We start from the raw sequence: 115,343 nt of genomic DNA, 5'->3' as shown, positions 1-115,343 counted from the left end.
CTGTGCCCTTGAGCTCGAAAGTGCCGGCATTGATGGTGATGGGTGTGCTGCCGAGATTGAAGAAGCTGGCGTTGCCGGAGGCACCGAAGTCGAGCGTGAGTTTGCCGAGGCCGTTTTTGGTGAGTCCGGTGGAATTCATGCGGGCTGTGATGGTGACGTCCATGTTCTGGACGTTCACGACGGGGGCGGTGCCGGTGAGAGTGAGGATCTCGACGGAAGTGAAGTTATTTGGGGACGAAACAAAAGCCGTGCCGGGGGCGATGGTGACGTGGCCTTCCTGGAAATTGAGACTGCTGGCAGACTGACCAGGAGAGAGCGTGACTGTGTAAGTGCCTGTACCGTCAACGCCTGCGGCAAAGACCACATCGCTGCCCGTGACATAGGCTCCGGTGCTGCTAAGCCCACGTGCATCCGTGCTCCAAAAGCTGTCCACGCCCCAGACGCCTCCGGCATTGCCAGAAGACACAGCCGTGCCATTGGCATCCCAATAGAGCGTGGCAGCAGGGGACGAGACAACGGCCACGAGAGAAAACAGGAGCACGGCAAAGCGCACGCCCTGCGTGAAGAACACAGACATGATGGGATGGGGAAGTTTTTTTGCGTTCGTGCCGCAGCACGAAAAAAAAGGGGGGCATAACGAATACCTTCGCGGCTCCTCTGAACCAGCCAATTTTGCTCAGCCAAACCTTCAGAAATCAGTCAGAGACCATCTGAAAGAATCCACGATTTTTCTTTTAAAATGCCATCGAGTGAATCAATGCAATTGCCCCAGCATCTTGGTCAAGAACCTGCCCGCCTTAGCCTGATCCCTGAAAAAACCAAGTAGCCACATAGGCACATCATCAGCGGCAGAAACCACTGCGCCACCTTTTGGTTCTCGACGGACCATTGGTTATACGCGGCCAATGTCAGCGCGGGCTTGCCATCGAGTTCCAGCGCCACCAAAGGATAGAACGACTGGTTCTGCGCCAGATTGCGCCGGGGAGAATTGGCTTCTCGGATCCTCACGCTCACCCGCACCTCCATGCCCGGCCGCAGGGTGGCCAAAACCTGGCCGTCAAAACTGCGCGGATAGACGCTGTCAAAGCTGCGGAAGGGGAGTTCCTGGCCCTCAAGCCACACATCCAGGTCCTTGCTCTTGCCGCCAGTCTCGGTTGCCTTGACGAGTCTGCCGGTGACCACCCTGACACTGGCCGCCGTCAGCATCCCTGGCGGGTCCAGAACATCCAGAACAAAGAGAGAGAGCAACAGGATCATCCCACCAGACCCCAAAAGGATGGACTGCATGGGGGTGGGTGTCACGACGAATGCTTCGGGAGCTTGGTCAGCTCAGGCTGCTACCCGACGATGATGCCCTTGGCCTTGCGCTCTTTCTCGCGCTCAAGGAGGGGGATCTTCTCACCGGTTTCCAGCACTGGCACGCCGAGGTCACCAATCTTGGAGAAGGTCAGGCCATTGAGGGCGGGAACTTCGGCACTGAGGCGCTTGAAGACGTCTTCCACAGTGTGGATGCCGTTCGAGCCGCCGCAGGCGACGATGAGATCGCGCAGGATTTCCCAGGTGTCGTGGGCGTTGCCGGGGGATTTGACGGCCTTGTTCAGGCGCTGGAGGCGGCCGGTGACGTTGATCATGCTGCCGCGCTTTTCCGCATAGGCGGAGCCGGGGAGCACGACGTCGCTGAGTTCGGCACTGGCGTTGGCCAGGATGTGCAGGGAGGCGATGAAGGGGACCTTTTCGAGGTCGCGCTGAGAGAAGCCGACTTTGAGGAGGTTTTCCCCCAAGGCGAGCACGGCACGCAGGCCGCCGCGGCTCATCTTTTCCGTGATCTCTGCCAGCTTGGCACCGGGCTCGATGCCAAGGATCAGTTTGGCGCCGTTGGTGTTCGGATTGAGGTCGTCGGCGCGGAGGTAGTTGTCGGCACCGCCGGAACGGGGGATAACATCGACATTCGTGGTGCCGAGCAGTGCGGCGAGATGTTTCACGAAGAAGAGTTCTTCATTCGTCATGCGGGCGCTGGCGATGATGGCGATCTCATCGCCCTTCTTGCCGGCAAGAGCGGTGGCGATGCTGGAAAGCGCGGCCTTCCAGGTGGCGATCTGGTGTTTGCCGCCGGATTTGATCATGGGATCGGTCAGGCGGAACTCGCTGTTCACGAAGTGGAAGTCGAGACGGCCGCTGTCACACATCCAGGTGGAGTTGACGTCGTTGTTGTCGCGCGGGGTCTGGCGGTAGATGGTGTCGCCACGGGCGGAGATGTCCATGTTGCAACCGCGGCCGCAGCCGGTGCAGATGCTGCCCGTTTCCGTGAGGAACCAGACGCGCTGCTGGAAGCGGAAGTCGTTGGAAGTGAGGGCACCCACCGGACAGATGTCCACAGTGTTGAGGGAATAGTTGTGCTCCAGGCGCTTGCCGGGATGCACAGCGAGGGTGGTGAAGCTGCCGCGTTCGGTGAAGCCGAGGACGGGCTCGTCTGCGATCTCTGCAGTGAAGCGGATGCAGCGGCTGCACATGATGCAACGCTCGTCGTCAAGACGCACGCGCGGGCCGATATCGACGTTCTTGGGCTTCTTGACCTTGTCTTCGCGGAAGCGGCTTTCGCCTTTGCCGTGCTCGACGCTGAACTCCTGCAAGCGGCACTCGCCGGCCTGGTCGCAGATGGGGCAGTCGAGGGGGTGATTGATGAGGAGGAACTCCATCACGCCCTTGCGGCATTCTTGAGTGAGAACGGAGTCTGTGCGGATGCCCATGCCTTCAGCGACGGTGTTGGCGCAGGCGATGACGGGGCGGGGCATCCAGCCGATCTTGGGCATGCCGTGCTCGTCTTTCTCAGGCTCGGTGCCAGGAGCGGGACGCGGGGGCATGCCCATCTCCACGAGGCACATGCGGCAGTTGCCGGGAGAAGAGAGCTTGGGGTGGTAGCAGTAGTGAGGGACTTCCTTCTTCACCTGCTTACAGGCCTCGATCATGCGCGTGCCTTTGGGGAACTTGTGCCAGACGCCGTCGATCTGGACATTGACAAGATCGACCGGGGGAGGAGCGGCAGCAGGGGCGGGAGCTTCGGCGGGGGCAGGCATGAGCGAAGGGGAAAGGGTCTGAAGCGGATTATCGGAGCCGCATGCAGAGGGGCAACCGCAATTTGTGAAAAGTTTCACAAGCGACCGGCCATGAAGCTTTGCGAAGTCCGCGCAACGTGCGATGAATGCCGCCCTCATGCCCATTCCGGTCATTTTGAACCCTGCCGCCCGCAGCACGAAGGCGGCCTCTCTCGAACACGCGCTGCGCAAGCTGTCCCCGGAGCCGGAACTGCACCTGACCAAGGGACCCGCAGATGCCACGGCGATGGCCGAGGAACTGGCGGAAAATCATGAACTGGTGGTGGCCGCCGGAGGAGACGGCACGATGAACGAGGTGCTGCAGGGCATCTGCCGGGCCAATGCGCGGCGCAAGCCCGGCGAAAAGCACACGGCGCTGGGCGTGCTGCCGCTGGGGACGATGAATGTCTTTTCCGTGGAGCTGAAGCTGCCGGGGCGTGACATCGAGGGCTGCTGGCGGGAGATCACCAGCGGCCAGCGGCGCGAGGTGGACCTGTGGATGGCCAACGACATGTACTTTGCCCAGCTGGCTGGGGTGGGACTGGACGCGCAGATCGTGCAGGAGACCTCCTGGGAGGCGAAAAAGAAGTATGGCCCACTGAGCTATGTGATGAGCGCGGTGAATGTGCTGATGCGGACGCCGCCGACGCTGAGCGTGCACATCGAGGGCAAGGCACCGCTGCTGGGTACGGTGGTGCTGGTGGGGAATGGGAGGCATTATGGCGGCCCCTTCCCGCTCTTCAAGGATGCCTCCAACACAGATGGCATGCTGGATCTGCTGATTTTCCGCGGGCTAGGCGGGATGGAGTTCATCCAGCTGCTGCGCGGCATGCTGCTGGACGGCTACCGGGAGTGCGAATACCTGGACTACATCCAGACGCGGGAATTTACCGTGACGACGGACCACGCCGAGGCCCCCGTGGAGCTGGACGGCGAGCTGGCGGACCTGAACGCCCCCGTGGTCTTTCGCCCGGCTCCGTTTCGCCTGAGCGTGAGCGTGGGCTGAACTTGGACTTGGGACGGAAACCGGAGGGCTTGTCTTCGGAAAAGCGACGGGAAGGACCGCTTTTTTTGCCTGGACCGGACTTGAAACTGCGCGGCTCACGGGACTCAGGGCTGCGCTTGCGCGCCGGACGGTGGTCTTCGACGCCATCTTCTTCGGCGGCGGACTTGCGCTCCAGCCGGGGCTTTGCAGGCTCTTCCTTGAAGAAACGCTCGATTTCCGTGGGGGTGAGCTCCTTGTAGGCACCTTTGGCAAGACCGTGGAGCTTGAGCCAGCCGATGCGGATGCGGGTGAGGCGTGTGACCTCGTAACCGAGGTAGTAGAGCATCATGCGGATCTGCCGCTTGAGGCCCATCTTGAGAACGATATGCGCCCGGTAGTCGGTGTCCATCCAGGTGCGCTCGGCACGGGCGAAACCTTCCTCGGTCATCATGCCTTTGACGAGCTTGGCCATGACGTCCGCGTTCAGCGGCTGATCGACGACGACTTCGTATTCCTTTTCGGCACCCTGGCTGGGGTGGATGAGGCGGTGGGAGAGATCTCCGCGATTGGTGAGGAGAATGAGACCTTCGCTGTCTTTGTCGAGACGGCCAACGTGGTGCAGATTCTGATACTTGAGCGGCAGGAGATCGTAGATCGTCATGCGCTCATGCTTGTCACCACGGGAACAGATGTAGCCCTTGGGCTTGTTCAAGACGAGAACGACGGGCGTCTCAGTGCGAACTGGAGAGCCGTCAACGACGACTTTATCCTCGGGCTGGACCTGTGTGGCGAGCTCAGTGACGATGTGCCCGTTGATGGACACACGACCGCCGAGGATGATCTCCTCCGCACCGCGGCGGGAGGCCACGCCGCACTGGCTCAGATATCGGTTAAGACGCACGGGGAAGCCTTATTCCGGCTTGGTCTTGGGCAGATTGAGAGGCAGACGGCCTTCCTTCCACTGACCACGGGACTGGAGGAGCTTGATGCGCTCGCCGCGCTTCAGGACACTGCGCTTGGTGCCGACGGAGCCGGAGGACTTGAGGCTGCTATGCTGGGACATGATTCTAAAAGGGGCTGAGTGTTCTGAAAAGGGGCGGAGAGGGTAGCAGCCAGCGGGTGGGATGCAAGGGGTTTTACATTGGGGAGCTCAACCGAGCACCTTCCGGCGCACGATCTCGGTGACCATTTTGGGATTGGCCTTGCCCTGGCTGGCCTTCATGGCCTGGCCAGTGAACCAGTTCATGGCCTTTTCGTTGCCGCCTTTGACTTCGGCGACTTTGTCGGGGTTGGCTGCGAGAATTTGTTCGACGATGGCTTCGAGCGCACCGGTGTCGCTGACCTGCTCAAAGCCTTTGGCCTTGATGATTTCGGCGGCGGATTTGCCAGACTCGAACATCTCGGCAAAGACTTCCTTGGCCTGGTTGTTGGAGATGCTGCCGGCCTCCACGGTGGCGACGAGGGCGCTGAGCGCCTGCGGGCTTACCGGGCATTCGGTGATGGTGAGGGAGCGCTCATTGAGGACGCCCAGAAGGTCGTTGATGACCCAGTTGGCGATTTTCTTGGCGGGCACCCTGGTGTCTGCGGCGACGGCGGCCTCATACCAGGAAGCGAGCTCTTTTTCGCTGGAGAGCACTCCGGCGTCGTAGGCGCTGCAGCCGTAGTCTTTCTCAAAGCGGGCGCGCTTTTCATGCGGCAGTTCGGGAAGCTGGGAGCGGACCTTTTCCACCAATGCGGCGGTGCGCACGGGCAGGAGGTCGGGATCTGGGAAGTAGCGGTAGTCGTGCGCGTCCTCCTTGCTGCGCATGAGGGTGGTCTCTCCACGGTCGTCGTCCCAGCGGCGGGTGCTTTGGACGAGCTTTTCGGGATTGCGGCCTTCAAGGACATCAATCTGGCGCTCGGTCTCGGCCTTGATGGCGCGACGGACGGCGGACATGGAGTTGATGTTCTTGAGCTCGATCTTCACGCCGAGCTCCTTCTGGCCTTCGGGGCGGACGGAGATGTTCACGTCGCAGCGGAGGTTGCCCTTTTCCATGTCGGCGTCGCTGACGCCGCCATAGATGAGGATCTGGCGCAGGCTGGTGATGTAGGCGAAGGCCTCCTCGGCGCTGTCGATGTCGGGCTCGCTGACGATTTCCATCAGCGGGGTGCCGGCGCGGTTGAAGTCGAGGGCGCTGAACTTGTCATAGTGGGTGGACTTGCCGACGTCTTCCTCTAGGTGAATGCGGGTGAGTTTCACGACCTTGCCAGGATTGGCGATGCTTTTCTGAGCGTCCTTGGGATAAGCCAGGTCATACAGCGGGACGCCACCACCGAGGCAGAGCGGGAAGGGCATCTGCGTGATCTGGTAGTTCTTCGGCATGTCCGGGTAGAAGTAGTTTTTGCGGTCCCAGTTCACGACGGGCGGAGTCGTGCAACCGAGCATGAGGCCGGTGAGGATGGTCTTTTCGATGGCGTCCTGGTTCAGCACAGGGAGCGCACCTGGCAGCCCGAGGCAGGTGGGGCAGGTGTGGGTGTTGGGCTCCGCGCCATATTCCACCGGGCAGGCACAGAACATCTTGCTGCGCGTGGTGAGCTGCGCATGAACTTCGAGGCCGATGGTGACAATGTATTTGGGCATGACGGAATGCAGCAAGCCAAAGCCGAAATATCCGGCAGATGCAAGCGCGAAGCTGCCGCTCGTTTTCACCCCTGCGTGCTATGAACCGGACTCCAGAACACAGCGAAAACCGCAGTCATAATTCATGCCAGGAGGCGGAGCGTACCGACTGGCGGAGAGCAGGTGCCCGCGATCAAAGTAATGCCAGGAACCACCTCGCAAAACGTGCGTTTTTTGCGCGTCGTTCAGCCAGTCCTGGCACCACTCCCAGACATTCCCGCCCATGTCAAAAAGCCCTGCTGAGTTCGGCTTAAAGCTCATGACGGGCGCGGTCGTGGGGAAGCCGTCCTGGTAGTCTTCGATGAACGGATTGGATGGAAATTTCTCGTGCCACGCCACGTCTGCATAGTTTCCGGCCTTGTCGCTGGTCTTGGGCGGAAAGCCCTCACCCCAGGGGAAATCATTGCCCGTTCTCTGGTTCAGCATCTCCGGCGTCGTTCCTTTCGGACGTTTTTCGGAACGGCCCAGCCCGACCGCAATGCTCCACTCCTCGTCTGTCGGCATCCGGTAGGTCCTGCCCTCTTTGCGACTGAGCCAGGCACAAAACTTCTGCGCGTCCTCCCAGCTGACACTGACCACCGGATGATTTTCCTCCGCGCCCACGGGAACCGCTTCTTTTCGGACATTTTTCCACCCGCTGTCCGTGGCCGATGTGTCACTGGCATAGGCATTGTAGTCCTGCCGCCGTGTCTCGTGGATGCAAAACATCCCCTTGATGCCTTTCACCGGCACAAACTTCATGCCGAGACTGTTGGTGAACGCCCTGACTGCAGAGAAATCCTGCCCCGCACCACCTTCCTTGGGGGAAGAAGCGGCGGCCAGATCCTTCAGGATGTTTTTAGCCGCCGCGGCCTGCTCCAGCCTGCCTGCCTTCGTCAAAGCGAGCAGCTGTGTTTCGAGCTGTCTGGCAAAAGCGTCGTTGAGCGGGCGCAGCTTTTTGTCCCTTTCAAGCTCCAGGCGGCCCAGGGCAGTCCGGTAGGTGGAACGCAACGGCTTTAAAACTTCGGCTGTTTGGGCTTCGTCCGAGTCCGGATCATATTTGCCGGCCAGAAGATCATCCCTCTCTGCTTTGATGGCCAGAGCCTGCTCCAGATTTCCTGATTTTTGGGCGGCCTGCTGCAGCCTGTCGAGTGCGGCTGCAAACTTGGCGTTCAGATCAGACACAGCCAAGCGATGAGGACGGAGAACCTCAAGGTTCACCTTCTCTTCAAAGGCACTCTGCAGCGCCGCCGGATCTCCCACGTCTGCGTCCTGGGCCGACGTGGAAGCAGAGGCACACATGCCCACCATGATGATGATCGCGAAAGCAGAGGATTTATTCATGAAGGATGGGCAGAGGTGTGCGCCTGGGTGAATGGCCTGTCTGGTTCAGCGGTGAACGCAGCATACGCCCCGGTTCATTCTTTGGCATGCGGATCAACCCGGCGATCATTTCAAGAAGCAAGGCTTCACGGTTCCAATTTACGAGGCCGGGACCAAGACGATCCGGAATCCGAGGCCAAGACGCTCGTCCGGTTTGTGATGATCGCGAAATGAAGAACGCAAATTCTCCTTTTCCCAATGAGTCCATGAACTGCCTCTCAAAACACGGTCGGTTTTCGAGCTGTCGAACCAGTCGTCGCACCATTCCCAGACGTTGCCGCCCAGATCATAGATTCCGAGTTTGTTGGGGGGGAAGCTCATCACCGGTGAGGTGGTGGGAAAGCCGTCGTCGTAATCCTCGAAGTACTGGGATTTGTTCGCGGGGGCCTTGTTTTTGCGGCTCAGATCAGAGTAATTTCCGGCACCCTTGGGGGGCGGCCAGTCTTTGCCCCAGGGAAAGTCCGTCTCATTCCGGACGACCGTGGCAGGCGTGGTGTCTTTGTTCCATCTCTCGTCACGACCGATACCGACCGCGTAGCTCCACTCCTGATCTGTGGGCAGCCGATAGGTTTTCCCCTCCTTTTTGCTCAGCCAGGAACAGAATTTTTGTGCATCTTCCCAGCTTATTCTCGACACAGGATGGTCTTCCGGACGGTCCAGAACCAAACCCGCATCGTTTTTCCGGTCTTTCCATGTGCCATCCACGTCTTGAGCATCAGAGGCGTAGGCGGCATAGTCTTTGCAGCGTGTCTCGTGGATGCAAAAAAGCACCTTGGTGCCTTTCACCGGCACAAATTTCATTCCGAGGCTGTTGGTGAGGGACTGGCCGCTCAGGTCCATCGCCGCGCCTGCACCGGCCGGCACTGCGGCATTTGGCAAAGCTGCATTTGCGAGCAGATCTTCGCGCATTTTTTTCAAGGCCATCGCCTCCTCCAGGCGGCCGCCTTTCGTCATGGTCACCATCAAAGTTTCGAGCGATCTGGCATAGGCATCCTTCAGCGGGCGGAGCTTTTTGTCACGGTCCAGCTCCAGCCTTGCCAGGGCAGTACGGTAGGTGGAACGCATGGTTTTAAGGCTGGCGGGAGTCTTTGCGTCATCCAAGGCCGGAGTGTAACCTCCTGCCAGAGCGGCCTCTTTCTCCCCTTTGACGGCAAAGGCCTCGTCCAGATTTCCTGCCGACTGCGCAGCCTCCTGAGCACGTTCCAATGCGGCGGCAAACTTTGCATTCAGGTCTTTCACGGCAAGTTCGTGAGGGCGCAAAACTTCAAGCCGCACTTTCTCTTCAAATTTGGCCTGCAACTCGGCCGCTTCCTGAATGGATGTTGTTTGTGCAGTTGCGCTGCCAGCGATCAAAAGAAGGGCGAGGACAAAGACAATTCCTGACGGTTTTCTCATGATCATTTTTAAAGCATAGTATGGCGCTTTGATCAATTCAATCTCACTGGCTGCGGGGGCGGGGGCTGGCGGTAGACCACGGAGTCCATGGCGGCTTCCAGAGACATGTCGCTGAGGATGGGCTGGAGATCGGGGTGATTGGCCACTTTTTCGATCTTGGGCATCTGCATGAGTCCGGCAAAATCTCTGTTCTTGATGGCCTCCCGGACCTCAAGGTCATAGCCAAGCTTGACGATTTGATCATTGTTCAACGCGTTGGCGATTCTTGGGCTTTGCTCCGCCAGGCGCTGCCACATGGCGCCTTCGGGCCAGAGAATGAGCAAGCGGGCGAGGTTGGCCGTGGGCTTGATGTCGTAGGGGTCCAGCTTTTTGGCGAGACCGCCGATGATGCTGTTGTCGATCTTCTGGCTCAGGGTGTAAAAAACGGACTTTGCCTGGCTCTCGATGGCACCGCCTTTTTTGACAATGTCCGCCGCGTTTTCCATGCCATACAGGCTGCCCACGACGCGCAGCACCATGCTGCCGAGCCAGAGAAGACCGCCTGAGGGGATGATGCTGACGATCAGGCCTTTCCAGCCTGTGAGCCCGCCCAGCATCCGCATGAGGCCAAAGGCCGCCAGAAAGTACTTCCCCACCTTGCACACACCAAACATCAGCACCGCAGCGAGCCCGGACATGACGATCAGGCGGTTGGTGGTCATGTGCATGCCGGCCGCGCCAAAAATCTGCACCCGGTGCATGAAGACATACCAAGCCGCCCAGGCACATGCCGCGAGGGTCAGCACATTCATGATCTGCTGCACCACCCCTCTGGCAAAGGCCAGCCCGGCGGCGAAAGCGATGAAGCCCACGATCGCGATGGTGGCCCACATGCTGTGAGGCACCTTCTGGGCGTATTGGAGCACTTCACTCGGGTGAGGCATAAACGATGGGGAGAGAGATGATTAGGACAGCTTAACATCTTTCCCCTGCCTGTCTTGCAGGAAATGGCTCCTAGATCAGGGCCTGCATGGCCCGCAGACGGGCGTGGGCCGCGCCTCGACTGAGCAGCTCCTCGGCCTGATCCCGGCCTGTGACCAGATCGGGGGCTTTGCCTGTGATGACAAAACCTGCCGCAGCGTTCAACACTGCGATGTCTCGCTTGGGCCCCTTGATGGTTCCGGAGAGCACGCCCTCGAGAATGCCCGCGTTTTCCGTGGCATCTCCACCGACGAGATCTGCCAGAGCAGCCTTGCCAAATCCGAGATCCCTGGGGTCGATCTTGATTTCGCTAAGCGTACCTCCCGCCAGCTGGCAGACATCATTGACGCCGAGGGTGGAGAGCTCGTCCATGCCCTGGCCGCCTGCGGCGGTGCCGTGCACGACCCAGGCCCCTTTGCGCCCGAGCTGGACGAGGATCTCGCCAAAGGCACGCGTGAGACTGGGGTCAAACACGCCGATGAGCTGGTAGTCGGGGCGGCCGGGATTGAGCAGCGGGCCGAGCACATTGAAAATGGAGCGCTGCCCCTCTGCGGCGAGCAGCTTGCGGGCCTCGGCCACGGCCTTGAAGGTGGGGTGGTAGAGCGGCGCGAAGAAGAAGCCTAGGCCGGTGCTTTCCAGACCCGCGACAACTTTCTCCCTGGGGAGATCGATCTTGATGCCGAGGGCCTCGAGCACGTCGGCACCACCTGCCTTGGAGGTGATGCCGCGGTTGCCGTGCTTGGTCACACAGACGCCGCCGGCGGCCAGAATGAACATGGCGGTGGTGGACACATTGAAGAGGTGCAACTGGTCGCCTCCGGTGCCGACGACATCCAGCATCGGACCGGGGAGCCTGGCGCGGTCGATGCCGGGATCGACCGCGAGTTTGAGGAACTCCTGCACAAACAGGGCGATCTCCGCCGGGGTCTCACCCTTTTTTGCCAGAGCGCGTAGGAAACCGGCTTTGGCCGCCGCGGTGACTTCGGGGTCCACGAGCAGGGCCGTCGCTTCCGCGATCTGGGCGCTGCTGAGGTGAGTTTTCCGGGCCAAGCTTTGAGTGAGTGATTCCATGATTTGATTTTGACCAGAGGGCAGTGTTTAGCAAGCCAACCCGTGTGAACCTCTCGAAACGTTGAATACAAACTCCCCCATCCTCGGCATCGACCTCGGCACCACGAACTCGCTCGTCGGCGTGGTGGACAGCGGCTTTCCCATCCTGCTGGCCGATGAGCAAGGCTGCCGCAGCACGCCAAGCGCCGTGAGCGTGGCGCAGGATGGCAGCATCATGGTCGGTGCCACGGCGCTGAGGCAGCGGGCCCTGAACCCAGCAAGGACGATCACCTCGGTGAAGCGCCTGATCGGACGGCGGCCGGGCGAGGCGGGATGGACGCCGCCTTACACGCTCAGTGAGCTGAAAACATCTCCGGTCGAGGTTTCGGCAGAGATCCTGAAGCACCTCAAAGCCGTGGCGGAACGGGCGCTGGAGCAGCCGGTGACGCGGGCGGTGGTCACTGTCCCTGCGTATTTCAACGACGCGCAGCGCAATGCCACCAAACGGGCGGGAGAGCTCGCCGGGCTGGAGGTGGTGCGCATCCTCAGCGAGCCCACAGCCGCAGCGCTGGCCTATGGACTGGACAAGCTGGCGGAGCATCAAAAAATAGCGGTGTATGATCTCGGTGGCGGCACCTTTGACATCTCGGTGCTGGAGATGCGCGAGGGGACCTTTCAGGTGCTTTCCACCGCCGGGGACACGCAGCTCGGTGGTGATGACATTGACCGGCTGCTGGCCGAACACATCGCACAACGCCTCGGCCTTGCTGCGCAAGACATCCGCGTGCTCGAAGCCGCAGAGGCCGTGAAAAAGCGGCTCTCAGCGGACGAGAGCGCCAGCTTTGACGGGCTGGAGATCACGCGAGCCGACCTCGAAAAAATCGCCCGTCCATGGATCGAACGCACGCGCATTCACTGCCTGCGTGCGCTGAGTGACGCGGGAGTCAAACCCGGGGAGCTGGATGAGGTGATCCTAGTGGGTGGCAGCACGCGAATGCCGCTGGTGCGCGACTATGTGCGCGAGATTTTTGGCCGCGAGCCCAACACCACGCAAAATCCTGACGAAGCGATCGCGCTGGGGGCAACGATCCAGGCGGGCATCCTCAGCGGCAGCCTGCGGCAGGTGCTGCTGCTGGATGTGACGCCGCTGTCGCTAGGCATCGAGACCTTCGGCGGCCTGATGAACATCATCATTCCACGCAACACGACGATACCAGCGAAGGCCGGTGAGATGTTTACGAATGCGGTGGCCAACCAGGACAGCATGCTGATCCGCATCCTCCAGGGTGAACGTGAGCTGGCAAAGGACAACTGGGAGCTGGGGCGGATCGAAGTCCCCTTCCCCGCAGGCCCCAAAGGAAGTGCGCGTGTGGGGGTGCAGTTCAGCATCGACGCCGACGGCATTCTGCATGTGCTGGCGCGGGACACTGCCACGAACCAGGACACGATGCTGGAGATCCGAGGCACGGCGGTGGATGTGGCGGACGAGCGTGTGGAGCAGATGATCGCCGAGAGCGTGGACTTTGCCTTTGAGGACATGAACGAGCGAGTGTGGACGGAGGCAAAGCTGAAGGCGGAGGAGCTGCTGCCTGCCGTGGATGCCGCGCTCGGGCAACTCGGGGATGCGCTGAGCACAGAGGAGAAGTCCGAGGTGGTCCACCAAGCGGCAACGGTTCGCGCACTGCTTGAAGCCGCAGAGCATGATGCCCGGGCGCTCAAAGCCGCGACCCAACGGCTGGATGACGCGACCCAATCTCTGGCGGTGATGCTGATCGACCGTGCGATGGAGGAATCTCTGGCACGCCGCGGGCTGGTTTGATTTTCCTGTTCCCATTTGTGAGCGTAAGGCTACGATCCGCACCATGACCGTGTCCACAGGCCATGAATGATCATTCCCGTCAGGACGGAGCCCTTGGGTGGACGCCGCCGGCCCCGGAGCATCTGCAGGCCATGCTGCCGCAGTATGACCTGTGGGAAATGATCGCCTGCGGGGGCATGGGGGCCGTTTACAAGGCGCGGCAGATTTCACTCGACCGCCCGGTGGCCATCAAGGTGCTGCCGCCCCAGGTGGCAGAGGATGCGGCGGAGTATGTGCAGCGCTTCAAGAACGAAGCCCGAACGATGGCGCGGATGAACCACCCCGCGATCGTAGCGGTGTATGACTTTGGCGAAACCGAGGACGGGCTGCTGTACTTTGTGATGGAGTTCATCGATGGCACGGACGTTTTTAAAATGATCCATGCGCAGAAAAAACTGCCGCCGGAGCACGCGCTGGCCATCACGGCGCATGTCTGCGATGCGCTGGCCTACGCCCATGAGCGCGGCGTGGTGCATCGCGACATCAAGCCCGCGAACATCCTCATCAACATGGACGGTGCGGTCAAAGTGGCGGACTTTGGCCTGGCCAGCATGCTGGACCCTGGGCAGTCCGGCAGCGTGACCCAGGAAGGAACCACGATGGGAACGCCCGACTATGTGGCTCCTGAAGTGCTCACCATCGGCATGCAGGTCGATGGCCGTGCCGATCTTTATGCCGTCGGTGTGATGCTGTACAACATGCTCACGGGCAAAATCCCGCGAGGCAATTTTCAAACGCCCAGTGAACGGACAGGCTGTGACGCACGCTTCGACGCCATTGTGCGCAAGGCGATGGAGCAGGACGTTGAAAGGCGCTACCAGTCCTCCCGTGAGATCCGGCGTGATCTGGATCAGATCCTCACTGTGCCCGTCCCGAAAGAACAGCCGGCGCGAAAGGCACCAGCGGGCGGCATGCTGCCACGCCAGCCACCGCCACCTCCGCCGCCGCCCGGAATCCCGTGGGGCATGATCGCGGCCGGTGTGATCGTCATCGGTGCGGCTGCGGTGCTCCTCATGCGGGGTGGTGAAACTTCAAAACCGGCACCGGTAGCGGCCCAGGCGGCGACCATGACTGAGAAGTCTGTGGAAACCGCACCCACCGAGCCGCCATCGGCTCCACGGTCGCCAGCTTCCACGCCCCTCACACCGGTCATCCCACCGGCAGATCCCCATGCCCCCAAGGGCAGCCCATTGTCCAAATTTCCGGTGCTGAGCCACAACGGACACTACTACCAGATGGTGGAGGAACGGATGAACCAGCCCAACGCGAGCAAGCACGCGCAAAGCCTGGGCGCGCACCTGGCCACGATCAACAGCCAGGGGGAGCAGGACTGGATGAACCGCGTGCTGCCGCCTTATTTGAAGCAGGTCTCACAATCGATGGCCACCATTGGCGGCGTGCGAGATGGAGGGGCATGGAAGTGGATCACCGGCGAGCCTTTCGAATTCACCCGCTGGGAAGATGCTGCGTCCGCTGCGGCTGAGCCGGAGAAAAAGCTCGTTCTCAAGCTGACTGCGACAGCCGATGACAAAGCGGAATGGGGACTGGGGGGCGAAACGGCAGGGCGTGCCTTTGTCCTCGAATGGGACGCCGCCCCGTCGAAGACAACACCCAAAGAAGCCCCTCCTCCTCGGCCTGTGGTTGAAAGCGAAGGAGCCAAACGCCTGCGCGAACTGGACACCAGCTTTCATGCGGCGCTGGAGCGTGACGTCCTGGCAACGTACCGCAACGCGCTGCATGACCTGAACAGCAAATACCTTGCCGCGCTGGAACGTGCGCTGGCCGCAGAAACGGCGGCCGCACGCCTGCCAGGAGCGCTGGCGCTGCGTGAGGAGCAGCAGCTCATCACCAACCACCGCCCGCTGCCAGCGGACGATGCGCCGGAACTGCCACTGCCGCTGAAAACGCTGCGCAGCACCTACCGCTCCAGCCTGCGTCCCATTGAGAATGCCCGTAGCAGCGGCATCGCCACTCTCTTCCTGAAATATGAGGAAGTTCTGAAAGCCGCGCAGGCAGAGTGGACCCAGGGTGCAAAAATGGATGACGCAAGACTCGCCGAAGAGAAGATCGCCAGTCTAACCCGCGAACGTGCGGCGCTGCTGAATGAGGCCAAGCAGCTTCTCCCAGATGGACGGGAACTGGTGCTGCAAAGGAACGACCGATTTGTCTCCGCAGAGAAATTCACGCCCCCTGTGGAGTTCACACTGGTGGTGAAAACTCGCAAAGACGACCTGCGGCTGGCCTACACCGCCCGGCAGGTGATCTTCAACTGGGAAAAAAATCAGGATGAGCTGCGCATCGATGCCGATCCGGCCGGCGGCCACCATGCACCTGGCATGGGCCGCATCCCGGAGGACACGTTTGTCAGCATCCAGTGGCTCATCCTGCCGCACATGCAGAGCATCAGCGTCGATGGGAGGCGACGCTACCTCCACTTTGGCGACTACTCCAAAGTAAACAGCCCGCTGGAGATCTTCCCTTTGAACGATGTCGTCACGGTGCAGTCTGCCAAAGCGAAGGTGCAGGACCTTCAGACTCTCGAAGATCAGGCGGCCAGCATTCCGGCGATGCGCGAGCTGTTTCTGAACAAAGCCGAGTGGACAGGCAAGATCACGATTCCCGCAGGCAACTACCGGCCGCTACGCCGCATCGACATCGGGGCGCCGGGGAAGAACGATCCGCGAGCCAACTACGACGAGCAGCGTGGCGACGTGACGAGCCTGCCGGGCATGAGGATCGAAAACGTGCGCTTTCATTTGCGGGAAGGCAGCTGGAAGGCTTCGGGCGCCCGTTTCCAGGACGTGAGGATCACCGCCGATCTGGGCGGCAGCTTTGAGGCGCGTGACAGCGTGTTTCAGGACTGCCAGTTTGTGAAGGAGGGGGCCTGGTTCACGGCTTACTTCAGCTCCAAGTGGCAATTTACCAATTGCGTGCTCACCGGTGCCTTCATCCAAAACTGGACAGTGGGCAGTGTGGGCATGAAGCTCGAATCCTGCACCTTGCAGGATGTGGATCTGTGCCCAATTTTGTTCAAAGAGGACGCGGGGACTGAAGTGACCAAGGAATGGCTCAGCATCCAGAACTGCCGTTTCATCCACTGCCGGGTGCCTGAAAGCTTTGCCCTCGCCACCAGGAACTGCGTGTTTGAAAAATGCACCTTCGGTGCTCCTGAGGAAAAACTGGCGTCAAAGTCACCGCTGAGCGCCGTCATCTATGTGCAAGACTGCACGAACGAGCCCAAGGCCGGAGCCGGACGCAGCCTGGAGGCAAAACCCGTATCCTCACTCCCAACGAAAGCCGGGGCGGCCCTTCCCCATGTGCATCAAGATGGGCGGCTGGACTTTCAAACTCCGCCGCAGTGAAGAGCGTGCAGCCCCTGCTGGCGTTGAATCAACGGAGCGCGCCGGTGCCGTTCTGCTGGAAGTAGGCGTCGCGCATGCGACGGAGCTCTTCGAGACGTGATGAGATCTCCGTCTGCTCGCGTGCTTTTTCAGCCTTCTGCTGGGTGACGAAGTGGTTGTTGCTACCGAGGGTACGCCAAGGCCCGGCGGGGACTTCGCTGACATCCACAAAACGCCAGTCGCAGCGGCCGCTGCTGGAAATGCCGAGGTAGTCGCGAACGGCGGGTGAGATGTCGAGCCCTGCGCCGCGATTGCTGGTGTTCTTGGGGCGGGCGTTGCCGAAGACGTATTCGTGGTCGTCTGTCACAAAGGGGCCGCAGTCCTCCCACTGGGCGTAGCAGACACGATTGCCGTAGCGGATGGCGATCCACTGGCCTTTGAGCACCGTTTTGCCTGAGCGAACGAAGCGCTGCTTGAACCAGGGGATGACCCTGGAAGCCTCGGGTTTGTGAGAGTCGAAATCGATCACGTCATTGTAAGGCAGGGCCACGTAGAAAGGGTTCTGCTTGGGCGTGAAACCGATGGGGGTGTAGTTGTCGCTGCGCTTGTTGGGGTCGGGATCGTCGTAGCCGCCGAAGTTCTGCATCCACTGCGTGTCCCAGGAACTTTTGTCGTTGGGAGTGGGGTTGTTTTCCGTCGGCTGCTCGCCGACCCAGAAGACCGTGGCGACGATGTCCAGCTTCCAAGGATAGCGGGCGTAGCCAAGGTGCGGCATCGAGGAAGAGCTGAAAGTCGGCAGGGCGGCGGAAATGCTGCGGGGCGGAGACGACTGCGGCCTGGAAGCGTCGGCGGGCTTGCTTTGTGCAGGCGGTGCCACAGCGCCTTTCTTTAGAGCGGCCACGGCTCCCGTGGCAGAAACCGACGAAGCGCCCTGGCCAAACGCAGAGACGGAAGTCACGAGTGACGCGACGACGACGAATGAACGAATGGAACGGTGGACTGACATGGGGGCCGATTTCGCAGAATTGTAGCAGCTTACCATGGCAAACTGCAATCTGTAATTCGCCACGCAAGACGCAGCGGTCGGTTGGGATAACTGCGCAAATGCATGGACAAAGGAAGCTGCATTGCTGTTCAATATGCCGGTCCTTGCGATGCAGAGGCCAACTTTACAAGATTGACAATCAATTCAATAACGACGCAAGGTGGAATCCTGAGGCAGGCGTGTGTCGTCCGTATTTGGGTAGTCGAGCGTGTAATGCAGCCCGCGGCTTTCGTGGCGACGGATGGCACATTCGACGATGAGGGAGGCGGTTTCGACGAGGTTGCGGAGCTCGAGGATTTCGCTGGTGACGTGATTGTTCCAGTAGAACTCCTGCACCTCACGCTTGAGGTTACGAAGTCTGGCAGCCGCACGCTGCAGACGCTTGTTGGTGCGGACGATGGAGACGTAGTCCCACATGAGACGGCGGATTTCGTCCCAGTTGTGGTAGATGACAACGAGTTCGTCATTTTCCACGACACCGCTGGTCTGCCAGGGGCGCAGTTCGTAGCTCTGCTCGGCGACTTTTCCCTGCGGGATCTTTTTGATGAGGTGTGCCACGGCGCGCTGAGCGGTGACGCAGCACTCAAGGAGTGAGTTGCTGGCCAGGCGGTTGGCGCCATGAAGTCCGGTGCACCCCACCTCACCGACGGCGCAGAGGCCCCGGATGCTGGTGGCGCCGTTCACGTCGGTGAGCACGCCACCGCACTGATAATGAGCGGCAGGCACGACAGGGATAGGCTCTTTGGTGATGTCGATGCCGACATCAAGGCAGGCCTTCTGAATGTTCGGGAAGTGACTGGCGATGAACTCCGGAGAACGGTGGCTGATGTCGAGATAGACGCAGGGGCCGCCGGTCTTTTTGATTTCGTGGTCGATGGCGCGGGCGACGATGTCGCGGGGCGCGAGTGAGCCGCGCGGATCGTAGCGGTGCATGAACTCCTGACCGTCCTTGCCAATGAGGCGGGCACCTTCACCGCGCATGGCCTCGCTGATGAGGAAGGAGCGTTTTTGCGGATGATAGAGGCAGGTCGGGTGGAACTGGATGAACTCCATGTCCGATATGGTGGCACCTGCGCGCCAGGCCATCGCAACCCCATCCCCCGTGGCAACAAGTGGATTGGTGGTGTACAGATAAACACGGCCGCAGCCGCCGGTGGCGAGAATGACGCGGTCTGAGCGGAAGGTGTGGACGTCGCCGCTGCTTTCATCGAGCACGTACAAACCGAGCACCCGGTCTTCGGAGACCAGCCCCAGCTTTGCCGTGGTGAGAATATCGATGGCGTAATGGTTTTCGTAGATCGTGATGCTGGGATGGGCACGGACCGTGGCGAGGAGCTTTTCCGTGATCTCGCGCCCGGTGGCGTCTGCCGCATGGAGCACACGACGGGCCGTATGGCCGCCCTCGCGGGTGAGATCGAACTCGAGGTGGCCGTCCACGGCCTCGCGCTGGTCAAAGTGCACGCCCCATTTCACCAGATCGGCAATGCGGGCGGGGCCTTCGCTGACGATGGTGCGCACAGCGGCCTCTTTGCACAAACCAGCCCCGGCGACGAGGGTGTCGCTGACGTGTTTTTCGATGGAGTCGTTTTCAGCCGTGACGCAGGCGATGCCGCCCTGCGCCCAGTTTGAGTTGGAGTCGAGTGCGCCACGCTTGGTGATCATGACCACCCTGCCATGCTCGGAGGCATGCAGCGCAGCCACCAACCCAGCCGCTCCGGTCCCGACGATGATAAAGTCTGCCTCAATCATGAATTTGGGTGACTCTTTCGTCGCGGAACCGGCAACTTGCAAATGTACTACCAGCTGGTGCCCAAACTCCAGCGTGTGGCGAGGTCGAGCAGGTCGGGACGCATGGGCCATTCATCGGCACGCGGCTCCTGGCCTTCGTGGCGGTGGCTGGCGCCTTTGAGGGCCATGCAACCGGTGTTGTCACCAATCTGGCGGATGGTCTCGATCTCCTCAGAGGACAGGCATTGCGCGGGCAGGGCGGCGAGATCGTCAAGCTTGCTCTCGATGGTGCGCGCGCCTTCGCCGTGCTCCTGGATGAGGGTGGGGACGACGCTCTTGACGGCGGTGTTGCCGAGGGTCCAGAGGCAGGCGAGCTGGAGCATGGAGAGGCCGTGTTTTTCGGCAATGGGGCGGACTTTTTCGAGCTTTTCGACGCCGTGCTCGATCCAGCCGCCGGGGCGATGGGTGCGATGGTCGCCGTCACGGAACTTGTGGCCGGGCTTCACGTCGTCATGGAACAAGCCGCCGTAGTCGACCACGCGGGCGAGGATGTCGACGTTGTTTTTGGCGGCAGCACCGAGGACGTGCTGGCCGGGCCAGGGCTCGAAGGGGTTCAGAATGATCATGGCCCAGTCCATGCGGTCGCCGAAGCGCTCGAAGCACTCGATCATGTCGAGGGTGAAGCCGTTGGCGGGTCCGGGGGCGATGCCGAGGCGGTCGGTGAGGCCGTCGGTTTTGAGGGCGGTGAAGGCATCCCAGACTTTTTCGCTGGTGTAGCTGATGCTGTCCGGGTTGTGAAGCATGAGAAGATCAAACTTGGAGGACTGGCAGCGCTCCAGGCTCTTCTCGGTGGCCATCTTGAGGTAGTCGTAGTACTTTTCCGGACCGCGCAGGGAGGGGTCGGTGAAACGCGGGTAGCCACGGGAACCTTGGCGGATGCCTTCGTAAATGTCGTGACCGACGATGCCGACGAGGCAGTATTCTTCACGCGGGATGCCTTTGAGCGCCTCGCCGAGCAGGGCGTCCGCACGGCCGACGCCGTAAACATCCGCCGTGACAAAGGTGCGCACGCCTTTTTCAAACGAATCGCGCATAAGCTGCATGTAATGCTCCTCGGAGAGCTGTTCTCCGTAGTGCATGAAGCGTCCGCCGCTCCAGGTGCCATAGGCTGTTCGTGTGAGATTCATAAAGGGGTCGGGTTGGGGTTTGGAAGGGGTGGATACATAACGATTCCGCCCCGTGTTTCAAACAGGGATCATAGCCGGGGCGCTGATGGCGCAGGATTTGGCAAAATCGGCAGCCTTTTAACTGGCCGCGACCTTGACCAGCAGATCCGCGATTTTTTCGGCTGAATTCTTCACCGCGAGCTTCTGGGCCGCCTTTTTCATTTCGCCGGCTTTGCGCGGGTCGTTGAAGACGCTGCGCACGGCATCGGCCAAGGTGTCGGCGTTCAGATCGCTCTCAGGCATGAGCATGGCAGCACCCGCCTTGTCGAAGATTTCAGCGTTGCGGGTCTGATGATCCTCTGCGGCGTGAGGATAGGGTACCAGCAGGCTGGGCACGCCGAAGTAGGCGAGCTCTGACATGGAGGAGGCCCCTGAGCGTGCGATGGCGAGATCCGCCACACGATAGGCGAGATCCATGCGGTGGCAGAAGGCGGCCACATGTTGCTTGAGCATGGGGATCTTGGCGTAAACGTTGCGGACCTCCTCGTAGTCGGTGGGGCCGGCAATGTGGAGGACCTGGATGCCCATTTTTTCAAACTGCTCCAGAGCCATGCCGACGGCGCGGTTCACACCGCGCGCGCCCTGGCTGCCGCCCATGACGAGGAGGGTGCGCTTGTCCTTGTCGAGCTTGAAGAAAGCATGCGGGTCATCGGTGTTTTGCTTGCGCATGCTGCTGCGGACAGGGGTGCCGACGACGCGGACGTCCCCATGCTTGGGGAAGTGATCCTTGCAGGCGTCGAGGCCGCAAAGAACGATGTCGCTGTAGCGTGCGTTGAGGCGGTTCGCCTTGCCGGGGATGGCGTTGCTTTCGTGAATCAGCGTGTGGCAGCCCTCTTTGCGCCCGGCGTACAACGGTGCAAAAGAGGTGAACCCCCCCATGCCGAGCACCACATCCACATCGTGATCGGCGATGATCTTGCGGCAGGCCTTGGTGCCTTGCCAGAGACCTTTGAGGAAGCCAAACATTTTGGGCGACCAGGGTTTCGGCATGGCGAGAAAAGGCATCTTTTCGAACCGCAGATCCGGGTGCCCGGAGGCGGCCAGAGTGTCGATCTTCTTTTCGCTGATCAGGAGAGTTACGTCGTGACCACGGGAGGCGAGAACCTCACCGACGGCAATGCCAGGGAACAAATGCCCCCCGGTGCCACCGCACGCAATAAGCGCGTGGATGGACTTCGAATTTTTCTGTTTCACTCAATTTCAAAAGGCTAAAGCTGTGGGGTCCAGCGGCGCTTTCTGCGGATCACGGGAAGCTGATCCCAGGTCAGATGGACGCCCTGGCGGTGGATGTTGATCAGGATGCCAACCGCGACCATCGCGGCGACGAGACTGGACCCTCCGTAACTTACGAAGGGCAGTGGCAATCCCTTGTTTGGCAGCAAAGCAGTAGTCACGCCCATGTTCAAGAGCGCTTCCATTCCCAGCAAAAAAGTCAGTCCGGCCCCCAAAAGTTTGCCAAACCGGTTTGGCGCATAGGCCGAAACGACCATTCCCGCCATCACCAGCACGGCAAAGGCCAGGACGACTGCGGCAGTGCCGCGCAGCCCCAGTTCCTCCCCAACCATGGGGAAAATGAAGTCGGTGTGGGCTTCAGGCAGGTAGGAAAGCTTCATGCGCCCTTCCCCGAGGCCACGCCCTTCCAGCCCACCGGAGCCAAAGGCCAGCTTGGAAACCCACTGCTGCAAACCGAGGTCTTCCTTGTGGTTTTCGAGATCGAAGGTGACCATGACGCGCTCAAAGCGGTTTGGCAGGAACTTGATGCCCGCAGCGAGACCGCCCCCGCAAAGGACGACGATGATGGCCAGGTAGCGCATTTTGGTACCCGCCACAAACATGACCCCCAGACCGACCGTCGAAGCGAGGAGAGCGCTGCCGAGGTCAAATTCGCAGCCGATGAGGGCGACGATGCCCAGGAGGATGAGGCCCGGCAGGACAAAACCACGCAGGAAAGTGCGAGTCAGAGCCTGATGGGTGCCAAACCAGCCTGCCAGAGCGATGATGAGGGCGATCTTGGCAAATTCGGACGGCTGCACACGCACTCCGCCCACGCCCAAGGCCTGCAGACCGATCCAGCGCCTGGAACCGTTGATTTTGACCCCGATCATGGGAACGTAGCAGAGGGCCAGCAGCACGGCGGCGGCGACCAAGATGTGCCAGCGCCAGCGCATCCAGACGTTGTAGTCCACGACGGCCATGATGACGCATACCACGGTTGCGGCCGCCAGCCAGCCAAGCTGGCGCCACAGGGTCACATAATCCTCCCCACCTTCATGCGCGACCTGAAACGTCGTACTCGCAAGCATGGTGATGCCCAGCGCGACCAGTGAGAGCGCAGCAAGGATGAAGAGGAGGATGGAATATTTGGCCATGTCCGCCGGAAACGGGCGTTTACTTTGCCGGGATCACCAGCTTCATCCCATCGCGCATGGCGTTGGGGTTTTTGATGTTGTTCGCCTTCTGAATGGCTGCAACCGAGACGCCATACTTCGTGGAGAGGCGATAGAGCGTCTCGCCGGACTTGAGCGTGTGCGTGCGTGCGGCTGATGCCTTGGGCACGGTTTTGGGCGGGGAGTCCGCCGCCACTTTTTTGGCAGGCTCCGCCTTTTCCTTTTTCGCCGCCGGAGGTGCCTCCGCAATCTTCTTGAGCATCTGGGTTGGGGGGGGCACGGGAGTCGGCCTCACGAGCGGCCTGGCTTCTGCCTTGGCCACGGGCTTCGGCTCATCCCTGTCCCGGGGGCGGACGGCCTCAGGCTTGCCCGACTCCACCGGCGGTGCGTTTTCCTGCAGCAGTGAAACGACATTGGGCTTGGAAGGAGGCGGGAGCGCGGCGCTGACAGGCGGCGCGGAAACGGTGGCCGGTGTGTCTGCCGCAGCGACCAGCGAAGTTGTTGCGGGAGGGGCTTCGTTCAAGGCCACGAGGGAGATGGGCTCCATGGTGGCGGCAGACAGGCTGGCCGGTGCTTCGGAGGGTTTCACAGCCTCACTGGGAACCTTGGTGGCCGGTGGCTGGTCTCTGACCACAGGCAGGGCCTTGGGCGCGTCTTCTGTGACGGCCATGGGCTTCAACGTTTTGGGGTTTACGGGAATGGCGCTCGGAACGGCCTGCTTGGGCACACGCAGCATGGTCCCCGGACCGATCTGCAGACCTTTGTCGATCATATTGAGACGGGTGATCTCCGCCTCGGTGGAGCCAAATTTGGCAGCGATGGACTTGATGGAGTCCCCGGAGCGCATCTCATAGTTGTCAAACTGCTCGGTGTCCGCCGCCGCCCGTGCCTGGGCGGTAATGACTTCGGGTGAAGTCACCGGCAGCCCATTGCCGGTGCTCAGAGCACGTGCGGCCTGGGTGACTGTCTGCTGCGGTTTTTCGTCGTCCCCCATGAAATCATAGATGATGATGCCGCCAATGAGGACGACATGGATCAGCAGCATGACGACAAACATGCGCGCCATGCCTGAGTTTGGCTCATGCTGGTTCCACTCACCTTCCTCCGTGACGAGCGCGACACGGTGGCGATGCCGTTCACCATCCATGAGGTTGAGCAGCAGCTTGGTTTCTTTGGTCTTGGATTTCATCTTCATAGGACCTGGGGTGAAATTGTCGGAATCTGGAGTCTAAAAATTCAATGGAGCGCGTTCACAGCATCGCGGAAAACATCGCCGCGCTGGGCGTAACCTGTGAACATGTCGAAAGAGGAGGTGCCGGGGCTGAGGATGATGGCATCTCCAGCCTGCGAAACTTCGGTGGCCCGAAGCACGGCATCTGCCATGTCTGAGGCGCACTGGCATGGCAGCAGATCACCGAAGGTCTGCTGAAGCTGGGAAGCGATCTCTCCGATGAACACCATGGCACGGACCTGGCCGTTGAGCCCGGAACGCAGGGGGGTGTAATCGAGCTCCTTGTCCTTGCCACCGGCGATCAGCACGATGGGGCGCTCCTGGGAGCGGAGGCAGGCCTCGAGCGCGTGCAGGTTGGTGGCCTTTGAGTCATTGATGTATTCGCGGTCCCGGAGGGTGCGCACCAGCTCACAGCGGTGCCTTGGAGGGTCGTAGCTCTCCATGGCTTTCAGCATGCTGGAGAACTGCAGACCGAAGACCTGCCCGGTCATCAGTGCGGCGAGGACGTTTTCCATGTTGTGCCTGCCACGCAGCTTGAGCCCGCCAGCGCTGCCGATTTCGGCACCGTGATGGTAAAATTTGCCGTCGCCGTAGGTGAAGTCTGCCTCTGCTCCGTAGGCGGAGAAGGTCCGGCGCTGCGCCGCCCCAGAGGACACGCTCTCCCCTGCACGCACGATGGCCACATCCTCAGCCGTGACGTTTTCAAAAACACGTGCCTTAGCGGCAAAGTAGGACGCCATGTCCGGGTAGCGGTCCAGATGGTCCGGCGCAAAGTTAAGCCAAAGACTTGCCCGCGCACGAAAGTCGCGAATGGTTTCGAGCTGGAAGCTGCTGATCTCAAGCGCGAGCACATCATAACGTACGCCGCTGGCGACGACTTCACTCAAGGACATGCCGTGATTGCCGCAAGGAAGTGATTTCATGCCGCAGCCGTTGAAGAGAGTGGCGATGAGCTCCGTGCAGGTGCTTTTGCCGTTCGTGCCTGTGATGGCTGCCAGCGGCATGTCTGTCAGATGGAAAGCGAACTCGGTCTCACCGACCAGGGGAACGCCGGCATCGGTGAATTTTTTTGGCAGCGGCCAGTGTTCATCCAACCCGGGGCTGATGATGACCTGCTGAAACTCGCCGGGCCTGACGACCAAGTCGCGCGCAGGCTGGCCGAGCACGCAGCGGAAATCCTCGACGGGCTTCGCCTTGTCCCCCTCATCAAAGATGGTCACCTCCGCGCCATGCAGGCGCGCCAGACGCGCGGCACCGAGGCCGCTGCGACCGGCGCCGAGAATGGCGAAATGCTGTGAGGCGAAGCGCATGAGGATTTAGCGGAGCTTGAGAGTGGCGAGACCGAGCATGGCAAAGAACAGGGAGAGCACCCAGAAGCGGACAATGACCTGGTTTTCGTGCCAGCCGCCGAGCTCAAAGTGGTGGTGGATCGGAGCCATGCGGAAGATGCGCTTGCCACGCTTTTTGAAGCTCCAGACCTGCAGAATGACGCTCATGGCCTCCATGACAAAGACACCGCCGACGAGAGCGAGCACGATCTCCTGCTTGCAGCCGATGGCCAGCGCAGCGATGCAGCCGCCGAGAGCGAGAGAGCCGGTGTCTCCCATGAACATCTTGGCAGGGTGTGCATTGAACCAGAGAAAGCCGAGGCAGGCACCAGCCATGGCCATGGCAACGATGGGCAGCTCGTTGGCCAGGCTGTTGTGGGCGACACCGAGGTATTCGGAGTATTTCGCGTTGCCGCAGACGTAGCCAAATGCGGCATAGGCCAGCGAGGTGGTGATGGAGCAGCCTGTGGCGAGGCCGTCCAGACCGTCGGTGAGATTCACCGCATTCGAAGCACCGACAATGATCAGCGCGAACAAAGCGACGGCAAAAAACTGCATGTCAGAGATGACCGCGTCCTTCACAAATGGAATGTAGAGGGCACGGAGAGTGATGCCGTTGTCCCCTGGCACAGCATAGGCAAAAAGCAGGCCCGCCACGATGGCCACCGATGTCTGCCAGATGAGCTTGGTGCGGGCGCTGACGCCCTTGGAGTTCTTTTTGCTGATTTTCAGGTAATCGTCACGGAAGCCCAGGGCGCCGAGGCCGATGGTGGTGAAAAGCACCGTCCACACCATGATGTTGTCCCACTTCGCCCAGAGCAGAGTGGAGAGAACGATGGCCGAAAGGATGAGAATGCCGCCCATGGTGGGGGTGCCGGCCTTCTTGCCATGGAGCTCATGAAGCTTGTGGACTTCCTCGGCGGTGCGGATCGGCTGGCCGATTTTCAGGGAGATCAGCTTGCGGATGAGGCGGTCGCCATACATGAGCGAAAACGCAAAGGCTGTGACTGCGGCGCCACCGGCGCGGAAGGTGTGGTACTTGAAGAGGTTGAGAATCTTGTACAGAGCTGCGTCATCGCTGATCCATTGATGAGCGGTGAGCCATTCCCTGAGTTCGTAAAGCCAGTACATCATGAAGCGGAAAAATGCGTGAGAACTTGTTCCATGCGCGCGGAGCGGCTGCCTTTGAGCAGGACCACGTCTCCCGCGCGCAGCCATTCGCGGAGCCGTGCGGCACAGGAGGCATGATCGGGGAAATGTTCGGAGGGCACGGCCTTCGAGGCTTCCGTGATCCATGCGGCTTCGCTGCCGCCAACGCTGAAGACTGCGTCGAGCTTGAGCGCTCCGGCAAACTCGCCCACCCGGCGATGTTCGGTTTCAGCGATCGGGCCCAGCTCGCCCATGCGACCGAGCACTGCCACGCGGCGGCAGCCGGACACGCCCAGGGTGCTGAGGGTGCGCAAGCCGGCGATCATGCTGTCCGGGTTCGCATTGTAGGAGTCATCAATGAAATGGATGCCGCGAAGCACCTTGGGCTCCACGCGGCCTCCGGTGAGCCTGGCCTGGTTCAGCGCATCGGCGATGTCTGCCGGCGCAATGCCCTGCCTCCAGCCCATGCAGGCGGCCAGCGCGGCATTGCCGACCATGTGCTCTCCGAGAATGGGCAGGCGTGTTTCGACTTTTTCGCCGGCAAAGTCGAGGGTGAATGTGGTGCCCGTGGCATCTGCGCGGAGACCGGAGGCAGCCACGTCACCGCAGCCGACACCCGCCGTCGACACACTGGCCTGGCAGTGGCGGGCGATGAGCGGAGTGTATTTGTCATTGGCATTGAGCACGACCACGCCACCGGGGCGCACGTTTGCCGCCAACGTGCCCTTCTCCCAGGCAATTGCATCCTGGGTGCCCATGTATTCGATGTGAGCCATGCCGACATTGGTAATGATGCCGGCGTCTGGCCTGGCGATGTCGGTGAGCACTTTGATCTCTCCCGGATGGTTCATGCCCATTTCGGTGACGCAGCACTGATCTCCTTCACGCAGGGAGAGCAGCGTCAGCGGCAGGCCGATGTGGTTGTTCAGATTTCCCAGAGTGGCGCGCGTCTGGCACTTGCGTGCCATGATGACTGCCGTGAGGTCTTTGGTGGAAGTTTTGCCGTTGCTGCCCGTCAGGCCGATGATGAGCGGGGCGTGGTGCTCACGATAACCGCGCGCCATGCTCTGCAGCGCGAGAAGGGTGTCCCCCACCTCGATGACAGCACAGGGAAGAGCACCCCAGGCAGGATTGATTTTGCTGACAACGACGGCAGCAGCCCCCGCCGCAGCCACCTGGGGGATGAAATCATGGGCGTCGAATTTGTCCCCCACCAGCGCCACGAACACCTCCCCGGCGGTGATTTTGCGCGAATCTGTGTTCACGTCAGTCACCAGGCGCGTGCCATCGCCGCGCAGGGTGCCTGCGGCGAATCGGGCAAGAGTCTGGAGTGAGACGGGAATCATCGGTTGAATCGGTCAGGTCGATCTGGTCGGTCAGGGGGGCGGTCAAACCCGCCGCGCATGGCTTCGCGTTCAGCAGCTTTTTCTTCGCGCTCAGCCGCGCGTTCAGCCTTGAGCTGATGGAGGATGGCACGGGCGATTTTGCGGTCATCGAAAGGATGCTTTTTGCCCTGAATGTCCTGATAGTCCTCATGTCCCTTGCCAGCGATGAGGACGAGATCGCCCTCCCGGGCGTTTTGGAGAGCGGTCAGGATGGCCTCGCGACGGTCCGCGATGATGGCCTGCTTTTGCGGGCGGGCAAAACCAGCCTTGGCATCATTCAAAATCTGCTGGGGATCTTCGGTGCGAGGATTGTCGGAGGTGAGGACGCAGATGTCACTGCCGGCCTCTGCTGCGGCAGCCATCTTCGGACGCTTGGAGCGATCCCGGTCCCCCCCGCAGCCAAAGACGGTGATGAGGCGGCGTGGACGCAGCGCACGCGCGGTGCGCAGGGCGTTTTCCAAACCGTCCGGCGTGTGTGCGTAGTCGACGAAGACCTGGAAGCGGGAGTTTTCGGACACGCGCTCCATGCGTCCCGGCACCTGGGGGGCGTTCTGGAGGCTTCTGATGGCCTCCCGAAAGTTCAAGCCGACGGCCTGAGCCGCCGCGAGGGCGCCGAGGGCGTTGTAAACGTTGAAGTCGCCAATGAGCGGCAGGCGTACGAGGAAGCTGCGCCCGCGTGCCTCCAGCTCAAACGTGGTACCGGTGAAGTCGTAGCGCACGTTGATGGCGCGGAACTCACAGCCAACGCCGAAACCAAAGCGGACGACGCGGCCGGTGTGCTCAAAACGCTGCACGAGCTTGCGCCCCCAGGCGTCATCTCCGTTGATGATGAGGGCGGAGCGTGGAGACGAGTCGGCGGTGATCTGGAACAGGCGCACCTTGGCCTCGAAGTATTTCTCCATCGTGCCGTGGTAGTCGAGGTGGTCCTGGGTGAGATTGGTGAAGATGGCGGCGGCAAAAGGCAGGCCAAAGACGCGATCCTGATCCAGCGCATGCGAGGACACCTCCATGGCACAGGCACGGCAGCCGTTGTCCCTCATGCTGGCCAGGAGGCCCTGGATTTCGAGGGATTCAGGCGTGGTGTGCGTGGCGGGGACGTGCTCGCCGCCACCGAGATCGTAAAAGATGGTGCCCAGAAGGCCGCTGCGCATCTGGGCGGAATTGAACAGATGGTGGAGAAGGAAAGCGGTGGTGGTCTTGCCGTTGGTGCCGGTGACGCCGGCAATGGTCAGCGCCTTGGCCGGGTGGCCGTAAAGGGCTGCCGCAGCCTGGGCCAGCGCGATGCGGGAGTGGCGCACATGCACCCACGGCACGGCGCAGTCCTCTGCCGGGGCCTGCTCGGAAATGATTGCGGCAGCACCGAGTTCGACCGCCTTGCCAATGTAAGCATTCCCATCTGCATGCGTGCCACGAATGGCGACGAACGCGATGCCGGGGCCGACGAGACGGGAGTCGTAGGCAAAGCCTGTGATCTCGGTGTCGAGGCTGCCGGAAACAGCGGGCTTGTCGAGATGGGGAATGAAGTCACGCAGTTTCATTGTACGCCTCCTTTCACCGCCACTTTGAGAGGGCGCTCATTGCGAATGGCCAGGTGGTCGAGTGTCTCGCGAACCACTTCGGAGAAAATGGGGGCGGCGATGCGCCCCCCACGGACCATGGCAGAACTTTCGGCTTTGGGGTCGTCCAGCATCACGAGACAGACAAGCTTGGGGTTGTCGATAGGGGCCATGCCAATGAAAGAGGTGAGGTAAGTGCCGTCGATGTAGCGTTTCTTTTCCGGGTCGTAACGGCGGGTGGTGCCGGTTTTGCCTCCGACCCGGACTTCGGGCAGCGCGGCCCGCTTGCCGGTGCCTTCCGTGACGACGCCTTCGAGGAAATCGCGCAGTGAGGCGGCGGTTTTGGCCGTGCACACCTGCCAGACAGGCTGCGGCGGCATGACTTCGGTTTCGCCATTCGGTTTGACGATCCGGTCGATAAGGCGGGGCTTCATGAGCACACCGCCGTTGGCAATGGCTCCGTAGGCCATGCACATCTGCAGCGGGGTGACGTTGACTTCATATCCAATAGGCATGCGTGAATAGGTGGTGTTGCTCCATTTGCCGGTATTGAAACGGCCGGCTTCTTCGCCGACGAGACCGATTCCGGTGGGAGCTCCAAAACCAAACCTTGTGGCATAGTCGAGCATCATGTCCTGTCCAACACGTTTGCTGATTTTGTACATCCCAATGTTGCTGGAGTGGACCAGCACGCCCTTGACAGTCTGCATGCCGAGGGGCTCATCGTCGCTGAGCTTCACTTTGCGCACCGGATCTTCGTAATACATGTTGCCGCAGTCGATCATCTCACCGGGGGTGACTTTGCGGTTGTCCAGGGCCGCCGCCAGGGTGACGACCTTGAAGATGGAGCCTGGCTCGTAGGCGCCTGCGATGGCGTAGTTGGTCCAGGTGCTGTCATCGGGGTTGCTCGCATCGCGGTGCGGACGGGCTGCCATGGCAAGGATGGTGCCGGTGGAGGGTTCGGTGACGACGATGACGGCCCGGCGGGCGTTGTTAGCCTTCCAGGCACGCTCACAAATGGCCTCGACATTGTCCTGCAGCTGCATATCGATGGTCAGATGAGCGTCGCTACCATGCTGCGGCTCAATGACTTGACTGCGATATGAAGGGAGTTCGTGACCGGACTTGTCGCGCTCGATCAGCTGCTCTCCGGGAATGCCCGTGAGCCGGGCATCCATGAGTTTTTCGACCCCCCAGCGGCCTCTGTTGTTGCTGTCTGTGATGCCGAGAACGAGTGAGAGGCGGTCCTGGGCCGGAAAACGGCGTGCCACTGTGGGACGCATGTAGATGCCAAAGATGTGGCGGTCCTTGAAAAGCTCGCTCCACTGCTTGGCGGTGTCTTCATCCACCTGTTTGGCGAGAACGATTTCGGGTTTGTCCGAGGCGAGCTGGCTGCGGATTTCCTGCTCGGACTGGGGCAGAATGCCCGCCAGCACCTTGGCCACATGGTCGTGATAGGCGGCCAGGGTGCCTGCATCATCCAGCTGTTCGCGCAGAGCGAGCGCCTTCACACCCCGGATGGCGGCGAGGTGGTGGCGAACGGTGACCACCTCCCGCAGATGCGTGCGGTCGGTGTAGAGCTCGCGAACGTCTTCGTCATGCGCGAGGTACTCCCCGCTCAGGTCTTTGATGGCTCCGCGGTGCGCTGGCAGTACGATATGCCGCTGGTATTTGCGCGCTGCGAGCTGGGTCAGGCGCGGCGACTCCTTAATCTGAATGACTGCGAGGCGCCACGTCACGAGTGAAAAGCCCGCCAGCAGCACAAACAGCAGCAGCAGCATGCGGCGGCAGACCGGACGATCCCGGCGTAGCTGGATTTGATTGGGCAGGGGCTGACTCACGGGGCCTTGGACGTGATTTGAGCGACAGAGGGGTCCGCAGCGGGTGCAGCGGCTTTCGCCGGCTGTTCAGGCAGCGGTTTGAGCAGAAGAATGCTTTGCTTCGTGATGGGACGCAGCAGCGTGCCTGCGCTGGTGAGGCGCGGCTGAACGCGGTCGCGTGTGAGCATCGTTTCAATACGGTTGTTCAGCGCCAGGATTTCAGCGTTGAGCAGGCGCATTTCGGCTTCGACCTTGCGCTGCTCCTCGCCCAGTGCACGCACGCGGTTTTTGCTCACGACGATGCCAAGGCCGACCAGCGCGAGCGATGCCACCACGATCAGGATCGCCGTGATCGTGGAAAGGCCGAGGCTGTTGCGGTAGCGGTTGCGTGGGCGGGGTTTCATGCAGGGAGGCGTTCGGCGACGCGCAGCACCGCGCTGCGTGCGCGTGGGTTCAGCTCGATTTCCTGCGGGGTCGCCTGGATGGGCTTCCGCGTGATCAGTTTGAGGACACAGTCCGGGTTTTTGCGGGCTTCGGGCCATTCCGGGCGGTCGATGAAGGGGGCCGAGAGGTGCTGGAGCGTCTGTTTGACAATGCGGTCTTCCAGCGAGTGGAAGGAGATGACCGCAAGCCTGCCGCCGGGCTTGAGCCAGCGCGGAGCCGCCGCAAGGAAGTCGTGCAAAGCGGCGAGTTCGTCATTCACGGCGATGCGCAGGGCCTGAAACACCAGTGTGGCGGGGTGGCGTTTGCCACGCTTGGGCGAGGCGGATGCGACGATGTCTGCAAGCTGGAGAGTGGTGCGGATGGGGCCTGATGTGCGGGCCTTGAGAATGGCCCGTGCGATGCGACGTGCATTGTTCTCTTCGCCGTACTCAAAAAAGATGCGGACGAGTTCCGCCTCATCTTCGGTGTTCACGATGTCTGCGGCGGTGCGGGAGGACTCAGTGTCCATGCGCAGATCCAGGGGACCGTCTCGCATAAAAGAGAATCCACGGGCGGCATCATCGAGCTGATGGCTCGATACGCCGATGTCCACCAGCATGCCATCAAAGCCGGACACGCCGGTTTCTTCAACGATCTGAGGGAAGTTGCGAAAGTTACCGCGCAGAGCACAGAACTGGGCGGCAAAGGGCTTCAGGCGCTCTGAGGCGTGTTTCAGGGCGTTGAGGTCCTGATCCATGGCCACCACCCGCGATCCATGCTGGAGCAAAGCTTCGGTATGTCCGCCACCGCCCAGTGTACCGTCGAAAAAAAGCTTACCTGGAGCAGGTTCCAGCATGGCTACGACTTCGGCCAGCAGCACGGGGGCATGGTAGAAGGGCAGATTTCGCACTGCGGCCTCAGGTGGTGGCGGCTCCGATGAACCCATCCCCCCTCCTGCGCCCTGCCGTGTAACCAAAGTACCGCGCCCCCAGGGCATCATATCGTCCATGGCGTCTGTAGCACCGAACCAAGCCCACCCGCCGACTTGAGAAAATTCAATCAGTCTAGAAATCCCAGCCAACCATTTCCTCACGAACGACAGCTCCCACCGAACTGGCCGAGGGGAGAGTCGCGACAATGGGAAACCGATTGTTGAGAGCGCGTTCATCAAAGAAACGGAATTGCAGAGCTGTCGGATGTTTGAAAATGACAGAAAAGCCGTAAACCTAAAATTCTAACCAGTCCTTATAATCGACAGACCTTGTTCTTGGCAATCGTCTATTTTCAGAATTTTCACCCTCATATAGAATTACTTGAATACTGTTCATTCGATCAACCAGAGGTTTTAGAGATACCCTCAAACCGGATCTGCGGTAAACCGCTGCTAGAACACACCCCGCTTCTATTCCTCTAAAGCTCACCATTCATCTACTGGCAGCGGCTGGGCATGCCTAGAGTCGGCCATTACTTTTTTCGACATCTTAATATTTGCGCCTCCATCCCAAGAGGAATCTCGACAGGAGGGAGGGAGTATTGCTAGCCTCGCGGAAATTGAAACAATTCTGCACCATTTGACACCATGGCTAAAAAATCAGCTCCCAAGAAGGCTTCTGCGAAAAAGCCCGCTGCCTCTCAAAAGTCGGCCATGGCCAAAAAGAAACCTGCACCGGTGAAGAAAGCCACAGCCGCCAACAACAAGAAGGCGGGTGCCGTGAAACCCAAGGCAGCAGCAAAGCCTGTGGCCCCTGCGAAAAAAGCCGAGCCTGCGCCTGTTTTGAAGCCTGTCTTTGAAGCGCCTGATCCCAAACCGACCGCCCCAGCCACCGCCGCAGCAACGAAGGTGGTGATGAAAACGGGGGCGGGTGGTGCCACGGCACTCACCATTGCCGCCCAGGCGTCTGCTGGAGCGGCTGCGAACGGCAACACGCATCCTGCGAACATCCTGGTGCTCGTCAGCAGCAGCGGCTGGCCTGTCACGGACCTGACCAAAGACCACTTTACGCTGATGGAGTACTTTGAAGTGCCCGGCCAGCAGGCACCTTTCAGCAACAACATCACTTCATTCCGCAATGTAGGCACCGGGGCGTATCTGCTCCAGGTAAAGCCGATCAATGGTGCCCCATGGCGCAGCGGCCATCACCTGGCGCAGATCCTGGTCTCCTCTGCTGACGACCGCCAGGGGCAGGGGGCGGTCAAGCTGATCATCCGCTGATTCAGCGCTTTGGTGATTCACTATCGACAGACCAAGCGGCTCCGCTAGCATGCGCGGCATGAACCGCCGTAACTTCCTCACGCAATCTCTCGCCGCCACCGCAGCCGCTTCGTTTTCCCAGGCTGCCACAGGTGCCAAACTCGCCCTGGGCCTGGATCACTTTGCGGTGAGGGCGACCGGATGGAAAGCGGCACAGTTCATCGACTACGCCGCTTCATTGAAGCTCGACACCATGTTCATCTCGGAACTGCATGTGTTTGAAAATTTCGAAGAGGCCTACCTGAAAAGCCTCAAGGAGCAGGCCGACCGTGCTGGGCTGAAACTGTATGTGGGCACCGGCTGCGTCTGCAAAACTTCCAACCGGTGGAAGGACACTTACGGAACGGCGGAGGAGCACCTGGAGCTGACCATTCGCATTGCCAAGGCGCTTGGCTCCCCCGTCGCACGCTGCTACCTCGGTGATCAGAAAGACCGCAGCGGCGATGGTGGCATCCAGAAGCACATCGAATCACTGGTCAATACCATCAAGGCCTGCCAGTCCAAAGCCGAAGGCGAAGGCATCAAGATTGCCGTCGAAAATCACGCGGGAGACATGCAGTCCCACGAACTGAAGGCGCTCATCGAGGCTGCGGGCAAAGGCTACGTGGGTGCGAACATTGATCCCGGCAACGCCGTGTGGGCGCTGGAGGAACCGATGATGCATCTCGAAGTCCTCGGCCCGCTCACGATCTGCAGCAGTGTGCGCGACAGCATGCTGTGGGAAGATGAAAACGGCGCGATGGTGCAGTGGACCGCCATCGGTGAGGGACTGGTGGACTACAAGGCATACGCCAAGCGATTTGCCGAGCTGGCCCCCGGCGTGCCGCTGCAGGTGGAGACCATCTCCGGTTTCGCCCGTCCGTTTGCATGGAAGAAGGACGAGTTCTGGAACATCTTCCCGAACCACCGAGACACCCCCATGTTCAAGGCCTGGCTCGACATGGCCAAACGGGGCAGGAAGATCGACAGCTTCAAAGCGCACGAGGGCCCCGGCAAGAAAGACGCCGAAATCGCCTACCAAAAAGGCGAGGCTGAGCGCAGCTTTGACTGGCTGCGCGCCAACGTGTGAGAACGACGGGAGTCATCCCGTGCCGTCAGCAAATCACACTGGAGAGCAACAGCCTGCTTGCGCAATGCGGCAATGGCTGCATACATGCGCTCCGCAAACGCGTGGATAGCTCAGTGGTAGAGCGGCTCGTTTACACCGAGTTGGTCGGGGGTTCGAATCCCTCTCCGCGCACCATCCTGCCGGATGTTCATTGGGGAGAAGTGACGTACATCCACTTCCGGGCCTCCATGCCGCTGGCCAGCTCTTTCACGCGGATCTCCCAGGAGCCAGGATCTTCATTTGGCGCGAGGTTCAGGCTGATGTCAATGATACCGTTTTCTGCGGCGTAATACCCGCTGCCTTCGGCGGATTTTCCAGTCGCATCCCGGATGTCCACGCGGACTGGGATCACCGCCTTTGTCGGTGCGTCCTGGGTGGTGGTGATGCTGAGGGCGATCTTTGCGCTGTTTCCCGCCACGGCTTTCTCAGGAACATCAAGCTTCATGCCAAGCAGGGGCTTTGGAAGCACCATGAAGATGCGGCCATCACAGGGCCCAAGGTCGACCGGCCAGCTCATCAAGCCATCGGCACCGCGCTTTGGCACGATGAACTGCGTGCCTGTGAGCTCATACACGTTCGCCGATTCGGCTTTCAAACCCACCGTGCCGCTGGAGGGCAGCCCGTTTTCCATCACGAGACCATGTTGCCCGACGTAGCTGCCGTATTCGCGTCTGTCATTGACAACAAACAGGTAGGTGGCATCGCCAAATTTTCGTGTGCGGACGATGATCTCAGGGTTGTCGCATGTGGCTTTTTGCGGCAGCGCGAAGCCGCCCACGGCCCGCGCCATGTCGAGAACTTTGGCCTTGTCTTCGGCAGCTTTTTTCTGGCGCTTGAAGCTTGGCAGCACAAAGTCGGCCTTGAGCGCGGGGCAGAGGAACTCATCGGCCACAATTTTGCCGCCCTTCTTCTGCCAGTCCTGAATGCGTGCCACCAGAGATTTTGTGAGCACATCGCAGAAAGGCATCACCAGAACCTTGCGGCCGCTCAGTCCGTTTTTGAGCAAGGTTTCCTCATAGAGAATGTCTGTCTGCACATGCGCATGCTGCAGGGCCAGCCAAACATCTGCGGCCCAGTCTGTGTTGCTGCCATAGCCGCCACGATGCGCAAACATCTGCGAGGTGAAGCTTTCGAGGAAAGCGACTTCACTGCGCTCATCTGGAACGGCCATGAGCGCCGGCCCCAGAGGCTCGATGACATCGTGCAGCAGCTGTTTGAGCACCGGTGCGGTGTTTGGGTTTGTGAAGCGATACCCGCCCGGACTGTCTGTGGGTACCAGAGACTGCCAGCCGTGGTACATGATGCCCTGAACGGGCCGTGAGATCTTGGTCCAAAGCGCCTCCTTCAAATGCATGGGAGCGATGGTGATGTAGGCCGCATCAGGATCATGATCCTGCCATGCCACAACCTCTCCGGGGGGCTTGCTGCTGATGGGAGCTGTCTGTGAGCGATACCAGATCAGCTGTGTCATTTTCATCACCCGCTGATTTCTGCCCGTGGCTGCGCTCATGGCAAAAAGCTGATCGGCGCACATGCCAATCTTTTGCGGATCAGGGTAGGTGTAGGTCCAGTGGGAGATCACATCCACGCCCCCACCTGCCCCGCTGATGCTGGGCTGCCGCACGGCGGGATCAAAAAAGGTCCAGACACGGCTGCTCTTCACACCTTTGTGCAACGAGGTGTGAAGGCCGTTCCAGCCATCCCCAACCGTCCAGAACCAACGCAGGTATTTTAGGATGGGATGATCATCTGCGATGACCCGGTCTGCCGGAAAGTCCTTCATCTTGGTCCAGTCCACGCCCCACTTGGCCGTCACCTCGGCCGGGATGTCTGTACCGGCAAATTTTTTGTAGGCCTCCACATCCACGGCATTAAAGCTCACCTGGGTGCTGTCGCGGACTTCGGTGTCAATCAGCGCGGTGGTGAAGGCAGGATGGTCGCCATAGGCCTTGGCCATGCTCATGCCCACCACCTGGAAGAAGGAGGAGAAGTCTGGCAACGAGGCGCAGATGTCCTGACGTGCGTAGGGTTTGCCATCGCGGCCCACGCGGAGGTTTTTATCCTCCTTTTCCAATGTGGAGCCAGGGGACAGGCTGGCGATGACTTCAAGGCCGCTGGCAAGCGCCTGGTCAAGCATGGCACGGTTCTTCGAGATCACCTCCGGCTTGGCCGGAGGCACAATCTTTTTCTGGTGCCACATTTCACCATAGTCAGCCCCGAGGCCGATGAAATGTGTGAAGCCGAGATCTTTCAGGCGGGCCAGCTCATCGCCTCCCGCACCCCACATGATCACGGGCATGCGCTGAGGCGTGCGCGGCACCAGCCTGAGCGAGGTGGACTGCTCTGTGGCATATGCGCCGGTTTCAAAACGTGCCCGCAGTTCATACTCGTCCGCCTTGAGGGCAGTGTTGAAGGCGTACCTGGCGGTGAAGCTTTTTCCGGCCGCGAGATCTGGCACGATGAAATCCTCCGTCCTGCCACCGAGGCTGACTCTGAGCTTTGCTGCTTTCAGCGCCTCACGCTGCAGATTGGTGCAGACAATTTCCAGAGGTTTCGCCGTTTCCATGCGACGCCATACATGGCGGTCTGACACGATTTGCATCGAAACACGTTCGAAGCTGAGCACGCCGTTGCAAATGCGCACCTCGTCGATCAAACCGGGAAATCCGCCATAATTGCTGCCCAGCCGGTCTCCGATGCTGAGCGGCTTGGTGCCGGGAGTCACGGCGCCATATCCGGCCATCGTGGCACCGCCGGCCGCGATACCGTTGCGGTAAAAGCGCCCCTCCCCTGCTCCGTCATAGGTGAATGCCACATGCTGCCACGCATCAGGCTCCAGCTTGAAGGGCAGGGAGTAGATCGTCTTTGACTCCGCGCCGAAGCCAAGTGAAACCCACATGCGCCGCAGGCCGCCTTTATCAGCATCGCCGATCTGCCACTGGTAGTCCGTGTGGCCGACGTATTTTTTGTCGAGCAGGAAACAGCGCAGCTTTGGCTCGAATGAGGCCTTGGGTTTGATCCACATCTCGAGAGTAAAGGCACCACTGACGGGCTTGACCGTGGTCACCGCCGCATGCCGTTTGTCCTCGACCGGGAAGCCGGGGAAAGACTCCAAAGCACCGCCGAACCTGCCGTCCGGGCTTAAAACGGCCCCATGCAGCGTGACATCTGCGGACTCGCGATCAAACTTCCAACACCCCAGCACCTGGGCTCCGGTGACATCCTCATTGGCATAACCGGTCTCCCATGTTTCCTGAAGCGCTGCGTAAGAGGCCCCGGAAAAACAGAGGAGCGAGAAAAGGGTGTAGCGAACAACTGGGAACATGGTGTCACACATACGACAGCAAGCCCCCCGTTCGCGCAACGAACGCCGGTCATTTCATGCCTTCACGGCCCACCTCAGCTTTGCCGGCGCGGCGCGGGGATTGCTGCGGCTCTCCTGTGATGTCGGGCGGATGACTTCGTCATTGGTGGCGCTGAAGAGACCGCTGCGGAGGCCTTCGCGGAACAGAAGCTTCACGCGGCGGTCTTCGCCGGAGTGGAAGGTGAGGATGGCCACACGTGCACCGGGCCTGAGGCAGGCGGGCAGCTGGCGCAAAAAGGTGTCGAGCGCCGTGAACTCCTCATTCACGGCAATGCGCAGGGCCTGGAAGACGCGGCGGACGGCAGCATCGCGATCTTCTTCCCCCAGGCGATGCGGGAGCACACGGCGCACGGCCTCGGCAAGAGAGCGCGTGGTGGCATGATCTGTTTCGGCGAGCGCCTGGGCGATGACTTTGGCGTGCGGTTCGTCGGCGTTTTCCGTGAGAATGACGGTGAGCTTTTCCGGGCTGATCCCGTGCAGCAGCTCACGTGCAGACACGCCGCGCTGGGGATTCATGCGCATGTCGAGCGGGCCTTCGTGTTTGAAGCTGAAGCCACGTGCGGGATTGTCGAACTGCATTGATGAGCAGCCCAGATCTGCGAGAAGCACATCTGCGCCGTCGCTCCAGCCGACCTCTGCCAACGCGCGGGAGAGCCCGGCGAAATTCATGCGCCTGACGACCAGGGCAGAATCTTCGCAGCCAGCTGAACGCAAACGTGCCTCGGCGCGGACGATCTCGATGGGGTCTTGATCAAGCGCGAGCAAAGTGCCGCCGGGTTGCACGGCTTTGAGCAATGCGCCCGCGTGGCCACCGAACCCCAAAGTGCAGTCCACGGCGCGGTCGCCTGGCTGCGGAGAGAGGATTTGCATGATCTCTTCAAGCAAGATGGGGACATGCTGCCCCGCAGGCGTTTTTCCGGACGCACGCACCTTCGCGATGGTTTCGGCATAGCGCTGAGGATTGAGCTCCTTGTACTTGTCTTCAAAGCGGCGCGGGTTTTTGCCGGAATAACGCGGACGACGACGATGCGGTGTTGGAACTTCGGCGTCGCTCACAGCTCGTTGTATTTGGCGTTCGATCCGCGTGCCTTTGCGACGGGATAGCGTGTTTCGTTGCGCTCAATCTTGTCGAGCATCGCCTGACCGAGATCCACACCGAGATTGTGCGCGAGTTCAAAGAGGAGGATGCCCACATCGGCCATTTCATCCTTCAGCTCCGGCATTTTTTCCCGCACCCGCTGCGCGATCTGATCCGGCTGCTGCCAGACGAAGTGCTGCAGCAGTTCGCCCGCCTCAGCGGTGATGGCAATGGCGAGCTCCTTGGGACTGTGAAACTGCATCCAGTCCCGGGCGTCGCGAAACGCACAGATGCGGGCGGTGATTTGTTCGATGCTCATGTGGCATGATGCAGGAGCGCAGGCAGGGGAGCAACCGGGAAGGAGACAAGATGCGCACAGTGTGTCCCAACGGAAGGATTGACGTCCACGCGCGTATTTAGGATGCTCAAACAGAAATATGAAACCTATCTCCGCTCTGGCCGCCTGCGTCTTCTTCGCCACCCTGATCCCTGCCGCCGGAGATCCTCCGGTGGATTTCGTCAAGCATATCAAACCCATCCTCGCGGATCGCTGTGTGGAATGCCACAACTCCGAGACGCTGCTGGGCGAGCTGAATCTGCAGAAGCGGGCGCTCGCCTTTGAAAAGCGCAAGGCAGGGCCGGTGATCGTGCCGAAGAGCGCGGAGAAGAGCATGCTGTATCTCGTGCTGACACTGCCGCCTAAAGACAAGAAAGCCATGCCAGCCACCGGGCACCGCATTCCCAAGGATGAGGTGAACCTGATCCGCCAGTGGATCAACGAAGGCGCCGACTGGCCGGAAGGCAAAGAGGGCAGCATCACTCCCCGCAAATAAAGTCAGGCGAGCTATCCGCCCTGGATATTTTTTCCGACAAGAGCAACTGCTGCGGAAGTGCGCGGTTCATCGGGTGCAGACTCCCATGAACCTCCGCACCCGCCACAGCCTCCATGCGATTGCCCATCTTATCCTTGCAGGAGTGAGCGCTTGGGCAGCAGATCCGATTGCGAAAGCCGGCAATGGAATGCCGATCATGCCGCCCACTGATACAACCACTGCCGTGGTGAAAGAGGGTGACAAGACGATCCAGATTCCCGAAGGCATGGTGTATGTGCCCGCAGGCAGCTTCACTTTTGGCCAAGGCGAGATGCGTGAGCTTCCCGGATATGCCATCGCACGGTTTGAAGTGACGAACGCAGAATACAAGGCCTTCCTTGAGGCCACCGGCCACCGTGGCACGCCGCGTCACTGGAAAGGCGGTATGCATCCTGAAGGAAAAGCGGCGCATCCCGTGCTCTTTGTCTCGCTGGTGGACGCGGAGGCTTACTGCGCGTGGATCAGCAAGGAGACAGGCAGGAAGATCCGGGTGCCAACAGCCGAAGAATGGGAGAAGGCAGCGCGGGGGCCGAAGGCATTTCTTTACCCATGGGGCAATGACAAGGACAGCCGGTTCAGCAACGGCAGGCTGCAAACTCATTTCAACTACAATGCCGTCTGCGCGGCCTACATGCTGGACAAAGAGGTCAAGACGGTGACCTGGTATGTGGAGAAATCCCAGGAAGCGGGCAAGCAGGGGCGGGTGGAGGACATCATGACTGGCAACGGCCAGGTCTTCAGCATCACCAGCGACGGCGGCGTGAACGGCTGGATCGACCACAACACGAACACGGGGTTCGTCAACACGCAGATCTACCGTGACCTCGTGGAGAACGGCGGCTTCACGACAGCGGTAGGCACTTATGAGAGTGGCAGGAGCGCCTATGGCTGCTACGACATGGCGGGGAACGTCTATGAATGGACCAGCAGCGTCATCGTGGCCACGAATGGAGCCGAGCGAGGCAAAGAGGTGAATGATGTCCGGGGCGGGAGCTGGTACTCCACCGGCCGCAGCGGTCAGAGCCTGTGCACGGGGGAGGGACGCAACCGCAACGGCGGCTACCACTCGGTGGGCTTTCGTATTGCCATGACGCCGTAAGCCGCACGGCTTGAATTCAAGTGCAGCGGTGGTAAATGCGGCCCCACATGAGATGCCTGATACTGCCGACTGTTTTTTCACTCATCCCACTCTGCGGCCTGCGGGCGCTGCAGGTGCCTGCCGGAGGTGATGATGTCCGTGGGGAGGCGCCCCTGGCGGTCTATGCCTCTTCATCTGCCGGCAAAGCCGAGAATCTCAAAGCCGTCCAGCGCATCACCATCACCAATCCGGACCCCGCGAAGGCCTATTCGGCGCAGTTTACAGCCCCCATCACAGGCGAGATCGCAAAAGGCGAGCATGTGCTGGCGATCATCAAAGCAAGACTTGTGGGTGAGTCAGAAGCCGGAGAGGTTCTGGCCAAACTGCAGCTGAAAGCCGAACCTTACACCTCCTTTGGCAGCACTACAGGCGTCTCCATTTTCCGTGAATGGACGGAGCAGCCTGTGCTCTTCACCGCAGACGCAGATGTCCCGGAAGGAAAGGCGGCGGTCGTGCTGCTGTGCGGGCAAAAGAAACAAAGCCTCGAAGTCGAAAGCATCCGGGTGCTGAGATACCCTGCAAAGACGGATGCCCGTGATTTCCCCAAGGCACGGCTGGCCAAGCGCTCGTATGCGGGCCGCGAACCGGATGCGCCCTGGCGCAAGGCCGCTCTGGAGAGGATCGAACAGCACCGAAAATCGAATCTCTCGCTGATCATGAGGGATGAAGCCGGAAGGCCGATGGCGGGCACCGAGGTCAAGCTCAGCCTGCGCCGTCATGCCTTTGGTTTTGGCTCAGCCGTGACGGCAAAGCATTTGAGCGGGGAAAGCGAAGACGACCGGCGTTATCGCGAAATCATTGACCGGCTTTTCAGCATTGTGGTGTTTGAGAATGATTTGAAGGATGGGAACTGGTCGCCGGATTTTGACGAGAAGAGGAAAGCACAGAGGAACGAGGAGCTGAACCGGGCCTTTGACTGGCTTTCGGAGCATCACATCTCCGTACGCGGGCATTACCTCATGCAGGTGGCCACGCCGTTCAATCTGCAGGACATCAAGGACAGTGCCGTCATCCGTGAACGCACGCTCACCAGTGTGAAGGAGCGGCTGGACTTTGTGAAAGACCGCGTCACCGAGTGGGATGTGATCAATCACCCCATCGCATGGAACGGTGCAGACATGCTGAACAAACGCCCGGGCCTGGAGCATCTGGACCGCGAGATCTTCACGCTGGCACGCCCGATGACCAAAGTGCCTTTCTTCGTCAATGAAGACCAGGTATTCCGCCCAGGCCCGCAACACGATGAAACCCTGTCCTACATTAAAGCGCTGAATGATGCGGGGCTGACCGTGGCCGGCCTGGGCAATCAGGCCCACTTTCACGAAAGCTACCTGCCGTCTCCGGAGCATCTGCTCGAAGTGACGGACCAGTTTGCCAGGGTGGTGCCGCATCAATCGATCACGGAATACGACATCGTGACCACGGAAGATGAAGAACTGGCAGCAGACTACACGCGGGATGTTCTGATCTCGGTGTTCAGCCACCCAGCCTACACCAGCTTCTTGCTGTGGGGTTTCTGGGAGGGCTCTCACTGGAAACCTGAAGCCGCCTCATGGAACAAAGACTGGAGCATACGCCAGCGTGGCGCGGTGCTGGAAGAATGGATCGGACGCAGATGGCACACGGAGGTCACTCTGCGGACGGATGCAGAAGGGTGCGCAAAATGGCGAGGCTTTCCGGGATGGTATGAGGTGCAGGCCAAGGGGATGAAGCCCTCGGTGGTGAAGCCTTCGTGGTGATGATCTAAAGCCAGGCTCTGAAAAATTAGCTCCGGCACATTCGCGCGCAACCGTCGTCACATCACCGGGTTGATAGGCAAATCTTACCCATGTCCTCCATCCCCCATCCTTTTCATATTCCACTGAGCCGCCGCAAGCTGCTGCAGAGCCTGCTGCTGACCACAGGCGGCATCATCACAAGCGGCGTGTATGCCGAAGCCCTGACTTTGACTCCGCGCGCCACCGAAGGCCCTTATTATCCAGATCATCTGCCGCTCGATCAGGACAATGATCTCACGATGGCTCTGGGCGGCAAGGCCCCTGCGCGCGGAGTGGTGACCGAGTTTGGCGGACGCCTGCTGAATGCGGATGGCAAACCAATCGAGAATGGAGTGATCGAACTTTGGCAATCTGACAACAACGGGTGCTACATCCACAGCCGCGGAACCCAGCAGGGCAAAGAGCGCGACCCAAACTTTCAGGGCTATGGCAAGGTGGAGACGAACGCGAAAGGCGAGTACCGCTTTCGCACGATCCTGCCAGGCCTGTATACGGGGCGCACTCTGCACTATCACATCCGGGTGAAGCAGAATGAGAAAAGCATGCTGACTACGCAGCTTTTCATCGCCGGGGTGCCACAGAATGACCGCGATGGCATTCTGCGTAGCATGGGCACAGAGGAGCAGAGGCTCTCCGTCATCCGTGAGTTCAAGCCGATGAGCAGCGACAGCAAGGAACTGGCGGCCACATGGGACATCGTGATCGGGCACACACCTGAAGAGCCGGAGCAGCGCGGGCGCGGACCCGGAGGGCCAGGCGGGCCGCCGCCGCGCCGCCGGGACAGCGCCGAAGTGAGTGAGCAGGATCTCAGAGACCTGATCCTGGGGCCGTCACCGTTCTAACCAGGCCTGCCTGTGAGAGTCCGACAGAAGCTGCTCAACGAACTTGGGCAGTTCCACGGACACAGGGCCGATGACGCGCTCACGGAACTGGCGTGAAATCTCGGTGCTCTCGATGTTAAACTCCACCAGACGGCATGCGCGGTTTTGTGCAGCCATTTGAGCGAAGCCGGCGGCGGGATAGACCATGCCGGATGTGCCTATGCAGAGAAAGAGATCGGCGCTCTTAAGGGCGTTCATGATCGTCTCCATCTCGAAAGGCATTTCGCCAAACCAGACAATGTGCGGGCGCATGCCGCCGATCTCGCCACAGGCGCGGCAGCGTGTGCCGGACGACAGCTCCTGAGTCCAGGGGAAAACCGCGCCACAGCATTCGCAGCGTGCTTTGCGGAGCTCGCCGTGCATGTGAATGAGCTTTTCACTGCCGGCACGTTCGTGGAGGTCGTCCACGTTTTGAGTGACCAGCAGAAAATTGCCACGCCATTCGCGTTCCAGCTTCGCCAGCGCAAGATGTCCTGCATTCGGTTCCACCGTGTTCAATGCCGCTCTTCGCAGATTGTAGAAACGGTGGACCAGTTCGGGGTTGCGTCTGAAGGCATCAGGCGAAGCCACCTCTTCAATACGATGGCCTTCCCAAAGACCGTCCACACCGCGAAAGGTGGGCACGCCGGACTCGGCGGACATGCCTGCGCCGGTGAGAATGACGATGTTTCGCTCCGCACTCATTTTTTTGGCTGCCGCTGCCGGACACACTCAAACAAGCAGACGCCCGTGGCGACAGAGACATTGAGGCACTCGACTTTCCCTGCCATGGGAATTTTGACCAGGAAGTCGCAGTGCTCGCCGGTGAGGCGGCGCATGCCGGGACCTTCGGCGCCCATGACGATGCCAATGCCGCCTTTGAGATCGAGGTCGTAAAGACTCTTGGTGGCCTCATCTGCCGTACCGACGAGCCAGATGCCGAGCTCCTTGAGCTTGTCCATGGCGCGGACGAGATTGGTGACGCGGACAAGGGGGATGTTTTCCGCACCGCCGCAGGCCACACGCACGACGGTCTCGGTGATGGGTGCGGTTTTGTCCTTGGGCATGATGACGGCGCAGACGCCTGCGGCATCGGCGGTGCGCAGGCAGGCGCCGAGATTGTGAGGGTCCTGAACGCAGTCGAGGATGAGGACAAGCGGGCTTTCCTTGCCTTCAAGAATCGATGGGATGTCTCCTTCTTCATAGACGCGCACCTGGTTGTCCGGGCGGGCATGACGGTTCTGGCGGGCGACGGGTTGTTCTGGGCGGTTTGGGCGCATGTGTTTGCTGACAGTGCGCTGTGAATGGGGTTTTGGCAAAATGATAGAAGCAGCAGCTTGCAGGCTGTGTGAACTGGCGGGAGGGGTCTGGCATGAAGACAATCCTCAAGCGCCGGTGGGTGTGGATCGCTGTTTTGGCCGTGGCGGGGCTGGGCTTCGTCTTTGGCTGCGAGGGGTGGGTCGAGCGAAGCGCGGAAGGCCGGTGCTTTGATGCGGTGGAAGGGGTGCCCTCTGCGCCTGTGGCGGTGGCACTGGGCACTGCGGAACGTTTGCCTGACGGCAGGGCCAATCTCTTCTTTCTCCCTCGCATGGAGGCCGCGGCGATGCTCTTCAAAGCAGGAAAGGTGAAGGCCCTGATTGTGAGCGGTGACAACGGCACGCAAGGCTACGATGAGCCTACGGACATGAAGCGGGTGCTGATGCAGTTGGGAGTGCCGGCGGAAAAGGTGGTGTGCGATTATGCGGGATTCCGCACGCTGGATTCGGTGGTGCGGGCCAAAGAGGTCTTTGGGCAGCAGCGTGTGATTTTTGTTTCACAGAGATTTCACAATGCACGGGCCATTTACCTGGCGCGTGCTTTTGGGATCGAAGCGTACGGGCTGGATGCCAAGGACGTTCCGGTGGCACTTTCCGTGAAAACGTTTCTGCGGGAGAAACTGGCCTGCGTCAAAGCGGTGCTGGATGTGACCGTGCTCGGCACCAAGCCCAAATTTCTTGGCGAAAAGGTGCCCGTACCGCTGGATTAACTCACAACCAGACCGTGAGCGCACGACGCAGATCGGGACCTGGAGTGACGCGGTAGCTTTCATCAAGCTCGAGCCGGGCTTTGTGGCCGTTCTGGGAGATTTCGAGGAAGACGGGCAGCGTGCCGGGGTATGCGAGCAGCACTTCCTGGATGCGTTCGAGGTCGGTTTCGTCGTGCTGCTTGGTATTGAGCCTCAAGACGACTGGTTTGGGCGGCGCAGGTGGTTTCGGCGGCGGTGGTTCGGAAGGATCGGGATCGGTAGCGTTGCGCGGTTTCGCCGCCTTGGGCTTGAGCGGCGTGGCACTGTTCATGGTGACGCGGTTGCCGTCGGTCTTTTGATCTTTGCTGACACGAATGCGGAGACCGAGCACAGCGCCATTGGCCAGCACGTCCTTTACCTTCTCGTAGTCATCGCTCCAGCACATCATCTCGATCTGGCCGGAGAAGTCTTCAAACTTGAAGGTGGCGAAGGGACGGTTGTCGCGTTTGGAGTAGCGCACTTCGAGCTGGCTGAGGATGCCGGCGATGGAGTGCGAGCTGGGTTTTTCCTTGGTGTCGATGTCCGCAATGGAAGCGATTTTGATGATCTTGGGCGAATCGAAATGGCCGCGATAGCTGTCCAGCGGATGGCCGCTGACGTAGAAGCCGAGCAGTTCTTTTTCAAAGGCGAGCACCTCGTCCGTGCTCCAGACCACGGAGGGAGAGGAGGCTTCGTTTTTCTTTGATTTGGGCTTGGTGAGTTCGAAGTCATCGAAGAGCCCGCCCTGGCCTGCTTTTTTGTCCTTCTGCATGGAGGCCGCGGAAGCGAGCACCTGCTCAAGCTTGGCGAACATCACGGCGCGCGGCTCCTTGGTGAAGTCAAAAGCCCCCGCTTTGACGAGGGACTCCATGAGCTTCTTGTTCACGGCACGGTTGTCGAGGCGGGCAGCGAAATCTTCCAGGCTGGCAAAGGGACCGTTCGCCTCACGCTCGGCAATGGCGGCCTCCATGGCGCCTTCACCGACGTTTTTGATGGCGCTGAGACCGTAGCGGATCGCGTTGGGCGCATCTTCTTCCGTCTCAAAGCGCTCGGGGGCGAACTTGAGGGAAGATTTGTTCACGTCAGGAGGAAGCACCTTGATGCCCATCTCGAAGCACTCGCTCACGAAATTGGCAATTTTGTCCGGATTGCTGATTTCATAGCTGAGCACCGCCGCCATGAACTCGACGGGGAAGTTTGCCTTTAGGTAGGCCGTGCGGTAGGTCACGATCCCGTAGGCGGCGGAATGTGACTTGTTGAAGCCGTATTGCGCGAACTTTTCCAGCAAGTCGAAGATCGAGTTCGCCAGCTTGGCCTGGATGTCATTGGTCTTGAGGCAGCCCTCCACGAAGATGAGTCGCTGGCGCGCCATCTCGGCGGCGTCCTTTTTACCCATGGCGCGTCGGAGCAAGTCAGCTTGGCCGAGTGAGAAGCCGGCCAGAAGGTTGGCGGCCTGCATCACCTGCTCCTGATAGACCAGAATGCCGTAGGTTTCCTTGGAGATCTTCTCCAGCAGCGGGTGGGGGTAGTCCACCTTCTCCTCGCCCTTCTTACGCTTGATGTAGTCGGGAATGAACTGCATCGGGCCCGGACGGTAGAGCGCCAGAATAGCGATGATTTCCTCGATGGTGTCAGGCCCGAGCTGTTTGCAGGTGTTGACCATCCCGCCAGATTCCATCTGGAACACCGCGACTGTTTCGCCGCGTTTGATGAGATCGAAGGTGTTTTTGTCCTCCAGCGGTGCTTCGGCCACCCGAAAGCCCGGCACTCGTTTCTGAATCCAGTACTCGGCCTCATGGATCACCGTCAGCGTCTTGAGGCCGAGGAAGTCCATCTTGAGCATCCCGAGCTCCGTCAGCGGCTTCATCGCATACTGCGAGAGAATGGACTCTTCCTTGTCTCGTGTGAGGGCGATGAAGTTGTCCAGTCTGCGATCCCCGATGACCACGCCCGCAGCGTGCACGCCAGTGCCGCGCGTGAGGCCTTCCAGGAAGGTGGCGTGCCTCCAGAGCTCCTGCGCATTCGCATCGGCCTCCAGCTTGGCGGCAAGATCCGGGTTCTTCTTCACCGACTCCTCCAGGTCGATGTTGAGCTCGTTCGGGATCATCTTGGAGAGCGCATCGCTGTCTCCGTAGCTCCAGCCCAGCACGCGGCCCACGTCGCGGATGACCGACTTGGCACCCATGGTGCCGAAGGTGATGATGTGGGACACGCTGAGGTCTCCGTACTTTTCGCGCACGTACTGGATCACCTCCGGACGGCGCGTCTGGCAGAAGTCGATATCGATATCAGGCGGGCTGACACGCTCGGGATTGAGGAATCGCTCGAACACCAGCTCAAAGCGCAGCGGATCGATGTCCGTGATGCCAAGGCAGAAGGCCACGAGAGAACCTGCCGCAGAACCACGGCCCGGGCCCACAGGAATGTTGTGCTCACGGGCCCAGTTGATGAAGTCCCAGACGATGAGGAAATAACTGGTGAAGTTTTTCTCCTTCAGCAGGGCCAGCTCCACCTCCATGCGCTGGTGCAGCACCTCGTCATTCAGCGCACGGTCGCGGCCGTAGCGGCGCTCCAGCCCCTCTGTGGTCAGGCGGCGCAGGTACTCGTTGCGGTCCCCGCCGTCTGGCATGGGGTACTGCGGGTAGCGGTCGATGCTCGTGGAATCGAGGTGGATCTTCAGGTCGCAGCGCTCGGCGATCTCCAGCGTGGCGTCGCAGGCCTCCGGCACTTCGGCAAAGAGGGCGCGCATTTCCTCGGCGGTCTTGAAATAGACCTCCGGGGAATAGGTCATGCGGTTCTGGTCATAGATGCTGGCGCCGGTGCCGATGCAGATCATGATGTCGTGGGACTCATGGTCACTGCGGTTGAGAAAGTGCACGTCATTGGTGGCCACCGTCTTGAGGCCATACTGCTTGCCCCACTCGATCATCTGCCGGGCGCTCTTGCGCTGGGCCTCCATGTTGTGGTCCTGGATCTCCAGGTAAAAATTCTCCGGGCCGAAGATGTCACGAAACTCCTGCAGGCTCTTTTCGGCCTCGTCCTTGCGGTCGGAGAGGAGGAGTTCGTTGATTTCCCCGTTGATGCAGCCGCTCAGGCAGATCAGGCCCTTGGAGTACTCCCGCAGGGCATCCTTGTCCACGCGAGGCTTGTACCACTGGCCCTCCAGATGCCCTTTGGTGATCAGCTTGGAGAGGTTCTCGAAGCCCTCGTTGCTGGCGGCCAGCAGCGTCAGGTGGGAGGAACGCTTGCGGCCTGGCACCTCGTTTTTGTCCATCATGGAGCCGGGTGCAAGGTAGGCCTCGCAGCCGATGATGCTCTTCACCTTGGCCTTTTTGGCCGCCATGTAAAAGTCAATGGCGCCGAAAAGATTGCCGTGGTCAGTGATCGCCACAGCAGGCATTTCCAGCTCCTTCACCCGTTTCATGAGCGCGTCGATGCGCACCGCGCCGTCGAGCAGCGAATAGTCGGTATGGAGGTGGAGATGGACAAAGGAATCGGGCATGTGGCGGGGGAGAGGATTAACCCCGCATGGAAGGGATGAACAAGTGCGAGTTGTTCACATTCTCCTCTCCCCAGCCTTACGGTGGGCGCGGTGGTGATGCCGGTAGTGGCTGAGCAGCAGCCAGCCGACGATCACCACGATGCAAACCACTGAAACAGTGATAACAAGGAAGATCTCATGGGTCTTGGATGGAGGGGCTTTTTCGGACGGGACTGGGGCAGAAGGAGTGGTCTGGAGACGAAAGGGCAGGCTGGTTTCCCCCGGAAACACCACCCGAGGGCGGAGTTCAGTCTTACCCGCCAACGAATGCAGCAAGATCAGGCTGGTGTTGGCATCTTTTGCAAAATCGACCTGAAAAGTGGTGGCAGCGGAGGGCAACCGGCCACTGGCCGTGCCGAGCAGGTGGACCTCCTGTGTGTCTGCATGCAGGGGCGTGTTGTCGGCGCCGTCGATTGCCTGAATTTTGCAGACAGGCAGAGTGACTTTTTTGCCACCATCAAAGAGCAAGCCCAGAGATCTGGTGAGATATTGCTGCGCTTTTTCGTGGGTTGCAGTGACCTGTTCAGGCGTCTGCTCCAAGTACCACGAGGCTGGCACTGGCGGCAAAGCCGTGGGGTCGGCGGCCAGGAAAGTGCGCGGATCGACGTTGATACGGAGAGTGTAGCCCCCTGCGGAGTCAAATTCCGCCTCAACAGTCATGTTTGGCACCACATGGGCACGCGCGATGCTGGCGAAAGCCCATAAAGCCGGAAAGATGATTCCCAAGACTGCTCTGCGAGAAAACCGATGCATCATGACACACGGTGGAGATGCCTGCGGAGATGGCAAATGCATCGTCACGGGAGAGGATCTGCCCTTAAGAATGAAAGAACTGATTTTCAAGATCGCATGATGCTTTGGAAAGAACCTGCGAAAAACCTTGTAGCAGGAAGACGACCGCGCTTGACTTACGGCGTGTAAATTGCTTCAAAAGAGTATTCCTTTAACCATCTAAATGGGAGCCACACTGAAATCACTGGAGAAAGAACTCGAGATCACTCTCGAGGACTTCAATCTGGTCGGACGCAGCCCGGATGCCAGCATCCGGCTGGTGGATGGCGGTGTTTCGCGCCAGCATGCCACGATCCGGCGTGACGGGCAGCTTTTCTGGGTGTCCGATCTCGGCAGTGCGAACGGCAGTTTCGTCAATGATGTGGCCGTAACCACGGCACGGGCCCTGAGGCATGGTGACCGAGTGCAGTTTGGCACCAGCACCTTTATTTTTGACAGCCAGGACGAAGAGCGCCCGCCGAGCGAGTCTGGCAACGTGAGCACGCAGTCGCTGCACACGATCGCGCTGCCAGTCAAGACCGTGCGTGCCACTCTGCTGGTCGGAGATCTGCGCAACTTCACCACCATCTCCTCGCAGCTCAGCGCCGAGGAAGTGGCCGCCATGCTGCGCGAATGGTACGCCCAGTGTGAAAAGGTCCTGAAGACCCGCGATGCCATCATCGACAAATTCATTGGCGACGGCGTCTTTGCCTACTGGCCTGGAGACGACATTTCCTCCCGCATCAAGGCCACCGAGGCCGCCAAAATCCTCAGCAGCCCTGAGTACTCCGACTCTCCCAAGCGCAAATGGCTCAAGGAGAACATGAACCTGGAAGTGCACTGCCACATCGGCCTGAACATCGGCGACGTGGCCCTGGGTGCCATGGGACGTGGCGTGAACACCGCCGTGGGTGAAGCCGTGAACGTCACCTTCCGTATCGAAAGCCTGACGCGCAAGCTGCAGGTGCCAGTGCTAGCAGGAGCGCCGTTTCTTACCGGCTGGGAAGAAGGCCTGCGGCTCTACCAAAACGCCGGCATCCATCCTGTGAAGGGCCAGCCTGACCCTGTGGAAGTGTATTCGCTGATCGACGTGCCGACGATGTCCTTCTAAGGCGTGTCGAGGTCCAGCAGGCGCTGCATGTCTTCCCGTGTCATGCGGTAGAGGAACCACTCACCCATGCGCCTGGCGCCAATGCGCTGCTCATAGAACTGCTGGGCGTTCACGTTCCAGTCGAGCGCCGTCCATTCTACACGTCCGCAACCCCGCTCATGAGCGAGGCTCACCACCTTTTTGAGCAAGGCGCCGCCGACGCCGCCCTTGCGTTGCTCCGGCAGGACAAAAAGGTCTTCCAGATAGAGCGTGGGAAGCGCCAGAAAGCTGGAATACGTCTGCACCAGGATCATGTAGCCGCAGGGCTCGGAGGCCTCGTTTACAAAGGCCAGCCACACCTCGATGCGAGGCTTGTCACCCAGCGCATCCACGATCAGCCGAGCCTGTGCCGCCTCATCTGGCGGAGGCAGCTTTTCAAACTCCGCCAGCGCCACCACCAGCCGGCAAAACGCCGCCGCATGCACCTGTGTGAGCGGCCGCAGCCGGATGGCCTGCCGCGTGCTCATGCATGCAGCACAGGATCCCCGAACAGCGTGAAGTGCCCTGCCTCGGCGATGCGCACCTTGAACATCTCGCCGACATGGCGCTCAGGATTGCCGTCAAAAACCACGATGCGGTTGGAGCCCGTGCGTCCCGTGAGGCGCTCCTCATTGGTCTTGCTGGGCCCTTCGCAGAGAATCTCCACCTCCTGACCTACCAGCGCGTCGTACATCGGCAGCGCGATGCGATTCACCACGCCAAGCAGATCCTGATTGCGCTCTTCCTTCACCCGCTCAGGGACCTGGATCGCATCATCCATGTCGGCAGCGGGCGTACCGCGCCGCTTGGAGTAGCGGAAGACAAAGGCGTTGTCGAAACGGATGTTTTCAAACATCTGCCGTGTCTCCAGGTAGTGCTCCTCCGTCTCGCCGGGAAAGCCCACGATCACGTCCGTCGTGACCGCGATGCCTGGGCGTGCCGAGCGGATGCGCTCGACGAGCTCTGTGAACCGGGCCGCCGTGTAGGGCCGGTGCATGCGTTTGAGAATGGCATCGCTGCCACTCTGCACCGGGAGATGCACATGCTCGGCCAGCTTGGGCAGGTAGGTGAAGGCCTCGATCAGGTCTTTCTTGTAGCCGATGGGATGCGGGCTGGTGAAACGGATGCGCTGGATGCCGGGCACCTCATGCACCGCCTCCAGCAGCTGGACGAAGGGGCTCTTGCCATCCACCGCCGGGAATTCGTGCCTGCCGTAGAGATTCACGATCTGCCCGAGCAGGGTCACTTCCTTGACGCCACGATCCGCGAGGCGTTTCACTTCTTCAACAATGTCTGCGATGGGCCTGCCGCGCTCGCCACCGCGTGTGTAGGGCACGATACAGAAGGTGCACTTCATGTTGCAGCCCTGCATGATGCTGACAAAGGCGCTGGCCTGCTTTTCCTTCAGCGTGTGGTCACGGATGGTGTTTTGCGAGGCCGTTTCTTCTTCCACATCGACGATGGAGAAGCGCTCATCGTCCATCTGCTTCGCCTCCTTGGCGCGAATGATCTCGTCCACGTAATCCACCACGCGGTGGTACTTTTGCGTGCCGACGACGAGATCCACATTGGCCTTGTCCACCAGCTCGCTGCCGCGGCTCTGCGCCATGCAGCCCATGAAGCCGGTGACCAGCGGGATGCGCCGGCGGCGGACCATACCCATCTTTCCGAGGGCTTTCTGCTCGGCCTGATCGCGCACGGAACAGGTGTTTATGAGCACCACGTCCGCGTCTTCATCCCGCGCCGTCATGGTATAGCCGCGCTCGACGAACATCTGCGACACCTGCTCGGTGTCGCGTTCGTTCATCTGGCAGCCGTAGGTTTTGATGTGTACGCGGGGCATTTGGGGGGCGGGAGCATACCCACTCCCGCCCAAAACACAACCTTAAGGCGCTTGGCCCCGGGTCGGGGTCAGCCCTTGATCTCAAAGATGGCCTCAACTTCGACAGCCGCGCCGGTAGGAAGCTGGGCAAAGCCCAAGGCGCTGCGGGCGTGGTAGCCGTCGCCTTCCTTGCCGAAGATTTCGTGCAGGAGGTCGGAGCAGCCATTGATGACCAGATGCTGGTCAGAGTACTCCAGAGTGGAGTTCACGCAGCCGAGCACCTTGATGACCTTCAGACCGTCCAGGGTTCCGTGGGTGTCCCAGACGGAACGCAGCACCTTTTCAGCGCAGTTCTTGGCGGCCTTGTAGCCGTCTTCCGTGGAGACACCGGCGCCCAGCTTGCCCTTCAGGTCGCTCACATGGCCGGAGGTGATGAGCTGATTGCCGCTGCGGATGCAGAGGTTCAGGTAGGCGGGAGGCTGCTTGGTGAAGACGATGCCGAGGGATTCTGCTTTTTGCTGGGGTGTCATGGTGTGGGTGAGAAAGGAGCACAAAATACGGACGGGAAAATGAAAACTGGCAGACGAACTCATACTTCGCCCCGGGAACTTACAGCCCCCACGCCTTCACCGTGCCGCCCATCTGCCACATCAGCTTGTCCAAGGCGAGACCAAGTCCCTCGCTGCGACCATTGAGCAGCCCGGCCCAGCACAGCCCCTTGGCAGTGTGGACCATGATTGTAGTGGTGCCCGGCAGCGAACCGATGTGCCACCAGTTGGGCGCCTTGTTCACGTTCCAGCCGCGCGCGTAGCCACTATAGGCTCCGGGTGTGGTCATGGAGCGAACCGACTCCGGCTTGAGCAAGACTGGAAGCTGAGAGGCAAACCGCACCAGGTCTCCAGCCGTGGAAATCCAGCCGCCGTGCGAGTCCATGCGTGAGACATTCATGCGGTAGGCTGCTCCTGCTTTGGGCGTGACATACATCACCTCCTGCTGACGTCGCTCCGCAACTGTGTTGCCACCGATCTGCATGTTGGTAATGCCGCAGGGTTCCAGCTGCCGCTTCTGAACCAGTGTCTCGTAAGTCTGGCCATACACCTTCTCCAGCACCCGGCCCAGCACGCAGTAGCCGAAGTTGGAATACGCAAAGTGCTCTCCCGGCTTGTGGGTCTGCATCTGATTGGCCAGTGCCCACGCGATGAGTTCCGCATGATTCATCTGCGGGTTTTGAAACATGGGGTCATTCTTGTCGTTGGCCCAGCCGCCGCTGGTGTGAGTCAGGAGCTGATCCACTGTGATGGCGGCCACCTCTCCGCTGTAGCCGCCACCCAGAATGCCCTGCGGGCCAAACACGGTGCTCTCCGGCTTCAGCCGTCCCTCCTCAATGCACTTCATCACCGCCGTGGCCGTGATGGGCTTGGAAATGCTGGCGATGCGAAAGCGGTGCTGCGGCGTCACTGTTTCCATCCCATCCGCATCGGCAAAACCGTAGCCTGCCTCAAAGTCGATCTTCCCGTCCCTGCCATACGCGATGGCCATGCCCTGGATGCCATGCTCGCGCAGGAATCCTTCAGCTATGGCGCGGATCTTTTGCTCTTCAGACAGCGGCAGTGCGTATGCAGCCACGGGCCATGCAGCCAGGGAACTCACAAAGGCGCGTCGTTTCATGCGGCACACATCACACCTTGACGCCATGCTGACGTCAACCAAAACATCCCGCATGCTTCGCCCCCTTCTCCTGTCCGCCCTGCTCGCTCTCAGCGCCCAAGCCCAGAGCGTGGACACCAGCACGCTCACCGGCAAAGTGGTCTGCGGCTACCAGGGCTGGTTCCGTTGCGAGGGCGATGGCAGCAACAACAGCTGGCACCACTACGCCGCAGGCAGCAAGACCTTCGAGCCCGGGCATTCGCATATCGAACTGTGGCCGGATGTGAGCGAGCTCCCGAAGGAGGCCCGTGTGGAGACGCCGTTCAAGCATGCCGATGGCCGCACCGCTGAAGTCTTCAGCTCCGTGCATCCCGCCGTGGTGCAGCTTCACTTCAAATGGATGCGCGACTACGGTATCGACGGTGCCTTCCTCCAGCGCTTTGCTGCCACCACGCGGGACAAGCGCTTTCGCGAGCCCATGGACCAGGTGCTAACTCACTGCCAGACTGCAGCTGCCGCCCATGGGCGCGGCCTCGCGCTGATGTATGATCTCAGCGGCATCAAGGAAGACGGCATCCAGCTCGTGATCGGCGACTGGAAGCGCCTCATCACCGAAAAGCGCCTCGACCTCAAAGCCTCCAGCTATTTCAAACACCACGGCAAGCCCCTCGTGGCCCTCTGGGGCCTCGGCTTTAATGACCGCGCTCCCATGCTCGAAGAATGGTCCCGCCTGATCTCGTTCCTGAGGGACGATCCTGAATTCGGCGGCTGCGCCATCATGCTCGGCGTGCCCTACTACTGGCGCACCCTGGACCACGACTGCATCAAAGATCCCCAGCTGCATGTGCTCATTGCTCGTGCCGACATCGTCAGTCCATGGACGGTGGGCCGCTACGGCACGCCCAAGGATGCCACCAGCCGGGGGGAGAAATACCTCAAGCCGGACATCGCCTGGTGCACCGAGCACAAGCTCGACTACCTCCCGGTCATCTTCCCCGGCTTCAGCTGGACGAACCTCTCCAAGTCGCGCAACCAGGAGGCCAAGTTCAATGCCATCCCCCGTCTCGGTGGCGAGTTCCTCTGGTCCCAGGCGCTTGCGGCCAAACATGCCGGGGCGCAGATGCTCTACGTGGCTATGTTTGACGAGATGGACGAAGGCACCGCCATCTTCAAAACTGACAACCACCCGCCTGTGGGTGAAAGCCGTTTCCTTGCCGAGCCGGATCTGCCCAGCGATCACTACCTATGGCTCACCGGCAGGCTGGGCGCATTGCTGCGCGGAGAAACGTCGGATACCCTGCCAAAACGCTGACCGAAAGAGAACTCAGGACAAATCCGAAGCCAGGACCGAATTTGCCGCGCGCAGGGCCAGCTCCTTGGCCTGCGCTATCACGCGCACGGAGGTAGCGTCAAAGAGGTAGGCGTGGCAGCTCGGGCAGGTGATGGCACGCGCGACCACGATGGAGCCACATCCTTCACAGACTTTATACTGCTCGGGATGCGTGGCGATCTTCTCAGCCTGCTTCAAGCGGGAGTCCGGTTTGTGATCGTGCGCGCTCATTAAATCTTGGATACGATGCTACGACGACATTGGACGAGTGCAACGCCGCTGATAAACAACTTACATTCTTTTTTGTGCTTGCGTTGCGAGCAGCTAGCCGTTTCAGCCCAGCCCTGGCACGCTCCAGCCCTCCCGGTATTTGCGCACCAGCTGAGGGTTCAGCTCCGGCCGGTTGGTCACCTGCCCTGCTGCTGCGTCCCACTCAATCCAGCCGCCCGGATTGCGCTCGGCCAGCACCCCGAGGAGCACGGCCTCCGTCAGGGGACACCCGTAGGTGGGCAGGTCGGCTGCGGCCTTCTCCCCCTTCATGCAGGCGTCAACCCAGTCGGTGTAATGGTTGGCGATGCGGTTTTTCGGATAGGTAAAGCCCGTGAGTTTTTCCTCTGGCACCAGCCAGGGACGCTGGCTGTGCGGTTTGAAGATGCTCCCGTCTTCGCCTATGAAGAAGATGCCGCTCGGCGTGTCCTTGGTCAGCACCGAGGGCTTGATGACACGGGAATCATACGGGTAGCCGCCATCCGTCCAGGTCATCTTGATCTTGTCGGCAGCGGTCAAGGAAGTGCCGGGAAACTCATACTCCAGATGGCGCTTTAACGCATACAAGTCTCCCTTGCTGCCTTCATCCAGACACCGTACCCGTGTGGGTGCCATAAGGCCAAGGCAGGAGGAGACCACGTCAAAATAGTGGCAGCCCATGTCTCCCATCATGCCCACGCCGAAATCCACCCAGGAACGCCACATGGACGGGTGGTAGGCGCCTTCGAGAAACGGCACTTCATTGGCAACGCCCAGCCACAGGTTCCAATCGAGGTTCGCTGGCACTGCGTCCGCCTGTGTCTTGCGCTCAGTCACCTTGGGCCACCAGTTGGCCTTTTTGTTCTCCCAACAGATGACCTCCTTCACCTTGCCGATGGCCCCGCTCTTGATGAGATCGACCGTCAGCAGGGTCTCGACGGTGGAATGCCCCTGCGTGCCCATCTGCGTGGTCACCCCGGCTTTGGCCGCCTCCGCGCCCAGAATCCGTGCCTCATGAATGTGATGCGTCAGCGGCTTCTGCAAATAAACGTGCTTCTTCGCCCGCAGCGCCGTGACCGCCATGGCCGCATGCATGTGGTCCGGCGTGCCGATCGTCACCGCATCCACGCTGTCACCCATCTTGGCGATCATCTCGCGGTAGTCGCGATACGCCTCCGCCCCTTCCAGCCGCTTCGCTGCATCCGGGTCCTGCAATTCCTTACGCCGCGTCGCATTGCCACCGCGAGCGAGCTCCAGCGTCCTGGCATCCACATCACACATGCCCACCAGCCGCACCTTCGGGTGCTGCAGCACGCTCATCATCGTCACCGCCCCCATCCCACCCACCCCAATGGACGCCACCTGGAACATCGAATTCGGCGACCGCGCACTCAGAATGGCTGGCGCGGAAACGTAGGCGGCAGATGCGGCAAAGGACTGCTTGAGAAAATGGCGGCGGTTCATGAGGGAAGTGTGAACGCCAGTCCTGGCTGAACTCTGTCAGCCACCAGCCCCTCACCTCCCCGCCACACCCGCCGGCTTCCGAATTTTCATCAGCAGCGGAAAGCTGGTCTGCAGCCCCGCGCTGTCGTGTTCATTGCGTGCAGAGCTGAGGGCGGCGTGGATGAGCGCATCCTGATCCTTCACCCAGTTCGCGGCGCGGAAGAAAATCGGGCGCTCGTTTTCCTTTTCTCGGATCTGCACGCCGTTGAGGCCGATGTCATCCACGATCACTCCATGAGGCAGGCCGTGCACGTCCAGGTTGAGGATGCCGTCATTGCCCATGCGCACGGCACGGATCCAAGCCTTCACCGTCTGCCCGGGAGCCAAGGTGATTTCGAGGGGCTTGATTTCATCCCTGATCTCCCGCATCACCGCCTTGCCGCCCGCATCGGGTTCCATGACAATGATGAACTTCGGCGCAGCACCCAGCGTGACTTTACCGAAGGTTCCCGCGTCGTGTGTGAGAGCCTTGGATTTCGCCGTGATCTTGAGCTTGCTCCAGTCGGCATTCGCTGCGGCATCCGGAGCTGCACGCAGGCTGCCGCTGATCAGGTCGTGCCCGGCTTCGATGATGATCGGGCTGGAAGCGTAATACCCGGCAGGCAAGCCCGTGATGTCGATCTGAATAGGATCATCGAAGCCATCCACGCGCTCGGCGCGGAAAGAAAAGCCGACGGACGCGCCAGGCATCACCGTGGGGTTCATGCCAGCGAGCTTCACGCTGAAATCAGGCATCGGCTGACGGATGCTGAGCGCATACACATAGCGCTCTCCGCCCCAGCTGCGGGTATCGGTAACTTTCACCAGATACCTGCCGTCCGCCGGCGCATTGAAGGTCAGGCGTGAATCGCTGCCGATCTTGCGGTCGCCGCTGTCATCGTTGGCATAGTTCAAGGTGAAAACAGGCAGCCCGTTTGGCACGATGTGGCTTCCGATCTCCTTGGGTTCCACGATATAGCAGGGTTCATCAAGCGAGTGCGAATTGGCCGTGGTGTCAAAGTAGGCACGGCGCTTGCCTCCCGTGGTGTAGAAAAAGCAGCCGCCATCAGGACCACGGGGCATGCGGATGATCTTCATCACATCGCCGTTGAAATAGGCGTATTCGTTCAACTCCATCTCCTCCCAGTTTTGCAGGCGGATGTCAGGGTTGTTGGCATCCACGCTGCGGAAATTGTTGTAGCTGTCGCGCACGGCCTGCAGCAGCATGCGCTGCACCGGCTTGCCGTCGGCATGCAGCACTTCGATCTTGGTATCCGCAGGCGAGCCGGCCATGCCAGCCAGCGTCTCAATGATCCAGCTCTGACCTTTTTTGGCCTCAAAGGCAAAGCAGTCCACATCATGCGCCTGCGCCAGGCGTGCCCCCACGGTGACTGGCGCGGCAATTACCTGCGCCTTGGCGACATCGTCGTTCCCTTCCACTTCCTCCGCCTGGGGCAGCGCGCCCACGCGCAGCGCAGGCATGGAGCGGAATCTCAGCGCCCCGGCATCCAGCGGCACATTCATCATGCCCTCCTTCTCGGCCTTCATCATGACCGTGGCCTTGCCTCCGAGGTGATGACCGATGAGCGTGACCTTGGTCTCTTTGCCAGCCTGCGCTGTCAGCGGGGCCCATGCTGTGACATACGGCAGTGCGCCCACGGTCAGCCGGTAGGCATGCTCTGCACTGCCGTCCATCGTGGTGTTGCTCACCACCGCGAGGTAATCGCCATCCGCAGGCGCTTTCCAGGCCAGGAATGGATCGCTGCCGCTTTCCAGTCCACGGTTCACAGCAAGCACGTTGTGCTGTGCATCCAGGATCTCCACCGTGGGGGATTTAGCCTTGCTGCCGATCTGCGCCACTGCGAGGTCAAACACCAGCTCCTCCCCCGCCTTAGCCTTGAACAGATACGCATCATGCTGGCCGATCTCCGTCAGTGTGCCCCAGAGGCTCGCTGGCAAAGCGGCAATGCTGACAGCTCCTTCTTTGAAATCCGCCGCCTTGGCGACCAGCGGTGCTAGATCATCAGCATAGATTTTCATCCGCGCAGACTCTCCTGCCGCGCTCTTGAGCCACACCTCGTAGGCACCACGCGGCACCTCGGAACTGGCGGTGATCTTGACCCTCGCTGTCGTCGGCTTGACCGTACTCTTCACCAGCTGCGCCTTGATGCCGGGATAAGAAGTCATGACCTGCATGTCTGTGGTGATGTTTTTGCCAGCAATGCTCACCATCAGCTCTCCGCCGACATGCGCAGCCTGCGGAGCCACCCGTGTCAGCTCAGGCTTCACCACCATCGCCGGCTTGGCTGGCGCAGGAGCCATCACCACTTTGCCGGTGGCAGATTCATACACGCTGAGGCTGCCGTCCACACGACCCGTCACGAGCTGTGCCTTGTCCGTAAAGGCCAGTGCCGGAGACCAGTCTGGCTGCTTCTCCAGCGGCACCTTCTCCGTGAGGTCTGCCGTGCTCCAGATTTTGAGTGACTTGTCCGTCGAGGTGGAGGCAAGCAGATGCCCATCCATGGACAGCGCAAGATTTAAAATGCCGCCTTCATGAGCAAAACGGCTGGTGATGATCTTGTTAGTCCCCTCCTTGGCATCGGTGCTGATGCTCCACTGGCGAATGCGGTTGTCCCCGCCTGCGGCAAAGAGATGCTTGCCATCTGCGCTGAAAACCGTGCTCGTCTGTTCCTTCGTTGGCTGCGAAAGCGTGTCGAGCCGCTGGCCGCTAGGAATGCTCCAGAGCTTCACCGTGCGATCCGCGCTGGCACTGGCCAGCACCTTGCCATCCGGCCGGAAGGAGAGGCCGTTGACTGCGCCGTTGTGTCCTTTCAGCAGCGCGATCTCCTTGCCCGTGGCCGTGTCCCAGAGCCGGATCTTCTGATCATACGCCCCCGTGGCGATCATCTTCCCATCGGGCGAAACCGCCAGCGCATACGCAGCATCCAGATGTCCTTCAAAGGACTGCAGAGCCGTGCCATCGCTCGTCTTCCAGCTCTTCACCATACCTACGATGCCCGCCTCACCACCAGCAGCATAAACCGTCGCCCCATCTGGGGAGAACGCGACCGCGTTGGCTTTCCCTTTGAAGCCCATGAGCTTGCGCACCACCACCCGTGTCACCGGATTGATCAGCTCCACCTCTCCGTAGCGACCCACGGCGATGAACTGCACCTTAGGCGAAAACGCCACCGCTTGCACCGCATGCTTGGGCGGCACCGTCGGTTTGATCTGCGGCGTGATCACCTCGCGCGGCATCGGCTTTGCCTCGGCCACCTCAGGGCCTTTGGCCCCCGCGTCGATCCAAGTTTTGATCACTGCAATCTCCTCCGCTTTGAGCTTTTCACGCTTGCCCGGAGGCATGAATTCATTCTTGCCTCCGCGCCCCGAATGCCCTTCGAGAAACTTCACCAGCATCGACTCAGCCGCCTTGCCCGCCACGATCGCCTTCCCTTCCTTGCCGCCCTTCATCAGGTTGGCAAAAGTGTCCAGCCGAAACTCTCCGTCTGCATCCGTGTCGTCATGACAGTCGATGCAGTAGGTCTCCCAAAGCGGAACGATCTGCTTGGTGTAGTCCACTGTCTGGGCGCGGGCTGCCGTCATGGAAACCGACAGGAGAAAAATGAAACGCGTAAAACTCATGAAACACTCCTATTAGTGATTAAACAAAAACTCCTTCGAGCTCATCAGCCCCCAGAATATGTCTTCCAAAGTGGTGCGGCGGTCATCGGCTGAGGCTTTGGCCAGCATGTCAGCCGCCTTGGCAGCCTCACGCTCGGTGGGCAGGCGCGTCAGTGCGATGAGATAGGCCTCCTCGATGATCTTTTCGTTGCTCAGCTTGGCAGCCAGTAGCGCGTCCAGGCGGTTGTCTTTTTGAGCGAGCTTTTGGTTGAGCGTGTCCCCGTTCGCGATGTGCAGCGCCTGTGCCATGCTGGGCTCGTTGGTGCGTTCACATTCGCAGGTGGCCACGCGGTCGGCGCGGCCAAAGCTCTTGAGGAAGTAGCTGGCGATGTTGCTGTCTGGCAATTGCAGCGCCCGGAAGCCCATGGGGTAGCTCTCGCTGGTGCCGCGGTTGGCGTTGCGCTTGTCGATCTTGAAGGTGGTGGGCGCGGCGGTCACCTGGGACACCGTGTCCAGCAGCACCTCTGCCTTCAGACGGCGCGGCACGTAGTGCGAGCCATAGCGAAGATCCGTGATATTCTCCGGCTGCGTGACGCTGCTGCGCTGGTAGGTCTCGCTTTGCAAAATGGTCCGCATGAGGACCTTCAGATCAAACTTGTGCTGCACAAGGTGGTCGCAGGCAGCCGCAAACAAGGGCTCGTTGCTGGCGGGATTCGTCACACGCAGATCGTCCACGGCTTCCACCAGTCCGGAGCCGAAGAAATTGGCCCACACGCGGTTCACAATGGCGCGCTGGAAAAGCTTGTTGTCCGCGCCGGTCAGCCATTTCGCCAGCGGCACCCGGCGGTCTTCAGTCGAGGTCATCGAGACCGGCGTGGTCACATCCAGCGGGTGCGGAGGCTGCGGCTTGCCGGTGAGCGGCTGCACCAATTCGCCATCATCAGAGGAAAAAAGCACCCGCTCATCGGCCTGCGTGCCGTTCTTGGTGCGCACACGGGAGAGCATGTTGGCAAAGGCAAAGTACTCATTGTTCGTCCACTTCTCCATCGGGTGGTTGTGACACTTCGCGCAGGCGATGGACGTGCCGAGGAAGGCCACGCTGATCGTTTCAGCACACTTGGTCGGCTCGTCGTTCAGGATGAAGAAATTGCCCGCGCCATTTTCCAGCGTGCTGCCGGTGGCAGTCAGCAGGTCGCGCACCATCATATCCCAGGGCGTGTTGGCGGCCACGTTGCGGCGGATCCAGTTGTAGTAGGACCACATGGCCTGCGGCATCAGCTTGTCGCCGTTCACCAGCAGCAGATCGCTCCAGCGGTGCGACCAGTAATCCACAAACTCAGGCCGCTGCAGCAGCGCCTCGATCAGCCGGTCACGCTTGTCAGCACTCTTGTCGGCCAGAAAGGCGCGCGTTTCCTCGAGCGAGGGCAAAACACCGATGGTGTCCAGAAACGCACGCCGCAAAAACTCATGATCCTCTGCACGTCCGGACGGCGGGATGTTCAGCGCGCGCAGCTTGGTCAGCACCTGCTCGTCGATGAAATTGCGCGGCTTCATCTGCGCAAACGCAGGCTCATCCACCCTGCCGTCATTCGGCACTATGATCGTCGAGACCGCCAGGCGGCTCAGATACCACGCGCTGATGGCGGTCTCTCCCCGCCCGGTCGTTTTCACCACGCCCTGCTCGTCTACGGCGGCCACACTGGCGTTCACGCCGTTGTACTTGGTCCAGCGGGTCACGTCTTCGCTGTGCCCGTCACTGAACTTTGCGGTCACCTTGAGCGGCAGCGTCAGGCCCGGCTTTGTCACCAGTTGCTTCGGCTCCACCTCCAGCGCGATGATGCGTGGATCATCCGCCTTCGGCCCCGGCGCACCCGCAGCGATCCAGTCGGCGATCGCTTTGTACTCCGGTGAGTTCACCTCAAAGCGCTTGTCCCCCTTGTGCGGCACCGCTTTCACCGCCTTCAGCAGAAACAAACTGCGCGCCGGATCTTCCAGCGTGAGCCTGCGCCCATTGGCACTGCGGGTGATGGAGATCCAGTCCCCCTCATCATCAAACCCGCGCAGCGACAGGCGAAAACCACCCTGCCCCGCAGCCGCACCATGGCACGCACCCATGGCGCATCCATAGCGTGTGAGGATCGGCTGGATCGTGTTGCGGAAGGACGGGACTTCAGCCGCACTTGCCGACGCAAGAACCGCAAGGACAATGAAGGAACGAAACATCATGAGTGAGACGTGATGAAGTTGGGAGTCCGAAGGCTCGTGTTACGCAAACAGCTCCTTGATCGCCTGCGTTCCAAAATCCACGACCGGGTACGGCCTGCCCTGCGGCCCGGGCAACTCGGTGGTGAGGTCGATTCCCATGGCCTGATAAATCGTGGCAACGATCTCCTTTGGCGCCACAGGGCGTTCGGTGGGGTAGCCACCGATGTCGTCGCTCTTGCCCACCACGTGGCCGCCTTTCACGCCGCCACCGGCAAAATTCACCGTCCAGCAGTTCGGCCAGTGGTCGCGGCCGCCGGCAGGATTGATCTTGGGGGTGCGGCCAAATTCGGCGAGGCAGGTGACCATCGTGTCATCCAGCATGCCGCGCTGAAAGAGATCCTCGATCAGCGCGCTGTAACCCTGGTCATACATCGGGGCCACGATGTCGCGCATGCCCTCGATGCTGGTGAAAGGCTTCGAGCCGTGGATGTCCCAGGTGATCTCGCCAAACACGGTGATAAACGTGTTCACCGTCACGAAACGCACGCCGCGCTCCACCAGACGACGCGCCAGCAGGCAGCTCTGGCCAAAGCGGTTCAGGCCGTAACGCTCGCGCACCTTCATCGGCTCCTTGGTCAGGTCAAAGGCCTCACGCGCCTGCGAGCTCGTCATGATGCGGTAGGCGGACTCAAAGTTGGAATCCATCAGCTTTGCCTGCTCGCTGTATTCAAAATTGCGCACGCTGCTGTCCACAAGCTCCCGCAGCTCACGGCGGCGCTCCAGGCGCACCTCGCCGATCTCCTTCGGCGGCAGCAGATCCGGCACCTTGAAATCCTTCACCGCAGGGTCTGCGTTCAGCACAAAGGGGTCGTAAGACTTTCCAAGGAATCCGGCGTCCTGGCCGTGCGGCATGTTGCCGCCCGTGGGTCCCATCGACTCCGGCAGGATCACATGGGCGGGCAGGTCACTGCGGCGGCCTTGCAGAAACTCCAGCGCGCTGCCCACATGCGGCGTGTTCACACCGCCGGTGAAAAGCCGGCCCGTCTGCATCATCTGGTGCCCCGTGTCATGCACTGCGGCGGCAGTATGGTAGCAGGAGCGGACGAGGCTGAACTTGTCCGCGATCTTTGCGTGCAGCGGCAGGATTTCCGAAATCTCAAACGCATCGCTCTTGGTGCGGATCGGCTTGAAGGGCCCGCGGATCTCGCTCGGCGCATCCGGCTTCATGTCCCACAGGTCCTGCTGGCTCGGTGCCCCTAGGTTGAAGATCATGATGCAGGCTTTGTTGCTCTTCTTCGCGTCCACCCGCCCTTCCGCCTTCAGTTTGGCAAAGCCAGGCATCGTCAGCCCGATGGCGCCGAGCGCGCCTGCCTGCAAGAAGTCACGACGCGTGATGCCGTCGCAATTGGTGATGGAGCCTTGGCCGGAGAACTTGAACATGGTGCGCGTGAGGGGTTGTCTGGGTTTAAAGTACGCGCTCCGGCCAGGAAACTGAATGGATGATGCCACTTTTGAAGATGGGCCTTTCCGGCCTCCTTTTTCTTTCGGCGGAAACATTCCCCCAAATAAAGGGTTGTCCTTTCATGCCACCTTAGTGCTAGTCTTCCTCCTACTCAGCCCATGAAAACTCTCCTCATTATCCTCTCGTTGTTTTTGACGATTTCTCTTCAAGCGCAGAGTCCTGCAACTCCGACAGCCCAGGACGATGTGACGCGTGACGGCCTCTGGGATGCCCGCCTGCAGGGCGGCAACTACCTCGTCCGCTGCAATGCGATCATTGCTCTGTCCAAACACGAGTATATTTCAGATGGCGTCGCCCGGGTGGTCGAGGTGAACCTGACGCTCAACTCCGCTCAGATCATCCGTTTCTATTTTTTGGAGCCCTACAAGCCTGAAACAGGCAGCAGCACCGTGGGCGCAGGCACCCAGGCCCTGGATCGGGCCAAGGGGCTTTTCGAACAGGCGGCGGGCCGCGTGTCACCTGATCTGACCAATCCCAAGGTGGTCAAAAATTATCCGGCTTCCACCCATGCCCACACGGTAGAATTTGTGATCAAGGAAGAAACCCGGCTCAATTCACTCTATGGAAGCCTGGAACGCAGCTTCCGCACGGGCCAGGGACGCATCTGGAGAGAAAACCCGTGATGCGGAACCTGCGCTTCGATGGAAAAGCGGCGGCGGGCTGAAACACCCGCCCCGCGGCATCACACGTTGAAGCGCCATTCCACGACGTCTCCGTCGCGCATGACATACTCCTTGCCTTCGATGCGCCACTTGCCTTTCTCCTTGGCCTTGGCGGTGGAGCCGAGCTCGATGAGGTCATTGAAATGCACGATCTCGCCCGCGATAAAGCCACGTTCAAAGTCGCCATGGATCACACCCGCAGCCTGCGGAGCTTTCATGCCCTTGGTAATCGTCCAAGCGCGGGTTTCTTTCTCGCCCGTGGTCAGATAGGTCTGCAGTCCCAGCAGATCATACGCGCCTTTGATGAGGCGTGAAACACCGCTGTCCGTCACTCCGATGTCCGCCAGGTAGGCCTTGGCCTCTTCCTCGCTCAGGTCGATCAGTTCGCTCTCGATGGCGGCGCTAACGACCACGGCAGTGGCCTCATGTGCATGGCGCACATACTCGCGCACCTTGCCCACGAAGGGATGGTTGTCCGGATCGTTTGAGGCGCTGGCCAGTTCGTCCTCTGCCACGTTGCAGGCAAAGATGCAGGGCTTGGAGGTGATCAGGAAGAATGACTTCAGCAGCTTGCGCTCGTCATCCGTGCACTCCAGCGTCACGGCTGGTTTGCCGGCATCAAAGTGGGGGATGAGCTTCTCACACAGGGCGATCTCGGCCTTTGCCTCCTTGTCTCCGCTCTTGGCCTTCTTCTCGCCCTTTTCCTTGCGGCGCTGCACGGCTTCCATGTCGGCGAGGATGAGTTCAGTATTGATGACCTCGATGTCGGTCACGGGGTCGATGGTGCCGCTCACGTGGGTGATGTCTCCATTCTCGAAGCAGCGCACGACGTGCACGATGGCGTCCACCTCGCGGATGTGGCTCAGGAACTTGTTTCCGAGCCCCTCGCCCTGGGCGGCACCCTTCACCAGACCGGCGATGTCGACGAACTCGATCGCGGCAGGCACCAGCTTGTGGGAGCCGGAGAGCTTGGAGAGCGCTGCCAGACGCTCGTCCGGCACGGTCACCACGCCTGTGTTGGGCTCGATGGTGCAGAAAGGATAGTTGGCCGCCTCCGCCTTGCGGGTGCGGGTGACGGCGTTGAAAAGGGTGGATTTGCCTACATTAGGGAGGCCTACGATTCCGGCTCTGAGCATAAGGGCGGCGAGAGTAGCGGTGTGCGGGAATAGCGCAAGCCTGCTTCTCTGTCCGGAGCTGAAATCAAGGCGTGCCGCTTCCCGAAGTGGTGCTGGTCGTGGTGGGCTGGAAGGTGAGAACCCCGCCGCCGCCACCCGTGGGAGTAATCGCAGCCCCCCCGGGGCCTGTGACGGTCAGATTGCCACTGAGGTACTGCTGGGCAGCCGGGCCCTGCAGCACAAGACTGCCACTGCTTACAGTGACCCCTGTGGCCCCCTGCACAGAATTGCCGAGCGTGAGAGTGCCGGTCCCCGCTTTGGTCAGAGTGGCTCCTGACAGCACAGTGGCATTTCCGGAAAAGGTCAAAGAGGACTGGGTGACAAGCTGCTGGGTGCTGCCGTTGGCCAGCACCAGATGCGGGGCGGATTGATTGGAGAGCGTGGTGGTCGCGTTGGGACTGACCGTGAGGATGCGCTGGGTCTGGTTATCCGCAGCAGATATGGAGAGCGACCCCGTCGCCAGGCTGCCGGAAGAACCCGAGCTGACGAGAAATACATTGCTGCCAGAAACTTCTCCAGAGACCCGCAGCAGATTGGTGCCGCCCGGGGACACAGACAAAAAGTTGCCCGTTTGTGTCTGTGGTGGATTCCCCCCCTGCTCCGTTGATGCGGAGGCATCAGTGCCATTGCCAGCGCTGCTGTTCGAGGCCCCAATGCCGAAAATGCGCGTCAGCAGCCCCGGACTGTCACTTTTCGCCTGAGCCGCCTTGTATTCGCCGGCGGCAGCTTGGGTGATTTTCTGGGTGCTGCCCCCGCTGCTGTCACTGCGGGCAAGCGTCAGCGTGCCCGCAAACAGCTGAGCCTGATGCGCCACTTCCTGACGGATTTCCGGTGCTGCGGCCAAGGGTTGCCTGAAGCTGGCGTTGTCCAGCAGCAGGCTGGAATGAGTAAGCGTGTTGAGATTTACCTGAACGGTGTCGCGCGTGCCTTCGGGACGCTGAACGATCAGGTGGCCAGGATTCAAGGCCATGCTCTGGCCGCCCAAGTCCCCACGCACACCGCCTTCCAAACAGGTCATTTTGACCGACCCATCCGGTAGGACCGCCACGATGGCGGAGCCACGCACCGTGACCTCACCTTGCGGCGTCGTCACGTGCACCGCCGGACGGCGCAGAAAGCCATCCCCGGAGGAGATCAGCAGCACTCCTTTGGAAAGCGAAACATCACCCCGGTCACCCACCTGAGCGGAGGTGTTGGAACCAAGCCGGACGACACTGCCGCGCTGATCCACTGTGGCTTGAGCGCGGGCATCACCCCCCGTCGTCACCTGGTTGCCTGCCGTTTTCACGCTGCCGCTTGAAAGCGTGATGGACCCTGCGGTAAGAGCCGTGGTTTGCACCACTGCCATCAGAGACAGTAAGAGGACTGGTTGCTTCATGGGAGTCTTTTTATTTCAGGTATTGGAACGGACACTGCCAAAAAACGGTGAAAGGTGCAGCCTGGCGTCACCAGGCATAAGCGAACACCACCCCCATGCCGGTATTCAGCACCTTGTAGTCGAAGGCGTTGACATCGGAGTGGTTGAAAACGCCGCTGACGTAAACCTGCGTCATGAGGTTGCTGGTCAATTGGTAGCCCAGCCCCATAAACAGCAGGTGATTCAGATCATTCCGGCTAACATTGACGTAATCAAACCATGCAAAGCGGTAGAGGGTGGTGAGCGTCAGCTTTGGCATCACCTGCCATGCAGCCCCGGCCTGGGCGCTGTATTCGCTGCGTCGGAAAAAATCAGGCGCACCAGACACACTTACGGCAGCATTGCCGCCCAGCCAGACGCTGATATCCGGGCTGAGCCGCCAGCCTTTGCGCAAGCCGACCTCCAGAAAATGGTTTTCATAAAGGCGGTTTCCCCAGTTCCAAGGTGAACTCAGGCGCTGATAGCGGTACTGGCCCCATGCGCTGAAACGGGAGTTTCCCCCAGCAAGCTCTCCGCGCCCTACCTGATACTGCAAGCCAAACTGGCCGCCAAAATCATCGAAATCGAGCTGCTGAAGATTTGCATAGCGCCAAAGCGAGTAGTACGACATGGCAAGCAGGTTGATGCGCTCTGTCAGCTTCGGAAACCACGCTCCGCGCAGGCCCGTGCGGCTCACCCAGTCCGAACTTTCCGGGCCGGGAACCAATGCGGCATTTGAGGTGAAAAAACCGCTGGCCTCAAGCGCAAGGAGAAACTGTTCCGGCTTCCGCTGCACCAGCCCGCTGATATTCTGCACGCCAAACTCCCGGTCCAGCAGGTTGATCTCCGCCTGGGTCGCGGCAGAGCCCGCTGTCTGGGCACGCTTTTCCTGAGCAGTGGTGCGCAGCGCTTCGCTTATCGTTTGATCAATCACTGCGCGATCCACAGCGGGGCTTTGACCCATTGCAGATAGGGCGCCTGCCAAGCTGCCAACGACCCCCAATGACAACGCAATGAAAGATTTATTTAGAAACATTGGCACGTTTCTATAAACCTGCACCGATTTCGTCAAGCGCTGAAATACCGCCTTTGTCGCCTCCTGCTTGCTCTTTACGCCACATCGGCGAAACTCCGCGCCCTTTTTCCGGCTGCACCATGCCTTTCGAACTCCTTGCCACCGACCCCTCCTCCCACGCACGCCGTGGACGGCTGATAACGCCCCACGGGGTGGTGGAGACTCCCGTCTTCATGCCGGTGGGCACCCAAGGCACGGTCAAAGCCATGCACCCGGATGAGCTGAAGGCGCTCAATTCCCAGATCATCCTCGGAAACACCTACCACCTCTTTGTCCGCCCGGGCATGGAGATCATGAAAGAAGCGGGAGGTCTGCACGCCTTTGCCAACTGGGACCGCCCTATTTTGACGGACAGCGGTGGCTTTCAGGTCTTTTCACTGGCCAAGCTACGGAAGATCAAAGAGGAAGGCTGCCACTTCCAGAATCACCTGGACGGCACGCCTATGTTCATCGGCCCGGAGACCTCCATGGAGATCCAGGCCACCCTGGGCTCGGACGTGGCCATGCTCTTTGACGAGTGCACCCCCTACCCATGCGAGGCCAAAGAGGCGGAAAAAAGCCTGGACCTGACCCTGCGCTGGGCGCGGCGATGCCGAACTTGGATCGATGAACACCGCCCCCAAACCGGCGGCGGGGCGCAGCAGCACTTTGGCATTGTACAAGGCAGCGTCTATCAAGAGCTGCGCGAAAGATCCGCCCGCGAGCTGGTGGCCATGGGCTTCGACGGCTACGCCATCGGCGGTCTCAGCGTCGGAGAGCCCGAGGAGGACATGATGCGCATCGCCGAATGGGTCACCCCCCACCTCCCGGCGAATCAAGCCCGCTATGCCATGGGCCTTGGCACCCCTCCCCAGGTCATCGAGCTAATCGCCCGAGGGATTGACATGTTTGACTGCGTGCTTCCCACCCGGCTGGCCAGAAATGGGACCGCTTTCACCCACGAGGGGATGATGAATCTCCGGAACGCCTGCTATGCCCGGGACTTCCGCCCCATCGCCGAAGACACCCACCCCCTGTGCCAGGGCTTCTCACGCGCCTACATCCGCCATTTGGTTCAGGCTCAGGAGATTCTGGGTTTGCGGTTGATTTCTCTTCATAACCTGCATTTCTACGCGTCCCTCACGTCCAGGGCACGTCAAGCGATCGATCAGGGTTGTTTCGCCGAGTTCCGGGCTGAGGTCGTCGCGAAATACAAGTCCACCCCCGCAGCTTCCGAATCATGATCTCTATCTCTCTCGAAAACACCCTTCTTCTTGCCCAGGGAGCGCCTAGCGCACCTGTCGGCGGCATTTTTGGCAATGGAATGATGTTTCCGATCCTGATGATCGTGATCATGTACTTCGTCATCTTCCGTCCGCAGCAGAAGCGCATGAAGGAGCACCAAAAGCTCATCAGCAGCGTTGCCGTGGATGATCACGTCATCATGGAAAGCGGCATGCATGGCATCATCACCAGCGTGAAGGACCGGACCGTCATGGTCAAGATCGCCGACAACGTCAAGGTTCAGTTTGAGCGCGTCAAGATCGCCGCAGTGACGAAAAAATCTGACGTCATTGAAGCGACCGAAGCCTGAGCGGCCTCTCTGATTTTCCCAACCCACCAGCCCCACTGTTCATGAATCCCTTCGCCACCTTCTTTGTCGGTGCCACTCTCCTGATGATGCTGCTCGTCTATGTCGGCACCGCCGTTCACAAGACCAAGCGCTGGGTGGGTACGCTTCTCGTCGCGCTCACCGCCTTCTCCTCCATCTACACGGTGAAGGCGATGAAGCTGCAGCTCGGCATCGACCTCCAGGGAGGAAGTGAGTTCATCGTTCAGCTTGCCCCGGGCAAGAACGACGACGGAAGCCCCAAGGCCGTGACCAGCAGCGACGTGCAGCAGGCGATCGCCATCCTGGAAAGACGCCTCAATCCCGACGCCTCGAAAGACCTGACCCTCCAGCCTGAAGGCACTGACAGGATCGTCGTTCAGATGCCCGGCATCACAGAAGAGGAGATCAAGGAAGTGCGGAAAACCATCCAGACAGTGGCCCACCTGGAATTCCGCAGGGTCCATCCTGACAGTCAGGCCAAGCTTGAGCAGATCAAAGCCCGTGGCGGCATCAAGGAACCAGGGTGGATCGAGATGCCCTACAGCACTCCCATCACGGCCAAAGACGGCTCCGTCATCAACCGCTCCGAACTCGTCCGCGACGTGCCGGACATCGAAGGCAAATACGTTTCCAAAGCTTTCCGCACCGTCGATGCAGAAGGCAACAAGGTGGCGCTCCAGTTCAACAGCGAGGGTGCCAAGCTTTTTGATGAACTTGCCGCGGTGCACTACCAGCATGAAATGGCCATCATCGTGGACGGCCAGATTCACTCCGCACCCCGTCTGCAGGCCAAGCAGTTCGGCGGCAGGGCGGAAATTTCCGGTGGCGGCGGCAAAGGCTTCTCCCAGCAGGAGGCTGACACGCTGGCCACACTGCTGAGCAATCCGTTGCAGAACCCGATGAAGATCCTTTCCGAGAGCTCGGTTTCTTCTGCCTACGGCCAGTCCTCGATCGACCAGGGCAAGTGGATCGGCATCGCCGCGCTGATCATCACCACCTGCTTCATGATGTTCATCTACCGCCTAGCCGGCATCGTGGCCATTGTGGGCCTCATCATCAACATTGCGATCCTTTTCGGCGCCATGGCCCTGTTTGGCTTCACACTCACCATGCCGGGCATCGCCGGTGTCGTGCTCACCATCGGGATGGCGGTGGACGCAAACGTGCTGATCTACGAGCGTCTGCGTGAAGAAATGGAGGCAGGCAAGACCTTCGCAGCCGCCCTGGAAGCCGCCTATGACAAGGCATTCTCCGCCATTGCCGACTCCAACGTCACCACCCTCATCTCCGCCATCATCCTTTTCGTCATCTCCGGCGGCCTGGTCAAAGGCTTTGCCGTCACCCTGATGGTTGGTTTGATCTCCTCGATGATCGGCGCCCTGATCGTCACACGCGTGATCTTCATGTGGGTCGTGGACAAGGGCATCCTGCACAAGATTCACACGACCAAGATCATCCCGGACAAGGTGTTCGACATCCTTTCATCTGCTCCGAAGTTCATCATCGCCTCGCTCGTTGTCACCGCCATCTCCTTCGGCACTCTTGCTTACAAAGGCAGCTCCAGCTTTGGCATCGACTTCCGCGGCGGCAGCCGTGTGGATGTGACACTGGCCAAGGGCAAGGACATCCCCGACACTGAATTTGACGCCCTCTTCAAAGGGCTTAAGCAGGAGAACGGCAGCGATCTCGGCAGCTATTACATTCAGCGCAAGAATGACGCCACCGGAGCGGTCAATCTGAGCATCCGCTGCGAAGAGCTCAGCGGAACGGCCATTCAGCACGCCATCAATGGAAAATGGAAGAGTGACATCGTCGCTGGCACCAGCATCGCGACTGTAGGTTCAGTCATCGGAGACGAACTCGCCAAGCAGTCGTTCTGGGCAATGCTCATCGCATTGGTTGCCATCTTTGGGTATCTGATGATGCGCTACGAAGTCGCCTTCGCCCTGGGTGCCATCATCGCCCTTTTCCATGACGTGCTCATGGTCCCCGGCCTTTGCGTGCTGTTTGGCCAGGAGCTGAGCATCATCCATGTGGGCGCACTGCTCACCATCGCCGGTTACTCCATCAATGACACCATCGTCGTGTTTGACCGAATCCGTGAAACCATTCAGAAGGGCACGGGCGGCAGCATGCGCGACATGATGAACGAGGCCATCTGCAAGACCCTCTCCCGAACGCTCCTCACCGGCCCGACCGCCCTCGCGCCGATGGTTGTGCTGCTCTTCCTTGGCAATCCCGCCATGCTTGAGTTTGCCATGCCGATCACGATCGGTGTTCTGCTCGGCACCTACTCCTCCATCTTCATCGCCTCACCGCTGGTGCTGTGGTACGCGAGGAAGTCCGGCACCAGCCTCAAGCGCCAGGTGCTCGATGCCCAGATCGAGCAGATGAAGGGCGCACAGGCGGTCGCTGCAGCAGCCGCGGCTGCCAGCAAAAAGTAACCCTGAAGTCTTCACGAACCTTGGCTGGAATTTCGTTTCTGGCCGCTCCTGCGGCAAGATGGTCCCCTGGGCCAGCCTTGCCTCGGGAGGAGAGGTGGGCAGTCATAGCTGCAGCAGGTTGGTTTCTCAAATGACCTGTGAGACATGCAGGAGCCAGTCAAGGATGACAGAGGTTCCTGAGTGAAAGCAGCAACTGGCTGCAGTCTGGATTTTGCATCGGGCCGCGAAACTCAGGTCCGTCTGCGAGACCGGTTTCACCATACAGCCACGCGCTGCGCGGGCGGCCAGCCTTGGTCACAAACATGAGCTGGCCTGCGTCTGGCCATCACAAAAGTTAAGGGCGGCATTTCTGCCGCCCCCTTCTTGACCGAGCTTGCTGCCGTTTAGTTATTCACGGGTGGCACCGGATTGACAGGCTCTGCCGGTTTCACTTCAACCGGTGGCGAGGCAGGCGTGCCCGGAGGTGCTCCTAGCGGAGGCGTCGTCCCCGCAGGTGGCGTCACGACTCCGCCCTTGGGTCCGTTGGGATCATCCGGGGCCAGCGAAGTAGCGGCTGCGGCCGCAGCGGCCGCTTCTTCAGCTTTCTTTTTCGACGCAGCCAGCTTTGCAGCGTTGGCTTTCGCCTTTTCAGCCGATTGCTTGAGGTAGGTCGCATAATCCGGCCCGTTGCCTGTGATGGTGACCGGTGTACCAACGGCGGTATGCTCAAACAGGATGGGTGCCATTTTGGATGGCAGACGGATGCAGCCATGCGAAGCACGCCGTCCGGGCTTTGGAATCGGGCCGATGTGCATGCCGACGCCGTCGCCGGTGAGGCGCATGAAGTAGGTCATCTTGGCGGGTTCAAAATGGCCGCCTTCCGGCAGCAGATCACGGCCCTGTTTGAAGTCGGAGTTCACCAGCTTGCCGTCTTTGTCGAAGCCCTTGCCGTAGAGATTCGAGACCTTGTCTTTCACCTTCTCAAGGATTTTGAAGTTCCCTGTGGGTGTCGGAAAGCTGGGAATGCCGCTGGCGAAGTAGGTCCAGCCGACAAGATCTCTGCCGCTGTAGAGCATGGCACGCTGCACATCCACATTGATGACCATGCTCGTGATGGGCTTGTTCCCGCCGCTCCACTCACCCGGGTATTTCCACACTTCCTTAACCGGTTCAGGCGGAGGTGCCGGCGGCTTTTTGCGAAACAGCTGACAGGAGGCAAGCAACACCGTACCGAGAAGAAGTGCGGCACGCGTCAGGGAAAGGGAGGTTTGAAATTTCACAGCGCCCCGACACTAACGGACCTCCACCAGCGCTCAAGTACCAGCGGAAACTATATTTTTAGCAAAGATCGAACAAATCCGCAGCCCGGGAAATAAGCACCTCCGCCCCGCACTCGCGCAGCTCCGCCTCGCTGCGAAATCCCCAGCGCACGCCCACCGCACGCATGCCGCTGCTTCGGGCAAACTGCATGTCGATGCCCGAGTCTCCCACATAGGCCATTTCGTTCGTCTGCAGCCCCAGAAAGGCCGCCATCTCGTGCGCGCCTGCAGGATCCGGCTTACGAGGCACTTCGGCGCGCTGGCCCAGGATGTGGTCAAACACCTGCGTCCCAAAGAAATGCTCCGTCATCGGCACGGTAAAGCGGTGAGACTTGTTCGAAATGACGCCCAGTTTCATCCCACGCAGCTTCATTTCCGCCAGCATCTCCACGATGCCCTCATACGGCCGTGTCTGCTCATGCCAGAGAAGATCATACTGCGCCCGATATTCCTCGGTACAGACCTTGATCAGCGCCTCGCTGCGCACCGCCTCCGGCAGTGCACGCTCCACCAGTTTTTCCATCCCGTCTCCCACCATCTGCTTAAACACCCCCTGCTCGCAACGCGGATACCCCCGCGCGTCCAGCATGCGGTTGATGGATTCCGCGATGTCCGCGAGCGAGTCGATCAGCGTGCCGTCGAGGTCGAAAATGAAGGCTTGGAGTTTGGCCATGCCTCTCTCATGCCCGCGAAATGCGGTGCGATCAACTTGCCAGCTCGCCCAATGCAGCGAAAAACTCCCATGCTCACCGACTACCACACGCACACGCCGCTCTGTCTGCATGCCGAGGGCAACCCCATCGACTACGCACGGCACGCCCGGAGCATCGGCCTCGCGGAGATCGGCCTCTCCGACCACAACCCCATGCCGGAGATCTATGACAACTGGCGCATGCCGCTCTCCGACCTGCCGCGCTACTTTGATCTGGTGAACGAAGCCCGTGCGGCGCTGCCGGATTTCCCCATCCGCCTCGCCCTCGAGTGCGACCACATCGAGGGTTATCAAAAGTGGATCGATGAAACCGCCGCCATGGCCGAATGGGACTACCTCATCGGCAGCGTGCATTACATCCACGACGGCATTGCCGTGGACGACCCCCAGCACGTCTCCCGCTGGCGAACGGCTTCCGACATTGAGCACATGTGGGGCATGTACTGGAAACTCTACGAGCAGATGATCCGTACCCGCCAGTTCGACTTCCACGCCCACCCCGACCTCGCCAAGCGCTTCGGTCTCCGACCCTCCGGCGATTTGCGCCACTACTACGAGCCCGTCATCCAGGCATTGGTGGATACCGATGGCATTCTGGAAGTCAGCACTGCCGGCCTGCGTAAAGACGTGCGCGAGATCTACCCCGCCCGCGAGATGCTCGAGATGGCCTTTGCAGCCAAAGTCCCCATCGTCATCAACTCAGACGCCCACATTCCCACGGACGTGGGCGTGGACTTCAACCAGGCTCTCAATCTGGTCCGCAGCGTCGGTTACACCACCACCGTCCGCTTTGAGAAACGCCAGCGCAAGGTGGTCCCTCTGCCGGAGGCCTGGCCGCTATGATCCTCCAAGCCCGCCAGCACCGCATTGAGTTCCCCCGCCGACCGCTGGTGATGGGCATCATCAACATCAACGACGACTCCTTCTGCGGAGACGGTACCCTGGACCCCACGCTGGCGCTCGCACAGGCCAAACAGCAGCTTCAGGAAGGTGCGGACATCATCGACATCGGCGCGGAAAGTGCCCGCACCAACCGCGAGCCCATCAGCGTTCAGGAGGAGATCGACCGCCTGCTGCCTTTCCTCGAAAAATGGCCGGAGCTCGGCTCCCGCTTCAACTCACCGCTGCTCTCCATCAACACCTGGCGCAGCGATGTCATCGCCGAGGTGCTGCCTCGTGGGGGCGACCTCATCAATGACATCAGCGGCCTGCCGGATGCCTTCAACGCCAAGCTCTGCGCGGAGCACAATGCCGGTCTTCTGATCATGCACAGCGTCGGCCAGCCCAAGGTGCCGCACACGCATGTGCAGTATGGCAGCATCATGGACACGCTGGACCACTTCTTCACCCAGCGCCTCGTGCTGGCGGAGAGTGTGGGCCTGCCGCGCGAAAACATCGTGCTCGATCCCGGCATCGACTTCGCCAAACAGAAAGACGACAACCTCACGATCTACCGCGATCTCCAGCGCCTTCACCGCTTCGAGCGCCCCATCCTGCTGCCGGTGTCACGCAAAACGGTCATCGGCGATGTGCTGGGCATCCCGGCCTTGGAACGCGATGCAGGCACTCAGGCATGCATCGCCGCAGGCATGCACCGGGGTGCGCAGATCTTCCGTGTACACAACGTCAAAGCCGCCGTGCAGACGGTGAAGATGCTCTGGGCCGTGGAAAGCACTCGCGCGCGCTAGCTCGCTCTGGGAAACGCCAGTACGCCGCACAAAAACAAGGCCGCGCTGACCGCGCGGCCTTGCCAGATGAACTCTGAAAACGTTGCTTATTGGGCAGCCTCTTCTTCAGCCGAGGATTTTGCCAGCTCGGTTTCGGCCTCTTCCGCCAGCACTGTTTCCTCGATGGATTCTTCCGTCGGAGGTTCTTTCAGCGCAGGCTCAGCCTCGGGTGCCGGTTGTTCTCCGACCACTTCGACCTTGGCAGGCTCTTCGGCTGGCGGAGATGCCAGCGCCACTTCAGCTTCCTCGGCCATCGCTTCTTCCGCCAGAGACTCCTCCACCGGAGCTGACTCCTGTGCAGGTTCAGCAGACGGCTTGGGCGCAGCCTCCTTGTCAGCAGCGCCTTCCTTTTTCGCGGCTGCGGGCTCGCCCTGCACGCCGAGGAAGACCATGCCGTCGCTGTATTCGATAACGTAGCCTTCGTTGGCGAGCCAGCGAATGTCTTTGATGACGGCAATCTGCTCGTCCGTGGGGTGCTTCGGCGCGTCGGGAGCCGTACCAGCCGGGGCTTCGGGAGACGGCACGATGGCTTCCACCAGCTTCTGCATGGGCATGCCATGGCTGACCTTCAGCTGCTCCACGATCTGAGCAAGACGGTCTGAGAAAACCATGCCAGGCTCGATGGCGCGCGGCTTCACACGGCAGACGAACTGCTTGCCGGCACGACGCTTGAAAAGCTTCAAGCCACGGCGTTCCAGCCCGGCACCGAGCTTCTGGGAAATTTCAAACAGATGCTTCCGCGCCGCATCCACCGCCTGGCGCAGCATGATGAAAAAGACATGCGCGAGCTTCTGCTTGTCGATGTTTCCTGGCACGGTGGCGTCACGCACCTCAATGACGGCGTCGTTGCCAAAGGTGAGGCGGAAATGCGCCTCCATGTCGGCACGGGAGCTCAGCGCGAGCGGCTCACCGCCCTCGGGCACTTCGCCCTTGAGGCACACCCAGCGGCGGCCTTTGCTCATGTTTTCCTTCCACTTTGCGACAAGCTCGGGGTTGGACTCCACACGGATGCGACGCTTGAAGTCTTCGAGCGGCATGTTCGAGAAACGCTCGCGATGCAGCCGGATGACGCCGGTCTGGTAGCTGTGGTGGCTCGGCGGTGCGATGATCTCGCCGCTCATGCCACAGACGGCCACGGAGGCAAACTCGCCTTTAGGCGCTTCGAGCTCGATCTCCTCCACACGGTAAAACTCATCCAGTGCGGCACTGCGCAGCACATGGTTGAGCGCTTCATCACGTGAAAGGAAGAGACTGCCGTCCGCTGGCACATGGTAGAGGCCCGTGGCACGCTCCTCCGCACAGCGGAAGCGCACCATAAAGCGGTCACCGCCAGCCAGAAGGAGGCGTGAGGCGTCGAACATGCTGAACGCATGCCCCGTCTGGCGCACGTGCGAGGCGAGGGCATCCACCGCCTTGTCCTCAGGGAAAATGGTGATCTGCACGTCCTTCGGAATCTCCACCCACTCACGCTGCGGGGGGCCGGAGCGGTCGCGATCTCCGAAGCGGCGCGGGGGGCCTCGGCGGTCATCACCCTCACGGCGCGGCGGGCCGCCTTCTCCACGAGGGCGGAAACCGCCGCCCCCTGCCGGACGCGGACCACCGCCAGGGCCATCGCGGCGCGGAGGCGGGCCACGGCGATCATCACGGCCTCCGAATCCGCCACCACCGCCACGGCGGTCATCACGGCCACCGCGCTGCGGGCGGTCTTCTGCATCGGCGTAGCGTTGCTTTATCTTGTCTTCCTTGCCGAACTCGCCCACCCATGCAGGCATCAGTTTCAAATCGGAAAGGTCAACCAAGCCGCTGGATTTTGACGGCTGGTTGTCGGGGCTGGCTTCGGTTTCGGTCATACGTTTCAGGCTGGAAGGGGCCGCGACTATGCCTCGAATCAGCATTGTCGCCAGTTTTGTTCGTGTGGCGTTTTCTTGGCTTGGCATTATGTGAACAAGTCCCATGCCAGCAACACCCATCACTTTTTTCAATCGGCTCACCGGCCGGCTCGAAACAGAAGCCGTTTATGGGGAGGGTTTTCTGCGCTTCACCTATGAGAACCCGCTGGGAGCCCTGCCGCTGCATGCGCTGGTGAAAAGGGCGGCTTTTTCCCGCTGGTATGGACGCCGTATGGACGCCCCGGCCAGCCGGGCAAAAATCGCCCCGTTTCTGGCCTCCTACGGAGTGGACATCGGCGAATTCGCCGATGCCCCGGACTCCTTCCGCACCTTCAACGAATTCTTTTACCGCAAGCTCAAGCCGCAGGCCAGGCCCACAGCCCCGGGAGACGATGTCATCTGCCTCCCTGCGGACGGCCGCCACTTGGTCCTGCCGGACATCACCCGTTGTGACGACTTTTTCATCAAAGGCACCCGCTTTGACCTCTCCGCGCTGCTCAGAGACGCTGGCTTGGCCGAACGCTTTGGCCACGGCAGCATGCTGATCTCCCGCCTGTGCCCGGTGGACTACCACCGCTTTCACTTTCCCTGCGCAGGCACCCCGGGAGCCGCCCGCCTGATCAACGGCCCCCTGTATTCGGTGAGCCCCATCGCCCTGCGCCGCCGCGCCAGCATCCACTGGGAAAACAAACGTGAAATCACCCTCCTGCGCAGCGCGGGGCTGGGCGATGTGCTGCTGCTGGAGGTGGGCGCCACCTGTGTCGGCTCGATCATGCAAACCTACACGCCGGAGACCCCGGTCCAAAAGGGGGCCGAGAAAGGTTACTTCCGCTTCGGCGGCTCGTGCTTCATCACGATCTTTGAGCCTGGCAAAATAAGGTTCTCGGACGATTTGCTCGAACACAGCAGGGCCGGCCGCGAGGTGTATGCCCGCATGGGAGACGTTGCGGCTCATGCCCTCGGGTGAAACCGCCGGTGCACCTCCTTGAGCCGTGCCTGATCCACATGCGTGTAAATTTGTGTGGTTGAGATGTCTGCATGGCCGAGCATTTCCTGGATCACGCGCAGGTCTGCGCCGTTGTTCAGCAGGTGCGTGGCAAAGCTGTGCCGCAGCAGGTGAGGGTGAACGCGGGCGGGGTCCAGGCCGCAAAGTGCGGCACGCTCCTTCACGATCTGCTGGATGCGGGCGGTCGTCAGCCTGGCACCATGACGCGAGATGAAGATGTGGCTCTGGGTTTTAGGCCCCACCAATTCCGGACGCGCATGCTGCACATAGGCTGCGATCGCCTCCCGTGCCGCGCCGCCTACGGGGCAAAGCCGGGTTTTGCCCCCCTTGCCAGTCACACGGATCCAGCCCTCCTCCAGGCTGAGATTTTCCAGCCGAGCATCCGCCAGCTCTGACAGGCGCACGCCGCTGGCGTAAAACAGCTCCAAAATCGCCCGGTCCCGCCGGTCCAGCGGGGCCGTGCCGTTCACGGACTCGACGAGGCTGCGCACATCCTGCTCGTTCAAGGAGTCTGGCAGGCGCTTTTCCTGCCGGGGCGGCAGAATGGGGTCGGCAGGGTCGGCAGCAATGACCCGCCGGGCTGTGAGCCAGCGGAAAAAAATTTTGAGGGCGATGAGCTCGACCCTCGCAGAAGAGGCCGCCACGCCGTCTTTCTTGCGCTGGGCCAGGTAGCCGCTCAGGTGGTCCGTCGTCACAGCCGCCGCAGCTGCGGCGTCATGTGTGGTCTGGAACCACGAGGCAAAGGCCTCCAGCACCCGCCGCACCAGCAGTTGGTAGTTCGTGGACAGACCCCGCTCGGTCGCCAGGTGGAGAATGAAGCCGTCAATGAGTTCCTGCATCGGTCCTCAGCATGGCACGGGTTTGCGCGTCACGAGAATGACAAAATTCTTGCCCTCCGGCACGGGGGGCGGCAAAGATGCCCCATTATGGCCTCCTACAACAAAGTCATGCTCATCGGCAATCTGACCCGCGACCCCGAAGTGCGCTACACGCCCAAGGGCAGTGCGGTCTGTGACATCGGTCTCGCCGTGAACCGTGTGTACACCTCCGACAGCGGCGAAAAGGTGGAGGAAGTGACCTTTGTGGACGTCGTGCTCTGGGCCAAGATGGCCGAACTCGCCGGCAAGTACCTGCACAAAGGCCGCCCGGTCTTCATCGAAGGCCGCCTGCAGATGGATTCCTGGGAGGACAAGCAGACCGGCCAGAAGCGCACCCGCATGCGCGTCGTAGGCGAGCAGATGCAGTTCCTCGGCAGCCCTGGTGGCGACCGCGCTCCTTCCGGTGGTGGCGGTGGTGATGACGAAGGTGGCTACTCCGGAGGCGGCGGCGGTTATGGTGGCGGTGGCGGCGGTTACAATCGTCCCCAGCAGTCCCGCCCGGCCCAGCGCCCGGCCCCCCAGCAGCAGCGCCCGGCTCAGCGTCCGGCAACGCCACCCCAGCAGCATGATGACTTCGGTGAAGGCCCGATCACTGACGGCATGGAAGATGATGACATTCCGTTTTGAGAAATCGCGCCGGTGTTTTTGCCCGGCCTGATTGGAAGACTGTCTGCCCGGGAGCCGTTATTTGCGGCCCTGTGAACTGCTCCATTCCCAGCTTAGTCGGTGCTTGCATCACCCTTGCTTTGTCGTCTGCGGTGTCTGCCGCCGAGGCCGTGTCCTTCCGCAATGATGTGATGGCCGCCATCTCGAAAGCAGGGTGCAACCTGGGTACCTGCCATGGGAATGCGACGGGCAAGGGCGGGTTCAAGCTCTCTCTGCGTGGCCAGGATCCCGATTTCGATTTTAAGGCGCTCGCCCGTGACGTCTCGGGCCGCCGCGTGAATTTGTTCGCCCCGGAGCGCAGCCTGCTGCTGGTGAAAGGATCCAACCAGATCGCTCACGAAGGGGGCAGGAAGCTCGACCCAAAGACCTGGGAGTACCAGGTGCTGCGGGACTGGATAGCCGCAGGAATGCCGCGTGCTGACAGCGACGCCCCTGAAGTCATCAAGCTGACTGTCACCCCCTCCGAACTCGTCTTGGACGAGCCACAGGACAGGGTGCAGATCAAAGTGCAGGCGTCATTTGCCAATGGCTCGCAGCGTGACGTCACCGAGCGCTCCATCTACGAGCCACTGCAAAACGGCCTCGTGGAGGTGAGCCGCAGCGGCCTGGTCAGGCGCCTGCAATTTGGCGAACCTGGCGTGCTGGTCCGTTACCTGAACCATTCTGTGCCAGTACGGCTGACTTTTGTCAAAGCCAGCCCCGCCTTCACCTGGAGCCATCCGCTTCCCGGCAACTACATCGATTCGCACATTTTCAGCAAACTCCGGACTCTGCGCATGAACCCCAGCGCGCTCTGCAGCGATGAGGTCTTCATACGCCGTGCCTGGCTAGACCTCTGCGGCATGATCCCGCCCGCAGATGAAGCACGCGCCTTTGAAGCCGACACTCACCGCGACAAACGTGCTCGTTTGATCGACCGGCTCATGGTCCGGCCTGAGTTTGCAGATTACTGGACTCTGAAATGGTCTGACGTCCTGAAGGTGGAATCTCGCACTCTGGACACCAAGGGGCTGCGGGCATTCCATGGCTGGATTCGCAGCTGCATCGCGAGCAACCGCCCTGTCAATGACATGGTGCGTGCGATGCTCGCCTCACGCGGCAGCACCTACCATGAGCCCGAGACGAACTTTTACCGCGCCAACCGCACCCCCGAGCTGCGCGCCACCACTGCGGCGCAGGTATTTCTGGGCACCCGCCTCCAATGCGCACAGTGCCACAACCACCCCTTTGACCGCTGGACCCAGGATGACTACTACAACTGGTCGGCAGTCTTCGCCCGGGTGGACTACAAGATACTCGAAGACATCAAGCCGCGTGACAAGAGCGACAAGCATGAGTTCAACGGGGAGCAGGTTGTCTTTCTGAATGCAAAGCTGAATCTCCAAAATCCGCGCACGGGCGAGAAGGCGCAGGCCCGGTTCCTCGGAGCTGACATGCCCAGGCTGGCCGAAAAAGAGGACGAACTGCAGGCGGCTGCAAACTGGCTGACAAGCCCGCAGCATCCCCTCTTCGCCAAAGCCCAGGCCAACCGCATCTGGTACCACCTCATGGGCCATGGTCTGGTCGATCCTGTGGATGACATGCGGCTCACCAATCCTGCCAGTCATCCCCAGCTTCTCGAAGAACTCGCCCAGGATCTTGTCCGCAGCGGTTTTGATCTGCGCCATCTCATCCGCACCATCATGCTGAGCCGCACCTATCAGCTGGACAGCACTCCGACCCAGACCAACGCCGCTGACCTCCTCAATTACTCCCATCACCTGCCCCGTCGCCTTAGTGCCGAACAGCTCCTGGATTCTCTTTACTCAGCACTGCGCGTGACCCCGGATTTCAATGGCTGGGAACGCGGCACCCGTGCCAGCCAGATCCCCGGCCCTGCCAATGGCCGTGGCGGTCCCGCTCCCATGTCGCCCGAGGCCTTCTTGGCTCAATTTGGCCGTCCCAAACGCGAACTGAGCTGCGAGTGCGAGCGCACCGCAGATACCTCCATCGGCCAGATCTTCCAGTTCGTCAGCGGTCCCGTGGTCAGCAACGCAGTCTCCCAGAAATACAACCGGCTTCACTCCCTGGCCAAAAATGCAGACAACGGCGCCGTCATACGGGATCTCTACTGGGCTGTTCTTACCCGGGCACCCAACGCCGACGAGTCAAAAGTCATGGAAGCCCTTCTTGCCTCCGCCAAGGACCGGCGGCTTGCGCTGGAGGACATCGCCTGGAGCCTGGTAAACGCCAAGGAGTTTTTGCTTTGCAAGTAGGAAGCTCCTCCGCGGCAAATGTGCATGCCGGACGAATACAAAGATCGCATCTACGAAGGCGTGCGACGTATGGTTCATCTGGGATGAACCGTGTGACGATGTGTTTCATCGTCTGGAGGTCAATGGAATACCCGCCGCCAAGGCCCGGCAGATGTACGAAAAAGCGCGAGCTGAGCGGATGGCGCTCATCAGAGCCAGCTCCATTCAAAATGGCGGCGGCCGGACTTGGGCTGCTGCTTGTTGGGGGCGGCTTGCTGTTCGGATTTTCGCTCGGCCTGGGGGGGTGGTGATGCGACCGGTTCTGCTTTTAGGCGCGGTCGCAGGTGTGTTTGGCTTGTGGTGCTTTTCCAAGGGGCTGTTTTGAGTGGCCGTTACCACATGACAAAGCCCCGGCTCCGTGGCATAACGCAACATGAGCTCGACTTATCAGCGCCTCACACTGCTCCTTGCCAGCCTGCTCACAGCCGCCGCACTGGCCTCATGCACGGAAGGCAACCTCAGCCGTCTTCGCTACGTGCGCACGGGAGCCATCGGCATAGGTCCTACCGGGGATCTCCCGGGTGATCGTGCTCTGCCTCTTTTCAAATCTGATTCTCCTGAGGAGCTGCGTGTACATCAGGCGATACGCCGAGGTGTGGAGCGTGCTCTCAACGACAGCCGTGCCTTTGACTACGTGCCCTTCGCCAAGATGCAGCAGATTCCCCAGCGCCTGAATCCCTTCAATGAGCGTGCCGAGGTCAAAAAATTTGCTGCAGCCAACCATCTCAAAACCGTCATTCGTGTGTGGGCAACGCCCGATATGAGCCAGCAGAGTGTCAGTGTCGGCTTTCTGACTCACGCACGCAGCGGCAAAGCCATCGCCAGCAGTCTCGCCATGGCCCCGGGCCCTGTCCCACCGCTGAAAAACCCCGCCGCGCGCAGCTCTCTGCCGGCCTGGGAAAAAACTGCTTACGAGGCCACCAAAAAGGCCCTCGCGAAAGTGCGTGGCTGAAAAGCCTGCTTCATCCGCATCTATCAATGCCCTTGTCCCACGCGATTGACGTGAGAACAAGCATCTGTCCAACGTACAGATGCGCCTGATGAAACCAGCCATTCTACTCGCCCTCCTGGTCAGCACTTCGCTGCTCGCTCAAACCGCCCCTCCCAAAGCACCCGCGCCTGCCACCAAGCCCAAAGGCCCCACCATTCCTGCAGATGCGCAATGGCATGACGTGACCACCTGGGGCGTCGAAGGACGCGGCTGGGGGGACCAGGAGCGCAAGCGCTGGTTTGACCGCTTCCCCGCCAAGGCGGAAAAGACCGTCACTCCTGCCGTGTGGAGCCTCAGCCGCGACAGCGCGGGCATGATGGTCCGCTTCAAAACAGACGCCAAGGCCATCTACTGCCGCTACGATCTCTCCAAGGCCAACCTCGCTCTTCCCGCCATGCCCGCCACCGGTGTCAGCGGTCTCGACCTCTATGCACGCGACTCCAAAGGCGAGTGGCGCTGGGTCGCCTGCCCCAAGCCAGACAAGCAGCACGTCGAGACCATCATGATCAGCGACATCGCTCCAGGCGAACACGAATTCGCCGCCTACCTGCCGCTCTACAACGGGGTGGAAAAACTGGAGATCGGCGTTCCCGCTGGTGCCAAATTTGAAGGCCTCGCTCCGCGTCAAAAACCCATCGTCTTCTACGGCACCTCCATCACCCATGGCGCCAATGCCTCCCGCCCTGGCATGGTTCACACCGCCATCCTTGGCCGCCATCTGGACCGCCCGGTGATGAACCTCGGCTTCTCCGGCAACGGCAAGATGGACACCGCTGTGGGAGACCTTCTCAACGAACTCGACCCCGCCGCCATCGTCATCGACTGCCTGCCCAACATGGGCCCCGCAGACGTCACCGCCAAATGCGTGCCGCTCGTCAAGCAGCTCCGCTCCAAACACACCACCATCCCCATCATCCTCGTCGAAGACCGCCGCTTCACCAACTCCTGGATCACCCCCGGCAAGGCCAAATTCCACGACGACAACCATGCCGCCCTCAAGGCCGCCTACGAGCAGCTCAAGAAGGAAAAAGTCGCCAATCTCCACTACATCGGAGGAGACGCGCTCTACGGCACTGATGCCGAAGGCTCCAACGACGCCTCCCACGGCACCGACCTGGGCTTCCTCCGCCAGGCCGAAATCTTCGAGCCCGTGCTGCGCAAGGCGCTGAAGTAGGACATCTGTCTTCTCGAAATTCATCAAGGGCTGCATGGAACACACCATGAAGCCCTTTTTTGTCAGTGGTGCTCTTCTCTTCGCCTGCCACAGACGCAAACACACCAGCCCAAATGACTCACTTCCCGATCTTATAAAGCGCCTTGTCCGTGCGGATAAACAGCGCACCGCCATCCGCGATCGGGCTGGCCATGATCGCGCCATCCATCGTGTTCTGCGCCAGGATCTTGAACTCCTTCGTCGCGTTCACGATCGTCACGACACCCTCACGGCTGCAGAAGTACAGCTTCCCATCTGCCAGAATCGGCGAGGAGCTGTATTTGCCGCCGATGCGTTCGCGGTAGTATGCCTCTCCCGTCTTCGTGTCCACACAGCTCACGATGCCGCCGTCATCCACATAGAAAATCAGGCCGTCGTGCAGCACAGGTGAGCACATCTTGGGCGCGTTCTTGTTGTTGCGCCAGGCCACCTCCGGCGTTTTGAGGCCCGCGTATTTCAGCGCCACCACCGCGGACTTTCCATATGCTGTGCTGAAGTAGATCTGCTGCTCATCCACCACAGGCACGGTGGACATGGAAAAGCCCAGCTCTCCATAGTGGATCTTCCACAGCTCTGCGCCGGTCTGAGGATCATAGCCATAGATGTTGTTCGCAGCCGAGCTGACCACCTGGGACTGTCCGTTGATCGTCGCCACCAGCGGCGTGCCATAGGCTTTGCGCTGCTGCGGGCGCGGGTCCATCTCGCCGCTGCGCGGTGTCTTCCACGCCAGCTTGCCGGTGTTCTTGTCAAAGGCGGCGATGAACTGCGCATCACTGCCGTCAAAGTGCGCGATCAGCCTGTCCCCATGCAGCACCGCCGTGGAGCCCGGCCCGTTTTCATGCATCACGTTCAGCTCCTGGTTTTTCCACAGTACTTTGAGCGTTTTCGTATCCAGCGCCACCGTGCCAAACGAACCAAAATGCGCATACAGCCGCCCCTCCTCCAGCACCGGAGATGGCGAAGCATAGCTGTTGAGCTGATGCGCCCACTGCGGGTCCTTCACATTCAGCAGCTCGATGTCGTGCAGGATCTTGCCGCTGCCCCGGTCCACGCAGACAGCACGCAGGCTCACAGAGCCCAGCACCGTCAGCGGCTGGTCTCCGGTGTTCGTTTCCAGCCTGCGCTTGGCCTCTTCCGCCGTGGCGGCGGTTTCCAAAGCTGTCGTCAGCCAAATCTGCTCCCCCCACATGACCGGGGTCGAGTGCCCACGACCCGGCAGCGCGGTCTTCCACGCCACGTTGCTGGTCTCACTCCATGTCTCCGGCAGACCTGAAGCACTGGCATGGCCTTGGGCGGACGGGCCGCGCCATTCGGGCCAGTTGCCGGCATAGGAAGCAGTGGAGAGAAGCAGGAGGGCGGGCAGCAGTCGGGTCATCATGATGCGAGAAAAAACGTGGCAGTACGCGAGGAACTGTCTTTCACTGGCAGCGATCATGCGCATCCTGTTTTTTCTTTTTGTTTCCGCGGGTGTACTGCAGGCCCAGACGGCTGAACTCGAAACTTACATCGAAGTGCGCCCGGGAACCCTGCCGATCATCCTCACGGTGCCCCATGGCGGCAGCCTGAAACCAGCAAACGTGCTGGCGAGGCGCTACGGCGTCACAGGCACCGACTCCAACACCATCCCACTGGCTGAGATGATCATCGAGGAGCTGGCGACTCGCTATGGCGGCAAGCCTCATGCGATTATCTCGCGGCTACACCGCACAAAACTTGACCCAAACCGGGAGCTGGAAGAAGCGGCGCAGGGGGATCCGATTTCCATCGCCGCCTGGCACCGTTTTCATGACAGCGCACAAAAAGCCTGTGACAGCGTGATGAAGAAGAGCGGCATGGGGCTGCTGCTGGACATTCATGGCCACCGCCATCTCGACCAGCGCATCGAACTCGGCTACCTCATCCAGGGTGATCAGCTGAAGCATTCCGATGCTGAACTGAACGCTGATGCAGCTCTGATCGCCTCCAGCTGCATCCGAGATCTGGACAAGCGCTCGCCACAAAGTTTCGCTGAACTGGTGCGAGGACCGCAGAGTCTTGGCGGACTGCTGGAGTCACAGGGATTCCGCTGTCTGCCGAGCCCGTCCAAAACCAGCCCGGCCTTCATGGCCGGCTACTTCAGCGGCGTGTATGACGTCTCAGCCCATGGCTCGCGCAAAGGCGGCACTGTGAGCGCCATCCAGGTGGAGTGCCCTTGGAACAATGTGCGTGACACGCCTGAACATCAGCGCCGCTTTGCCGTTGCGCTGGCAGAATCACTGGGCGTTTACTTTGAGGTTCACTTCGGACGAAAGCTGAGGTGAAGACACAGCCGGTGGCTGCGCGCTCTCCTCATCTGCTTTGTTAAGCCTGTTCCAGCAGCCGTCTGCCACTTCTTTTTGTGCTGAAAAAACGCGGATCTGCGCGGGCGTGCAGGACGCCCAGTCTATGGGGACGCGCTCATCCCGCAGGCCGCGGCGGTGCAGCCAGCCAAAGAAGGCGACGCTGCCAAGAAGCGCTGCATTGAACGGCAGGCAGAGCGGCAGCAATGCCAGGCGGAGCAAAGCGCCGGTGAGAGGCTCCCACACAAGCGCCATTGCCAGAGTGACGGCCAGCATCCAGACGACCGTCTTTGCATTAAGCCGCAGATAGTGGCCGCCTAAAGCCAGAGCAAGAACAACCACGTTTATGGCGAAGGCAGGGTCACCAAAGACAGGCATCCACCATGAGCCCGCCACACAGACCAGGACAGCCGAAAGAGCCACCATGGCGCTTGTGCGTGAATGCCAGAGGATGCCAATGAAAAACCAGAGCCAGCAAAGCAGCACACGGGTCGAGATAAACTGTGTCTTCTGGCTGAGATGGCTGCTGAGAAAGCCTCCCCATGATTTTGCATATTTCTGGACACTCCCTCCGGACAAGGTCGCAGCAAAGCCCGTGTAGGCGTCTGCAAAAAACGGGGCGCAGAGTGCAGCCGTGGTGAAGTGATGGCGGGCCTCGTCCGGCTTGCCAGCCTGCAACGCACACCAGCCGAGACCATCCCATGAGTCGGCAAAAAACGAATCCAGTGCAACGGCACGCCGAAACGCCAGCGCTGCATCATCATAGCGTCCCTGACGAAAGCGGCTCCAGCCCAGGCCATCATAGGCATCCGCGACTCCAATTTTGAGGGAGAGCACTCTCGAAAAAGCCGTCTGCGCACCGGGCTGGTCCCCGCGGCGATACAAACTCCAGCCGAGCCCCGCGCAGCGATAAGCCTCCGCCATATCGGTGCTGACTTCCGTGTTGAGAAAGTGCTTTTCCGCTTTTTCAAAACGGTTGGCGAGGAGCTCACGCCAGCCGCGTGTGAGCTCGGCATCATGGACACCAAAAAAAATCAACGCCGTCAGCACTGCCCAGGCCGCGGCGACATAAGGCAGGCTGAAAAGGACATAGGGAGACCTTTTTTCGTGCATACGCTCTGCCATAGGCACAAACACAAAGGCCATGCCGGCACAGCCGAGCACCGTGGCGAGCGCCTGTGTCCAGAGAGGCACCTGCGGAAAAAGATGCCAAAAAGCACCCAGAAGCGCGCCATTGACACTGAAGAGCCCGGTCTTGAGCACGCTGTCATCCTGCGCACGCCAGTGCGCGAATGCGGAGATGAGCAGCGCACCGGCCAGGCTCATCAACGCAGTCTCCATGGAAAGAACAAACAGCCCGATGATCACACAAACACCAGTGATGCGGCTGTTCGCCACGAGCATCTGCCCGTAACCACGCAGAGTGTGGTCGAGCATTCGGTTCATGCGGCAAGGGAAAGTTCTGAAATCACCAGCGGCACCTTATGCGATCCCGGAGGCGCGGCAATCGTGGAAACGAAGCTTAGCTGCAATTCGACCGGGCTGCCGAGCGCGGCTTCGATCGCGCTTTTCACTCCTTTTTCAACCAGGTGACACGCGGCCCCGGCCTCAGCCACCATTCGCACCTCGAGCAGGCCGGGCTGCTTTTGCAAAACCTGATACTGAGCCAGGCCAGGAACCGCCTCGATGGCATTCGTGATCACATAAGGCGACACCCAGTTCCCTCCGGGAGCACACAGCATGGCGGCCCTTCGGCCTTCGATCTGCCGGATGCTGCGTGCACTGCTGCCACAGGCACAGGGCTCAGGCTCCCAGCGGGCCAGATCACCCAGCCCGCCGTAGCGCAGAATCGGAGTGGCCGTATTGGTGAGATCCGTGATGACAATGTGTCCGAGCCCGGAGGTTGGCTGACCATTTTCATCCACGATCTCGCAGAGAACATTGCCCTCCGCTATGTGCCAGCATGAGCCCTGCACGCACTGCCAGGCGACAAGGCCACCTTCTGTGCTGGTATAAGTTTCAATGAGGCGTGCATTTGGAAAGACCTGCCCCAGCAAATGCCGCGTGTGGGCATCCAGCATCTCCGAGGTAAGATGGATGAGACGGGTCTTGCCCATGACGGTTTTTTGTGCGCGAAGATCCAGCGCGATCGCACGAAGGGTGGATGGGTAGGAGGAAATGAATTCTGGCGCGGCTTTCAGAAGTTCGCGCGAGAGTTTGGAGACGGGATCGTGCACGGAAAAAATACGTGAATCCGGCACGGTCGTGCGCAGGAGGTCAGCGGTGGCAAAGTCGATGCTGTCTGGAGCCATATCGACGAGATAGAGACCATTGCTGAGCGGCCTGCCCTGGCACCACTCGTAGAACAGTGCCGTGTTGCAAGCCATGTAATGCCAGAGCGACAGTTCTGTGCGAGCCATGCTGGCCGGAATTCCGGTGGAGCCAGAGGAAGCCAGCCAGCGAACCTCACCACAGATGTCCTTGGCGATCAAATCCTCCCGTGTGGCTGCCCGCAGGTCCGCTTTGCTGAGGATTGGGAGCTTCGAAAGATCGTCCCAGTCGCCGAGGATCGCGGGGGTGAATCCCGTCTTGGCAAACAGCCGCTGATAGAGCGGAATGTGATCATGCGCATGCTGCACCAGGGCGCGCAGCATGCGCCACTGGTACGCCCGCCGCTTCTGCGAGCTCCATCTCCTCTGTTCAATCACCTGGTCGAGGGCGGCATGAAGATGCCGACCACGGACGCGAATCTGGGCGGGAGTGTGCATGGGAGGCTTCCTCCTGAGTCTCAACGCTGACCAGGAGGCGGTCCGGGATGAGTCATGGCGAAACCATCACGCACCATGTAGCCGTCAGGATTGATTTCCATGAGCCTTTCAAACAAGGGCGCGGCGAGTCGGGCCTGCCCCTGGTTGATCTGAGACCAGCCAAACCAGCTCATGCCGATGGGGTCTTCAGGCTGCAGCTTGTAGGCACGCTCAAAGTAAGTCTCGGCTTTGCGATATTCCTGCTGGTTGAAGAGAATTTCGCCTGCAATGAGCAGCGTTGGGCGATGGAACTGGTCAATTTTCAGAATCTCGCGCGCCTCACGCAGAACGTTTTCGGGCTGAGCCTGCGCCTGGAACACGCTCATCATGCCCAGGTGTGGAGTGAGGGCACGCGGCTCCTGCTTGGCCGCTGTTGTGTAATACTGGACCGCCTTGGTGTAGTCCTTGTTGAGATAGGAGAGCCAGCCTGCACGCACCGCAGCCAGGTAAGTTTCTCCACCGGCGCTTTTGAACGCCAGGACGCTCTCGAGTGCCGCGGCATAATTGTTGCTGGCCTCCTCGGTGAGGGACTGCTGCCAGGACTCGGAGATGGAAGCCAGTTTGTCTGCGGCATTCACTGCAGTGGCGCAGGCGAGGGTGATGAAGAGAAGATGTGTTTTCATGGTCAGGGAGGCAGGTGGTTTATTCGGTTTCGCCATTCGGCAGTGTGGGGGTGAAGCTGGTTTGCGTGAAAGTGTGGTCGCAGCCTTTCAAATGTGCCGAAAGGCAGGTGAGACCGCAGATGGGCTCGAGAGTGAATTCGATCTCCTGCGGGAGGTCATCCGGAGGGGAGTCAAGAAGGGTGGCAAGGTGCAGACGCTGGGTGGTGGGATGCAACGCATGGCGGGAGGTGACACGCTGTGTGCGCAGCCCCAGATAAGGCGCGAAAACGCCCGCTAATGCCCGGCCGTGCCTGGCCGGCAAAGCGACATGATCCTCCCAGTTCATGCCGCTCTGATAAGCGAATGGCACGGTGGGCATGGCGAACGAAAGGTAGCTCAGGAGCTTAGAACGTCCGCTGAGACGGCTTTCAGTGATCTGCAACGCATGCAGACCGAGAACCGCAGTGAGAGACTCGCCCCCGCTGCTGAAACGATAACGGCCCGATTCATCGAGCGTCATGGTCATGGATTCAAACGAGGTCGATCCCGCTGTGCAAACACGATAGGTGGCCACTCCCGGAGCAAAATGAGCCAGCATGCCCAGCACGGTGACGGAAACCGTGGCCGGGGCAATCCGCTCTCCCACCTTGGGCACGCAGGCAAAGCTCCAGCGCATGCCTTCGGCCGTGCGTGTAAAAATGTTCGTGAGGCAGAAGGGAACGGTTGGCGCACCGGTCTCTGAGCCAGCCTGATTGTGCAGGTGGATGTGCGGCACCGGGCTGCGGCCTGAGTTGCCGCAGTAGCCCAGCAGCTCTCCCGCACCCACGCGCTGGCCGCATTTAACGACGATGCCGTTTTTCATGAAGTGCGCGAGCTTCACGGTGCCTCCATAGTCGAGTCTCAGAACAAGGTGGTTGCCCCAGTTGCTGGCAAAGTTGCAGCCACCGGGCGCATTGTCGGCCACACCATCGACGACGCGGATGATTTCACCGGCTCCTGGCGCGCGCACCTCGAGGCCCTGTGTGTAATAGCGGCTCAGGTCATCATCGCAGCCAGGCGGGCAGGCATTGCCAGCGGCATCATGCACTTCAAAGTCGAGCGCATGCTTCCAGTCACCACGATGACTCAGCCTGTCATCAAACCCCTGGGTCACAGTGACCTCGCGCGCCGTGGGCAGCAGCACATGGCTTACATGGCGATGAGGAAAGCGGGCGTTTGCCAGCGCCACTGCGGCTGCGGCCGCCTCAGGATTTTCGAACACACCGCTGGCAGGCAGCAGCGCCCCGGGCTTTTCGCGCAGGCGCAGACAGCAGAGCATGCTCCAGATCGTGGCCAGGTAGGGCAGCGGAAGATACTCCCAGCCGGAGCCGCGCAGAAAGTGCTGCACCGCCGCGACGTGCAGTGCAGCAACGGCACCGGCCAAAAAGGCAAGAAACAGACTGCTCCAGGAAGGCACGAAATAGACTGCTCCCAGCGCCATGCCAGCCAGCAGATAATTGTGCCCGGCAAACCAGCCAAGCCAGTGCAGGCCGCTGGCTTCGAGCAATTTCACGATCAGGATGCCACCCGCATAGCCAGCAATGGCATTGAGCATGGCGATGCGTGACCAGACAAGAATGGCCAAAGTCACTGCGATGCCAGCCCACACGTTTGGCAGAAACAAAACCGTGCCCATGCTGCGTAAAAATGAGGCGACGGCGAACGGCAGTTCAGGCTCCTCCGGCAGCCCCATGTCCAGCAGTGCAGTGCCCGCCGCCCAGCGCGGGAAAAATGTCAGCAAAGTGCCAAAGACGATGACGAAAGCACTGCTTAGAGGCGGCAGGCCGGCACGCAGCGGAAACCAATGCCAAAGCGCCGCTGACAGAAGCAGCGTGTAAACTGTGACAACAGCCAGCATGCCCCAGATGGCCGGAGCCGTCAGCTCTGAGCCTCGTGTGATCCAGGCAACTGCGAGAGCACTCAGAAGCACATTGTAGAGCAATGTGCCATCCTTGCGCATGGATGCTGGCAGATGCAGCAGCTGTGCCACAAAGCTACCGAGCAGGCAGGCACTGACAGCAAATGCAAAGTAACGTGGCATGAACAGCAGCGTGGCGCAGAGCAGCGCTCCAGTTTGCCAGCTGCCGCAAAGGAAAACAGAGCTGGCCGCACGGCAAACCTCGAGCAGCAGTGTGGAGAAAATTTTCAGCTGCGGCAGCTGATTGTTGGCAAAAGCTGCCGCACGTACGGCGCCGCTTCTCCATCTGGAGAATGGCCTAGGGCCGGTCTCTTCGAGAATGGTCATTCCTGGGAGGGTTGACGGGGCTTCCGTGTTCATGGCGTTGAAGAATCAATGACGCGACGGGTGAGCAGATGTTCAGGCACACGCTCCAGCCGCTGCACGTAGTCGAGATCTTCACGTTCGCGGATGACATCGACCCGGCCATCAAGCCCAATCATGACCACTGCCGGCCGGTAGGTGATGAACTGCATGCTCTGCGTGATGTTGTAGGCTCCGACCGGATGCATGACGAGATGATCGCCCGTGGTCATCGCCGGAAGGGAGACCTGCTCACGAATGACGTCGATGTTCATGCACAGACAGCCATAGAGCTTGACGGGCTGCTGGGCGCTCTCACGCTGCGCCTTGGCGGGCTTCACATTGAAGCGATACCAGTTGCCGCTGTAGAGCATGTTGATCCCGGTGTCGATGACATACGCGGCACCGTTGGATTCAGGCATGTAGGCAGGAGCCTTTGCCGCCTTCCCTGCGAGCGTGATCGGACCGGAGGCGCCGGACTGCTTCACGGCAACAATGCTGGTGATGAGATAGCCCGCTTCATCCACAAGCGCGCGTCCGCTTTCCAGATACAGGCGCGGGCGGCGGTCCCTCGGCAGCGTGTTCAGCGCACCCGCGATGGCGTCTGCGTATTTTTCAATCGGCGGCACCACTTGCTCCGCAGGCTGGTAGGAGTAATGCAGCGTGCTGAGGGAGGGGAACCCGCCGCCAAGGTTGAGATACTTCAGAGACCACCCGTAGCTCTCACGGCAGCGCTCCATCAGAGTGATGAGCTTCTCCGCCGCGACTTTGTACGCATTCGGCTCAAGGATGTATGTACCGATGTGGGTGTGCAGCCCCTGCAGGTTCAGACGCCCCTTGCTCTCCGCGATCCGGCGTATGGCGCGCCACGCCTCGCCATTTTCCACACCAAAGCCAAACTTGCTCCACACGGGCAGAATGCCTGCGTCGAGCCAGCATCGGATGGCGATGTCAATGCCGCGGCCTGTTTCCTTGGCGATGGCATCGAGCAGCAGAAGCTCATCCCAGTTGTCCACCTGGATCATAGCGCCTTCGCTGACGGCGAGCTCGAGCCCCGCACGGGTTTTGTGCGGGCCGTTGAAGATGATGTCTCTCCCGGCCACACCGTTGCGGCGCGCCTTTTCATACTCAAACTCGCTCACCACTTCGGCAATGGAGCCTTCGCTGTGGAAGACGCGGCAGATGGCGTTGAGATAGTTTGTCTTATAACTCCAGGCAAAGCGGGTACTGGGATAGCGGCTTTCAAAGGCTTCGCGCGCGCGCTGAATTTTTTCACGCAAGGTGCGTTCGGAGAAGACGAAGAGCGGCGAGCCGAAGCGTGCGGCGAGATCGGCCACAGGCACACCTTCGATGCGTTCGCAGACATTGCTGCTGAGGCCATGGGCATGGCGGTTGCGGTTGGCGGCGCTGTTCTGGCCGCTGAGATGACGGGTGATCGTCGGCGGAGTGTAGGGCTGAAGCGTTTGCATGGGAGGATGCAGATAGGGGGTGAAATCAAAGACTGCGGGATGAGGCGGGATGTGGAATGACCTCGCGCGGCTGACGGAAGAATTGGCCGCTCATGGTGAGCGCGGCGAGATCGCGAATGTCACCGGTCATGTCGATGGCATGACGGATGAAGAACTTGCCGGGAATAGCGTGGCGGAGCGGCTCACGTGGCTGCCAGCCCAGGGCAAGTTCAAACGCAGCAGCGGGCAGGTTGCAGCTCAGCGATGAGGGAAAATCACACCAGGCGGGGAAGCGCGGATTGATCTCGATGAGGCAGTACTCGCCCTGGGAGCCTTCGGATTTGACAAATTCGAGCTCAAACGGGCCGTTCCACTTCAGCTCGGCAATGAGCGATTCCGCCATGGCATCCAGCTGAGGGTCACGAACAATCATGCCCCCAAACCCTTTGCCACTGGAGGTCCGCAGCATCTTGCGGATGGAGCAGGAGCCAAGCATCTGGCCGCGGCCATTGCCCAGCCCAATGACATTGTACTCCTCTCCCTGCACATTTTCCTGCACCAGCACCGGAGCGCCCCATTGCTCCAGCATGTGCCAGTATGCGGCTTCGCGGGCAGCCGGCGTGATGGCATGCCTTGCCTCATAAAAGCGGCCTTTGACGAAGACATTGCCGCCGAGTGAAGCTGCCGCCTGATGCATTGCGTTCACGTCGTTTACGGCCACAGTCTTCGGTGTGCGGCAGTGCGTACGCTCGCACAGCGCAGCCAGTTTGGACTTGTCGCGGCATTTGAAGCTTTCGGCGGTGGGCAGACATGCGTGAATGCCGCGCTCCCGCAGTTTTTCCGGGGCTTCGACCAGTGGCCCCATTTCAGCATCAAGACAGGGGATCAAGACGTCAAAGCGTTCGATCTCGCGTATCGCATCCAGACGCTGCCAGAATGCCTCCACTCCGGCACCCGGATAAGGGAGGGTGAATGCGGCATCCGGGGCGTCTTCTTCGCTGAAAAGACCGCTCTCGAGCGAATCATAAACAAGACCAATGATACGCAGCTCGGGATAAACGCGGCGCAGACTGCGAATAACGGCAGAGCCGGGCTGGGGATTTTCACCGCGATGAAGCCCGGTGACGGCGATGACAGGTGAAGCATTCATGGGAGGATGAATTGATGGGCTGAGCTCAGTTCATTTCCTTGGCGAGCCCCATGTGAACGAGCTCGGCGAGAAAGGATTCCAGATCACGCTCCGCAGTGCTGCGGGCGACTTCGAAGCACGCGGTGAGGCGGTCGAGGATCTGCAGGCGAGTCATGCCCTCTCCCAAGGCCTGCATGACGATCAGCGCCGTGGGGCTGGCGGTGAAAAATTCACCGCTGGTGGCGTCAAAACCAAAACCGTCAGCCTGCCAGGTGACGGTATGAAGATGAAAGACGGGCGATCCGGCGCCAGAAGCCAGCACCTGAGACTGGGAGCGGTGACGAATCGGGGTGGAAAGAGACGCGAGTTTCATGGTGGTGGGTGATTGAATCACACCCCGATAGAAACCCAGGCGGTTAACAGCACCGCAGGCGCCAAGATGAATATGCGTTTATTTTTGCCCCGGCGGGGCAGAGTAGCGCTTCTGAATTGATCCAGATTCGTCGCATACAGCACAAACTCGGGGCCTGCGTTCAGGCTCTCGAAGAACTTTTTGCGCTTGTCTTCACTCAGGATCGCCTGTCAGAGCCGTTTGTTGTCTTAAACGGTTTGGGCCAGCAGTTGCCGGAGGCTTGCAGCTTCTTCGTTGATTGCAGTCGCAGGAGCCCGCCCCCCTGGTGGTGGCGGGCTCCCGCAGGGTGACGACCAACATCACCCCACTGACACATTTTTGCGGATGCCTTTTTAACGGAGAAAACGAATTCCCATTTTCGTGCCCTGCAAGCCGTGCTTTGGGCGGATCTTCACTGCCCGGTTAAGCGGACATCGCGTGCTGCTTTTCAACGGCGAGGATGAGCATTACCAGCTGGCGCCCCTGAACTTGAATCTCGATCTTTTCACCCGCACTGCGGCGCAGGACCGCCCTGCCGAGAGGTGCATCCTCCGAGATGCGGCCGCGGTCAGCATCGGCCTCATATCCGGGCACGACCTGGATGGTGATGTCAAACTCATGGAGCGTGGCCAGCTCATTGAGCGGACGCAGGGTTACGTAATCATAGTGATGTATCGAAAGGGTGCTCATGAAGGGGAAGAATGGAAAAAATAGGTGGGCAAAAGGCCTGCGACAAAGGCAGGCGGAAGCGGCCCCTGCCGAGAGTGACAGGGGTCTTTCCGAGGATAAACGCGGCGTCAGATGTGCGGTGTCAGACCGTCATTGTCGGATGGCCTGAAGGGACTCAATGGTGCTCTCAGGATGCGTCCGAAGCACGAAGGAGCGCACGGATTTCCGCGCCTCCTCCTCGTTGCGGGCCGCCACTTCATAAATGGCCTCGGCGGAAACCAATCCGCAGATTTCCTGCCTTTTGAACACGCAGGTGACCCGCCATGTGGGCCGCTCATAACGAATAGCGCCGCCAACGCGCGCCGGGTTGTCATTCTGGGTAACAAGTCGTTCCAATAGTTTCATAAAAAAGAGAATTTGAGTTGTGTCTGGGCTGGAGGAAAAGCCTGGCTGACGGCACGTGCGCAGACAGGCAGCACATGCCACCGTGCGTGCATGCGCCTGAGTAATGACCAGAGTGGCGCCCACACGTCATGCTGACGAGGGCTGGAAATGAATGGCGCAGGCTCTGGCACCTGCTGAGTACGCGGGCAGTCCCAAATCTGGGGGATGCCCGCTTAAGCTCGGCTTGCCGCCAGACGGTGGCAAAGCGGATGGATCACACTGCTTTCTGCCAGGATGGCGAAAGAGATGAGTTGGTGTGAGTTCGGCTTCACAGAACTAACATACGCACCAAACACCCAAAAGGCAACTTTAACTGGGCTGCGAAGTCCATAAACCCTGTGCCATCCCGAGGTGTGATGTTGACGTCATCCTATGGTGGGCGTAGCCATCGCGCCCATGAGCACCACACGCACTCAGGGTATTTCGCTGATCACAGCCACGGCGGTGGTGGTAGCCAACATGATCGGCACGGGGGTCTTCACCTCGCTGGGATTTCAGGTGGGGGGGCTGCCTTCCGGCTTTGCTCTGCTGATGCTCTGGTTCGTCGGCGGGGTCTGCGCCTTCTGTGGTGCCGTATGCTATGGCGAACTGGCGGCCGCCCTGCCACGTTCCGGCGGCGAGTATCATTTCTTGTCCAAAATTTTTCATCCGTCCGTGGGCTTCCTTTCCGGCTGGCTCTCGGTGACCGTGGGATTTGCGGCCCCCATCGCGCTTGCGGCGATGGCTTTTGGCAAATACTTCTCCGGCATCTTTCCCACAGCACCAGCGACGACTTGGTCCCTCGTCATGGTATGGGCCGTGACTCTGATCCACGTGGGCGGCATCCACATGGCAGCCAAGTTTCAAAACACCGCCACCTGGCTCAAGGTCGCCCTGATACTTGTCTTCATCGGTGCTGGTTTCTTGTTTGGCAAAGCACAGCCTGTGCACTTTCTGCCCGCGTCTGGCGACCTAGGCTTGCTGGGCAGCACCCCCTTTGCCGTGAGTCTGGTGTACGTCATGTATGCTTACGCAGGATGGAATGCCGCGACGTACATTGTTGGAGACATACGCAACCCGCAGAAGAACGTGCCTCTGGCGATTGCGCTGGGCACGCTCCTGGTGGCGGGCCTTTATCTCGCGCTGAATGCGGTGTTCATGCATGTGGCGCCCATGAGCGAGCTCGATGGCAAGCTGGATGTCGGCCACATCGCGGCTGTTCACATCTTCGGTGAGACCGGCGGCAAAATCATGTCAGGCCTTATCTGCCTGGGACTGGTCTCCAGCATCAGCGCGATGACCTGGGTGGGCCCGCGGGTGATGAAGACCATGGGCCAGGACCTGCGCATCCTCGCACCACTGGCAGTGAGCGATGAACGCGGCGTGCCGGTGGCGGGCTTGTTTGTGCAGCTGGCCATCGTGGTGACCCTGCTGCTCACGGCCAGTTTTGAAACGGTGCTCACCTGCGTGCAGTTCAGCATCCAGCTGGGTTCATTTGCCACGGTGGTGGGCCTGATCGTGCTGCGCATCCGGCAGCCGGACCTGCCGCGCCCCTACCGCTGCTGGGGCTATCCGGTGACGCCGCTGCTGTTTCTCGGCATCAGCCTGTGGATGATGATCTTCGTGGCCAAGAAGCACCCTTATGAAACCCTTGCCGGCATGGCGTTGATTTTGCTCGGCTGGATCATTTACTTCATTTCGCCGCGTACTCCACGCACACCATGAAAAAAACATTCGTTCTGCTGCTTGCCCTGGTTCAAACCGCCCTTGCGGAACCGCCCACGCCCAATGAGCAGGCGCGCTTCCTTGCTGGCATGCCGCAGGAAGGCTCGTCGCTGGCCGGCCTGGCCCAACGCGGCGAATTCAACTCACACGCCAAGGAGCTGGACGCCTCCTGGGCAGATGCCGAGGAGCGCCAGTTTGGGCCGATCCGGGCCTGGGTTCCCCTGGGCCTCCCTGAGGCTTTTGGCGACACCTCGCCGCTGCTCTACGTCTTTAGCGGCCCCGACTTCCTGCATGCCCACACTTTTTTCCCCAATGCCTCCACCTATGTGCTGGCTGCTGTGGAGCCCGTGGGCCAGCTGCCAGACGTGACGAAACTCAGCGAAGGCGAACTCGGCTCATCCATGCGCAATCTGCGCACCACGCTCAATGCATCGCTCAGCTTCAGCTTCTTCATCACGGCGGACATGAAGAAAGACCTGCAGGCCACCAAGCTCACCGGCACCCTGCCGGTGCTGTACGTCTTCCTGGCCCGCTGTGGCTGCTTCATCCAGAAAGTGGAAAAAATCTGGCTGGATGCCGCTGGCAAGATCATCACCGACAGGGAGACCAAAACCTCCGGTGCACGCATTACCTTCCTCGGCACCAAGGGCCAGCAGCAGACTCTCTACTATTTCTCCACCAACCTTGCGAGCTGGGCACTCAAGCAGGACGCCTCCTTCCTGCGTTTCTGCGACGGGCTCGGAGCCATGAACGGCTACACCAAGTCCGCATCCTACCTCATGCACCTCAGTGAGTTTCATGCCATACGCGACTACCTGCTCAGCCACTGCCATACCATGACGCAGGACGACTCCGGCATCATGTGGAAGGACTTCCCCCGCGACTCATGGGACGTCAAAGCCTACGGCTGGTACCCAGGCCCCATCGCCCTCTTCAAGCAGCACTACCAGGCTGACCTGGCCGAGTATTTCAGACAAACCGAAGTGCCCGCACTCCCCTTCGGCATCGGCTACCAATGGCGGCCCAAAAGCAGCACCCTGATCTACGGCGTGTCCAAGATGGTGGTCCGCAAGGCGATCCCTGTAGAGGATGACAAGCCTGGCACAGCCCAGCCTGTGCCCGCCGTCCCTGCACCTCAGCCGGTCGCTCCTCCCAAAGCCCTCCCGGTGAAGGACTGACCTCGGTGGTCCAAGTATGCTCAATGGGCAAATCCAGACACCTTGTGCAGGAGTTCACGGCCCCTTTGAAAACAGCAGTTTCAGCAGCGCTGCGTCGTTAGGCTTGGAATCCTTCGCCAGCCGCACGACGACCAGCTTCATGGATGGCACGATGTAAAGCCTCTGACCGTAGGAGCCGATGCATGCAATGAGGTCTGCGGGAGCAGAACGGCTCAGGCAGGCGTTGCGCCAGGACTGCTGCTGCCATTTTCTGTCCAGCATCGATTCCGCATCCACCTCGCGACCGGCTTTGCTGGCGGCGGCGTGGTTGTTCCAGAACCCGAAGGCAAAGGCCGCGTTGACGCTGCTGCCCTGCAGCTTCATGAACACCTCCTCTTGCCTGAGCATCCACGTGCCCAGTTCCGACCACTGGCGTGCCGTCTGCATGAAGCCGGCTGCCAGCAGCGGCGCACCATGCTGATCTGGTAAATAACGCTGAGAGCTTAGCCCCAGCGGGCCTAGCACCTTGCGCTCCAGGTAGCGCGTGGGCGTCTGCTTGTGCTCCAGCTTGCGTGCGAGCAGTTCGTGAAACACCTGCAGTGCAGCCGGTCCGTAGATGAAGGACTTGCCAGGCGCTGCCACGGCCCCGGCCTTCAGCGCAGCAGTGGTGCGATCAGGAAAGGTGTTTTCATGCAGACCAAACATCGGCTCCAGCCCATGGCTGAAGTCGAGCAGCTGCCGTATGGTGATCTGGCTTTTCCGCCTGTCGCCACGCCACTCGGTGATGGTGTCGGCCACATGTTCATCGAAGCTGAACAGTCCGTCCTTCTCCGCTGCAAAAGCCATGATTCCCCAGTAGGCCTTGGTACCGCTGTAGATGCGATGTGGCTCACGCTTCGAGTGCCCGTTCGTGTAGGATTCGTGCACCATTTTGCCGTTCTGTTTCACCAGCAGGGCATGGCCGCCATGTGCTGCCGAATATGCCGCCGCCGCCTGAATGCCATGAGGCGACAATGGCTCCACAGCAGGAGACGCTGAGAAAAAAAATGGCAGGAATGCCAGCAGAAGCTTCATCCGAGCATCATAGACCTTCAGGTGCGAGTGGACAATCCGCCTTTGCACCGCATCATCTGCCGCGCATGCGCATTCTCCTCGTCGAAGACCAGGCCAAACTGCTCTCCTTTGCCAAGAAGGGGCTGGAGGAGCAGGGCATCCAGGTGGACGCCATCAGCGATGGCGATGAAGCCTGGGAAATGGCCACAACCGTACCCTACGATGCGCTGGTGCTGGACATCATGGTACCCGGGCGCGATGGCCTGAGCATCCTGCGCGGCCTGCGTGAAAAGCGCAACAATGTCCCTGTCATCCTCCTGACCGCGCGCTCCACCCTGCCGGAAAAAATCGAAGGGCTGAACCTCGGCGCCGATGACTACATGACGAAGCCGTTTTTCGTCGAGGAGCTGGCCGCACGCCTCCACACCGTGGTGCGCCGCAAGGCCGGAGATTCGAGTCATCTGCTGCGGGTTGATGACCTGTGCATCAATCTCCTTGAGCGCAAAGTCAGCCGTGGTGGCACGGACATCGAGCTGAGCACGCGCGAGTTTGAACTGCTGGAGCACCTCATGCGCAGCCCGGGCCGTGTGTTTGGCCGCATGCAGATCTATGAGCATGTGTGGGGCTACAACATGGATCCCGAAACCAACCTCGTGGAGGTCTACATCCAGCGCCTGCGAGCCAAGATCGACAAGGACCACGACAAAAAGCTCATCCGTACAGTGCGTGGCGTGGGTTATGCGCTGGGCGGTGGCTGAACCAGGCTGCGGCCTGGCAAAGCAACCCAGGGATTGCCAATTTCTGCAGGCTGGCTCTAACTAGCCCACCCATGAGCGCTTCGAGCATTCCCAGCCAGGCACCCCAAGGCAGCAATCTGCGCCAAGGCCTGATGCTCGTCGTTGCAGTCGCTTTTCTATCCGTGGTCGGACTGGTGCTGCCGCATGGAGACAGCGGCGAGGAGTTTCGTGCCTGGTTGATGGCCCATGCGTTTTTTCGCCCGTTCGTCATTGCCCTGTGGCTCGTGGTGATCCTCGAAGGGATCGCAGGACTTTTTGCCGCCCATGATGCCTGGCCTGCACGTCTTAAACGCCTGCTGCTCACCACCCTGCTGCCTCCTCTGCGCATGATCACCGCCAGCAGCCAACCTGCCGGCTGGCTCTGGCTGCCCGGCATCGGCTGGAAACCCGTGGGAGAGGACACCACCGAGCAGCTCGAACAAAAGCTCGCCCTGCCCATGCTCATTCTGACCCTGCTGGTGCTGCCTGTTCTGGGAGCGGAACTCACCGGCGGAGAGACGCTGGAAAATCACCCGCGCATGGCGCTGGCCACGCACCTGATGACCTGCATCATCTGGATCGGTTTCACGATGGAGTTTCTCTGGATGGTCGCCGCCGCACCAGCCAAGCTGGCCTACTGCCTCAAAAACTGGATCAACCTCGTCATCATTCTCCTGCCGCTCATCGCTTTCCTGCGTGTGCTGAACATCTTCCGTTTCACCCGCATGCTACGTGCAGGCAAGCTCCTGCGTGCCTACCGTCTCCGAGGCCTCTGGACCAGGCTCTGGCGGCTGGCTCTGCTCTTCAACCTCATCGAACGTCTTCAGCGGCGCGACCCCGCCAGGTACTGCGCATCCTTGGAAAAAAAGATCGCTGATCTCGAAGAAGAACTGGCCAAACTGCGAGGCAGGCTGGCGGAGCAACGGGAAAAGCTGCCGCACAGATAGGTTTTTGCAGTTGCTGTGGTTTGACACTCCCGTTGCGTGATGGTTATAATTACCATAATGAACGCTGTGATTGTTCTATCCTCTCTGGCCAAACTTCTTACCCGCACCTGCCTTCTTCTTACTGTCCTGTTGCCTGTTTCTAAAAGCTGGTCCCAGCAGCTTCCTCCCCAGGTCATCGAGCAAGCAAGGCGAGAATCCCTGCCTGCGCACAAACGCGAGAAGCATGACAACTACCAGGCCGCCGCCAAATACTGGTACGCCAGCCGCAATCCAAGGCAGTTGGAGGACATGGAGGAGGCCCTCAAGGACGTGCTTCCACGCGCCTCCAAACTCTCGTCCTTCATCGATAATTTTCAGACCTGGGAAGAAGCGCAAAATTTCAAGGCCTACCACGACGCCGGAGCCGTCCTTCTGGCCAAGGCCTATACCTGCCTCTATTACGGTGACGTCAAAAAGGCCGCACCCGCCATCGAGCTGATCGAAACCAAATTCCCCTACGCGATGATCCTCGCCGAGGACCGCTCCGTCACGTGGGTCCGCACTGCGCTTCGCTACCATGAGCACTGCTGCATGCTCTATGCGGCCATGAGTCTGAAGGTGGTCGGGAAGATTCATTTCCCGCGAGAGCGCGATGAATTCGACGGACTCCAGCAGCGCAAGGCCATCGAGCACATGGCTGTGCTTCGCCTGCGTGAAGGAAACGTCGAACGTCTGGAGCATTTCTTCACCGCCATCAATCACAGCGAGCTGCAGACCTCCGGCGGCGACTGGGCGCTCGACATCATCATGAACGCCATGCGCCCTCTGGACCAGGACGTCCAGTCAGAAGCCTCCTGGCAGGAGATCCACGACGCCATCCTCATCTGGCAGAAGCAGAAGCCCTCGTCCGTCTTTGCCCGTCTCGCAGAGGCACGCTATCTCTACAATTATGTCATGTTCAAGGCCAGGCACCGCAGCTCTTTCGCAGCCATCCGGGAGGCCTCTGAGCGCGGCCTGAAAATGATGCCGGACATTCCGAAAACCAGTCCGGCCTGGTACGACACGATGCTGCGTCTGCAGGCCGTCTGCGGTCGGCCCGCAGACGAAATCGCCCCGGTGTTTCAAGAAGGGCTGGGCAAATACCCCGATTACACTCCCTATGCGATTGCTCTGGGCCGTTGTTTCGTGAATGAAGGGGAAGACGGCCGCCAGATATGCTCCCAAATTGTTGAAGAACTGCAGTCATCCGCCAAAGGCGGTCTGGCTGCGCAGATGCTGCGCCGCATCTACCTTGATGGGAGCTTCCCCGCCATCCAGCCGCGCCTGAACCTCGACACCGTCGAGCTTTGCATCCGTGCAGCTGTGGCTCGGTGGCCGGACAGCTACGAACTACGCAGCGACCTCGGCATTCTCGCAGTCACCATCGGCCGTCGTGAACTCGCCGCAGACATCATGCAGGGTATGAGCAACAAATGGTGCCGCAATGCGTGGAGAGGCCGCGAAGACATAGCCATCTATCTCACCAGCCCAGCGGCGCCAGTGACTCCCCGCGTCGATCCCATGCGCAAGACGACTCTTTGAACCGGAGCCCCTCTGCCCAGGGGCTTACTGCCCCAGGCTCAGGTACTCACGTACGGTGTGATTCATCGCCCGACGCGCCGGAGGGAAGCACTGGGCCACTTTTTCAAACGTTTCCTCCATGGCAAACTCATCTGCCAGCACATGCCTGCGGGCGGCGTCCAGGTGGCTGACGACGACCTGCTCATAGTATTCCACATCCGGTGCGCCGCGCCGCGCCGCACGCCTGTGCAGGAAGTCGGGGTACAAGCACGTGAGCACCAAAAACTGATTCGCACACTGCACATGCAGGAAGAACTTATGGTGCCTGCTGGCATTCTCGATCGCCTCCAGGTAGTCGATGCTGTAAAGGCTGTCGATGGTGTGATTGATATCCTCAGGCCCCTTCGTCGGCGAGCAGCCAAAGTCCGCGCACACCACGGCCATGTAGTCTGCCACGGCAATCTCCTCAATGCCAAATCCCTTCAGCGAATGCCTCACGACGATGAAGAAAAACAGCTCCGGTGAAAGCATGGTCGCCTTGCGGGAAAGGATCGCGGCATCAAAGAGTTTGTCGTTGTCGAGAATGATCGGCACCGCCTCCGGGTCGTCCATCATTGCTTTGAAGCCCTCCTTGCTGCGCTCAGTCGGCGCCAGGGTGTCACGAATGAAATTCCAATCCGTCGGGGTGAAACGGAACCAGCAGCCAGGGCGGGGAAAACGCGTCATGGAGATAAGTTGTGAACTGTCATCTGCCTTTAGCATAACGAATGCCATTTAAGTTAAAGCTTTGACGGAGGGCTCTCAGGGTTTGTTCAATTGCGTGGGTCACAGCTCACAAAAGTCTTTGGAGCATCCTCTCTCCGTGCTAAGCACCGGCATGCCCAGAACTGACGGCCGCTCCCCCGACCAACTCCGCAACATCCAATACGTTCTCGACGTCGCCCCGCATGCCGCAGGCTCCGTCCTGATCGCCTTTGGCAACACCCGCGTCATCTGCACCGCCTGCATCAATGAAGAGGTGCCACGCTGGATGAAGGTGCAGAACGTCAAAGGCGGCTGGCTCACCGCCGAGTACTCCATGCTCCCCTACTCCACGCTGGAGCGCAAGGACCGTGAAAGCTCACGTGGCAAGCCCGATGGCCGCAGCACGGAAATCCAGCGTCTCATCGGCCGCAGCCTGCGTGCCGTCGTTGATCTTGAAAAACTCGGCCAGCGCACTCTCTGCGTGGACTGTGACGTGCTGCAGGCCGACGGCGGCACCCGCACCGCCGCAATCACCGGCGCCTGCATCGCCGTCGCCATCGCCTTCAACCGCCTTCTCGAAAAAGGCAAAATCACCCGCCAGCCGCTCAAGAAAAAGATCGCCGCAGTCAGCGTCGGCATCGTCAACGGAGAAACTCTCCTCGACCTTTGCTACAAGGAAGACGCCGCCGCCGATGTGGACAGCAACATTGTCCTCACAGAAGACGGCGAGTTTGTCGAAATCCAGGGCAGCGGCGAAGAAGCCACCTTCACCGAGGCGCAGCTTCATTCCATGCTCGAATACGGCCGCAAAGGCATCAGGGAGCTCATTGCCATTCAGGACGCCGCCATCGCCAGCGCCATGAAACCGGCGGAAGGAAAAGACCTGCAGAAGCTGGCCGAATTCTTCGGCAAACGCTGAGGAAGAGTTGACGGAAGTTTACAGTTGTTGAGCGCAGTTGACGATGGTTTGGCCAAAACCACCGCCAGCAATCGTATAGTATAGTCGATCATCGTAAACTCTGCATGACTGCCCTGCTACTCGATCCCATCTATCAGCAGCATGACCCAGGTCCGGGGCATCCGGAAAGCGTCCAGCGCCTTGTGGCCATCACCCGGGCGCTGACGGATTCCGGCATCGTTGGCAAAACACACGCCATCGCGCCCCGTGTGGCGACGCTGGATGAACTGGCCCTCTGCCATGATCGCGGCTACATCGCCACGGCCAAAAAGGATGTCGAATCCGGCCTTGATGATCTCAGCACGGGCGACACTGCCATCTGCGCCAGATCCTATGCCGTGGCGCTACAAGCTGTCGGCGGCGTCTTAAACGCTGTCGATGCCGTCTTCGCTGGAAAGGTCAAAAACGCGTTCTGTGCCGTGCGTCCGCCCGGTCATCACGCACGCCCGGCGCAGGGCATGGGCTTCTGCCTGTTCAACAACATCGCCATCGCCGCACGCCATGCGCAGCAGAAACACGGCGCGCAAAAAATCGCCATCGTTGACTGGGACGTCCATCACGGCAACGGCACGCAGGACATCTTCTATGAAGACGGCAGCGTGCTGTTTTGCAGCACGCACCAGAGCCCGCTCTACCCCTTTACGGGCCACGCCGATGAAACCGGCAAAGGCAAGGGCAAAGGCTGCACGCTCAATCTTCCCTTCCCCGCGCGCACGGGCATTAGCACGATTGGCGCCGCCTTCACCGACCGCCTCCTGCCCGCCATCGACACCTTCAAACCGGATCTCATCCTCATCTCCGCCGGCTTCGATTCCCGCATTGATGATCCGCTGGGCCAGTTCCGCCTCACGGACGATGACTTCGTGGTGCTGACCAGGCTCCTGCTCGAATCTTCCCGCACCCACTGTCAGAGCCGCCTCGTTTCCATCCTTGAAGGAGGCTACAACATTCAGGGACTCGCCAGCGCCGTCACTCATCATGTGCAGACACTGCTCGGGTAAACAAACCCAAGTTTCTGCGGCGTTGACAGTTTATTTACACAAGCCGCCCTTGTCAGAAGGCCTGTTTTCTGGTGGCATTAGCAGCATTCCTAAAAAATCACCATGTCCAACTCTCCGCTTCCGCAAGATGACGTCGCCGCCATTGATGAGCTTCGCAAAGTTTACGTGCAGCTCGGCAACGAACTGAAGAAGATCATCGTCGGCCAGGAAAAGGTGGTCGAGCAGCTTGCCATCTGCCTCTTTGCGCGTGGTCATGCGCTGCTGATGGGCGTGCCCGGCCTGGCCAAGACACTGCTCATCAGCCGCCTCGCCGAAACGATGTCGCTCAGCTTCAGCCGCATCCAGTTCACTCCGGACCTGATGCCCATGGATATCACCGGCACCGACATCCTGCAGGAACTGCCCGGTGGCAAACGCGCCTTCGAGTTTGCCAAGGGGCCCGTCTTTGCCAACATCGTGCTGGCCGACGAAATCAACCGAGCCCCTGCAAAAACCCAGGCCGCCATGCTGGAGGCCATGCAGGAGCACAAAGTCACCGTGGCGGGCCGCACTTACACGCTCGACAGCCCTTTCTTCGTGCTCGCCACGCAGAATCCCATCGAGCAGGAAGGCACCTACCCGCTGCCCGAAGCGCAGCTCGACCGCTTTATGTTCATGATTGGCGTCGATTACCCGACGCGCGCGGAAGAAATCGCCATCGCCCGAACCACCACCGGAGCCAGCCTGCCCAAGCTCGAACACATCCTCGACGGCCCCAAGGTCCTCGCCTTCCAAGAACTTGTACGCCGCGTGCCCGTGCCGGATCACATCTATGAATTCGCTGTCGATCTCGTGCGCAAGACCCGGCCTGCCAGCAGCGAGGCCCCCACGTGGCTGAAGCCTCTGGTGAGCTGGGGCGCCGGTCCGCGTGCCGTGCAATATTTGATCCTGGGTGCGAAAGCGCGCGCTGCCTTGTACGGCAGCTACATGGTGCGCATGGAGGATATCATGGAAGTGGCCGAGCCGGTGCTGAGGCACCGTGTGATGACGACGTTTACGGCAGAGAGCGATGGCATCAGCAGCCGGGATGTGGCGAAGCGGCTGGTGGATGAACTGGCGAAGGCTGGGTGAGGTTCTTTTTCAGAGTCGTCCTCGTCCTCGATCAAACCTCTCCGTCATGCCTCATCCAGTACAGTTCATCCAAGAGCAACTCGAAGTACATCGACTCGAGCTGGCAGAGTTATCGGCGCAGATCAGAACAAACATGAAGCTGAATTTGGAAGGAGACTGTCATGGCTGAGTCTTCCCGCGCTTTCCTCGACCCAGTGGTCCTTTCCCGCCTGATGGCGCTCCCGCTGAACGCGCGCCACGCCATGCTCGGCGGCGTCTCCGGCAAGCACCGAAGCCCCGTGCGGGGCTCCTCGCTTGAATTCGCGCAGTATCGCAAGTACGTCCCCGGCGATGACACCCGCCGCCTCGACTGGCGCACCTGGGGCCGCAGTGACCGCTTTTACATCAAGGAATTCGAGGCTGACACAAACCTGCGTCTCTGCCTGCTCATGGACACCAGCGGCAGCATGAACTACGGCCCCGCAGGCAGCACCCGTTTCGACTACGCGCGCAAGCTCGCCGGCACGCTCGGCTACGTGGCCGCTCAGCAGGGCGATGCCGTGGGCCTGTGGAGTCTCGCGGAGAAGCCCGTGGAGATCCCCGCCAAACGCGGAGCTTCGCACCTCGGCCTCGTCCTTGATCAGATGTCCGGCATTCAGCCCGTCGGCGGAACCACGCTGCTTACTGCACTGCATGACGCTGCTGAAAAGATCCGCCAGCGCGCTCTCGTCATCGTCTTCTCTGATCTCTTCGTGCCGCCCGCCGAACTGAAGTCTGCCATCCAGCATCTGCGCTTCCGCAAACACGACGTCGCCGTCTTTCATCTGCTCGACCAGCAGGAGCTCGATTTTGACTTCGACCGCCCAGCACGCTTCATCGACATGGAAGGCGGCGAGGCCATCCTCGCCGACCCCAGTCTGATCGCCCGCAACTACCGAGAAGCCGTGCGGCAGTACATGCATGAGATCGACGAACTCGTGCGCACAACCGGCATGGACTACCACCGCGTGAAGTTGCACGAGAAGTATGATGATGTGCTCGCGAAGTTTCTGCTGGCACGCATTGAGAAGAAAGGGGGGCGATGATGATCAAACAACACCAGCCGCCAGTGACCACACGCCGGCCGCACTACAGCTTCATGCGGCCAGGAGAATTTGGCATGTCCATTCTTCTTATCGGCATGACTGCGTTTCGATTTCAGTCTGCCTACTCTTTGCATTTGAACGAGTTGCAGCGGGTTTCCTGGCTCGGAGGAGCAGTTTTGTCGTTGCTTTGCATGATCTGGTACGTCTGGCTTCGCCGCAGGCGCAGGAATGTGTGCGATGATTCTGGCGAACTGATGATCGCATTGTTTACCCCAATTACGTTCACGACAATTTGTGATCAATTGGCCGACGACATTCTGCGTCGTGGCTGGTTGTTTGATCTCGGTTATTTTCTGTTGCTGACTTACTTCGCCTTTCGTGTCTGGAAAGCACCTCAGACGGCCCGTGAATTCGCGGCCAAATACGATGCTTGCGAGGCCAAGGACTTTACCGACCAAGGCGGACTATGACCTTCCTCGCCCCAGCGCTCCTCTACGCCCTGCCGCTCGCGCTGCTGCCGGTGGTCATTCATTTGATCCACCTGTACCGCCGCCGTCAGGTGAAGTGGGCGGCGATGATGTTTCTGCAGATGGCGCAGAGGATGAACAAGGGGCTGTCGCGGCTGCGGCAGATTTTGATCCTGGCGTTTCGAGTGCTGGCGGTGGCGGCGATTTTGTTTGTGATCACAAGACCGATGGCGGGTGGATTGCTCGGCCTCACCGGGGGTGTGCCGGACACGGTGATCATTCTGCTGGACCGCTCGGCCAGCATGGAGCAGCAGACCCTTGCCACTGGCACGAGCAAGCGTGCGGCGGGCATTTCCAAACTCGCGCAGGCTTTGCGTGCTACAGTGGGCACGCGCTCCAAGCTGGTGCTGATCGAAAACGCCCACCTGCAGCCACAGCTTTTGGAAAAACCCGAGTCTCTCGTCGACCTTCCGCTCACCGGCTCTACCGACACCACGGCGGACATTCCTGCGATGCTTCAAGGCGCCCTCGATTACATCACCACGAATCAAACCGGCCGCACCGATGTCTGGGTGCTCAGCGATCTGCGCCAGAGCGACTGGGATGCCGCCAGTGGACGCTGGCAGGCCTTGCGCAGTGCTTTCACCTCTTTGAAGGGGCTGCGCTTTCATCTGCTGAACTACGCGCAGCCTGCGACGCAAAACCTCTCCATCTCAGTGCAACGAGTCGTGCGCAATGAAACGGCAGGCAAGGCCGAGCTGCTGCTGGACCTGCGCGTGACGCGAGATGCGGCCTCACGTGAACCGCTGGAACTGCCCCTGCGGTTTGTGATCAATGATGTGAGCAGCACGATCAAAGTGAAGATGAAGGACTCGCAGCTCGTGCTTCAGGGGCATGCCATCCCCATCGACAAAACCACCAAACGCGGTTCAGGCCGGGTCGAGCTCCCCGCAGACACCTCGCTGTCCGACAACGTCTATCATTTCGTCTTCGACGAACCCGCCGTCCTTCAGTCCGTCATCGTCACCGATGATGAAACCGAAGCCGGCCCCATGCAGGCCGCACTCGAAGCCGCCGCCGATCCGACCCGCAAATACGCCGCCAGCGTTCTGCCCCCCGCACGCGCCGCAGAGATCTCCTGGGACGACGTCGCACTCATCATCTGGCACGCACCCCTCCCGAAGACCGACGACTTGATCAGCAAACAGCTCGCCAATCATCTCAGCACCGGCCGCAGCATTCTCTTTCTGCCCACCGACTCCACCAGTTCGGAGGCTTTTGGCGGCCTGCACTGGGGAGCGTGGAGCACCGACGGAAAAGCTACAGGCATCGAGTGGTGGCGCAACGACACGGGCCTGCTGGCCAACACCCGCAGCGGCACCGCGCTGCCTGTGGGGGATCTCGAGGTAAGCCGCCGCTGCGAGATTCTAGGCGAGGGCACACCGCTGGCACGCCTCACGGGCAACAAGCCGCTGCTCATCCGGGCAGACATTCCCGGCGAGGGCAATGCGTGGTTCCTCGGCACGCTGCCCGGCTCCGGCTCCTCCAGTCTGGCCCGCGATGGTGTGGTGATGTTTGCCATGCTGCACCGCGCGCTGAATGAAGGCGCTCGCAGCCTGGGTAAAGCGCAGCAGCGCGAGTCCGGCATCACCGCCTTGGGCCGCGGCGATCTCAGCGCGTGGAAACGCTCCGGCCAGACAGTCCTGAGCTCCGAGCAGCCGCTGCGTGCCGGCATCGTGGAAAAGGGTGACAGGCTCGTCGCTCTCAACAGACCGCTGAGGGAAGATCATCCCGAAACCTTGGGGCAGACAGCACTGTCCGAGCTGTTTGCCGGACTCGACTACCATGCCATAGAAGATCAGGTGGAAAGCGATGCCAGCCTGGCCAGCGAGATCTGGCGCACCTTCCTCTTTGTGATGGCCCTCGCACTCCTCGGGGAGGCCCTGCTTTGCATGCCGGCGAAACGCGACTCACAACCCGCTCCTGCGCGATGACCCCTGCCACATCCCAGCTCGTCTTCAATCCCACGCCAGCCGCTTTTGGCATCGGAGTGGCGTTTGTCGTGGCGATGTCCGGTCTCGCATTCATGGCATGGCAGCGCAGCGGCTACCGCAAGGCCACTGGCTGGCTTGAGCTTCTGCGTATTCTCATTGCCGTTGGCATTGCCATCACCCTGCTGCAGCCGGAGTGGCTGGAAACCTTCAAGCCGGAGACAAAACCAACCCTGGCAGTGCTTCACGATGTTTCGGGCAGCATGACCACCAGGGATGTCATCGACAAAACCAGACCCGATGCAGAACCGAAGTCGCGTGAGGCTGCCGCAGCCCGATTGACGGATCCAAAGCTCTGGGAACCATTGAAACAGCGCATGGACGTGGTCATCGAGGCCTTTTCATCCTCACAGACACCCCCTGCTGAGGGTACAGACATCCAGGCGGCACTGTCGAACGTGTTGGAAAAACAGCCCAATCTCAAAGCCGTCGTTCTCATCAGCGACGGTGACTGGAATACAGGCCTGGCCCCTTCCCAGGCAACCACGCGGCTGCGCATGCGTGAGGTTCCTGTCATTGCTGTGCCCACCGGCTCAGAAACTCGGATGCCGGATGTCGAGCTCACCAGCTTTGATGTGCCCACCTTCGCAGTGGCGGGCAAGCCGCTGCGCATTCCCTTCACCATCGAAAGCTCGCTGCCACGCGATGAAGTCGTGCTGCTGGAGATGAAATCCACGAGCGGGGAGATCATCACCAAAGAAGTTACCCTCCCTGCCATGAGCCGCTATCAGGACGTTCTCGGCTGGAAACCAGACAAGCCCGGTGAGGTGAAGCTGTCATTGACGGTCCCAAGAGCGCGGGGAGAGCGCTACCCTGAAAACAATTCACAAGAGGCGCCTCTCTCCATCCGCAAAGAGCAGCTCCGCGTGCTGGTGATCGAATCTTTCCCCCGCTGGGAGTACCGCTACCTTCGCAATGCGCTGGAGCGAGATCCCGGTGTGGAGGTCAGCTGCCTGCTGCTGCATCCTGGACTTGGCAAAGCGGGGGAAGGCCGCGGTTATCTGAAAGCATTCCCCAAGGATGAAGAGCTGACGAACTACGATGTCGTGTTTCTGGGCGATGTGGGTCTGGCAAAAAACCAGCTCACTGCAGAGCAATGCATTTCACTGCAAAAACTCGTACGCGACCAGGCGGGCGGCCTCGTCTTCATGCCCGGCTTCCATGGCTTCCAGTCCACCCTGCAGGAGACGCCCCTCGCAGATCTCCTGCCGGTGGTCTGGGACACCGCCCAGCCACGCGGCTGGGGCTCGTCCTCACCGGGCAAATTTGCGCTCACTGAAGCAGGCACCCGCAGCCTCTTGACCAAGCTCGAAGACAGTGACGAAGCCAGTGCACGCGTGTGGGGCAATCTGCCAGGCTTTCAGTGGTACGCACCGGCATTGCGCGCCAAGGCAGGCAGCGAAGTGCTGGCCACACATGGCACCGAGTCCAATCAGTTTGGCCGTGTGCCTTTGATTGTGACGAAGACCTACGGCGCAGGTAAAATTCTCTTCATGGGCACCGATGGCGCGTGGCGCTGGCGCAAAGGCGTGGAGGACAAATACCACTACCGTTTCTGGGGTCAGGTGGTGCGCTGGATGGCCTATCAGCGCAACATGAGCAGCGGCGGCAAAATGCGCCTCTTTTACTCTCCCGACCGCCCGCGCACCGGCGAGGTGCTGACCTTGAACGCGAACGTCATGAGCCTCACCGGGGAGCCGCTGCGCGAAGGGGGTGTGATCGCGCAAATCGCTGCGCCCAGCGGCAAGGTGAGCAGCGTGCGCCTCATGCCCGCCGGCGAGGAAGCCTGGGGGCTCTTCAATGGCGTCTTCACCCCGGTGGAGCCCGGCGAGCACATGGTGCAGCTCAGCTGTGCCGAG

At 60.4% G+C, this 115,343-nt stretch carries 94 protein-coding genes and 1 tRNA gene (2 of these 95 cut by a window edge); 37 read left to right on the top strand and 58 right to left on the bottom strand.

The features are described 5' to 3' along the window. The 3 genes from ACZ5WW_RS17885 to ACZ5WW_RS17875 form a co-directional block, all read right to left on the bottom strand. Positions 1–577, bottom strand: the 5' portion of a protein-coding gene (locus tag ACZ5WW_RS17885; protein ID WP_377165734.1) for a beta strand repeat-containing protein. Its footprint begins 3,524 nt before the window's first position; the window shows 577 of its 4,101 coding nt (coding positions 1–577); the start codon lies at positions 575–577; the stop codon falls past the left edge of the window. A gap of 203 nt (positions 578–780) precedes the next feature. Beyond that, positions 781–1,287: a hypothetical protein gene (locus ACZ5WW_RS17880; protein WP_377165736.1), complete on the bottom strand. Its 507-nt coding sequence runs from the start codon at positions 1,285–1,287 to the stop codon at positions 781–783. Positions 1,288–1,337: 50 nt separating this feature from the next. Next, a complete protein-coding gene (locus ACZ5WW_RS17875; protein ID WP_377165738.1) occupies positions 1,338–3,074 on the bottom strand; it encodes an NADH-quinone oxidoreductase subunit G in 1,737 nt (578 codons plus the stop codon). Between the two features lie 121 nt (positions 3,075–3,195). On the opposite strand from ACZ5WW_RS17875, the gene ACZ5WW_RS17870 reads away from it, so the two are divergent. Continuing rightward, on the top strand, positions 3,196–4,098 hold the full coding sequence (locus ACZ5WW_RS17870) for a diacylglycerol/lipid kinase family protein (protein WP_464694174.1): 903 nt from the start codon (positions 3,196–3,198) through the stop codon (positions 4,096–4,098). Here the strand turns inward: ACZ5WW_RS17870 and ACZ5WW_RS17865 are convergent. The 7 genes from ACZ5WW_RS17865 to trpD form a co-directional block, all read right to left on the bottom strand. Next, positions 3,980–4,978 (bottom strand): pseudouridine synthase, encoded by a 999-nt coding sequence (locus tag ACZ5WW_RS17865; RefSeq protein ID WP_377165742.1) that lies wholly within the window; start codon positions 4,976–4,978, stop codon positions 3,980–3,982. The genes ACZ5WW_RS17870 and ACZ5WW_RS17865 overlap by 119 nt on opposite strands. A 9-nt stretch (positions 4,979–4,987) precedes the next feature. Beyond that, positions 4,988–5,140 carry a small basic protein gene (locus ACZ5WW_RS17860; RefSeq protein WP_377165744.1) on the bottom strand — a complete coding sequence of 51 codons (153 nt, stop codon included), beginning with the start codon at positions 5,138–5,140 and terminating at the stop codon, positions 4,988–4,990. An 87-nt stretch (positions 5,141–5,227) separates the two neighbouring features. Then, positions 5,228–6,697, bottom strand: coding sequence for an Asp-tRNA(Asn)/Glu-tRNA(Gln) amidotransferase subunit GatB (gene gatB, locus ACZ5WW_RS17855; RefSeq protein ID WP_377165746.1), 1,470 nt, complete (start codon positions 6,695–6,697; stop codon positions 5,228–5,230). Between the two features lie 78 nt (positions 6,698–6,775). Further along, a complete protein-coding gene (locus ACZ5WW_RS17850) occupies positions 6,776–8,059 on the bottom strand; it encodes a formylglycine-generating enzyme family protein (protein ID WP_377165748.1) in 1,284 nt (427 codons plus the stop codon). A gap of 138 nt (positions 8,060–8,197) precedes the next feature. Then, positions 8,198–9,493, bottom strand: coding sequence for a formylglycine-generating enzyme family protein (locus ACZ5WW_RS17845; protein ID WP_377165750.1), 1,296 nt, complete (start codon positions 9,491–9,493; stop codon positions 8,198–8,200). A gap of 32 nt (positions 9,494–9,525) precedes the next feature. Beyond that, the gene (locus ACZ5WW_RS17840; protein ID WP_377165752.1) at positions 9,526–10,416 is read right to left on the bottom strand and encodes a hypothetical protein; all 891 of its coding nucleotides are present in this window, start codon (positions 10,414–10,416) and stop codon (positions 9,526–9,528) included. 70 nt (positions 10,417–10,486) lie between these two features. Next, a complete protein-coding gene (gene trpD / locus ACZ5WW_RS17835; protein WP_464694173.1) occupies positions 10,487–11,524 on the bottom strand; it encodes an anthranilate phosphoribosyltransferase in 1,038 nt (345 codons plus the stop codon). A 61-nt stretch (positions 11,525–11,585) separates the two neighbouring features. Here trpD and ACZ5WW_RS17830 point away from each other — a divergent pair, with 61 nt between their 5' ends. Together ACZ5WW_RS17830 and ACZ5WW_RS17825 are read left to right on the top strand one after the other, a co-directional pair. After that, positions 11,586–13,322, top strand: coding sequence for an Hsp70 family protein (locus ACZ5WW_RS17830; RefSeq protein WP_377165756.1), 1,737 nt, complete (start codon positions 11,586–11,588; stop codon positions 13,320–13,322). Between the two features lie 62 nt (positions 13,323–13,384). Continuing rightward, positions 13,385–16,723 (top strand): protein kinase domain-containing protein, encoded by a 3,339-nt coding sequence (locus ACZ5WW_RS17825; protein WP_377165758.1) that lies wholly within the window; start codon positions 13,385–13,387, stop codon positions 16,721–16,723. A gap of 28 nt (positions 16,724–16,751) precedes the next feature. Here ACZ5WW_RS17825 and ACZ5WW_RS17820 read toward each other — a convergent pair whose 3' ends face one another. The 13 genes from ACZ5WW_RS17820 to rsmH (ACZ5WW_RS17760) form a co-directional block, all read right to left on the bottom strand. After that, a complete protein-coding gene (locus tag ACZ5WW_RS17820; protein WP_377165760.1) occupies positions 16,752–17,708 on the bottom strand; it encodes a hypothetical protein in 957 nt (318 codons plus the stop codon). A 183-nt stretch (positions 17,709–17,891) separates the two neighbouring features. Further along, entirely contained in the window at positions 17,892–19,496 is a 1,605-nt protein-coding gene (nadB, locus tag ACZ5WW_RS17815) for an L-aspartate oxidase (protein ID WP_377165762.1), read from the bottom strand. Between the two features lie 47 nt (positions 19,497–19,543). Next, the gene (locus ACZ5WW_RS17810; protein WP_377165764.1) at positions 19,544–20,662 is read right to left on the bottom strand and encodes an aldo/keto reductase; all 1,119 of its coding nucleotides are present in this window, start codon (positions 20,660–20,662) and stop codon (positions 19,544–19,546) included. A 117-nt stretch (positions 20,663–20,779) separates the two neighbouring features. Continuing rightward, the gene (murG, locus tag ACZ5WW_RS17805; protein WP_377165766.1) at positions 20,780–21,895 is read right to left on the bottom strand and encodes an undecaprenyldiphospho-muramoylpentapeptide beta-N-acetylglucosaminyltransferase; all 1,116 of its coding nucleotides are present in this window, start codon (positions 21,893–21,895) and stop codon (positions 20,780–20,782) included. A gap of 14 nt (positions 21,896–21,909) precedes the next feature. Next, the gene (locus ACZ5WW_RS17800) at positions 21,910–23,070 is read right to left on the bottom strand and encodes an FtsW/RodA/SpoVE family cell cycle protein (RefSeq protein WP_377165768.1); all 1,161 of its coding nucleotides are present in this window, start codon (positions 23,068–23,070) and stop codon (positions 21,910–21,912) included. 19 nt (positions 23,071–23,089) lie between these two features. Further along, positions 23,090–24,283, bottom strand: coding sequence for a LysM peptidoglycan-binding domain-containing protein (locus ACZ5WW_RS17795; protein WP_464694172.1), 1,194 nt, complete (start codon positions 24,281–24,283; stop codon positions 23,090–23,092). 41 nt (positions 24,284–24,324) lie between these two features. Then, positions 24,325–25,629 (bottom strand): UDP-N-acetylmuramoyl-L-alanine--D-glutamate ligase, encoded by a 1,305-nt coding sequence (gene murD / locus ACZ5WW_RS17790; RefSeq protein WP_377165772.1) that lies wholly within the window; start codon positions 25,627–25,629, stop codon positions 24,325–24,327. 6 nt (positions 25,630–25,635) lie between these two features. After that, positions 25,636–26,781, bottom strand: a complete 1,146-nt coding sequence (mraY, locus tag ACZ5WW_RS17785) for a phospho-N-acetylmuramoyl-pentapeptide-transferase (protein ID WP_377165774.1) — start codon at positions 26,779–26,781, stop codon at positions 25,636–25,638. After that, the gene (locus ACZ5WW_RS17780; RefSeq protein WP_377165776.1) at positions 26,778–28,142 is read right to left on the bottom strand and encodes a UDP-N-acetylmuramoyl-tripeptide--D-alanyl-D-alanine ligase; all 1,365 of its coding nucleotides are present in this window, start codon (positions 28,140–28,142) and stop codon (positions 26,778–26,780) included. Before ACZ5WW_RS17780 ends, mraY begins: the two co-directional genes overlap by 4 nt. Continuing rightward, entirely contained in the window at positions 28,139–29,719 is a 1,581-nt protein-coding gene (locus ACZ5WW_RS17775; protein ID WP_377165778.1) for a UDP-N-acetylmuramoyl-L-alanyl-D-glutamate--2,6-diaminopimelate ligase, read from the bottom strand. Before ACZ5WW_RS17775 ends, ACZ5WW_RS17780 begins: the two co-directional genes overlap by 4 nt. Further along, the gene (locus ACZ5WW_RS17770; protein ID WP_377165780.1) at positions 29,716–31,578 is read right to left on the bottom strand and encodes a peptidoglycan D,D-transpeptidase FtsI family protein; all 1,863 of its coding nucleotides are present in this window, start codon (positions 31,576–31,578) and stop codon (positions 29,716–29,718) included. Before ACZ5WW_RS17770 ends, ACZ5WW_RS17775 begins: the two co-directional genes overlap by 4 nt. Further along, positions 31,575–31,961, bottom strand: a complete 387-nt coding sequence (locus ACZ5WW_RS17765; protein WP_377165782.1) for a hypothetical protein — start codon at positions 31,959–31,961, stop codon at positions 31,575–31,577. Before ACZ5WW_RS17765 ends, ACZ5WW_RS17770 begins: the two co-directional genes overlap by 4 nt. Further along, a complete protein-coding gene (gene rsmH, locus ACZ5WW_RS17760; RefSeq protein ID WP_377165784.1) occupies positions 31,958–32,890 on the bottom strand; it encodes a 16S rRNA (cytosine(1402)-N(4))-methyltransferase RsmH in 933 nt (310 codons plus the stop codon). The genes ACZ5WW_RS17765 and rsmH (ACZ5WW_RS17760) overlap by 4 nt, the downstream gene beginning before the upstream one ends. Positions 32,891–33,559: 669 nt before the next feature. On the opposite strand from rsmH (ACZ5WW_RS17760), the gene ACZ5WW_RS17755 reads away from it, so the two are divergent. The 3 genes from ACZ5WW_RS17755 (at position 33,560) to ACZ5WW_RS17745 (ending at position 35,474) form a co-directional block, all read left to right on the top strand. Continuing rightward, complete coding sequence (locus ACZ5WW_RS17755; RefSeq protein ID WP_377165786.1) at positions 33,560–34,192, top strand: hypothetical protein; 633 nt, start codon at positions 33,560–33,562, stop codon at positions 34,190–34,192. 58 nt (positions 34,193–34,250) lie between these two features. After that, positions 34,251–35,300: a sugar phosphate isomerase/epimerase family protein gene (locus tag ACZ5WW_RS17750; protein WP_377165788.1), complete on the top strand. Its 1,050-nt coding sequence runs from the start codon at positions 34,251–34,253 to the stop codon at positions 35,298–35,300. 99 nt (positions 35,301–35,399) lie between these two features. Beyond that, positions 35,400–35,474: transfer RNA gene (locus ACZ5WW_RS17745), tRNA-Val, on the top strand. A gap of 13 nt (positions 35,475–35,487) precedes the next feature. On the opposite strand, the gene ACZ5WW_RS17740 is transcribed toward ACZ5WW_RS17745, so the two are convergent. From ACZ5WW_RS17740 to ACZ5WW_RS17730, 3 genes are read right to left on the bottom strand one after another with little or no spacing between them, the layout of a single operon-like run. Continuing rightward, a complete protein-coding gene (locus tag ACZ5WW_RS17740; protein WP_377165790.1) occupies positions 35,488–38,664 on the bottom strand; it encodes a LamG domain-containing protein in 3,177 nt (1,058 codons plus the stop codon). Positions 38,665–38,718: 54 nt separating this feature from the next. After that, positions 38,719–39,759, bottom strand: coding sequence for a 16S rRNA (cytosine(1402)-N(4))-methyltransferase RsmH (gene rsmH / locus ACZ5WW_RS17735; protein ID WP_377165792.1), 1,041 nt, complete (start codon positions 39,757–39,759; stop codon positions 38,719–38,721). Then, positions 39,756–40,100 (bottom strand): nucleotide pyrophosphohydrolase, encoded by a 345-nt coding sequence (locus ACZ5WW_RS17730; RefSeq protein WP_377165794.1) that lies wholly within the window; start codon positions 40,098–40,100, stop codon positions 39,756–39,758. Before ACZ5WW_RS17730 ends, rsmH (ACZ5WW_RS17735) begins: the two co-directional genes overlap by 4 nt. 118 nt (positions 40,101–40,218) lie before the next feature. Between ACZ5WW_RS17730 and ACZ5WW_RS17725 the strand changes: the two genes are divergently transcribed. From ACZ5WW_RS17725 to ACZ5WW_RS17710, 4 genes are all read left to right on the top strand, one after another. Beyond that, positions 40,219–40,614: a c-type cytochrome domain-containing protein gene (locus ACZ5WW_RS17725; protein ID WP_377165796.1), complete on the top strand. Its 396-nt coding sequence runs from the start codon at positions 40,219–40,221 to the stop codon at positions 40,612–40,614. Between the two features lie 196 nt (positions 40,615–40,810). Next, positions 40,811–41,752 (top strand): formylglycine-generating enzyme family protein, encoded by a 942-nt coding sequence (locus tag ACZ5WW_RS17720; RefSeq protein ID WP_377165798.1) that lies wholly within the window; start codon positions 40,811–40,813, stop codon positions 41,750–41,752. Between the two features lie 47 nt (positions 41,753–41,799). Next, on the top strand, positions 41,800–43,530 hold the full coding sequence (locus ACZ5WW_RS17715) for an endo-1,4-beta-xylanase (protein WP_377165800.1): 1,731 nt from the start codon (positions 41,800–41,802) through the stop codon (positions 43,528–43,530). Positions 43,531–43,619: 89 nt separating this feature from the next. Continuing rightward, positions 43,620–44,411, top strand: a complete 792-nt coding sequence (locus ACZ5WW_RS17710) for a dioxygenase family protein (RefSeq protein WP_377165802.1) — start codon at positions 43,620–43,622, stop codon at positions 44,409–44,411. Here the strand turns inward: ACZ5WW_RS17710 and ACZ5WW_RS17705 are convergent. Then, complete coding sequence (locus tag ACZ5WW_RS17705; protein WP_377165804.1) at positions 44,400–45,134, bottom strand: NAD-dependent deacylase; 735 nt, start codon at positions 45,132–45,134, stop codon at positions 44,400–44,402. The two genes, ACZ5WW_RS17710 and ACZ5WW_RS17705, sit on opposite strands and share 12 nt — an antisense overlap. Next, positions 45,131–45,709 (bottom strand): 23S rRNA (guanosine(2251)-2'-O)-methyltransferase RlmB, encoded by a 579-nt coding sequence (gene rlmB, locus ACZ5WW_RS17700; RefSeq protein WP_377165806.1) that lies wholly within the window; start codon positions 45,707–45,709, stop codon positions 45,131–45,133. Before rlmB ends, ACZ5WW_RS17705 begins: the two co-directional genes overlap by 4 nt. A 92-nt stretch (positions 45,710–45,801) precedes the next feature. On the opposite strand from rlmB, the gene ACZ5WW_RS17695 reads away from it, so the two are divergent. Continuing rightward, positions 45,802–46,455, top strand: a complete 654-nt coding sequence (locus tag ACZ5WW_RS17695; RefSeq protein ID WP_377165808.1) for a SanA/YdcF family protein — start codon at positions 45,802–45,804, stop codon at positions 46,453–46,455. 1 nt (position 46,456) lies between these two features. Here ACZ5WW_RS17695 and dnaE read toward each other — a convergent pair whose 3' ends face one another. Both dnaE and ACZ5WW_RS17685 read right to left on the bottom strand, forming a co-directional pair. After that, on the bottom strand, positions 46,457–49,975 hold the full coding sequence (dnaE, locus tag ACZ5WW_RS17690) for a DNA polymerase III subunit alpha (RefSeq protein WP_377165810.1): 3,519 nt from the start codon (positions 49,973–49,975) through the stop codon (positions 46,457–46,459). 54 nt (positions 49,976–50,029) lie between these two features. Continuing rightward, positions 50,030–50,740 carry a hypothetical protein gene (locus ACZ5WW_RS17685; protein WP_464694171.1) on the bottom strand — a complete coding sequence of 237 codons (711 nt, stop codon included), beginning with the start codon at positions 50,738–50,740 and terminating at the stop codon, positions 50,030–50,032. A 229-nt stretch (positions 50,741–50,969) separates the two neighbouring features. Here ACZ5WW_RS17685 and ACZ5WW_RS17680 point away from each other — a divergent pair, with 229 nt between their 5' ends. After that, positions 50,970–51,896 carry an FHA domain-containing protein gene (locus ACZ5WW_RS17680; RefSeq protein ID WP_377165814.1) on the top strand — a complete coding sequence of 309 codons (927 nt, stop codon included), beginning with the start codon at positions 50,970–50,972 and terminating at the stop codon, positions 51,894–51,896. On the opposite strand, the gene ACZ5WW_RS17675 is transcribed toward ACZ5WW_RS17680, so the two are convergent. The 4 genes from ACZ5WW_RS17675 to ACZ5WW_RS17660 all read right to left on the bottom strand — a co-directional run bounded on the left by ACZ5WW_RS17675 (position 51,893) and on the right by ACZ5WW_RS17660 (position 55,404). Beyond that, positions 51,893–52,402 (bottom strand): GNAT family N-acetyltransferase, encoded by a 510-nt coding sequence (locus ACZ5WW_RS17675; RefSeq protein WP_377165816.1) that lies wholly within the window; start codon positions 52,400–52,402, stop codon positions 51,893–51,895. The two genes, ACZ5WW_RS17680 and ACZ5WW_RS17675, sit on opposite strands and share 4 nt — an antisense overlap. Continuing rightward, complete coding sequence (miaB, locus tag ACZ5WW_RS17670) at positions 52,399–53,757, bottom strand: tRNA (N6-isopentenyl adenosine(37)-C2)-methylthiotransferase MiaB (protein ID WP_377165819.1); 1,359 nt, start codon at positions 53,755–53,757, stop codon at positions 52,399–52,401. The genes ACZ5WW_RS17675 and miaB overlap by 4 nt, the downstream gene beginning before the upstream one ends. A 68-nt stretch (positions 53,758–53,825) precedes the next feature. Further along, positions 53,826–54,266, bottom strand: a complete 441-nt coding sequence (locus ACZ5WW_RS17665) for a RidA family protein (protein WP_184341678.1) — start codon at positions 54,264–54,266, stop codon at positions 53,826–53,828. Positions 54,267–54,345: 79 nt separating this feature from the next. Continuing rightward, complete coding sequence (locus ACZ5WW_RS17660; protein ID WP_377165821.1) at positions 54,346–55,404, bottom strand: serine hydrolase domain-containing protein; 1,059 nt, start codon at positions 55,402–55,404, stop codon at positions 54,346–54,348. Between the two features lie 52 nt (positions 55,405–55,456). On the opposite strand from ACZ5WW_RS17660, the gene ACZ5WW_RS17655 reads away from it, so the two are divergent. Further along, positions 55,457–56,695 carry a glycoside hydrolase family 99 protein gene (locus ACZ5WW_RS17655; RefSeq protein WP_377165823.1) on the top strand — a complete coding sequence of 413 codons (1,239 nt, stop codon included), beginning with the start codon at positions 55,457–55,459 and terminating at the stop codon, positions 56,693–56,695. Positions 56,696–56,707: 12 nt separating this feature from the next. Here ACZ5WW_RS17655 and ACZ5WW_RS17650 read toward each other — a convergent pair whose 3' ends face one another. The 5 genes from ACZ5WW_RS17650 to ACZ5WW_RS17630 all read right to left on the bottom strand — a co-directional run bounded on the left by ACZ5WW_RS17650 (position 56,708) and on the right by ACZ5WW_RS17630 (position 65,707). Continuing rightward, positions 56,708–56,944: a hypothetical protein gene (locus tag ACZ5WW_RS17650; RefSeq protein WP_184341684.1), complete on the bottom strand. Its 237-nt coding sequence runs from the start codon at positions 56,942–56,944 to the stop codon at positions 56,708–56,710. A 102-nt stretch (positions 56,945–57,046) separates the two neighbouring features. Next, positions 57,047–58,423 (bottom strand): Gfo/Idh/MocA family protein, encoded by a 1,377-nt coding sequence (locus ACZ5WW_RS17645; RefSeq protein ID WP_377165825.1) that lies wholly within the window; start codon positions 58,421–58,423, stop codon positions 57,047–57,049. 51 nt (positions 58,424–58,474) lie between these two features. Further along, positions 58,475–62,044, bottom strand: coding sequence for a c-type cytochrome domain-containing protein (locus tag ACZ5WW_RS17640; protein ID WP_464694170.1), 3,570 nt, complete (start codon positions 62,042–62,044; stop codon positions 58,475–58,477). A gap of 51 nt (positions 62,045–62,095) precedes the next feature. After that, a complete protein-coding gene (locus ACZ5WW_RS17635) occupies positions 62,096–64,288 on the bottom strand; it encodes a DUF1549 domain-containing protein (protein WP_377165829.1) in 2,193 nt (730 codons plus the stop codon). Between the two features lie 39 nt (positions 64,289–64,327). Beyond that, positions 64,328–65,707, bottom strand: coding sequence for a DUF1501 domain-containing protein (locus ACZ5WW_RS17630; protein ID WP_377165831.1), 1,380 nt, complete (start codon positions 65,705–65,707; stop codon positions 64,328–64,330). Positions 65,708–65,887: 180 nt separating this feature from the next. Between ACZ5WW_RS17630 and ACZ5WW_RS17625 the strand changes: the two genes are divergently transcribed. Then, the gene (locus ACZ5WW_RS17625) at positions 65,888–66,412 is read left to right on the top strand and encodes a hypothetical protein (protein WP_377165833.1); all 525 of its coding nucleotides are present in this window, start codon (positions 65,888–65,890) and stop codon (positions 66,410–66,412) included. A gap of 59 nt (positions 66,413–66,471) precedes the next feature. On the opposite strand, the gene ychF is transcribed toward ACZ5WW_RS17625, so the two are convergent. The 3 genes from ychF to ACZ5WW_RS17610 form a co-directional block, all read right to left on the bottom strand. Further along, entirely contained in the window at positions 66,472–67,587 is a 1,116-nt protein-coding gene (gene ychF / locus ACZ5WW_RS17620) for a redox-regulated ATPase YchF (RefSeq protein WP_377165835.1), read from the bottom strand. 64 nt (positions 67,588–67,651) lie between these two features. After that, on the bottom strand, positions 67,652–69,004 hold the full coding sequence (locus ACZ5WW_RS17615) for a FecR domain-containing protein (RefSeq protein WP_377165837.1): 1,353 nt from the start codon (positions 69,002–69,004) through the stop codon (positions 67,652–67,654). 67 nt (positions 69,005–69,071) lie between these two features. Then, entirely contained in the window at positions 69,072–70,058 is a 987-nt protein-coding gene (locus ACZ5WW_RS17610) for a porin family protein (RefSeq protein WP_377165839.1), read from the bottom strand. Positions 70,059–70,177: 119 nt separating this feature from the next. Between ACZ5WW_RS17610 and tgt the strand changes: the two genes are divergently transcribed. From tgt to secD, 3 genes are read left to right on the top strand one after another with little or no spacing between them, the layout of a single operon-like run. Next, complete coding sequence (gene tgt, locus ACZ5WW_RS17605; RefSeq protein WP_377165840.1) at positions 70,178–71,320, top strand: tRNA guanosine(34) transglycosylase Tgt; 1,143 nt, start codon at positions 70,178–70,180, stop codon at positions 71,318–71,320. Next, positions 71,317–71,670: a preprotein translocase subunit YajC gene (gene yajC, locus ACZ5WW_RS17600; RefSeq protein ID WP_377165842.1), complete on the top strand. Its 354-nt coding sequence runs from the start codon at positions 71,317–71,319 to the stop codon at positions 71,668–71,670. Before tgt ends, yajC begins: the two co-directional genes overlap by 4 nt. 41 nt (positions 71,671–71,711) lie before the next feature. Beyond that, entirely contained in the window at positions 71,712–74,132 is a 2,421-nt protein-coding gene (secD, locus tag ACZ5WW_RS17595; protein ID WP_377165844.1) for a protein translocase subunit SecD, read from the top strand. Positions 74,133–74,515: 383 nt separating this feature from the next. On the opposite strand, the gene ACZ5WW_RS17590 is transcribed toward secD, so the two are convergent. Together ACZ5WW_RS17590 and ACZ5WW_RS17585 are read right to left on the bottom strand one after the other, a co-directional pair. Further along, positions 74,516–75,391 carry a L,D-transpeptidase gene (locus tag ACZ5WW_RS17590; RefSeq protein WP_377165846.1) on the bottom strand — a complete coding sequence of 292 codons (876 nt, stop codon included), beginning with the start codon at positions 75,389–75,391 and terminating at the stop codon, positions 74,516–74,518. Between the two features lie 58 nt (positions 75,392–75,449). Then, a complete protein-coding gene (locus ACZ5WW_RS17585) occupies positions 75,450–76,103 on the bottom strand; it encodes an HAD family hydrolase (protein ID WP_377165848.1) in 654 nt (217 codons plus the stop codon). 69 nt (positions 76,104–76,172) lie between these two features. Between ACZ5WW_RS17585 and ACZ5WW_RS17580 the strand changes: the two genes are divergently transcribed. After that, entirely contained in the window at positions 76,173–76,985 is an 813-nt protein-coding gene (locus ACZ5WW_RS17580; RefSeq protein ID WP_464694169.1) for a histidinol-phosphatase HisJ family protein, read from the top strand. Beyond that, positions 76,982–77,830: a dihydropteroate synthase gene (folP, locus tag ACZ5WW_RS17575; RefSeq protein ID WP_377165852.1), complete on the top strand. Its 849-nt coding sequence runs from the start codon at positions 76,982–76,984 to the stop codon at positions 77,828–77,830. Before ACZ5WW_RS17580 ends, folP begins: the two co-directional genes overlap by 4 nt. An 86-nt stretch (positions 77,831–77,916) precedes the next feature. On the opposite strand, the gene ACZ5WW_RS17570 is transcribed toward folP, so the two are convergent. Further along, on the bottom strand, positions 77,917–79,719 hold the full coding sequence (locus ACZ5WW_RS17570; protein WP_377165854.1) for a hypothetical protein: 1,803 nt from the start codon (positions 79,717–79,719) through the stop codon (positions 77,917–77,919). 103 nt (positions 79,720–79,822) lie between these two features. Here ACZ5WW_RS17570 and ACZ5WW_RS17565 point away from each other — a divergent pair, with 103 nt between their 5' ends. Continuing rightward, positions 79,823–80,725 carry a phosphatidylserine decarboxylase gene (locus tag ACZ5WW_RS17565; protein ID WP_377165856.1) on the top strand — a complete coding sequence of 301 codons (903 nt, stop codon included), beginning with the start codon at positions 79,823–79,825 and terminating at the stop codon, positions 80,723–80,725. Here the strand turns inward: ACZ5WW_RS17565 and ACZ5WW_RS17560 are convergent. Beyond that, positions 80,710–81,603 (bottom strand): tyrosine recombinase, encoded by an 894-nt coding sequence (locus tag ACZ5WW_RS17560; protein ID WP_377165858.1) that lies wholly within the window; start codon positions 81,601–81,603, stop codon positions 80,710–80,712. The genes ACZ5WW_RS17565 and ACZ5WW_RS17560 overlap by 16 nt on opposite strands. An 87-nt stretch (positions 81,604–81,690) precedes the next feature. Here ACZ5WW_RS17560 and ACZ5WW_RS17555 point away from each other — a divergent pair, with 87 nt between their 5' ends. The 4 genes from ACZ5WW_RS17555 (at position 81,691) to ACZ5WW_RS17540 (ending at position 86,767) form a co-directional block, all read left to right on the top strand. Continuing rightward, complete coding sequence (locus ACZ5WW_RS17555) at positions 81,691–82,269, top strand: single-stranded DNA-binding protein (protein WP_377165860.1); 579 nt, start codon at positions 81,691–81,693, stop codon at positions 82,267–82,269. A gap of 71 nt (positions 82,270–82,340) precedes the next feature. Beyond that, complete coding sequence (locus tag ACZ5WW_RS17550; protein ID WP_377165862.1) at positions 82,341–84,563, top strand: DUF1549 and DUF1553 domain-containing protein; 2,223 nt, start codon at positions 82,341–82,343, stop codon at positions 84,561–84,563. A 412-nt stretch (positions 84,564–84,975) separates the two neighbouring features. Beyond that, positions 84,976–85,554: a hypothetical protein gene (locus tag ACZ5WW_RS17545; RefSeq protein WP_377165864.1), complete on the top strand. Its 579-nt coding sequence runs from the start codon at positions 84,976–84,978 to the stop codon at positions 85,552–85,554. An 88-nt stretch (positions 85,555–85,642) separates the two neighbouring features. Continuing rightward, positions 85,643–86,767, top strand: a complete 1,125-nt coding sequence (locus tag ACZ5WW_RS17540; RefSeq protein WP_377165866.1) for an SGNH/GDSL hydrolase family protein — start codon at positions 85,643–85,645, stop codon at positions 86,765–86,767. 118 nt (positions 86,768–86,885) lie between these two features. On the opposite strand, the gene ACZ5WW_RS17535 is transcribed toward ACZ5WW_RS17540, so the two are convergent. Then, positions 86,886–88,184 (bottom strand): PQQ-binding-like beta-propeller repeat protein, encoded by a 1,299-nt coding sequence (locus ACZ5WW_RS17535; RefSeq protein ID WP_377165868.1) that lies wholly within the window; start codon positions 88,182–88,184, stop codon positions 86,886–86,888. 55 nt (positions 88,185–88,239) lie between these two features. Here ACZ5WW_RS17535 and ACZ5WW_RS17530 point away from each other — a divergent pair, with 55 nt between their 5' ends. Beyond that, positions 88,240–89,106: a hypothetical protein gene (locus tag ACZ5WW_RS17530; protein WP_377165870.1), complete on the top strand. Its 867-nt coding sequence runs from the start codon at positions 88,240–88,242 to the stop codon at positions 89,104–89,106. Here the strand turns inward: ACZ5WW_RS17530 and ACZ5WW_RS17525 are convergent. From ACZ5WW_RS17525 to ACZ5WW_RS17485, 9 genes are all read right to left on the bottom strand, one after another. After that, positions 89,059–90,570, bottom strand: a complete 1,512-nt coding sequence (locus ACZ5WW_RS17525; protein ID WP_377165872.1) for an urea transporter — start codon at positions 90,568–90,570, stop codon at positions 89,059–89,061. The genes ACZ5WW_RS17530 and ACZ5WW_RS17525 overlap by 48 nt on opposite strands. Continuing rightward, on the bottom strand, positions 90,567–91,892 hold the full coding sequence (locus ACZ5WW_RS17520; protein WP_377165874.1) for a phenylacetate--CoA ligase family protein: 1,326 nt from the start codon (positions 91,890–91,892) through the stop codon (positions 90,567–90,569). The genes ACZ5WW_RS17525 and ACZ5WW_RS17520 overlap by 4 nt, the downstream gene beginning before the upstream one ends. A 20-nt stretch (positions 91,893–91,912) precedes the next feature. Beyond that, complete coding sequence (locus ACZ5WW_RS17515; protein WP_377165876.1) at positions 91,913–92,554, bottom strand: tetratricopeptide repeat protein; 642 nt, start codon at positions 92,552–92,554, stop codon at positions 91,913–91,915. Between the two features lie 19 nt (positions 92,555–92,573). Beyond that, the gene (locus tag ACZ5WW_RS17510; RefSeq protein WP_464694168.1) at positions 92,574–94,850 is read right to left on the bottom strand and encodes an urea transporter; all 2,277 of its coding nucleotides are present in this window, start codon (positions 94,848–94,850) and stop codon (positions 92,574–92,576) included. Further along, positions 94,847–96,301: a type III PLP-dependent enzyme domain-containing protein gene (locus tag ACZ5WW_RS17505; protein ID WP_377165880.1), complete on the bottom strand. Its 1,455-nt coding sequence runs from the start codon at positions 96,299–96,301 to the stop codon at positions 94,847–94,849. Before ACZ5WW_RS17505 ends, ACZ5WW_RS17510 begins: the two co-directional genes overlap by 4 nt. 25 nt (positions 96,302–96,326) lie before the next feature. Then, positions 96,327–97,430, bottom strand: coding sequence for a biotin carboxylase (locus ACZ5WW_RS17500; RefSeq protein ID WP_377165882.1), 1,104 nt, complete (start codon positions 97,428–97,430; stop codon positions 96,327–96,329). A 25-nt stretch (positions 97,431–97,455) separates the two neighbouring features. Continuing rightward, the gene (locus tag ACZ5WW_RS17495) at positions 97,456–97,782 is read right to left on the bottom strand and encodes a PqqD family protein (RefSeq protein ID WP_377165884.1); all 327 of its coding nucleotides are present in this window, start codon (positions 97,780–97,782) and stop codon (positions 97,456–97,458) included. A 441-nt stretch (positions 97,783–98,223) separates the two neighbouring features. Then, on the bottom strand, positions 98,224–98,490 hold the full coding sequence (locus ACZ5WW_RS17490) for a GreA/GreB family elongation factor (RefSeq protein WP_377165886.1): 267 nt from the start codon (positions 98,488–98,490) through the stop codon (positions 98,224–98,226). Between the two features lie 129 nt (positions 98,491–98,619). Next, entirely contained in the window at positions 98,620–98,874 is a 255-nt protein-coding gene (locus ACZ5WW_RS17485; protein WP_377165888.1) for a hypothetical protein, read from the bottom strand. A gap of 435 nt (positions 98,875–99,309) precedes the next feature. Between ACZ5WW_RS17485 and ACZ5WW_RS17480 the strand changes: the two genes are divergently transcribed. Both ACZ5WW_RS17480 and ACZ5WW_RS17475 read left to right on the top strand, forming a co-directional pair. After that, positions 99,310–100,617, top strand: a complete 1,308-nt coding sequence (locus ACZ5WW_RS17480) for an APC family permease (protein WP_377165890.1) — start codon at positions 99,310–99,312, stop codon at positions 100,615–100,617. Then, the gene (locus ACZ5WW_RS17475; protein ID WP_377165892.1) at positions 100,614–101,795 is read left to right on the top strand and encodes a hypothetical protein; all 1,182 of its coding nucleotides are present in this window, start codon (positions 100,614–100,616) and stop codon (positions 101,793–101,795) included. Before ACZ5WW_RS17480 ends, ACZ5WW_RS17475 begins: the two co-directional genes overlap by 4 nt. A gap of 54 nt (positions 101,796–101,849) precedes the next feature. On the opposite strand, the gene ACZ5WW_RS17470 is transcribed toward ACZ5WW_RS17475, so the two are convergent. Then, a complete protein-coding gene (locus ACZ5WW_RS17470; RefSeq protein WP_377165894.1) occupies positions 101,850–102,848 on the bottom strand; it encodes a serine hydrolase in 999 nt (332 codons plus the stop codon). A 65-nt stretch (positions 102,849–102,913) separates the two neighbouring features. Here ACZ5WW_RS17470 and ACZ5WW_RS17465 point away from each other — a divergent pair, with 65 nt between their 5' ends. The 3 genes from ACZ5WW_RS17465 to ACZ5WW_RS17455 all read left to right on the top strand — a co-directional run bounded on the left by ACZ5WW_RS17465 (position 102,914) and on the right by ACZ5WW_RS17455 (position 106,110). After that, positions 102,914–103,585 (top strand): response regulator transcription factor, encoded by a 672-nt coding sequence (locus tag ACZ5WW_RS17465; RefSeq protein WP_377165896.1) that lies wholly within the window; start codon positions 102,914–102,916, stop codon positions 103,583–103,585. 71 nt (positions 103,586–103,656) lie between these two features. Beyond that, positions 103,657–104,550: a potassium channel protein - like protein gene (locus ACZ5WW_RS17460; protein ID WP_377165898.1), complete on the top strand. Its 894-nt coding sequence runs from the start codon at positions 103,657–103,659 to the stop codon at positions 104,548–104,550. 129 nt (positions 104,551–104,679) lie between these two features. Continuing rightward, the gene (locus ACZ5WW_RS17455) at positions 104,680–106,110 is read left to right on the top strand and encodes a hypothetical protein (RefSeq protein WP_377165900.1); all 1,431 of its coding nucleotides are present in this window, start codon (positions 104,680–104,682) and stop codon (positions 106,108–106,110) included. A gap of 24 nt (positions 106,111–106,134) precedes the next feature. Here the strand turns inward: ACZ5WW_RS17455 and ACZ5WW_RS17450 are convergent, their stop codons facing one another. Beyond that, positions 106,135–106,815 (bottom strand): hypothetical protein, encoded by a 681-nt coding sequence (locus tag ACZ5WW_RS17450; RefSeq protein WP_377165902.1) that lies wholly within the window; start codon positions 106,813–106,815, stop codon positions 106,135–106,137. A gap of 151 nt (positions 106,816–106,966) precedes the next feature. Here ACZ5WW_RS17450 and rph point away from each other — a divergent pair, with 151 nt between their 5' ends. The 7 genes from rph to ACZ5WW_RS17415 form a co-directional block, all read left to right on the top strand. Then, a complete protein-coding gene (gene rph, locus ACZ5WW_RS17445; protein WP_377165904.1) occupies positions 106,967–107,752 on the top strand; it encodes a ribonuclease PH in 786 nt (261 codons plus the stop codon). Between the two features lie 104 nt (positions 107,753–107,856). Beyond that, on the top strand, positions 107,857–108,792 hold the full coding sequence (locus ACZ5WW_RS17440) for a histone deacetylase family protein (RefSeq protein ID WP_377165906.1): 936 nt from the start codon (positions 107,857–107,859) through the stop codon (positions 108,790–108,792). A gap of 102 nt (positions 108,793–108,894) precedes the next feature. Then, positions 108,895–109,902 carry an AAA family ATPase gene (locus ACZ5WW_RS17435; protein ID WP_377165908.1) on the top strand — a complete coding sequence of 336 codons (1,008 nt, stop codon included), beginning with the start codon at positions 108,895–108,897 and terminating at the stop codon, positions 109,900–109,902. Positions 109,903–110,063: 161 nt separating this feature from the next. Further along, the gene (locus ACZ5WW_RS17430) at positions 110,064–110,966 is read left to right on the top strand and encodes a DUF58 domain-containing protein (protein WP_377165910.1); all 903 of its coding nucleotides are present in this window, start codon (positions 110,064–110,066) and stop codon (positions 110,964–110,966) included. Continuing rightward, the gene (locus tag ACZ5WW_RS17425) at positions 110,963–111,436 is read left to right on the top strand and encodes a hypothetical protein (protein WP_377165912.1); all 474 of its coding nucleotides are present in this window, start codon (positions 110,963–110,965) and stop codon (positions 111,434–111,436) included. Before ACZ5WW_RS17430 ends, ACZ5WW_RS17425 begins: the two co-directional genes overlap by 4 nt. Continuing rightward, positions 111,433–113,427 carry a BatA domain-containing protein gene (locus ACZ5WW_RS17420; RefSeq protein ID WP_377165914.1) on the top strand — a complete coding sequence of 665 codons (1,995 nt, stop codon included), beginning with the start codon at positions 111,433–111,435 and terminating at the stop codon, positions 113,425–113,427. Before ACZ5WW_RS17425 ends, ACZ5WW_RS17420 begins: the two co-directional genes overlap by 4 nt. Next, positions 113,424–115,343 carry the 5' portion of a hypothetical protein gene (locus ACZ5WW_RS17415; protein WP_377165916.1) on the top strand. It continues 285 nt past the right edge of the window, so the window shows 1,920 of its 2,205 coding nt (coding positions 1–1,920); the start codon lies at positions 113,424–113,426; its stop codon lies beyond the right edge, outside the window. Before ACZ5WW_RS17420 ends, ACZ5WW_RS17415 begins: the two co-directional genes overlap by 4 nt.

Source organism: Prosthecobacter fluviatilis (assembly GCF_055388355.1).
This window is presented reverse-complemented; position numbering and strand designations above follow the sequence as displayed.

Excerpts from the sequence above, each read along its gene's own strand:
- ACZ5WW_RS17880 (WP_377165736.1), bottom strand. The coding sequence starts at position 1,287 with ATGCAGTCCATCCTTTTGGGGTCTGGTGGGATGATCCTGTTGCTCTCT.
- ACZ5WW_RS17875 (WP_377165738.1), bottom strand. The coding sequence starts at position 3,074 with ATGCCTGCCCCCGCCGAAGCTCCCGCCCCTGCTGCCGCTCCTCCCCCG.
- ACZ5WW_RS17870 (WP_464694174.1), top strand. The coding sequence starts at position 3,196 with ATGAATGCCGCCCTCATGCCCATTCCGGTCATTTTGAACCCTGCCGCC.
- ACZ5WW_RS17860 (WP_377165744.1), bottom strand. The coding sequence starts at position 5,140 with ATGTCCCAGCATAGCAGCCTCAAGTCCTCCGGCTCCGTCGGCACCAAG.
- gatB (WP_377165746.1), bottom strand. The coding sequence starts at position 6,697 with ATGCCCAAATACATTGTCACCATCGGCCTCGAAGTTCATGCGCAGCTC.
- ACZ5WW_RS17850 (WP_377165748.1), bottom strand. The coding sequence starts at position 8,059 with ATGAATAAATCCTCTGCTTTCGCGATCATCATCATGGTGGGCATGTGT.
- ACZ5WW_RS17845 (WP_377165750.1), bottom strand. The coding sequence starts at position 9,493 with ATGAGAAAACCGTCAGGAATTGTCTTTGTCCTCGCCCTTCTTTTGATC.
- ACZ5WW_RS17840 (WP_377165752.1), bottom strand. The coding sequence starts at position 10,416 with ATGCCTCACCCGAGTGAAGTGCTCCAATACGCCCAGAAGGTGCCTCAC.
- trpD (WP_464694173.1), bottom strand. The coding sequence starts at position 11,524 with ATGGAATCACTCACTCAAAGCTTGGCCCGGAAAACTCACCTCAGCAGC.
- ACZ5WW_RS17825 (WP_377165758.1), top strand. The coding sequence starts at position 13,385 with ATGAATGATCATTCCCGTCAGGACGGAGCCCTTGGGTGGACGCCGCCG.
- ACZ5WW_RS17820 (WP_377165760.1), bottom strand. The coding sequence starts at position 17,708 with ATGTCAGTCCACCGTTCCATTCGTTCATTCGTCGTCGTCGCGTCACTC.
- nadB (WP_377165762.1), bottom strand. The coding sequence starts at position 19,496 with ATGATTGAGGCAGACTTTATCATCGTCGGGACCGGAGCGGCTGGGTTG.
- ACZ5WW_RS17810 (WP_377165764.1), bottom strand. The coding sequence starts at position 20,662 with ATGAATCTCACACGAACAGCCTATGGCACCTGGAGCGGCGGACGCTTC.
- ACZ5WW_RS17800 (WP_377165768.1), bottom strand. The coding sequence starts at position 23,070 with ATGGCCAAATATTCCATCCTCCTCTTCATCCTTGCTGCGCTCTCACTG.
- ACZ5WW_RS17795 (WP_464694172.1), bottom strand. The coding sequence starts at position 24,283 with ATGAAGATGAAATCCAAGACCAAAGAAACCAAGCTGCTGCTCAACCTC.
- murD (WP_377165772.1), bottom strand. The coding sequence starts at position 25,629 with ATGCGCTTCGCCTCACAGCATTTCGCCATTCTCGGCGCCGGTCGCAGC.
- mraY (WP_377165774.1), bottom strand. The coding sequence starts at position 26,781 with ATGATGTACTGGCTTTACGAACTCAGGGAATGGCTCACCGCTCATCAA.
- ACZ5WW_RS17780 (WP_377165776.1), bottom strand. The coding sequence starts at position 28,142 with ATGATTCCCGTCTCACTCCAGACTCTTGCCCGATTCGCCGCAGGCACC.
- ACZ5WW_RS17775 (WP_377165778.1), bottom strand. The coding sequence starts at position 29,719 with ATGAAACTGCGTGACTTCATTCCCCATCTCGACAAGCCCGCTGTTTCC.
- ACZ5WW_RS17765 (WP_377165782.1), bottom strand. The coding sequence starts at position 31,961 with ATGAAACCCCGCCCACGCAACCGCTACCGCAACAGCCTCGGCCTTTCC.
- ACZ5WW_RS17755 (WP_377165786.1), top strand. The coding sequence starts at position 33,560 with ATGGCTAAAAAATCAGCTCCCAAGAAGGCTTCTGCGAAAAAGCCCGCT.
- ACZ5WW_RS17750 (WP_377165788.1), top strand. The coding sequence starts at position 34,251 with ATGAACCGCCGTAACTTCCTCACGCAATCTCTCGCCGCCACCGCAGCC.
- ACZ5WW_RS17740 (WP_377165790.1), bottom strand. The coding sequence starts at position 38,664 with ATGTTCCCAGTTGTTCGCTACACCCTTTTCTCGCTCCTCTGTTTTTCC.
- ACZ5WW_RS17730 (WP_377165794.1), bottom strand. The coding sequence starts at position 40,100 with ATGAGCATCGAACAAATCACCGCCCGCATCTGTGCGTTTCGCGACGCC.
- ACZ5WW_RS17725 (WP_377165796.1), top strand. The coding sequence starts at position 40,219 with ATGAAACCTATCTCCGCTCTGGCCGCCTGCGTCTTCTTCGCCACCCTG.
- ACZ5WW_RS17720 (WP_377165798.1), top strand. The coding sequence starts at position 40,811 with ATGCCGCCCACTGATACAACCACTGCCGTGGTGAAAGAGGGTGACAAG.
- ACZ5WW_RS17715 (WP_377165800.1), top strand. The coding sequence starts at position 41,800 with ATGAGATGCCTGATACTGCCGACTGTTTTTTCACTCATCCCACTCTGC.
- ACZ5WW_RS17710 (WP_377165802.1), top strand. The coding sequence starts at position 43,620 with ATGTCCTCCATCCCCCATCCTTTTCATATTCCACTGAGCCGCCGCAAG.
- ACZ5WW_RS17705 (WP_377165804.1), bottom strand. The coding sequence starts at position 45,134 with ATGAGTGCGGAGCGAAACATCGTCATTCTCACCGGCGCAGGCATGTCC.
- rlmB (WP_377165806.1), bottom strand. The coding sequence starts at position 45,709 with ATGCGCCCAAACCGCCCAGAACAACCCGTCGCCCGCCAGAACCGTCAT.
- ACZ5WW_RS17695 (WP_377165808.1), top strand. The coding sequence starts at position 45,802 with ATGAAGACAATCCTCAAGCGCCGGTGGGTGTGGATCGCTGTTTTGGCC.
- dnaE (WP_377165810.1), bottom strand. The coding sequence starts at position 49,975 with ATGCCCGATTCCTTTGTCCATCTCCACCTCCATACCGACTATTCGCTG.
- ACZ5WW_RS17680 (WP_377165814.1), top strand. The coding sequence starts at position 50,970 with ATGGGAGCCACACTGAAATCACTGGAGAAAGAACTCGAGATCACTCTC.
- ACZ5WW_RS17675 (WP_377165816.1), bottom strand. The coding sequence starts at position 52,402 with ATGAGCACGCGGCAGGCCATCCGGCTGCGGCCGCTCACACAGGTGCAT.
- miaB (WP_377165819.1), bottom strand. The coding sequence starts at position 53,757 with ATGCCCCGCGTACACATCAAAACCTACGGCTGCCAGATGAACGAACGC.
- ACZ5WW_RS17665 (WP_184341678.1), bottom strand. The coding sequence starts at position 54,266 with ATGACACCCCAGCAAAAAGCAGAATCCCTCGGCATCGTCTTCACCAAG.
- ACZ5WW_RS17660 (WP_377165821.1), bottom strand. The coding sequence starts at position 55,404 with ATGAAACGACGCGCCTTTGTGAGTTCCCTGGCTGCATGGCCCGTGGCT.
- ACZ5WW_RS17655 (WP_377165823.1), top strand. The coding sequence starts at position 55,457 with ATGCTTCGCCCCCTTCTCCTGTCCGCCCTGCTCGCTCTCAGCGCCCAA.
- ACZ5WW_RS17650 (WP_184341684.1), bottom strand. The coding sequence starts at position 56,944 with ATGAGCGCGCACGATCACAAACCGGACTCCCGCTTGAAGCAGGCTGAG.
- ACZ5WW_RS17645 (WP_377165825.1), bottom strand. The coding sequence starts at position 58,423 with ATGAACCGCCGCCATTTTCTCAAGCAGTCCTTTGCCGCATCTGCCGCC.
- ACZ5WW_RS17640 (WP_464694170.1), bottom strand. The coding sequence starts at position 62,044 with ATGACGGCAGCCCGCGCCCAGACAGTGGACTACACCAAGCAGATCGTT.
- ACZ5WW_RS17635 (WP_377165829.1), bottom strand. The coding sequence starts at position 64,288 with ATGATGTTTCGTTCCTTCATTGTCCTTGCGGTTCTTGCGTCGGCAAGT.
- ACZ5WW_RS17630 (WP_377165831.1), bottom strand. The coding sequence starts at position 65,707 with ATGTTCAAGTTCTCCGGCCAAGGCTCCATCACCAATTGCGACGGCATC.
- ACZ5WW_RS17625 (WP_377165833.1), top strand. The coding sequence starts at position 65,888 with ATGAAAACTCTCCTCATTATCCTCTCGTTGTTTTTGACGATTTCTCTT.
- ychF (WP_377165835.1), bottom strand. The coding sequence starts at position 67,587 with ATGCTCAGAGCCGGAATCGTAGGCCTCCCTAATGTAGGCAAATCCACC.
- ACZ5WW_RS17615 (WP_377165837.1), bottom strand. The coding sequence starts at position 69,004 with ATGAAGCAACCAGTCCTCTTACTGTCTCTGATGGCAGTGGTGCAAACC.
- ACZ5WW_RS17610 (WP_377165839.1), bottom strand. The coding sequence starts at position 70,058 with ATGTTTCTAAATAAATCTTTCATTGCGTTGTCATTGGGGGTCGTTGGC.
- tgt (WP_377165840.1), top strand. The coding sequence starts at position 70,178 with ATGCCTTTCGAACTCCTTGCCACCGACCCCTCCTCCCACGCACGCCGT.
- yajC (WP_377165842.1), top strand. The coding sequence starts at position 71,317 with ATGATCTCTATCTCTCTCGAAAACACCCTTCTTCTTGCCCAGGGAGCG.
- secD (WP_377165844.1), top strand. The coding sequence starts at position 71,712 with ATGAATCCCTTCGCCACCTTCTTTGTCGGTGCCACTCTCCTGATGATG.
- ACZ5WW_RS17585 (WP_377165848.1), bottom strand. The coding sequence starts at position 76,103 with ATGGCCAAACTCCAAGCCTTCATTTTCGACCTCGACGGCACGCTGATC.
- ACZ5WW_RS17580 (WP_464694169.1), top strand. The coding sequence starts at position 76,173 with ATGCTCACCGACTACCACACGCACACGCCGCTCTGTCTGCATGCCGAG.
- folP (WP_377165852.1), top strand. The coding sequence starts at position 76,982 with ATGATCCTCCAAGCCCGCCAGCACCGCATTGAGTTCCCCCGCCGACCG.
- ACZ5WW_RS17570 (WP_377165854.1), bottom strand. The coding sequence starts at position 79,719 with ATGACCGAAACCGAAGCCAGCCCCGACAACCAGCCGTCAAAATCCAGC.
- ACZ5WW_RS17565 (WP_377165856.1), top strand. The coding sequence starts at position 79,823 with ATGCCAGCAACACCCATCACTTTTTTCAATCGGCTCACCGGCCGGCTC.
- ACZ5WW_RS17560 (WP_377165858.1), bottom strand. The coding sequence starts at position 81,603 with ATGCAGGAACTCATTGACGGCTTCATTCTCCACCTGGCGACCGAGCGG.
- ACZ5WW_RS17555 (WP_377165860.1), top strand. The coding sequence starts at position 81,691 with ATGGCCTCCTACAACAAAGTCATGCTCATCGGCAATCTGACCCGCGAC.
- ACZ5WW_RS17545 (WP_377165864.1), top strand. The coding sequence starts at position 84,976 with ATGAGCTCGACTTATCAGCGCCTCACACTGCTCCTTGCCAGCCTGCTC.
- ACZ5WW_RS17540 (WP_377165866.1), top strand. The coding sequence starts at position 85,643 with ATGAAACCAGCCATTCTACTCGCCCTCCTGGTCAGCACTTCGCTGCTC.
- ACZ5WW_RS17535 (WP_377165868.1), bottom strand. The coding sequence starts at position 88,184 with ATGATGACCCGACTGCTGCCCGCCCTCCTGCTTCTCTCCACTGCTTCC.
- ACZ5WW_RS17530 (WP_377165870.1), top strand. The coding sequence starts at position 88,240 with ATGCGCATCCTGTTTTTTCTTTTTGTTTCCGCGGGTGTACTGCAGGCC.
- ACZ5WW_RS17525 (WP_377165872.1), bottom strand. The coding sequence starts at position 90,570 with ATGAACCGAATGCTCGACCACACTCTGCGTGGTTACGGGCAGATGCTC.
- ACZ5WW_RS17520 (WP_377165874.1), bottom strand. The coding sequence starts at position 91,892 with ATGCACACTCCCGCCCAGATTCGCGTCCGTGGTCGGCATCTTCATGCC.
- ACZ5WW_RS17515 (WP_377165876.1), bottom strand. The coding sequence starts at position 92,554 with ATGAAAACACATCTTCTCTTCATCACCCTCGCCTGCGCCACTGCAGTG.
- ACZ5WW_RS17510 (WP_464694168.1), bottom strand. The coding sequence starts at position 94,850 with ATGAACACGGAAGCCCCGTCAACCCTCCCAGGAATGACCATTCTCGAA.
- ACZ5WW_RS17505 (WP_377165880.1), bottom strand. The coding sequence starts at position 96,301 with ATGCAAACGCTTCAGCCCTACACTCCGCCGACGATCACCCGTCATCTC.
- ACZ5WW_RS17500 (WP_377165882.1), bottom strand. The coding sequence starts at position 97,430 with ATGAATGCTTCACCTGTCATCGCCGTCACCGGGCTTCATCGCGGTGAA.
- ACZ5WW_RS17495 (WP_377165884.1), bottom strand. The coding sequence starts at position 97,782 with ATGAAACTCGCGTCTCTTTCCACCCCGATTCGTCACCGCTCCCAGTCT.
- ACZ5WW_RS17490 (WP_377165886.1), bottom strand. The coding sequence starts at position 98,490 with ATGAGCACCCTTTCGATACATCACTATGATTACGTAACCCTGCGTCCG.
- ACZ5WW_RS17485 (WP_377165888.1), bottom strand. The coding sequence starts at position 98,874 with ATGAAACTATTGGAACGACTTGTTACCCAGAATGACAACCCGGCGCGC.
- ACZ5WW_RS17480 (WP_377165890.1), top strand. The coding sequence starts at position 99,310 with ATGAGCACCACACGCACTCAGGGTATTTCGCTGATCACAGCCACGGCG.
- ACZ5WW_RS17475 (WP_377165892.1), top strand. The coding sequence starts at position 100,614 with ATGAAAAAAACATTCGTTCTGCTGCTTGCCCTGGTTCAAACCGCCCTT.
- ACZ5WW_RS17470 (WP_377165894.1), bottom strand. The coding sequence starts at position 102,848 with ATGAAGCTTCTGCTGGCATTCCTGCCATTTTTTTTCTCAGCGTCTCCT.
- ACZ5WW_RS17465 (WP_377165896.1), top strand. The coding sequence starts at position 102,914 with ATGCGCATTCTCCTCGTCGAAGACCAGGCCAAACTGCTCTCCTTTGCC.
- ACZ5WW_RS17460 (WP_377165898.1), top strand. The coding sequence starts at position 103,657 with ATGAGCGCTTCGAGCATTCCCAGCCAGGCACCCCAAGGCAGCAATCTG.
- ACZ5WW_RS17450 (WP_377165902.1), bottom strand. The coding sequence starts at position 106,815 with ATGACGCGTTTTCCCCGCCCTGGCTGCTGGTTCCGTTTCACCCCGACG.
- rph (WP_377165904.1), top strand. The coding sequence starts at position 106,967 with ATGCCCAGAACTGACGGCCGCTCCCCCGACCAACTCCGCAACATCCAA.
- ACZ5WW_RS17440 (WP_377165906.1), top strand. The coding sequence starts at position 107,857 with ATGACTGCCCTGCTACTCGATCCCATCTATCAGCAGCATGACCCAGGT.
- ACZ5WW_RS17435 (WP_377165908.1), top strand. The coding sequence starts at position 108,895 with ATGTCCAACTCTCCGCTTCCGCAAGATGACGTCGCCGCCATTGATGAG.
- ACZ5WW_RS17430 (WP_377165910.1), top strand. The coding sequence starts at position 110,064 with ATGGCTGAGTCTTCCCGCGCTTTCCTCGACCCAGTGGTCCTTTCCCGC.
- ACZ5WW_RS17425 (WP_377165912.1), top strand. The coding sequence starts at position 110,963 with ATGATGATCAAACAACACCAGCCGCCAGTGACCACACGCCGGCCGCAC.
- ACZ5WW_RS17420 (WP_377165914.1), top strand. The coding sequence starts at position 111,433 with ATGACCTTCCTCGCCCCAGCGCTCCTCTACGCCCTGCCGCTCGCGCTG.